The organism is Anaerofustis stercorihominis, from assembly GCF_024623185.1.
Taxonomy (GTDB): Bacteria; Bacillota; Clostridia; order Eubacteriales; family Anaerofustaceae; genus Anaerofustis.
Map to the genome: position 1 here is coordinate 230,687 of NZ_JANJZK010000001.1, position 109,957 is coordinate 340,643.

The window sequence follows — 109,957 nt, forward strand, 5'->3', positions numbered from 1 at the left end:
AAATTGATTTAGCCACAAAAGCCACTGCACCGAGCGTTGCAAAAAGAGGCTCTAAGTATGTAAAGGGACAGACTTGTTATAATATAATTGTTAAAAATTCTACAATAAGAGGATCAAGAGGTATTTGTGCGAATAAAACAACAACTCAAAGAAATAAATATATAAAAAAATATCATAGGAAAATCACTTTATCAAATAATAGAATAATTGGTACGACTTCAGAGGCAGTTGCTCTTCATAATACTGCCGGAATGAAGGTAGAGAATAATACTATTACATCAAAAGGTAAGAGAACGAACTCTGTATATTCCATTGGTTTAAACATTGCTAGCTTCGGTAAAAATAACATAACAAGGAAATATACAAACGTAATTAAAAATAATACAATAAAAGGTGGTCGTCAAGCTTTACTTATTTATTCTTATAAAGGAAATAAATATGGTAAGACTACAATTATGAATAATAAGTTATATGCAAAAAAAGGTAAGAAAAATGCCAAGAAAATAAAAGGCTGCACTAAGATTGTTCAAAAAGGCAATAGATTATATAAATGGAGATAATTTAATATTAATTAAGACATCTTATTATAGGGTGTCTTTTTTTGCGTTTTATTAAGCATAATGTTATAATGAAATATAATTTAAAGAGGGCATTGATCAATGAAAGAGTTAAATAATAATGAAGAAACTTTATTAGAAGAAATAATTAATATTCAAAATGATGCTAATAAAACTACATTTGGATATTTTAAAGAAAAGATAGACAATAACAAAGATATAATTTATACTCTAAAATCTTTGGAAGATAACGGACTTATAAAAATAGACAATATGGAAGATTATCCAATAAATATTGAATTGACTGATTTAGGTAAAAATTATTTTACAGATAAAGATATTTATATTAAAAAAGCTAAGTTAGATAAAAGAAAAATTAAGAACAAAACTATTTCTCTATGTTTTATAAGTTTAATTTTCGGGATTATTATAGGGATTTTAATGTATCATTTCTTTATTATATAATTAATATTATATTGTAATAGTAAGTATTTATTACATATATTTTAATATATGGCTTGTAATATTTGTTTGACGGGAATATTATTTGAATTTGTATTTTAATAAAGTAATTAGTTTATTATATTTTATTACACGATTTCCCGGGAAATGATAAATTTAGACTTTATACTAAACTTGAAAAGAATTTTCTATTTGACAAAAAATAAATTAAATGCTAATATTTTAATACAATTAAAAAAGCAGGGGAGCTTACGCGTAGGCTGAGAAAAAATACGAACGAATTTTGACCCTATAACCTCGTATGGATAATGCCATGATATGTAAGCGAAATAATATGTTAGTTCTAAAGCTTATCCAGAGGATAAGCTTTTTTATTTGAAAAAATTAAGGAGAACTGATATGAATTATACGACACAGATGAATGCTGCCAGAAAAGGTATTGTTACAAAAGAAATGGAAATAGTTGCTAATAAGGAAAATATGGAAATAAGTAAACTAATGAAACTTATGTCCGAAGGAAAGATAATCATTCCTTGTAATAAGCTTCATAAAAATATTGAGCCTAACGGTCTCGGTTCGATGTTAAAAACAAAAATAAATGTGAACCTTGGTGTGTCCAGAGACTTTAAAGATATGGATATGGAAATAGAAAAAGTTAATAATGCAGTAAAAATGGGTGCAGAGTCAATAATGGATTTATCTTCTTATGGAGATACGAGAAAATTTAGGAAACGTCTTACAAGTGAATGTCCCGCCATGATAGGTACCGTTCCGATTTATGATGCGGTAGTGTATTATCATAAAGCGCTTATGAAGATAACAGCAAAAGAATGGCTGGATATTGTAAAAATGCATGCTGAAGACGGCGTTGACTTTATGACTATTCACTGCGGGATTAATAAAGAAACTGTAAAAAAATTCAAGAAAAATAAAAGACTTACAAATATAGTTTCACGAGGAGGTTCTATTATTTTTGCATGGATGGAGATGACTGGAGAAGAAAATCCTTTTTATGAATATTATGATGAAATACTTGATATTTGTAATAAATATGATATAACAATGAGTTTAGGTGACGCTTGTCGTCCGGGTTCTATTGCTGATGGTACGGATGCTTCCCAAATCGAAGAATTGATCACTTTGGGAGAGCTTACAAAAAGAGCATGGGAAAAAGACGTGCAGGTAATGATTGAAGGTCCCGGACATATGCCTATAAACCAAATTGCAGCTAATATGGAAATTCAAAAAACGCTATGCTACGGTGCTCCTTTTTATGTGCTCGGTCCAATAGTTACGGATATTGCTCCGGGATATGATCATATAACTTCAGCTATCGGAGGAGCAATTGCTGCAACTCACGGTGCGTCTTTCCTTTGTTATGTTACTCCTGCAGAGCATTTAAGGCTTCCTAACTTAGATGATGTAAAAGAAGGTATTATAGCGACTAAAATTGCCGCACATGCTGCGGATATTGCAAAGGGTATAGATGGAGCATGTAACTGGGATAATAAAATGAGTTTGGCAAGGAAAGAGCTTGACTGGAAAAAGATGTTTGAACTTTGTATCGATCCCGAGAAAGCAAGAAGATACAGAGAAGAAGCAAAACCTGAAAAAGAAGATACGTGCTCAATGTGTGGTAATTTCTGTGCAGTAAAAAACACCAATAGAATTTTAGATGGGGAAATAGTTAGTATTTTTGATGAATAAAACTCCGAACTTTTTAGATATAAAAAGTATCAAAAATCTCCGTTAAAGCTGTGGGGGATACATAGTTTAATTATTTCAAAAATTTTTATTCAAAATTTTTGAAATAACGGCTATCGTCATCCTTGGTTTAATAATCAAGAAATAAAAAAGACAGTTTAAAACTGCCTTTTTTTATTTTTATTTTATTCAAATATTGAAACTACGCTTCCTTCGTATTTACCGTCGATAAATTTCTTTACGTTGTCTGATTGAAGTACTTTTAATAATTCTTTTGTCTTATCTGTATTTTCATTTCCTTCTTTTACACAGATGATATTTGCATATGTTTTAGCTGCTTCACTATCAGCAGTTTCGATTGCAAGAGCGTCTTTCTTAACGCTTAATCCTGCTTCCATAGCATAGTTACCGTTGATGACTGCAAAATCTACGTCTTGTAAACTCTTTGGAATTTGTGCTGCTTCAAGTTCTTGAATTTTTACATTCTTAGGATTTTTTTCAATATCCTTTGCTGTAGCATTTAGACCCGCACCTTTTTTAAGTGTAATAATACCATTTTTTTCAAGAAGGAGTAGGGCTCTTGCTTCATTTGTAGTATCATTAGGAACTGCTATAGTTGCTTTATCAGGAATGTTTTTTATGTCTTTTGATTTACCTGCGTAAATCCCAAGAGGTTCATAGTGAACTGTTCCTACAGATACAAGCTTTGTTCCCTGTTCTTCATTGAATGAATCCATGTATGGTTTATGTTGGAAGAAGTTTGCATCTAAAGTGCCGTCATCAACAACTTTGTTAGGCTGTACATAATCTGTAAATTCCGTAACTTCCAATGTATAACCATCTTTTTGTAAATCTTCTTTTACTGCATTTAAAATTTCCGCATGCGGTACTGCCGTTGCACCAACTTTAATAACTTTGTCATCAGAACTGCTGCTTCCGCAGCCTGAAAGTAAACCTACGGCTAAAATTCCGCTTAATAATACTGCTAATACTTTTTTCATAATTTTTTTCTCCTCATATGTATTTTTTATTATATTCTTTTATCAATCTTCGCCGCAATTTTTGTTCCTATTGCCTGAAGAATTTGAACGATTAAAACCAGTAATATTACCGTGACAATCATTATATTTGATTGATATCTGTAATATCCGTATCTTATTGCTATATCACCGAGACCTCCGCCTCCGACAAATCCGGCGAGGGCTGAATACCCCAAAATTGTTGTTATTGAAATCGCAAACCCAACCATGAGTGACGGCATTGATTCCGTAATCATAACTTTACTTACTATTTGATAAGGAGATGCGCCCATAGAAAGCGAGGCTTCAATGACCCCTCTATCGACCTCCTTAAGTGATGATTCAACCATTCTTGCTATAAAAGGAGCTGCGCCTATTACCAGCGGGACGATAGTAGCAGTTGAACCTATTGTTGTGCCTACTATTAATCTTGTAAGTGGAATGACCAAAACAAGTAATATAAGGAACGGAACGCTTCTTAAAACATTTGTTAGTATATCAAGCACCTTAAATAGTATTTTATTTTCTTTTATCCCGTCCTTAGCACTTGTTACCAGTAATACCCCCATAGGTAACCCTATTATGTAAGCAATAACCGTAGATACTATAGTCATATATAAAGTTTGGAGTATTCCTACACCAACCATTTGCCATTCTGAACCAGTTAACATATTATTCCTCCACCCTTTCTACTACAAGATTTTTTTCATTTAAATAATTCATTACCTTTTCTCTGTCTTCTTTATCCTTTGGGATTTCTATTACTAACTGTCCCAATGCTTTTCCCTCAATATCTTTGACATTAGCGTAAAGGATAGAAACTTTTACACCTAGATCCAATATCATATTTGATATTATTGGTTCATGGGTCGTGCTTCCGTCGAATACTATTCTAAGAGAATTTGTCTTTATATCGGGGCTCATGTTTTTACTGTCAGGATTTATTGTGTTTCTAGCCCAGTTACTCTTAGGATGAGTAAATATATCTTCAACCGTTCCTGTTTCTGTAATCCTTGAATTTTCGATTACCGCAACGTGAGTACATATTTCTTCAACAACACTCATTTCATGAGTGATTATCACTATAGTTATCCCAAGTTTTTGATTTATATCTTTAAGAAGTTCCAGTATCGAAGATGTGGTATTAGGGTCAAGAGCCGATGTAGCTTCATCACAAAGCAGTACGCTTGGATTTGATGCGAGTGCTCTCGCTATTGCCACTCTTTGTTTCTGCCCTCCGCTTAACTGTGCGGGATATGCATTTTCCTTTTCCGTAAGTCCTACTATATTTAATAGTTCCAATGCCCTTTTCTGTGCTTCTTCTTTTTTAGTGCCTATTATTTCAAGAGGGAACATTACATTCTTGATCACGGTTTCCTGCATAAGAAGGTTAAACTGCTGGAATATCATTCCTATTGAATGCCTTACATCTCTAAGCTCTTTGTCGTTTAGTTTTGATAGATCTTTATTTGAAATAAGGACTCTTCCCTTTGTAGGTTTTTCCAGATAGTTTATACATCTGACAAGAGTACTTTTACCTGCACCGCTCATACCTATTATCCCATAAATCTCTCCCTTATTTATTTCAAGATTTATATCCTTAAGAGCGTTTACTTCTCCGTCTTTGGAATAAAAAGTTTTATATAAGTTTTCAATTTTTATAATCGGATAATTCTCATTATTTAAATCCATAACAGCATCATTCCTCATTTTCTTATTAATTTTTAAACGTTAAATAATATTATAGCATAAGTTTATAATTTTTTTAACTGATTATTTATTCCGTAGACGTTTAAATATCTATAAATCAACAAACAAAAAACTTTTTATTTGAATTTGATTTTTTTTAGTATATCATATATTTTCATTATTCGTTAATTCTATTTCTTTATATCTTGATATAGCTAAAAGTTATATATCTTTTATAGTATTAATGTTTGATTAAATAAAAAAAGCTTTCATTATAAAGAAAGCTTTTAAATTTACAAAAAATTTATTTGTTTTTGAGATAATTTATTAATCCGCCGTTTTTAAGTAACATTCTTTCTCTGTCGGAAACTTCTAATTTTAATTTATATTCTTTATTCTTTGTTTCGTTTTTCACGATTATCTCGTCTCCGTCAAGTTGTTTGAGCATATCTTTTGCACTTAATATATCGTCAATATCTATATTATCATAATCTGCTTCATCAGTAAATGTTAATGGAACAATACCGTTATTGATCAGATTATTTTTATGAATCCTCGCAAAAGATTTTGTTATAACGACTTTTACTCCGAGATATAAAGGTGCAAGTGCCGCATGTTCTCTGCTTGAACCTTGTCCGTAGTTATCGCCTGCAACTATTATTGAACCTTTTTCTTCTGCTTTTGCTTTTTTAGAGAAATTTTCGTCTACAGGTCTTAAACAAAATTCACTTAAGTATTCTATGTTAGATCTGAAAGGAAGCAGTTTTGCGTTTGAAGGCATGATATCATCTGTTGTTATATTGTCTTCAAGTTTTGTTACGACTTTTAAATCAAAATTATTATATATCACACTTGCTTTAGGGAAAGGCTTAATGTTCGGTCCTTTTACGCTTACTTTGTTTTTATCAGGTTTAGGCATAATGAACATATTGTCATTGATTATATATTCATTTGGTTCTTCAACGACAAAATCAATTTTTCCGTAAGGATCGGCTATTTCGCCTTTTATTGCAGAATATGCAGCTACTTCTGGAGATACCAAATATACATTTGCATCAACAGTTCCGCTTCTTCCCTTGAAGTTTCTGTTGAATGTTCTAAGCGATACTCCGCCTGAGTTTGGACTTTGACCCATACCTATACACGGACCGCATCCGCATTCCAGTATCCTGGCTCCGGCATTTATTAAATCGGAAAGACCTCCGTCCCTTGAGAGCATGTCAAGAACTTGTCTTGAACCCGGTGCTATAGTGAGAGATACATTGTCTGCGATAGTCTTTCCTTTTAATATTTTAGCTGCTGTCATCAAATCTTCATATGAAGAATTCGTACAGCTTCCTATCGATACTTGAGTGATCTTTGTTCCTTCAAGTTCTTTTACATCTTTTACATTATCGGGAGAATGAGGACATGCTGCAAGAGGTTTTAACTCGCTTAGGTTGATTTCAAGATCTTCATCATATATACATCCTTCGTCTGCTCTTAGTTCCTTAAAGTCATCTTCTCTTCCTTGTGCTTTAAAAAATTTTAAAGTTTCGCTGTCAGAAGGGAATATAGATGTTGTTGCGCCCAGTTCGGCACCCATGTTTGTGATGGAACCTCTTTGTGAAACAGTTAATGATTTAACCCCTTCTCCGTAATACTCAATTACTTTGCCTACTCCGCCTTTTACGGAAAGTCGTCTGAGTACTTCCAAAATAACGTCTTTTGCGCTTACGCCGTTACCCAGTTTACCTGTTAGTTTTACACCTACGACTTTAGGCATAGTAAGGTAATATTCACTTCCTGCCATTGCAGCCGCAATGTCAAGTCCGCCTGCTCCTATAGCAATCATACCGACGCCTCCGCATGTAGGGGTATGAGAATCCGAACCGAGTAACGTTTCTCCTGGCATGGAAAATCTCTCCAAGTTTAGTCTATGACAAATCCCGTTTCCCGGACGAGAGTATATAACTCCTATTTTATCCGTAACTGTTTGTATGTAAATATGGTCATCCATGTTTTCAGGACCGGTTTGAAGCATATTGTGATCGATATATGCAACAGATCTCTTTGTTTTTACTTTATCTTCACTTATGGCTTCATATTGTAAATAAGCCATAGTTCCCGTTGAATCCTGAGTCAGTGTATTATCGATTTTAATGGCAATCCCTTCTCCCGGTGTCATTTCACCGCTGACAAGATGATTTTCTAATATCTTATAAGTAAGTGTTTTTTTCATATACTTATCTCCTTATATTTTCATTTAGATAATACTATCAGAAAAGTTTAGAATTTTCAATAAATATAGAATATATAATTATTAAAAAGAATAATTATGCAAATAGTTTGTTTTTTGTATAAATTTGTTATAATCTAAAAAGAACCTCCGGTTTCGGAAGTTCCTTTTAGCGACTCACTTATAGCAAATTATGTTTGAAAAGATTGATTTGTTGCAAGTTTAGTATATCAAAGATAAAAAAATAAGTCAACAATAACTATATCATTTATAACTATACCATCTATAAAGTACTTATATTTTAAATGAGTTTTGTATAGAATAGTTAATATAAATATAAAACAAAGGAAAGTGATTAGTATGGTTTATTTAAATTTAAAGTATCTGCTGGAAAAGAACGATAGGAGTAAATATTGGCTTGTTAAAACAATTAACAGTAATTATGACACTGTGAATAAATTGGTAAAGAATGAAACTACTAAAATATCATTTGATATGATTGACAGATTATTGAATGCTTTCGATTGTGATATGAATACTTTATTTATTAAAGATGACAAGTAAAAAGCTCCTTATTTAAGGAGTTTTTTATTTAGTACAATGGTTTTTGTTTGATATATAGTGTTTTATTTATTATAACTTGACATGGATTTTTTTTATATGTCATAATAAATCAAATAAAAATTAAGGATATTGATATGGAAGAGATAAAGCAAAAAGGTTTTTTATATTTAATAGGAAGTTTACTATTAATGATTTTATCCGTAATTTTATTTAGATATTTGTGGGTACCATTATTATTAGTTTTATTCATCTATAATAAAAAAATTGACAGCGATAAGAATGAGAAGAAAAAAGTTCTTATAATTGGATTTATTATTTTCTTTATTTCATTTTTATCTTTTATTTTTGTTCCTTCAAATCCTGTTAGACCTGAGAAAATTAATATCTCATGTAAAAGTTATAATATGGATATTAATTCTATTCAAGCTATAGATATTGAAGTTTTCCCGGATGATGCAAACATAAATAATTTAGAATATATTTCTGCCGATAAAAGTATAATAAAAATAAATAAGGAAGACGGAAAAATAATAGTAAAATCTTTTAAGGAGGGAAAGTCAGATCTATATATAACAGATAGCGAAAGCGGTGTTAAAAGCAATGTTATAACAGTTAGAGTGATTGATAAAAGAGCACAAGCCTTTAAAAAGAAAAAACAAAAATTAAAAAAGAATTCTAATAAAATAACTTATGTCTATATTTCTCGTACAGGAAGCAAATATCACTCAAACAAGTACTGCAGTCATATGAGAAAACCCAATAAAGTCGATATAAAGAAAGCTAAATCTACGGGATATACTCCTTGTAAAAAATGTTATTAAGTATTAGGCATTTTAAAAATAAAAGAGTATAATTAATAAAAAATATTGGAGTAAAATATGGAAAAGTATAAATTAAATAACGGTATATACATAGATAAAATAGGTTTCGGAACATACAAGGCGGGAAACGGTGATTATGTCCCTACTTTAATTAATGCTATTAATTCCGGATACAGACATTTCGATACTGCTTCTTTTTATAATAATGAAGATTTGATTAAAGAGGCAATATCTAAGTCGAATGTTAAAAGAGAAGATTTATTTTTATCATCAAAAGTTTGGAAGACTGAAATGGGATATGATAATACCATTAAATCATTTGAAAGATCGCTTAAAAATTTGGGAACGGATTATCTTGATATGTATCTAATTCATTGGCCGAAGAATGATTTAAAAAATAATAATTGGGAAAAGATTGATTTGGAAACGTGGAGAGCTTTAGAAACTCTTTATAAAGACGGAAGGGTAAGATCCATTGGTGTCAGCAATTTTCTTCCTCATCACTTGAGCAATATTTTAGATAACTGTGAAATCAAACCTATGGTAGATCAGCTTGAGATACATCCGGGATATATTCAAAAGGCTGCCATTGATTTTCTAAAAGATAACGATATCTTACCTCAAGCCTGGTCGCCCATAGGGAGGGCAAGGGTATTAAAAGAAGAAAGACTTATTGAGCTTTCAAAGAAATATAATAAATCCGTAGCTCAAATTTGTATAAGATTTATTTTACAGTTGGGTGTTCAGCCTCTTCCAAAGTCTTCGTCAATAGAAAGAATGAAAGAAAATATGGATGTTTTTGATTTTGAAATTTCTAAAGAAGACGAATATGAATTGATGTGCCTTCCTCAAATCGGTTGGTCAGGTGAACATCCCGACAGAGAAAGAGTATATTTTGATTAAGTATTTATTTTTAATAAATTATTATTTACAAGGAGAATGTCATGGAATTTAAACTTATATTAGCAATTATTACAATAACACTAGCATTAGTATTTTATACTATAGGAGTTTTTTCTGAGAGGAAAGCAAAGATATTAAAACCGGTTCATGTTGTTTTTTTTCTTTTGGGACTTGTATGTGATACTACGGGAACGACTATTATGTCTTTTATTGCAAAAGCAAACAGCAGCAGCTTCGGTATTCATGGCATAACCGGTCTGATAGCAATACTTCTTATGTTATTCCATGCAATATGGGCTATCATTGTCCTTAGGAAAAACAATGAAGAAATGCAGAAAAATTTTCATAAATTCAGTATAGTTGTATGGCTTATATGGCTTATACCTTATTTTATTGGTATGTTTATGGGAATGAATATATAGGAGTTTTGTATGGAATATCATAATATTAAACCTGTTTACGATAAAAATTCAAAAATTCTTATCCTTGGATCATTTCCCTCTGTTAAGTCAAGAGAAGCTCAATTTTTTTATGGGCATCCGCAAAACAGATTTTGGAAAGTAATAAGCAGTATTACAGATACAAAGCTTCCCGGAACAATAGAAGATAAAAGAAAAATGTTAATAAATAATAATATAGCAGTGTGGGATGTAGTTGCTTCGTGTGACATTGAAGGCTCAAGTGACAGTTCAATTAAGAATGTAGTTGTAAATGATTTATCAGAGATTTTAAAAGAGACGAATATTAAAACCATATTTTTAAATGGAGGGACTGCTTATAATTTGTTTAAAAAGTATAATAAAGATTTGAATATGAATATTATAAAGCTTCCGTCTACAAGTCCTGCAAATGCAAGGTATTCGATTGAAATGTTGATTAATGATTGGAATATTATCAAAGATAAATTATAAATACAAGAGAATCTACTGCTAAATCGCCTAAAGTAGCATGAAAATGTTTATGTTTCTTTGAATATATCATTGACGACTTATGATTATGGTTATATAATGAGAAAAATGTCAGAAATGAATGGTGAATGTGTAACTATGATTAAGGGGAATGCAAAATATAACGAACAAGATTATAATTTTGTTTATGAGGATTCAATTTTAAAATTGACTTTGGCTCATAATGGGAAACCTGACTTTTATTTTAATACTTATTGTAACGTCGGAAATAATTGTTTGGTCAGTTTGTTTATAATAGGTGAAGTCAAAGGTAGCAGGGATACTATAATTTTTAAACCAAGAGTGATTATTTCAAATGAAAATAATAATATAATAAAAATCAAAATCGATTATTATATTACACTTAAGAATAAACAAACCGGATATGACGGTATTTCAATAAGAATAGCCAAAATGAATTATCTGAATTTTGTTGAGTATTTAAAATTTCTGGATGAGAAAGAAGACGGGAATATAAGTCTTTTAGATTTTAGAAAAGTGAAGTCTGTGAATGAAGTTTTTAATTATAAAGGCATTAAAATAAGCTGTTCTTTTCATGTAGTAAGAGATATTTACTATAAATATCCACTTGCAGTTTATCCTGCTTTTGATTTATATTTTGATACGATTCAAAATTCGAGATTTCTTGTGGCTCTTGATAAAATTATAAGAGATTTTTTATCCTTTTTATTTTATCGAAGGGATATAAATATAAAAGAGATAGCTTTAATGAAAAAGAATGATAAAGATGAAGATTATGATATGATTGGTGAAATGGTATTTCCAAAGTTCAATACTCATAACTATAATTTTAATCAAAAGGTAGAATTATATCCCAGCATAAGAATAAGGTATATAAACGGACATATCGGTAAAATATTGGAACTTATTTCAAATAATGATTTATATTTAAAACATATACCCGAGAACGGACATGATAGGGATATGCGAAGAATAGAAAAGCTTCCGTATATAATTGAAGGTTTTGATATAGAATTTGATAAATTATATAATAATAAAAATATACAAAATATGAGTTTTGTTAAGAAGATAAAATATCATATAGAGCATTCTAATGATACATTATCGGTTTTGATTGATAGTATTTATAGTAAATACCATAAAGAATTTTCTCTTGACAGTTTTTTATCTGATATACATAGGATACAAACACTAAATGATTATGATGAAATAAAAAATATATCATATGCTGTAGTAGTATTGGAGATTATGGTATACGATATACAACTTAGGAGGATTGGATTATATAAATCGAATATAATAGGAGCTATAAAAATGTTATTTGATATATAAAAATTTAAAAAGTTTAATTAAATAAGTACAAGCAAGATTTTTTACTCACCCTCATATATTTTATGGGGGTGATTTTATGTTAGGTTTTCTAGGGATTTTGGATTTATTGCAGAGAGTATTAGTATTCTTAGGCTATTTCTCAGCCAGCGAATCTTTTCCAAAACCGCTAAAAAAAGAAGATGAAACGAAATATTTTATAAAGTTCAAAGAAGAAAATGATATGCATGCTAAAGAAATGCTTATAAATCATAATCTTAGGTTGGTTGCTCATGTAAGCAAAAAATATTCTTCTTCGAATATTTCAAAGGAAGATCTCATTTCTATAGGGATCATCGGTCTTATCAAAGGAATAAATTCTTTTGATTATAACAAAGGAACTAAATTTGCGACTTATGGGGCGAGATGTATAGATAATGAAATACTAATGGCACTAAGAAGTGAAACAAAGACTGCTTCCAATGTATTCTTGGAAGATTATATCAGTTTTGATGAAGAAGGCAACAATATATCTCTACTGGATATTTTAGCTACCGATGAAGACGATGTTAACAGCAAAGTAAATTTAAAAGTAGAAAGCGAATTCCTTTATAAGATAATGGATGAAGTGCTTGAAGACAGAGAAAAAGAAATACTATATCTTAGGTACGGATTAAAAGGAAAGCGAAGTTATACACAAAGAGAAATCGCAAATTTGTATGATATATCAAGGTCTTACGTTTCAAGGATTGAAAAAAAAGCTATAGAAAAGATAGCAATTTCATTTAAAAAGAAGTATTAAAAATCGTTGATATGATTAAAAATAAAAGTTAAAAGGTTGTGAATTATTATATAAAAGGGTAAAATCATAATATAGAAATCAGTAAAAGAGGTATCAATATGAAAGTATCGATTTTAGGATGCGGGCGCTGGGGGACTTTTCTTGGATGGTACAGCGATAAGATAGGTCACGACGTAACTATATGGGGAAGAAGCGGTTCTAAAAGTTTAGAAGAACTTAAACATACAAGAAAAAATAAATATTTATATTTGAGCGAGACTACCAAGCTTACGAATGATTTAATTGGAACGATAGAAAAAAGTGATTATATAATAATTTCAATTTCATCACAGCATTTAAGAGATCTTTGTGAAGATATAAAAAGGTCAAATTATAAAGATAAGACTTTTATCCTTTGTATGAAAGGTATTGAGGTAGCAACAGGAAAAAGGCTAACTGAAGTTTTTAGGGAAATACTCGGAAATAAAGTGAATTTAGCCGTTTGGGTAGGTCCGGGACATGTTCAAAGTTTTGTGAAGAGGATCCCTAACTGTATGGTTATAGACAGCGATGATAAAAATGTTACCGATGATGTCGTAAAAACATTCTCCAGCGATTTGATAAGACTTTATATAGGTGAAGATTTGATAGGTGATGAGCTTGGTGCGGCAGCTAAAAATGTTATCGGAATTGCTGCGGGTATGCTTGATGCCGTCGGATATTCATCTTTAAAAGGCGCATTGATGGCAAGGGGTGCGAGAGAAGTTTCAAGACTGATAAAAGCAATGGGCGGAGATGAGATAACCGCCTATGGACTTTGTCATTTGGGAGATTATGAGGCTACACTATTCAGTGAATTTTCCAATAACAGAAGATATGGTGAAAATTTTGTAAGGGGGACTTTGCGTGATGATTATCTTGCCGAAGGTGTAACTACAGCCGAAGCTATTGTAAAGTTAAGTGATGATTATAATGTTGAAATGCCTATAATAAAAGGAGTCAATGCAGTTCTTAAAGGTGAATTAAGTCCTCATAAAATGCTTAAAGATATGTTTTTAAGAAGCGTTAAAAAAGAATTTTATTAAAATAAATTAAACGTCTAGCGGTTAGGCGTTTTTTTATTGTAAATAAAAATTATATATTTCTTTATTATGTAAATATTAAGTTTTCATATTGCTAAAAATAGTAAAAGATTCAATTTAAATTTATTAATAATAATGAGGTATATATATTGGAAAAAAATAATGAAAATAAAATAGATTTAGGCAGCGGGAATATAGGGAAACTTATTTTTACTCTTGCTATCCCGGCAATAATCGCACAAATCGTTAGTGTGCTTTACAATATCATCAATAGGATGTTTATAGGACATATAGAAAATGTAGGTACTCTTGCACTTACCGGAGTCGGTGTTTGTTTCCCCATACTTATATTGGTGTACGCTTTTGCGGCTCTTACGTCAATGGGAGGTGCTCCCAGAGCTGCGATAATGCTTGGTAAAAAAGATAAAGACAGTGCAGAAAAAATTCTCGGGAGCTGTACTATCGGTACGATTATTTCAGGTATCATTCTGACTATAGTAATTTTAATGTTTGGTGAAAGGTTATTATTTCTTTTTGGTGCAAGCACGGCTACCATTGAATATGCATTATCTTATTTAAGGGTTTATTCCTTGGGGATAGTATTTATTCAAATCGCTATAGGAATTAATACATTCATTATGGCACAGGGCTTTGCTATCACCGGAATGATAAGCATTTTAATAGGGGCAATTTTGAATATGATTTTAGACCCTATTTTTATATTTGTTCTTGGTATGGGTGTAAAGGGAGCTGCCCTTGCTACTGTTGCGTCTCAGTTTTTATCTGCTCTTTGGGTGTTATATTTTTTAAACAGCAAAAAAAGTTATATAAAAATAAAAAAAGAATACTTAAAGATTGATTTAAAAATATATCTTCCTTGTCTTCTGCTTGGATTATCGCCTTTTGTCATGCAGGTAACTGAAAGTGCTATAGCTATTATTTTCAATTCTTCGCTGCTTAAGTACGGCGGAGATATAGCTGTCGGGTCAATGACCATTTTAAATATTATATTACAGTTCTATACTATGCCTATACAAGGTTTTACTCAGGGTGCACAGCCTGTGATAAGCTTTAATTACGGAGCGGGAAAAGCCGATAGGGTCAAGAAAGCATTTTTATTTCAAATCGTGATATGTACGTTATATTCCCTTATCCTTTGGTGTTTAACTATGTTTTTACCTACAGTTTTGATTAGCTTGTTCACTTCGGATGTTGCGCTTATAACATATACGCAGTGGTCGATAAAAATTTATATGGCTGTTATGTTCTTGATAGGTATCCAAATATCATGTCAGCAAACTTTTGTTGCTCTCTCTAATGCTAAGGTTTCTCTTTTCCTTGCTATATTCAGAAAGCTAGTACTTTTGATACCACTAATACTGATATTGCCAAAACTAATCACAAATAATGTTTTAGGTGTATTCTTAGCACAGCCTGTGACAGATATAATAGCTGTAAGTGTAACTGTCATATTATTTATAATCGAGGTCAGAAAAACATTAAGAGAAATTAAAGAATAAAATATATCATTTTTACTAAATTTTCCATTATTGCTAAGATAAAAAAATAATTGTGGTATAATATTTCCGAGGTACTAACTATGAAAAAGAAAAAAGATGATAATTTGGTATTTTTGATCGGTGTCAGGAATGATACAGAGGGATGTATTATCGAAGGGCTTTTGGATTCATGCGGGGTAAAGGCGACGCTTAAATATGATACCGATATTGCATGGGCAGAAGTGATAATAGGTAAAAGTGCCATGCCTGTAAGTGTATATGTAAACAAAGAAGATTACGATAAAGCAAAAGAAATACTTGACAGTAAATTGGAAGATGATGAAGACGAGTAGGTGACATTATGGATTATTATGACATAAATTTAAATAAACTTATAGATTATTTTAAAAGTGGTATAAAAGAAGAAAAAGATAAAAGTCTGGGGTTGGAGCTTGAACATTTTATTGTAAAAGCAGATACCATGGAAAGCGTTGATTACTATGAAGAAAATGGGATAAGAGATATTTTAAAACTCCTCAGTCCTTATTTTGAAAAGGAAATTTACAAAGACGGAAATCTTATAGGCCTTATAAAAGATAAATCCAATATAACTTTGGAACCTGCAAGTCAGCTAGAAATCAGTATAGGTCCTTTTATCAATACTCTGGATATTCTTGAAGAGTATAATTATTTTTTACTTAAGATAAAACCAATATTAAAAAAATTTGATTATAAAATGATATATGCGGGTTATCAGCCAAAATCCAAAGTCGATGATCTTAATTTAATCCCTAAAAAAAGATACGAATATATGCTTGACTACTTTTCAAAAGTGGGTTCGCATGGTAAAAATATGATGAAGGGCTCCGCCTCAGCACAAGTCAGCGTAGACTACTTCAGCGAAGAAGATTTTAAAAATAAATTTAGGCTGGCAAATATTTTATCACCCATTATTTCTTTCATGACAGATAATACCAATATATTTGAAGGTGAACATTATGACAAAAATTGTATGAGGATAGATATATGGAATGATGTCGATCCCGACAGAAGTATGATTGTTAAGGGCGCTTTAAATAAGGAATTTGGTTTTAGCGAATATAGTGAATATATATTGAATTCCCCTGCCATTTTAATAGAAGATGATAATGGTAACAGTGTATATACGAAAGATAAGAAAATAAAAGATATATATAATGACAGAGAGTTAAGTAAGAAAGATATAGAACATATAATTTCAATGTTTTTCCCGGATGTAAGACTTAAAAATTATGTGGAAATCAGAATGGCAGACTGTCTTCCGATAGATTACGCACTATCTTACGCAAGTATAATCAAAGGTATTTTTTATAGTGAAGAGGTAGTAAAGTTACTTCTTGATAAGTTTGAGGATATAAAAGATATAGATGTTATAAAAGCGAAAGAAGAAGTCGTAAATAAAGGTTATGATGCAAAAGTTTATGGCTTTGATATCAAAGATTTAATGTTAAACTTGATTGAGCTTGCAAAAGATCATTTGTGTCATGAAGAAAAAGATAGGGCAAGTCTGTTCTATGACCTTATAAAAATGGAAAAGACTTTAAAAATATTAAAGGATGAAAGAGGTGAGTAGATGCAGGTAAGAGAACTTACAAATGAATACTTGGATTTGATTAAATCTGATATGGATAAATCAAAGGAAAGTTATGAAAAAGCAATAAATTATATAGAAAATTCAACGGCTATTTATCACGGAGAACATATAAGGTTTCCATATGTTCCAAAGCTTTATACAACGGAAGTGATAGATTATTTTAAATATATCGCCATGACTACTCATACTATTCTTTGTAAAATAATAAATAAATATATCGAAGATGAAGAATATAGGAAGTTATTTCCGTTTAGTAAAGAGCTGGAAGAACTAATTTTATGCGAAAATTATTATGAACAGCCGCTTCCTATTACGAGGATCGATTTGTTTTTGAATGAAGAAGATTTTACATTTAAATTTTGTGAATTCAATGCTGACGGTGCCAGTGCAATGAACGAAGACAGGGAACTCAATAATGCTTATAAGGATGATGAAATATTTAATCAGTTCAGTAAAAAGTATAATATTAGTCATTTTGAACTCTTCGACAGCTGGGTAGATGAATTTTTAAATATTTACGATACTTTTAAATATAAGGTCGAAAAACCTACGATAGGAATAATCGATTTTATGGAAAGTGCTACTAATGAAGAATTCAAAGTGTTTAAGTCTCGTTTTGAAAAACGAGGATATGATACCGTTATAGCCGATATTACTACCCTTAAATACGATGACGGACTTTATACTAAGGACGGCGTAAAAATAGACGCGGTTTACAGAAGAGCCGTTACCAGCGAAATGATGGAAAAAATTGAAAAGATACCTGCATTTATTAAAGCAATCAAAGATAAAAAGACTTGCATAATAGGTTCCATGAGGACTCAGGTAATCCACAATAAAATAGTCTACATGATAATGCATAAAAAGGAAACTTTTGACTTTTTAACTGCTGAGGAAATCCTTTTTATAAAAGACCATATCCCATATACTTGCTGGTTAAATGATGGGGTATTTGACAGAGAAAAAGTGATAAGCAATAAAGACAGCTGGATAATAAAACCCGATGATTTGTACGGAGCTAGGGGTGTATATGCGGGAGTAGATTATTCAAAAGAAAAATTTACGAAACTTATAGATGAAAATACTAACAATGGATATCTTCTTCAGGAATATGCTGCAATGTATAAAACAAAGAACTTTATAAAAGAAAAAAACGGAGAATTTGTCTTTGATGAGTTCAGCAATATGCCGGGCATATTTATATATAACGGAAAATTTAAAGGTTTATATTCCAGGGGCGGCAGACAGGGGATAATTTGTGAAGCCGCCGGAGGGATTGCGATGTGTTCAATGCATGTCGAGATTTAAATAATTAAATAAAAGGAGTTTGTTATGAAAATTGACAGGTTGATGGGTATAATCACAACTTTACTTAATAAGGAAAAAGTGACAGCTCCTTTTTTAGCGGAAAAATTCGAAGTATCCGTAAGAACTATAAACAGAGATATAATGGATTTATGTAAGTCCGGAATTCCGATAGTCACTACCAGAGGAGTAGGGGGCGGTATATATTTGGATCCGGATTTTAAAATGGATAAAAGTTTACTTAAAGAAGAGGAGATAAGTGTTATATATGCAGGGCTTAAGGGTATTATTAGTGTAAGTGATAACAGTAAATATGAACTTCTTATTGAGAAATTTAAGGATAATCCCAAGAATGATTTAGATATAGACCTTTCATCTTATTATAAGAAATCATTATCGGATAAGATAGAAAAAATACAAAAAGGTATCAATGATAAATTACTATTGGAATTCGATTACTTTTCCAAAAAAGGAAAGAGTCACAGGATAGTGGAACCTTATACTCTTACATTTAAATGGTCAAGTTGGTATTTATATGCTTTTTCGATTGAGAGAGAAGATTTTAGATTATTTAAATTAAATAGGCTCATAAATCTTGATGTAACGAAAAATACTTTTTTTACCCAGAGAAGTTCCTTTGGTAGAAGATGATATCGATGTGATTTTCCCCAATACCATAAATGTACTTATATTGTTTGATAAGGACGTAGAGTATAGAATAATAGATGAGTATGGCAAAGATAGTTACACATATTTCCTTGACGATAAAATTTTCTTCGGATTTTCCTTTTATGATAAAGAATACTTATTTAATTGGTTATTAAGTTTTGCTGATAAAGCAGAAATCATATTCCCAAGTGATATAAGAGATGAATTTATTGAACTTATAAAAAAAATTAATAATAAATACAATAAACATGACATATAGTTGTCATGTTTATTATTATATAATATATCTAAAATAATAGGAGATATAGATATGGCAACTAGTATTGAATTTGTTGATTACGTTTATGAAAATTTGAAACCATTGGGAGATATTAAGTGTAAAAAAATGTTCGGTGAATACGGACTTTGGTATAAGGGAAAATTCTTTGGATGTATCTGTGATAATCAGCTGTTTGTTAAAGATACTTCTTTAGGCAGAGAACTGCTGGGAGAGGATATATTATACGCAAGTCCCTATGAAGGTGCAAAAGAACATATTTTGATAGAAAATATTGATGATAAAGATTTGCTGAAAGATTTGGTAATAAGTACTTATAATGAGCTAAAAAAATAGGAGAATAAAAATGGATATAATAACTTTAAATAACGAAAATATCGAAAAAGAACATATTTGCTGTCTTATGTCCGCAAAAGACAGCGGTTATGTGGATCAAAAAAAATCTTGGCTTAAAGATATGATGAAAGAAGGCTTGAAATTTAAGAAGATGGACGTAAGAGGCAAAGTTTTTATTGAATATATACCTCTTAAAAATGCTTGGTATCCCGTTGCCGGTGATGATTATATGTTTATAGACTGTCTTTGGGTGAGCGGGAAATATGCCGGAAGCGGAAATTCAAGTATACTTCTTGATGAATGTATCAGGGATACAAAAGAGCGCGGATTAAAAGGACTGGCTATTCTTTCCTCCGATAAAAAGAAGGGATATATGGCAGATAAAAAATTCTTGATGCATAAAGGATTTATAAAGTGTGATGAAGCGGAGCCTTATTTTGAACTTTTATATTTACCTTTTGAAGAAGATATAGCGCCTCCAAAATTCAGAGAAAGTGTAAAAAATCCTAAGACAGGAAATGACGGGTTTACTTTATATTACACTTCTCAGTGTCCTTTTACTCTAAAGTATGCTCCTATTATAGAAGAAGAAGCGAAAAGGAACAATATACCTTTTAAAAGTATACAAATAGATACTTTGGAAAAGGCAAAGAATGCTAAATGTCCTTATACTTCATATAGTGTATTTTATAAGGATGAATTTATTACTCATGAAATTTTAACCGTTAAAGCTTTTAACAATTTAGTTGATAAATATGTAAATAAAAAATAACCCTATATTGGGCTATTTTTTTATTATATTAAAAAGTTCTTTTAAATTATCTATAAAATAAGTAGGTTCTTCACTTGATAAATATTCTTTTGTGTTATATCCATATGTCACACTTGCAATATCAATGTTGGCTTTTTTTGCCGAAACGATATCCCTTACTTCATCTCCTACATATAAAATATCTTCGTCTTTTAATCTTAATTTTTTCTTTAATTTGTTTATTTTAATTTCCTTTGAGAAAAGAGGTGAAGATATTATAAAATCCATTGTATCGATATTTTCATTTTTCAAAAAAGTATTTATATTCTTTTTTGAATTTGATGAAATTATACCCATATAGCTAAGTTTGGATTTCAGTGCTTCCAATGTTTCTTTGAGGTCTTCTTCGTAAGGGTCCATTGATTTATGGTATTCTTTCATTAATTTTTGTCCCTTTTTAATAAGAGAAAATACCTTTAAATATGGAACCCCCAAATCTTTGATTATGTTATGGATAGGCTGATGTTTGAGTTCATCTATATAATCGTGTGTAATTTCTTTATAACCATATTTTTTGGCAATCTCATTGTATACGCGAAAAATAACATTTTCCGTGTTTGCAAGGGTACCGTCAAAATCAAAAATTACACATTTATATTTCATTTCTTATTCCTTTTCCTTTATTTGTAAAATATATTATATCATAAATAATGTTATCTTATTATATTTTTACATTTAGTTTACATTATAAATCAGAATTCTTTATTTTATCTTAAGCCTTAATGAATGATTTATTAAATCTGAATAAGAAAATGATAAAATATCATCTTTGTTATCTATATTAGTAGATATGGTAAAAATATTATTATATGCGTTTAAAATAGTACCTTCATTTTTGATTATCTTTCCTCTTGAAACTTTACTTATAAAATCTACATCTTTGCCGACATTATCCACAATGATTTTTTTTGCACTGTTGTAAGAATGACTTGGTAACTTCATATTTATACCTCCGCTTTTTATATTATTATTACCTCTATAACCATGCTTTAAACCAAATTTTTCATTCTCTTCCACAAACTATCATCAAAAAAAAGCCTTTTTTCTTTCTTTTTTATTATTATTATGATAAACTTTTAATACGTATAGATATAATTCGATAGGATTATACATATAGGAGGTCATGTCTGTTTATGAAAATTAAATGGGTCAATAGACGTAATGAAGAGCAGGAGCTCGATAAAGTATATAAACAAATAGTAAGAAGAGAAAATAAATATCATATAGCAGAAGAATCAACATATATACATAAAAAAGAAAATATATTTAGAAGAATTGCCGGTGGACAAGATGTAAAAAAGGAACCGTCAAAACTTAGACAAAAATATGAAGGAAGCTGGCTTCATACTCAAATTGATGAAATCAAAGAAGATTTGGATGAATTTTTTGTCGGAGTCAAATATTATTTAAAAAGAGTAAAATTCGGACTAAGAGATTTTAGAGAATATGCAAAAGACCATCTTTTTAGTTTTTTAGTGGGCGTTTTTTGTGTGATTATATTTTTTGTGGGAGCATTTACTTATAAAAACTTATTTGGATATGAAGTAATTTTTAATGGTACAAAGCTTGGTATAGTTAAGAATGTCAATGACTTTGAAAATGCATTAACTAATGTAGATGCTAATTTAACAAAATGGTACGATAATTCAAATGTTTATTATGAAAAATCAATTTCTTATCAGAAAGTACCAATAAAAAATCCAAAGGATGTAATGGATACGGAAGAATGTGAAAATGCTGTTTATAATTTAAATATCCCTCTATTTTGTAAGGGTGCTGTTATTAGTGTTAACGGTAATGAAGCCGTAAGGGTTGCTTCTGTTCAGGACGCAAAGACGGTAATAAAGAATATAGGTAATAATTACGAAAAAGAAAGTTCTAACGAAAAACTTATAAAAGGCAGTAAAGTAAAAGAAGATATGGAGTATAAGGAAAAACTTATATCCATAGATTCTGCAATGGATGTTAAAGATGCAATTAATTATTTGAGTAATAGTTCAAACCATGAGGTTGAAAATACCGGAGACAGTGATATTTTAGGTAAGATTGATGAATCTAAGAAGAGCACTAATCTTGTAAGTGCTTTGAATTTTAGGGAAAATGAATTTTCTACAGATGAAATCAGCAGTAAACCTTCCATCACTATAACTACCGTAAAACAAGTAACATATAAAAAGGATGTAGCTTATAAAACTGTTTACAGAGATGATCCTGATGTGTATGTAGGTACCAATAAGGTTAAGCAAGAGGGAAAAGACGGAGAAAAGAAGGTTACTGCCGTAAATACTTATGAAAACGGATCTGTAGTAAAAAGTGATATAAAGAAAGAAACAGTTACAGAAAAATCTACCAGCAAAATCATTTCGAGAGGTACGAAACCGCTGCCTCCTGTAACGAGTACGGGAAGGTTCATAATGCCTGCAAGCGGTACTATTTCGGCTCTTAATAAAGCAGGTTCTCATGCAGGATACAAAGCTGTGGATATTGCCAATCCTCAGGGTACTCCCGTTTATGCTTCCGATACAGGTATAGTAACCAGAGCAAGCTGGTACGGAGGATATGGTAACTGTGTAGATATAGATCACGGTAATGGATATTCTACAAGATACGGACATAATGTAAGGATACTTGTAAAAGTAGGGCAGAAAGTTCAGCAAGGTGAACAGATTGCGGTAATGGGAAGTACCGGTAACTCTACGGGACCTCATTGTCACTTTGAAATACATTATCACGGTGTAAGCCAAGTAATCTTAAATTACTTTAAGTATTTGGCAAACGGTATTCACGTTGACGCATTCCAATAAAATAATATATGTAATAATATACGGAGGAAAAGATTTTGAATAGTTTAATAATAGTTTTAGTATGTGTCGTTCTGGCAGTGTTGATTCAATTTTTACTTTGCAGATCCGACAATATTCTCATGGGACTAATAATCCCTGCGGTATTTGCTTTGATTGCAATCATGATGAGTGTAGTAACAAAAGGAAACGGGCTTAATAAGTTTACGGAATTTGTTCAGTGGTTCTTACCGGGACTTATTGCTCTTATAATTTACTTCTTTACTAAAAAGAAAAAACATGATAAGAGAAAAGAAGAAAAAGAAGCTAGAAAAAAATTAAAAGAAGATAAAAAGCTTGCTCTTGACTCTAATGACGATGACGAAGAAGTTGAGGAAGTAGAAGCTGAAATAATCGATGAAGATAATTAAAAAGATCCGCTTTATGCGGATTTTTTATTTGTATAATAATTTCATAAAATAAATGAAACGTTTAGGTTCAATGTTATATTGAAAATATTTCATAAAAATGATAATATGTTATAGAAGCAGATACCACGAAGGTATTTTATATTAAAGTATTATTAAGAAATAATTCCACGAAGGATGATCCATTACATGAAGTAATGTCTTTCTTTCGTGTTTTTTTATGGGAGGAAATAGTTATGCATATGGCGGATGCTTTGGTGTCTCCTGCTGTGGGAGGTGCTATGATAACTGTAAGTGCTGGTGCACTTGCTTATTCGGTTAAGAAAATAAAAGAAGATGATAATTTGGAGAAAAAGGTTCCGTTGATGGGAATTATGAGTGCATTTGTATTTGCGGCTCAAATGATTAATTTTACTATACCTATGACGGGTTCAAGCGGACATATCGGGGGAGGTATACTTCTGTCTTTGATTTTAGGCGGTCCCGCGGCGTTTATATCCATATTTTCGGTGTTACTTATTCAGTGTTTGTTTTTTGCGGACGGGGGGGGGTTGGCTCTCGGATGTAATTTATTTAATATGGGTGTAATTCCTTGCTTTTTAATTTATCCTTATGTTATAAAGCCTATATTACAAAAGGGAATAAATAAGAAAAGTATTGGGGTTGCATCAATTCTCGGGTGCGTATTATCATTACAGTTAGGTGCTTTTATGGTTGTAATAGAAACTTTTTTTTCGGGGATAAGCGAACTTCCTTTTAATAAGTTCCTGATTTTAATGCAGCCGATACATTTAGCTATAGGACTTGTTGAAGGTATTGTAACTATGCTCGTAGTAGACTTTATATTTAATCAACGAAAAGAAATTTTAGATGAGAGCATATTTAGTAAGAAAAGTAAAGCCAGTTTTAAAAAAGTCATTGTGTCTTTAAGTATTATTACTCTTATTGTTGCAGGAGGGTTATCTCTTTTCGCTTCGTCAAATCCTGACGGTCTTGAATGGTCTGTTCAGGGGGTTACGGGAAGTACTGAGGTTGAAAAGGGAAACCATGATATTTATACTGCGATGAATAATATCCAAGAAAAGACGGCTTTTATGCCTGATTATAATTATAAGAATGAAAATAACGAAAGTTTAATAAGTGGAACATCTGTTGCCGGCGTAGTCGGAGGTGTAATAGTATTTATTTTCGCAGGTGTTATTGGGATAAGCGTATATAAAGTAAGGAAATTAAAAAGGTCATAATATAATAGAAAGGAGTAAGTAATGGCGAATATAAGAACATCCTTAAATGATATTTATTTTATGGAAAATTTAGCAGACGATAACAGTTTTATCCATTTACTTACACCTTCTGTTAAGGTATTTACGACTTTAGTTTTTATAATAGCTGTTATTTCAACTGCAAGTTATAATATTTTAAGGTTACTGTTTTTTTTATTATATATAATTGTAGTGTCCATAATAAGTCAAACAGATAATAAACTATTGTTTAAAAGATATTTGATTGTCCTTCCGTTTTCTTTCTTTGTTGGTATCGGTAATATTTTTGTAAACAATAATGTTTATTATGAAATATTAAATATTCCAATTACCTTTGGATTTATATCTTTTATAGGTATAATTTTAAAATCTTACCTTACTGTAATGGCAGTGTTTTTACTTGTTTCAACTACTAGATTAAACGATATATTTGCTTTTATGGGAAATATAAAAGTTCCAAAGATTATTGTCAATGAGTTGAACCTTACATTCAGGTATATACATACTTTAGCCGATGAAGCAGGAAATATGTATACTTCATATATTTTAAGAAGTAACAGGAAAAAAGGTATAGATATCAAAGATATGGGAAGTTTTCTCGGAAATTTACTCCTTAGAAGTGTGGATAAAGCTGATAAAGTATATCATGCAATGAAACTCAGAGGTTATAACGGCGAGTACAATTACAGTAAAATATATAAGTATTCAAAAAGAGATTATATTAGTTTTATAATCTTCTTTGTATATTTAGTAATAAGTTTTTATTTTATTTAAAGGAGCGTTAATGATAAGTATAAAAGATTTAAATATAAAATATCCCGACGGAACAAATGCACTAAATAATTTAAATTTAGATATAAGTGACAATGAAAATATAGGCTTGCTTGGTGCAAACGGTGCCGGGAAATCCACCTTATTTTTAAGTATGCTTGGAGTTATTCCAATAGCTGACGGAAGTATAACCATAGATGACAGTGAAGTAAATAAAAACAATATCGATAAAATAAGAAGGGAAGTCGGGCTTATATTTCAAAATCCCGATGACCAACTGTTTTCTTCTACTGTATACGATGATGTTGCCTTTGCTTTAAATAATTTAAATATGAATAAATATGATGTTAAAAATATAGTGTACGATATATTAAATAAACTCGGTATTTATCATTTAAAAGATAAGGCTGTTTATAAGCTTTCCGGAGGAGAAAAAAGAAGTGCCTGCATTGCTTCTATATTGGTACAAAATCCCAATATTATATTATTTGATGAACCAACTTCTTATTTAGACAGAAAATCAAAAAGAAAATTGATTGAAATAATAAATTCTATTAATTCCACTAAACTTATTGCTTCCCATGACTTTGATTTAATAAAAGAAACTTGTACAAGGATTGTTATTTTAAAAAATGGAAGTGTATATTATAATGGAAATATGGATGTACTAAATAATGAAGAATTTCTTATGGAGGCAGGATTATGACCCTTGAAGAATTTTTTAAGTATTATAAAAAAGTTGCTTTGGCTTTTTCAGGAGGTGTTGATTCCTCTTATCTTTTATACATATTAAAAAAATTAAATATAGAATCTACGGCTTATTTTGTGAAAAGTGAGTTTCAGCCTGACTTTGAATTAAAAGAGAGTATTACTCTTGCAACTAAACTTGGTGCGGACCTAAAAATAATAGATAATCCTATTTTAGATGAAGAAAAGATTATAAATAATGATGTTAGCCGGTGTTATTACTGTAAGCAGAATATTTTTTCCCATATTATAAAAGCGGCTAAGCAGGATGGATATAATATCATAATCGACGGAACGAACGCTACGGATGATGAAAGTGACCGCCCCGGAATGAAAGCACTTAAAGAAATGAAGATTTTATCCCCGTTAAAAATATGTTCTCTTACAAAACAGGATATAAGGTCCTTATCAAAAGAAGCCGGGCTTCCTACTTGGGATAAGCCTTCTTACTCTTGCCTTGCGACAAGGATAAGCACTGGAGAGAAAATAAAAAAAGATACTCTTGTTAAAATAGAAAAAAGTGAGTCCTATTTATTTAAACTGGGATTTAAGGATTTTAGGATAAGAGTTAAAAATAATAGTGCGGTAATTCAAGTGAAAGAAAAAGATTTTATAAAAGTCATGGAAAACAGAGACAGGATATTAAAAACGATATCTCATATGTTTGATGAAATCAGTTTGGATTTAAGACCAAGAAGGTAAAGTGATATGAATAGTAAAGAAGGATTAAAAGACTTACTTAAGAAAGTTAAAAATAATGAGATATCAATCGATGACGCTGTAGTAAAACTCAAAATGAAACCTTTCAGTGATATCGGATATGCAAAGATCGATAATCATCGTTCTATAAGACAAGGCGTATCGGAAGTCATTTACGGAGAAAAAAAGACAGCAAAGCAAATCCTTGGCATTGTAAACGGCATGAGAGATAACGGAAGTGAAAATATACTTATTACAAGAATTGATGAAAATAAGTATAAAAAATTGAAGGATAGTATAGATATTGTGTACTATGACAAAGCTAAAATGGGTATAGCTTACGAAAATAAGGATATAGATAAAGTCGGGAAAATTGTTATTGCCGCGGCGGGTACCAGCGATATAGATGTATGTGAAGAAGCCTATATTACCGCATCTACCCTTGGTAGCAATGTTGAGAGGCTTTATGATGTAGGAGTGGCGGGACTTCACAGATTACTAAATAATTTGGATGTTTTGATGTCTGCACGAGTAATAATCGTGGTTGCTGGAATGGAAGGTGCTTTGGCAAGCGTTGTCGGAGGGCTGGTTGACTGTCCCGTTATTGCCGTTCCGACAAGTGTTGGGTACGGTGCTAATTTCGGCGGACTTTCTGCTCTTCTCTCGATGCTTAATTCCTGTGCAAGCGGAGTTAGTGTAGTGAATATTGATAATGGTTTCGGTGCAGGATATCTTGCGAATATGATAAACAAAATGGAGGGTATTGATGAATAGCTTATATATAGAATGTAACAGCGGTGCGGCAGGCGATATGTTAATGGCTGCACTTTTGGATTTATATGATGATAAAGAAGATTTTTTATACAAGATGAATAATCTCGGTCTTGAAAATGTAAGTGTAAGTTTTAGAGAAGAAAAGAGAAATGGTATAACTGGGAAAAAAATCATCGTAACCGTTGATGGTGTAGAGGAAGAAAGCCTTGATGTAATAGATAATAAACAAGAACATCATGAACATGAAGGTAACCATGAAGATGATTTAATTCTAGACAGTTTTTATGCTTTTGAAGGCGGATATCATGATTTTTTAAACAGCAGAAACGAAAATAAAATTGATATTAGTGAAGAAATAAAAAAAGAAGTAAAAGAACCTACTTTCCCCGCAGATAGTTTATATGCTTTCGAAGAAAGCTACAGCGATTTTTTGAATGACAGAAGTAGAACTATAGAACATGAACATCATCATATTCCTGAAAGAGCCGAAGAAAAAATAGAAATAAAACACGATGAAAAAAATGAGGATATTTCATTTCCGGCAGACGGGCTATATGCCTTTGAGGTAGGATTTGACGATTATCTTAAGGCACGTGAAACTTTACATTCTCATCACGAGCATGACTGTGGTCATGAACATTATCATCATGGACATGCTCATAACCATGAACCTTTACATGTACATGGACATCACCATAAGCATAATCATAATGACATCAAACATATCAATAATATAATAGATAAGTTAAATTTAAGTAAAAATGTGAAACATCATGCTAAAGAAATATATAATCTTATTCTTAAAGCTGAAGCCAAGGCTCATGGGTGCAGTGTAGATAAAGTTCATTTTCATGAAGTGGGAAATTTGGATGCTATAGTTGATATTGTAGGTGTATGTTATTTAATAGATAAATTAGATATAGATAATATTATTTGTTCTCCTTTAAATGTCGGATACGGAAATGTAAGGACCGCTCATGGTATACTTCCGGTTCCTGCTCCGGCAACTGCGTATATATTAAGAGATGTTCCTACTTATACGAACGAAGAAAAAGGTGAACTTACAACACCGACGGGAGCTGCTATTTTAAAACATTTCGTTAAAGAGTTTACAAACAGAAGAAACATGACTTATGAAAAGATAGGATACGGTTTAGGTAAAAAAGAGCTAAAATCCGCTAATTTTGTTAGGGTATTTCTAGGTAAAATCAATGATGAGGATAAACTTAAAGATAAAATATTTAAGCTTTCATGTAATATAGACGATATGACGGGAGAGGAAATCGGACTTGCTATTGATAAACTGTGGGATAACGGTGCCCTTGATGTGTATACAATCCCCGTAAATATGAAGAAAAACCGTCCGGGGGTAATACTCGAAGTACTAATGAAAGAAGAAGTTGAAGAAAGATTATTGAATGTTATCATGAAATATACTTCTACCTTTGGAGTCAGAAGAAGCGAATATGACAGGTATATATTAAATAGAACTTTTAAAGAAAAAGAAACGAAGTACGGAAGTATAAAAGAAAAAGTCGGTAGCGGATACGGTATTGAAAAAAGCAAGTTAGAATTCGATGACTTAAAAGAAGTTTCGGATAAATATAAAATCCCAATAAGAGATATAAAATAAGAAACGCTGAAAGCGTTTTTTATTTTGTTTAATATTTGTATAAATATAAAACTTTACATTTAAACCTCACATATATATTTTAAAGTAGGGTATTTTTTGTTATAATATAATTTAAGTTTAAATCAGATAGGTATATTTATGAGGATAATAACAAGAAATGATATGGAAACTACCTCGTTAGGCAAAGAGATAGGTAAATTACTAAAAAATAATACAAGTGTATATTTAATAGGAGAAATGGCAAGCGGGAAGACGCAGCTTAGCAAAGGTATTGCGGAAAGTCTAGGGCTTTTAAATAAATTTTCATCTCCTACTTATACGATTATTAATGAATATAAAAATGAATTTGATACACTTTATCATATGGATGCTTACAGGATAGAAGATATAAGTGAACTTGATTATATCGGTTTTTATGATATATATAAAAATGAAAAAATGATTATCGAATGGGCTGATATGATAATGAGCGAGCTAGATGAAACCGGAATAATCGTTGATATAAATAAAGATGAACAAGATTTTAACAAAAGAGTTATAGATATAAAAGCGTTTGATGACAGCATTGATATAATGAAAAAATTGGAGGAAATTTATGAGTAAGATACTGGCGATAGATACTTCGACCGTTGCTGCAAGTGCGGCTATTTTAGATGATGATAACATACTTGGAGAAGAATATACTGCTTATAAATTAAAACACTCAGAAAAGCTTCTTCCGTTAATAAAACATTTGCTTGAAGATGTAAGACTAAGTTTAAATGATATAGATTACTTTGCTGTCGGTTCCGGACCGGGGTCCTTTACGGGCTTGAGGATTGCGGCTTCTACGGTTAAAGCTTTTGCTCATGCTATGGATAAACCCATAGTGTCGGTTTCTTCACTATTTGCATGTGCGGAAAATTTAAAGGGTATGAATGATGTGATTTGTATAATATTTGATGCACAGAGAAATGATGCTTATTATAATATTTTTATAAATAAAGACAATAAATTAACTCCTTTATATTCTGATAGTATTATAAATATTGATGATTTAGTCGATAAATTAGAAGGATATGAAAGAGTTTTATTTGCAGGTGACGGTGTTAATAAATATAAAGATAAGATTATAGAAAGAGTATCTGACAAAGCTATTTTTGCAGACAATTATAATTTGCTTCCAAAGGCAAGCGGAGTAGCGAAAATTTCTAAAGGATATATTGAAGAAGATATGAATATATATTCTTACGATAATTATCTTCCCAATTATATAAGACCATCGGCGGCAGAAGAGCAAAGGTTAAAAAAGAAATAGTATGGAACTTGAAATAAGAGAAGCAGTCATTACAGACGTTGAAGACATAATAGAATTTGAAAGAGATTGTTTTGAGCATCCTTGGGGAGAACAATCTATTTTTGCGGAACTTATAAACAATAAAAGTTTTTATATAGTGTTCTATGAAGGGGAAGACGTCGTAGCTTTTGGCGGGTATCAGGATATAGTTGGACAAGGTCATATTACCACAATGGGTGTAAGGGAAGACAAAAGAGGTCTTGGATATGGTAAAAAGTTATTGTCTCTGATAGTAGAACATGCATATAGAAAAGATATCAAAGAGATGACCTTAGAGGTGAGAGAGTCGAATATAACCGCGATTAATCTATATGAGAGTATGGGATTTAAAATATATGGAAAGAGAAAAAATTATTATGCTGATAATCACGAAGACGCATATATAATGTGGAGATTTGATATATAGTATTTCTTCCGGGGGAGACATAATGAAAGAAAAAAGAAAAAGTAAAATAAGTATAATATTTAGTGTGGTTATGGTGTTGTTATTAATTCCATCTGTTATTTTTGGAGCCAATATCGAAAATAATATAAAAAAGGATAATCTTAAAACCAACACCGAAGGGACTGTATTTACTCTTAATAAAAAAGATACTTACAATAAATCCATTTTTATGGGGACTTATACGAATATTCTAAATGAAGGTAAAATTAACGGGAGTGTAATTACAGCTTCCACTTCAATAAATAACAGCGGTAATATAAACGGAAGCGTTATTTCCATTGCTCCTAATTTCACCAATTCCGGAGTAATAAATAAAAGTGTAATAGGCTTTTATAATAATATGTATTTGAATGATTCACATATTAAAAAAGATTTGATTTGCTATGGAAATAAAGTTATAACAAATGAAAAGACAGTAGTGAACGGGGATGTAAATCTTTATGTTGATGATGTCCTTTTAAAGGGTAAAGTTGACGGAGATGTATTGGTAGTAGGTAAGAGTGTTACCATTAACGGAGTTATAAACGGAAATGTAAAAGTAGGATGTAATGAACTTGTTCTAGGCAGAGATACAAGAATAAATGGTTCGTTAACATACGAAAGTCCCAATCCTATAGTAAAAACCGATCAAAGTAAAGTTAAGGGAAGTATAAAAAATGAAGATTTGGGTTTTAAAATCCCAAGTGTGGCAAACGAAGAGGGAAGTGCTCTTGCAGGATTTATATCTTATTATGGGATATTAAACAAGATTTCCATACTTTTGATTGCTGTTTTATTATTCAAATTATTCCCGATGAGTGCTTTAAAGGTAGAACTGTTTACAAGGCGAAATGTATTTAAGTGCTTAAGTGTAGGTGCTATGACTATGTTATTCATAATACCTGTAATATTCATACTCCTCATTACTATTGTAGGAATGCCTGTTGCACTTCATATTGCAAGTTTATATTTTGATTTGACTTACATTGCAACCATACCAACGGCATTGGTACTGGGGGGATTATTTATAAAAGGTCAAAATCTTTCATCAAAGATGTTAACAGGGATACTTGTAATCTTTGCTTTGGATTTCCTTCCTTCATCATTCTTTAGCTCTGTAATCACATTAATAGCTAATTTGATTGGTATTGGAAGTATTGTAATGCTTATTTCTCTATACCTTCGTTTTCAGATTAAAAGAGAAAGAACAGAGTATGTTACTCTTATGAGTATCAATAATTCCAAGGAAGATATAATAAGGACAAAACAAAAATTTGAACAAATGAAGAGTCAAAAATTTGAAGCAGCCATGAAGCAAAAGGAAGAAGATAAGAGTAATAATGAGGAAAAAAATACTACGAATAAAATAGATGATGAGAATGATATTACTAGAAATGAAGATGAAGATCATGATGATATAGATAATAAAGAGGATGATACAGATGAGTAAAATAATTACTTTAGCTATTGAAACTTCGTGTGATGAAACAAGTGCTTCTGTCGTTGAGGACGGGGTAAAAGTGAACTCAAACGCCATTCATACTCAAATAGATATCCATAAAGTATATGGCGGAGTTGTTCCCGAAATCGCATCCAGAAATCATCTTATGAAGATATCCAGTGTTGTGGATAAAGCACTTTTAGATGCAGGTGTCACTTTTGATGATATAGATTTCATAAGTGTAACCACGGGCCCCGGACTTGTCGGAGCTTTATTGATAGGTCTATCATATGCAAAGGCTTTGGCATTTAGCTTAAATAAGGATTTGGTCGGAGTTAATCATATGGCGGGACATATTTCAGCCAGCTTCATAATGGGAGCAAAACCTCCTTTTATATGCCTTACTGCCAGCGGAGGACATACCAATATTACAAAGGTAAATGATTATACGGATTTTGAACTTCTTGGTTCTACTAAGGATGACGCCGCCGGAGAGGCTTTTGATAAAGTAGCAAGGAGCCTCGGACTTTCATATCCCGGGGGAGTACAAATAGATAAGCATGCTAAGCTTGGAGATGAATATAGTATTGATTTCCCGGTAGTCCTTATGGGAAAGGATAACCTTGATTTTAGTTTCAGCGGACTTAAGAGTGCTGTTTTAAACTATTTGAACAGCAAAAAGATGAAGAACGAAGAAGTTAGTATTGATAATGTATGCGCGAGCTTTAACAGATGTGTCGTAGATACTATTGTTACAAAGACCATGCTCGCACTAAAAAAAGAAAATATGACAACTTTATGTGTCGGCGGCGGAGTTTTGTGTAATGATCTGCTTAGAAATGAACTTAAAAAGAAATGCGAAGAGAAAAATATAAAGCTTTTTTTGCCGGATAAAATTTACTGCACGGACAATGCTGCGATGATAGGTTCCGCAGGGTATTTTAATTATATAAAAAACAAAAAAGACAGCTTGATTTTAAATGCAAATCCTGACTTAAAATTATAAAATATATTTAATAGAAATACAAAAATGTAACAAATATTATCAACATTTTTACGTGGATTTTTAAACATTATTACCTTAAATCAGTGGTAAAATGTTGATAATTATTGCCATGATTTTGATGAAACTACCATAAAATAGCGGATTTTTATATCTAGAAAATGTGGAAAACTGTGGATAACTATGTTGATATGTGTATAAATATGTCAATTTCATAACAAATTCGTCACTTTTTAGTTTTTTTTGTCGAAATTAGTATAAAACTTCATATTTAGGAGATAATCATAAAATGGAAAAATTTCAAAGCGGTGTAAAAATCAATTTAGATAATTTAATAAGTAATTACAGGGTAATAAAAAAGAAAGTCAAAGGTAAAAAAGTCATACCGGTAATCAAGGCTGATGCATATGGGCACGGAGCTGAAATTTGTGCAAAGATCTTAATGGAAGAAGGGGCGGATTTATTTGCCGTTTCCAGTGTGTATGAAGCAATGTGTCTAAGAGATTATGGCATAGATGCGGATATTTTGATTTTGGGTTATGTTCCCGACAGAAAGATAAGTAAAATAATCGATAATGATATCATTCCTACGATCTATAATTTGGATTTTGCAAATAAGTTGAACGAAGAAGCAGGGAAAAAGAATAAAAAAGTAAAGGTACATATTAAAATCAATACCGGAATGAACAGACTGGGCTTTAATAAAAATGAAATCGACGAAGCGTTTAAAGTATTAAAAGGTTTGGATAATTTGATTTATGAGGGATTGTTTTCTCATTTTGCAACCAGTGACGAAATAGATAAATCATACAGTAAAAGGCAGTTTGATATTTTTGAGTATGCAGTGAAAAAATCCAAGGAATATGAATTGGGTATAACTATCTACCATATTGCCAATTCTGCTGCCATAACCGACTTGGATGAATATAGCCTTGATGCGGTAAGAGCGGGGATAGTCCTTTACGGAGTCTATCCATCTGAAGTAAAGCCAACAATAAATCCATATAAGCCGGTAATGTCATTCTATACTACAATAACCAATATATTTCATATAGATAAGGATGAAACTGTGGGTTATGGAAGGACTTTTACAGCCATGGATAAAACGAAAGTAGCAGTGATGTGCGTTGGTTATGCCGATGGTTATAACAGAAAACTATCCAATAAAGGCGAAGTTTTAATAAACGGTAAATATAAAGCTAAGGTAATAGGTAATGTTTGTATGGATATGACCATGCTTGAAATACCGGAAAACGCAGATATCAATATAGGCGATAATGTAGAGATTTTTGGAGAAAATATAAATATATCTTCACTTGCGAATATATGCGAAACGATACCCTATGAACTGTTATGCTGCATAAATAAGAGAGTTAAAAGAGAATACGTATTAAATGGAAAAACCGAGGAATTTGAAATATAATTTTCGGTTTTTATATTTTAAAATTTTAAAATATATTTTTTATTCTTTATAATTTTAATAATTTTATTTATTTGGTGGAAAAATAAATAAAGAAAATAAAAATATGGAGGATAATTATGTTTAAACATGAAAAACAATTATTTCATGCTGTTCAAATAGAAGGTCCAAATCCGCAGTATGCGGCGTTGCTTCAGGAACAGCTTGGAGGAGCAAACGGAGAGTTAAAAGCTGCTATGCAGTATATGTCTCAAAGCTTTAGGATCAAAGATCAGGAAATAAAAGATTTATTCCTTGATATCGCTGCTGAAGAGCTTGGACATATGGAAATGGTCGCTACAACTATCAATTTATTAAACGGACATGATGTTAATTATAATAAAGTAGATGTTGGAGAAGTTGAAACGCATGTACTATTAGGACTAAATCCGGGACTTATCAATGCTTCGGGATATTCTTGGACAGGCGATTATGTAACCGTAACTGGAGATTTATGTGCTGATCTGCTTTCTAATATCGCATCTGAACAACGTGCAAAAGTTGTTTATGAATATTTATATCGTCAAATCAATGATAAAAAAGTTAAAGAAACTATAGATTTTCTTCTTAACAGAGAAGAAGCTCATAATGCGATGTTCAGAGAAGCTTTTAACAAAGTTCAGGACACAGGCTCAAACAGAGATTTCGGAACTACAAAAGCTGCCAAAATGTATTTTAATATGTCTGAACCATCACCTCAAAGTGATTTGCATCATGTAGACGGAAAACCGCCTGCATTTAATTAGTGGGTTTTAAAGACTATCTTTGTGATAGTCTTTTTATTTATTATAAAAGTGGAAAATTGTCATTTTATACATGGAATAAAAATATCATTCATACAAAAAATAATTTTGTAAATAAATTTCAAGGAAAGGAACTAAAAAATGAGTGATTTATATAAACCCGGTACAGACAATTTACCGGCAGGAGAATACAGAGAAGTAGAAAATGATGGGTCATATATTGAAAATGGAAGATTAGTAAATATAGACCAAGGTGACAGACTTCCGCCTACAGGTGCTAAAGGCAGAAGATGGATTAAAGAAGACTAACTGTTATGTGTTTTTTTTATTATGTTTATTATTTTATAATTTTAAAAGGCATTGAATATATTGAACAGTTAGTATGTTTAATAAAAGAAAAGATATATAAATTTGTATAAAGCAGCATTATGCTGCTTTTTTAGTTACCAAAAGGAAACTATAGCACTTTAAAGTGCTTACTTTACAACTTAAATGAGCTGTTTTATATTATTTGTATAAAGATATATATACATTTATATATGGAGGTATGGATATGTGTAAAGAAGATTTATTATGGCTTATAAAATATTTAAAAAATGAAAATGATGAATATAAAAATTTAAAAATACCAAAAGATGAAGAGGGTAGATTTTATTTATACAGAGCTCTTGTTAATATAAGGGAGCCTAAAGAAATAAGCAGTGAATATTTAAAGAGGGAAGATAAATTACTGAAGGAGGTCGCTGACAATAAAGGCATTGTAAGCATTGACAATATAGAAAATATAAGTAAAAACTTATATTTATATAAAGGGGATATAACCCTTCTTGAATGCGACGGAATCGTAAATGCAGCAAACAGCGAAATGCTAGGATGTTTTTATCCAAATCATAAATGTATCGATAATGCTATTCATACTTTTGCGGGAGTCAGATTAAGACTTAAGTGCAGTGAAATAATGAACGAGCAATGTCACCCTGAATCTACGGGAAAGGCAAAAATAACTCCTGCTTATAATCTTCCAAGCAAATATATCCTACATACCGTCGGTCCTATTGTGAGAGGAGATTTGACAAAACGGAATATATCAGATTTAAGGAGCTGCTACAGTGAATGTCTGATTTTAGCAAAAAAGTATAAGTTAGAGAGTATAGCATTTCCTTGCATATCTACAGGAGAATTTTGTTTCCCAAATAAAGAAGCCGCAAAAATAGCTTTATATGTTATATGTAAATTTTTGAAAGACAATGATATGAAAATCATAATAAATGTATTTAAAGAAGCAGACTATCAGATTTATAAGGATTTAGCAAAGAAAAAATATTAATAATTAGGCTAATAAAATAAATTTATTGGGGAGAAAATGTCGATGAATAATATTATTAAGGAAGACATAAAACAAATAATCGATGTCATAGATAACGCCGAAGCTTTAGTCCTTGGAGCCGGTTCAGGATTTTCATCAGCAGTCGGTTTTAAATATGAAGGAATGTATTTTGAAGAAAACTTTAGTGATTTTATAGGAGAGTATGGATTTAGTGATATGTATTCTGCCGGATTTTATCCTTTCGAGACTTTGGAAGAGTACTGGGGGTACTGGAGCAGACATATTTATTTAAACAGATATAAATATAAAGATAATGAATTATATAAAAATCTGATTGATTTTATCAAGGATAAAAATTATTTTGTTATTACTACAAATGTAGATCATCAGTTTCAGCTTTCCGGAGTGGATAGTAACAGATTATTTTATACTCAGGGTGATTACGGACTGTTTCAATGTTCAGTTCCTTGTCATAATAAGACTTATGATAATAAGGATATAATAGCTGAGATGGTAGAAAAACAAAAAGACAGAAAAATACCGTCAAATTTAGTACCTTACTGTCCGAAATGCAATAAACCTATGACGACAAATTTAAGAGTTGATGATACTTTTGTTGAAGACGAAGGCTGGCACAATGCCCATAAAAATTATGAAAATTTTCTTGATATAAATAAATATAAAAAAATAGTTTTCTTGGAACTTGGGGTTGGGTTTAATACTCCCGGTATAATAAAATATCCATTTGAAAACATGGTAAGTAAATATGAAAATGCGGTACTTATAAGAATAAATCAAGAAAAAAGTCCTTACTTTTTTGATATAAAAGATAAAATAATTTTTGTGAAGGGAGATTTAAAAGAAACTTTAAACGATATTTTTAAATATAAAAATAAAAAAGAACAGCTTTAGCTGTTCTTTTACTATAGAGAATTTATGATTTCCACATATTTTTCTTTTGGATATGCACCGACTTCTCTTGAAACTTGTTCTCCGTTTTTAAAGAAGATCACAGTCGGTATGCTCATAACTCTGAACTGCATTGAAAGTTCTCCGTTTGCGTCTACATCTACTTTACAAACTTTTACTTTGTCAGAGTATTCATCAGCAATTTCATCTATAATAGGAGCAAGTCCTTTACAAGGCCCGCACCAATTTGCCCAAAAGTCTACCATTACAGGTTTGTCGCTGTTTACTACTTCGCTTTCGAAGTTTTCATTTGTAATTATTACTATATTTTCACTTGCCATAATCGTCCTCCTAAATATTAGTATTTCACATCTTTAACATTATATCATTTAAATTTAAATATTTACATATTTAATTGAAAATTAATGTTATATGCTTAAATTTAGAATTTGTTTTATGCTATAATAAAATAAATATAAGAGAAGTAATATTTTGAAAAAATATAGTGACTTAAAGATTTATTAAAGAATTTTATATTATTTTATATGTAAATAAATGAGACTGATTATGAAAAATGAATTAAACATAAATATAAAAAAATATATAGACAAAAATCCTGTCAGATTTCATATGCCGGGGCATAAGGGAAGGGTGGAAAAAGAACATTTTTACGAGTCGGATGTTACCGAACTCTCCTTTAACGATAATTTACTTGCTCCGACCGAAGTGATATCAAGACTCAATGAATATATAAGAGATACTTTTAAAAGCAAAAAGTCTTTCATTCTCGTCGGCGGAAGTACAAGCGGTATCATAAGTTCGATTCTATATTCATTAAATGAAAATGATAAGATACTTTTTCCCAGAAACAGTCATATATCCGGTTATTACGGACTTTATTTAAGTGGCGGAAGACCTATATATATTTACCCAAAGGATAATATATTAGGTGTTACGGAAGATGAATATATAAATGCAATAAAGGAAAATCCTGATATAAAAGCTGTTATCATTACTTATCCGAATTACTTTGGTTATAGTTTGGATATTAAAAAAGTATGTGATGAAATAAAGAAAATAAATAAGGAAATTATAATAATAGTTGATGAAGCTCACGGAGCACATTTTTCTTTCAGTGATGAATACCCCATGAGTTCTTTAAAAGCTAACAGTGATATTGTCATAACATCTATGCACAAGACTCTTACAGCTCTTACTCAGACGTCACTTCTTCATGTAAACAGTGATTTGATAGATATAAATAAGCTAAAATTATATATAAATATGACTACATCCACATCTCCTTCTTATTTGTTTCTTACGTCTGTTGAGGCGGCTGTTCATTTTGCCGAAGACGAAGGGCATGGGATTTTAAAAGATATAAAGAAATGGTACATCGAAACCAAAGATTTTGTGGAGAATAATACCCGGTTTAAATTTGAAGAGTTTTCAGGGAAAGTACATGATTATACCAAGATTTGTATAGATACTTCAAATACTGATTTGGATGGATATACTTTATCCGAGATACTGGAAAAAGAATATAATATATTTACCGAGTGTTCCACCGATAAGTATTCTCTTTGCTATTTGGGATTAAAGACCAACAAAGAAGATATAGATAAATTAAAAAAAGCTTTAATTTTTATAGATAAAGAAGATTTTAAAATAAAAAAAAGAAATGATATTGTTTTTAAAAATATTAAACCCGTTATTAAATATAAAATGCGAAATGCGCTAAAAATGAATAGAGAAAGTATCAAATTGGACAAGGCAGTAGATAAAGTAATCAGTGATTATATTGTCCCTTATCCTCCCGGATTTCCTATACTTGTTCCCGGAGAAGTGTTAGATAAAGATATAATATCTTATTTAAAAAGTATAGTGGACAAAGAGACTGTTTTAGGGTTGAATAATGGGTATATAGACGTGATTAAGGAGTAATAATGAACAAAGGAAAGTTATTTGTTGTAGAAGGACTTGACGGAAGTGGTAAGCAGACACAAAGCGAACTTGTAACCGAGAGATTGAAAGATGAAGGCTATAATGTCATAAGAGCCAGTTATCCCAATTATAAAAGCGAATCTTCCGCTCTTGTCAAGATGTATCTAAACGGAGATTTCGGTGAAAATGCGGATGATATAGATCCAAAGGTAGCTTCAGCCTTCTATGCGGTTGACAGGTATGCTACTTATAAAAAGGAATATGAAGACTTTTACTTAAGCGGCGGTATAATCATAGCAGACAGATATGTAACGAGTAACATGGTACATCAGGGCTGTAAGATAAAAGATATAGAAAAAAAGGAAGAGTATTTAGATTGGTTAGTGGATTTTGAGTATAATATTTTTAAGATACCGAGACCTGATAGAGTATTTTTCTTGGATATCAACCCCGAGGTTTCCAAGGAACTGATAAAAGATAGGGATAATAAGTTTACTAATGAAAGTAAAAAAGATATACATGAAAGTAATTATGAATATTTACTGTCTGCGTATGAGAATGTCAATTTTTTAGTGGACAAGTATGGATTTGAGAGAATAGAGTGTGTAAAGGGAAATTCACTTAAGAGTATAGAAGAAATAAATGATATTTTATATAAAAAAATAATAAAAGACCTTAGGAGGTAGGAAAGATGATGAAATTAATTATTGCTATGGTACAAAATGAAGATGCATTCATATTATCCGATGCACTTACAGACGAAGGATATCAAGTAACAAAGCTAAATACGATAGGCGGGTTTTTAAAGATGAAAAATGTTACTTTGATGATTGGTACCGAAGAAGAAAAAGTTGAGAAAGCTTTGGAAATAATGAAGAAAATATGTAAAAAAAGAGAACAAGTTATATCTACACCTGTGGACGCTTCTTTTATGGAAAGTCCTCTTACGACATATACGGCAAGCGTAGAGGTTGGAGGCGCAACAGTCTTTGTATTGGACGTTGCACAGTTTGAAAAGTACTAATAATGTTAGATAATTTATTTGAAACGGAAAAAAATATACTTTTAAATCATATTGAAAAAGATACAATGTCTCATGCTTATCTGTTTTACGGTGCAGGGGAAGAAACTCTAGATAAAACAATACTGGAATTTCTTAAGACCCTATACTGTAAAAACGCTAAGTATTACTGTGATGAGTGTGAGGAATGTATAAAAATCAATACGAACAATAATATAGATATAACTCATATTTATAAAGATCCCGCAAGTATCAAAATAAAACAAATCAGGGATATGCAGTACAAAATAAGTTTATCTTCAAGCGAATATAAGTATAATATATTCGTTATTCATAATGCGGATACGATGACTATAGAGTCTTCCAATGCTTTTTTAAAGACCTTGGAAGAACCTGTTAAGGATACTATAATTATTTTATCCTCACCTTCCAAAGCAATACTTCTTCCCACGATACTTTCAAGGTGCATTCATATAAAAGTTAATGATAATAAAGTTACTTTAAGCCTTTCTGATGAGGAAAAAAATTATATATTGGAAAGTTTAGTTAATATATTAAAAGGAAATAATCTAAATAATGTAAATATAAGTAAAAAATTGACAAAAGAGAAGAATAAAGTTGAAAATTATACACTTTTTATAATGAAATTTTTCTCAGATGTGTTAATATATAAAGAAAGTAATTTAGATATGACTTTTAATGATAAAAGCTCTGATTATGTGGAATATATAAAACAAGTAAATAAGCTTGTTACTAAGGATAAATTACAAAAAATAATAGACAAAATTTTATATATAAATGAAATGATAAATTATAATGCGAATGCTTCTTTGGCATTTCTGAGTACATTTATATATATAGGGGAGGAAGTATAATGCAAAAAGTAGTAGGTGTAAGATTCAAACCTGCAGGTAAGATATATTATTTTGACCCTACAAATATTTATCTCAAATTGGAAGATAATGTAATTGTAGAGACAGCAAGAGGACTTGAGTATGGTACGGTTGCGAGTAAGGTAAAATACGTCGAAGAAGACGAAGTTACAAAACCGATTAAACCTGTCATAAGAAAAGCTACTGTAAAGGATACTAAAACGAATGAGGAAAATCTTAAAAAAGCAGAAAAGGCTTTAAAGATTTGTAAAGAAGAAATAATCAAGCAAAAACTTGATATGAAACTTATAAGAGCAGAGTATACATTCAATGCTTCAAAAGTTATTTTTTATTTTACGGCTGACGGAAGGATAGATTTCAGAGAGCTTGTAAAAAATTTAGCGTCGATATTTAAAATCAGAATCGAACTCAGACAAATAGGGGTAAGAGATGAAGCGAAGATTTTAGGCGGTGTAGGTCCATGCGGATGCGGACTTTGCTGTAATAAATGGCTTGGAGAATTCGAGCCGGTTTCAATTAAAATGGCGAAAGAACAAGGATTGTCACTTAATCCTTCAAAAATATCGGGAATATGCGGAAGACTTTTATGTTGTCTTCAATATGAACATAACTGTTATGAAGATGCCCTTTCAAGACTTCCTAAGGTTTCTGACAAAGTGAAGACCCCTGACGGCATAGGTACTGTCGAAAGACTTAATGTATTAAAAGAGACATTTCTCGTTAAATTTGAAAACGACGGAGATATCGCTTTTAAAGAATTTACGAATGGAGAAGTAAAAGTACTTAAGAAAAAGAAAAAACGTTGTTCAAACAAAGATACATGTCAAAATAAATCTTGTCCAAATCACGATAAACATGCTGAACATGCAGATGAAAATATAGATGAAGAACTTAAAAAATTAGAAAAAGATAATTAGGAGAATTAAGTTGAAGAAATTCTTTAAAACTTATTTTATAGATACTTTATCAAGCATGGCTTTAGGGCTCTTTTCTACACTGATCATAGGCAGTATTTTAAACCAAATCGGTGTAGTTTTTCATATCAGTTTTTTAACTGATACTCTTTTTCCCGCACTAAAAACCATGACGGCACCGGTAATAGCTGTCAGTGTTGCTTACGGACTTAAATCGGATCCTCTTGTAATATTTGCCTGCGGTGGTGCGGGGCTTATCGGAGGAGATCCCATAAGTGCACTGCTTGTGGGTATATCGGGTTCAATCGCGGGAATGCTGGTATCGAAAAAAACAAGTCTTGATATAATAATAACTCCGATAGTAACGGTTCTTGTAGGCGGGCTTGTCGGTTTTTACATAGGACCTGTGATGCAGAAGTTTATGCTGTTACTTGGTGAACTGATAATGAAGTCATGTGAACAGGAACCTTTGATTATGGGTATTTTGGTAAGTGTTATTATGGGTATTATTTTAACGCTTCCGATAAGTTCTGCGGCTCTCGGTATAATGCTTAATCTATCGGGACTTGCGGCAGGTGCTGCGTGTGTAGGCTGTGCTTCACAAATGATAGGTTTTGCGGTAATGAGCTACAGAGAAAATAAGTTTGAAGGTCTCATATCTCAGGGGCTTGGGACGAGTATGCTTCAAATCGCAAACATAATTAAAAAACCTATACTTTTCCTTCCGCCTATAATAACGAGTGCGATACTTGGACCTATTTCAACGGTCGTATTTAAGATGACAAATACCGCTTATGGCGCCGGAATGGGAACCAGCGGACTTGTTGGGCAGTTTGGGATGATAGAAGCAATGGGGAGCAGTACAGGAACTATTGCTATGATGATACTTATGCATTTTGTTCTTCCTGCTTTTTTAACATTTGTAATCAGTGAAATATTTAGGAAAAAGAATATAATAAAACCCGGAGATTTAAAATTAGAATTAAAATAGGAGAGATATTATGGAGAAACTTTTTAACAGTACAAGAGATAATAATAATAAACTCAGTCCTTCGAAAGCTATTATAAAAGGTCTTAGTGATGACGGAGGATTATTTGTTCCCGAGTTTTTAAAAGATGTAAAATTTAATTATAAAGACTTTATCGGTAAATCTTATAACTACATAGCTAAAATTATTTTAAGCGAATTTTTGGATTTTTCAAAAGAACAAATAGATTACTGTGTTGATACAGCTTATAGTTTAAACAACTTTGAAACCGAAGATATATTTAAAGTCGTTGATGTAGAAGACGGACTTTCTATATTGGAATTATTTAGCGGTAACACTATAGCATTTAAAGACTGTGCTCTTTCTATTTTGCCTCTTTTATTAAAATGTGCCAAAGAAAATGAAAATGACAAAGATGATGTTTTGATACTTACCGCAACCAGCGGGGACACTGGTAAAGCTGCTTTGGAAGGTTTTCATGATGTAGATGGTATAGACGTTATAGTTTATTATCCTTATAAAGGTGTTTCAAGATTACAGTTACTTCAAATGCTTACTCAAAAAGGAAGTAATGTCAAGAGTTATGCAGTGAAGGGTAATTTTGATGATACACAAGCCGGTGTAAAAGAAATATTTAACGACAGTGACTTTGAAAAGGAACTTGAAAAATACGGAGTTAAACTTTCTTCCGCAAATTCAATCAATATCGGAAGACTTCTTCCTCAGGTTGTATATTATTATCACTCATATGTAAGATTGATTGAACAAGGGAAAATTAAAGAAGGGGATAAAGTAAATTTTATAGTTCCTACAGGAAACTTTGGTAACATTTTGGCGGGATATTATGCTTATTTGACAGGTCTTCCGGTTTATAAACTAATTTGTGCTTCCAATGATAATAATGTACTTTTTGATTTCTTCAAAAGCGGTGTATATGATAAAAACAGAGAATTTAAAAAGACAATTTCACCTTCAATGGATATTTTGATATCCTCTAATCTTGAAAGACTTATTTATCATATGTATGATGGAGATGATAAAAAGGTAAAAGATTTGATGACTAAGTTAAATAATGAGGGTAAATATACTATAGACAGTAAATATATGTCTAAAGCCGATAATTTTATCGGAGGTTATGCAACCGAAGATGAAATCAGAAAAGTAATCAAAAAGGTTTATGAAGAAGATGATTACTTAATGGATACTCATACTGCTGCGGGGTATATGGTTTATAAAGATACTAAAGAAAATGATGATACATATTCTGTTTTATTATCCACAGCTTCACCTTATAAGTTTTCTAAAGACGTATATGATTCGATTTTTGAAGATGATGTAAAAGCTAGTGATGACGTTGAATATATGTATAAACTTAATGAGAAAACCAATGTAAATATACCAAAACCTGTAAACAATATAGAAAGCTTTGAAAGAAGAGAAGAAGAAGTTATTACAAAAGAAAATATGAGAAATTCTATACTAAAATATATAGAGGGTAAGAAATAATGTTTGAAATTAAAGCTCCCGCAACCAGTGCTAATTTATGCTGCGGATTTGATACTTTTGGACTTGCAGTAACTTTATATAACACTTTCAAAGTAGAAAAATGTGATAAATTTATTTTCGACGGAAAAGAAGAAGATATTAACAATACAAATAATTTGATTTTAACCAGTATGCTTACGACATGTAGATTTTTAAATAAAAAGCCTATTGGTGTAAAAGTAGAAGTTAAAAGCGACGTTCCTTCGACCAGGGGTCTTGGCAGTTCCGCCACATGTGTAGTTGCAGGGATCATAATGGCGTATAAAGTTTTGGGTATTGAAGTTGATATAGATGATGTTTTTAATATCGCTTCAAGTATCGAAGGGCATCCCGATAACGTTGCTCCTTGCATATTCGGAGGGACCACTCTTTCATATAAAGAAGATACGGAGTTTAAATATTACAAGATACATACCAATAAAAAATATAGGATATGTGCGTTTATTCCTCGTTTTAAACTTTCTACAAAGAAGGCAAGAAACGTGCTTCCGGATAAATACACTAGAGAAGATGTTGTATTCAATATTCAAAGAGCATCTCTTCTTCCACTTAGCTTGGAAAGAGGTGACAGCGAATTTGTAAAAGATGCACTTCAGGATAAAATCCATGAACCATACAGAAAAAATCTTATTAACGGATATGATGACATTGTAAATTTAACCGAGAAATATGGTTTTGTCGGTACATATCTGTCTGGTGCGGGTCCTACAATAATGGGAATATATGAAGGTAATATCAATCTCAGAAAGCTTGATTATGACATAAAAAAATTAAAAGATAAATATGACTTGTATCCGCTTAAAATTGATTTTGACGGAGTTAAATATTAAAAATAAAAATGAACAGTAATTTACTGTTCATTTTTTTATAATTGATACTAAAAATAATAATTATGGGTTGGGGTAGCTTCTCTTTCATAAAATGCGGGCAGCATTTTATTGAAAATCGAGAAGCGTTTAAGCCATAGTGGCGTTTGAACGTAAGGATTTTTTGGCTTCTTTTGTAGCCTGGGACAAAAGAAGCTCGCCCTTTAGGGCGAAATGTTTTAATCCTCTAACCAAGCACTAAAATCCGCATCGCTCGGCATTCTGAAGTCTCCTCTGGGACTTAAACTTACCGAACCGACTTTAGGTGCGTCTGGTGTACATGAACGTTTGAATTGAGATATGAAAAACCTTCTCATAAAATTATTAAGCCATTTTTCAATCGTTTCATCACTGTACTTATCTTTAAAAGCTTGTTTTGCAAGGAAGTGAAGTTTATCTTTCTTCGCTCCAAACCTTATAAAATAATATAAGAAAAAGTCATGAAGTTCATACGGACCTATATTATCTTCGGTTTTTTGGGCTATCTTTCCGTCCTTTGTCGGAGGTAGTAATTCCGGACTAACTGGAGTATCTAGAATATCCAAAAGAATTTCCTTTGTTTTATCATCACTCATCATTGCTACAGTCCTGACTAAATGAGAAACCAAAGTTTTCGGAACGCTTGCATTTACTCCATACATACTCATATGGTCGCCGTTATATGTGCACCATCCAAGAGCCATCTCACTTAAATCCCCTGTGCCTACGAGTATAGCTCCGTGCTTATTAGCCATATCCATTAGTACTTGAGTTCTTTCTCTTGCCTGTGTATTTTCATATGTCACATCATGAACATCTATATCGTGTTCTATATCTTTCATATGAAGAGTTGCGGCTTCTTTTATGCTGATTTCCTTTATTGTTACTTTTAATGATTTCATTAAATCTATAGCATTTGTATATGTCCTGTCTGTTGTACCAAATCCCGGCATTGTGATTCCTATTATATTTTCACTTGGAAGATTTAAAAGTTTCATTGTCTTATTTGCAACGAGTAAAGCCAGTGTTGAATCGAGTCCTCCCGAAATCCCTACGACCAATTTTTTTAGCCCGGTATGTTCAAGTCTTTTTGCGAGAGCCGAAGACTGAATATTGAAAATTTCGTTGCATCTTTCTATACGTTTGGTTTCGTCGTTAGGCGTAAAAGGATGAGGATCAATAAATCTATTGAAATTGGTAATATCAATATCATCTTCAAATTCGCACTCGATCTCTTCATAAAATTCTTCATATTGTTCTCTGCTGTCGCTGAAACTGATATTTTGCCTTCTTTGGAAATTTAATTTCTGTAAATCTATATATGCACATGTAAGTTGATTTTCTCTTTCAAATCTTTTTCCTTTGTTTAGTATAATTCCATTTTCCGCTATCAGAGAACTTCCTCCAAATAGTAAATCGGTCGTAGATTCATGAACCCCGGCTGAAACATATGCGTAAGCACATAAACATTTAGCACTTTGTGAAGAAATCAAATTGGTTCTGTATTCATCTTTTGAGACAACTTCATTGCTTGCGGAAATGTTCAAAATAAGATTAGCTCCGGATAGTGCAAGTTTTGCACTCGGTGCTATAGGTACCCATAAGTCTTCACATACTTCTATCCCGACAGTAAGATCATTACTTAATTTAAACAGCATTTGTCCGAAGGATACTTCCTGTCCTGCCAAGTATATTTCGTCTGATACGTTACTGCCGCTTACAAACCATCTTTTTTCGTAGAATTCGCTGTGAGTAGGTATAAATTCTTTGGGGATTACGCCAATGATTTCCCCGTTTAAAAATGCAACGGCACAGTTATAAAGTGAATTTTTATATCTTACCGGCATTCCCACAACAATGAAAATATCATCCTCTGCAGTTTTTTCAATAAGTTTTTCAAGTTCTTCTTCACATTTTTCAAGAAGGGTATCCTGAAAGAATAAATCCGCACAAGTATAAGAACTTATTGAGAGTTCAGGAGTTATGAGTATTTTTGCACCTTCTTTTTTTGCTTCTTTTACTAACTTATATATTTCATTTGTATTATAGCTTGGATTTGCGACTTTAACCTTAGGTACTCCGCATGCTACTTTTATAAATCCGTGATTGTTCATTTTTTTATCCTCTTAAAAATTTTATAGATATTAATTATATCATAATTTATCTTTATTTAAAATATTATGCAGTTTTAATGTCTTTTATATTCTAAGTATACTTTTAATGATTTAAAAATATAAATTTTTACATATTTAAACAAAAATGGTTAAATCAATTTACTTAATATGCTTCAAACCTCGCAAAGTTTGACATTTAACGGGCTTCGTAGTATACTAAATTGCAAATAATTTAAGTAAATATATAGTTAATTTACATAAAAATTAATTAAAATATACATAGGAGAAAGTAATTGACAAAGAAGAAAAGGTTAGCAATATTATTTATTGTAGATGCTTTGATAGTAACATTCAGTTCTATGATGTCTTTACTCTTAAGATTTGATTTGTTTACTATTCCTTCAAGGTTTTTATATCCTGCACTTAAGTTTCTCCCTCTTGATATATTTATAGCAATTTCTGTTCTTGCTATATTTAAAATGTACAACAGGGTATGGACTTATGCTTCCTTGGATGAGGTAATGTCTGCACTTAAAGCCTCTATAGTAATCGAACTTATTTATCTTTTATATCATAAACTTTTAAATGTAGGTATGCCCAGGAGTTATTACTTCTTTGATATTACCTTCTTATTTTTGCTCATTGCTTTATCCAGACTTTCCGTTAGGGTATTTAAAGGAATAATTGCAAGAAGACAAAAAAGTGCACTTAAAAGAAATATAATGATAATAGGTGCAGGTTCGGCAGGTTCTCTTTTAATCAAAGAAATCAGAAACGGAATGAAGAGTTATGATGTCGTTTGTATCATTGATGACAATGACGACAAAGTAGGAAAATATATACATAATATACCTATAGTCGGAGCAAGGGACGATATATTAAAAAATATTGCAAAATATGATGTCGATGAAGTAATAATTGCAATGCCTTCAGCCTCTGTAGATACGATAAGAGATATAATCACTATATGTAATCAAACCAGCGTTAAGTTAAAAATCCTTCCTGCAATAGCTAAAAGCCTTACAAGTTCTCTTACTCAAAAAGTAAGGGAGGTAAATTATGAAGATTTACTTGGCAGGGATGCTGTAGATATAAAAAATAAAGAGCTTAAAAAGTTTGTTGACGGCAAAACCGTAATGGTGACAGGAGGGGGCGGAACCATAGGGTCAGAACTTTGCAGACAAATAACAGCAAATAACCCCAAAAGACTTATAGTAGTAGATATATATGAAAATACTGCCTATGAACTTCAAATGGAACTTAAAAGAAAACATCCTGACATAGATGTTACGGTTCTTATTGCTTCCATAAGAGATATGAACAGAATGGATAGTATATTTAATAAATATAAACCTGAAATAGTTTATCACGCTGCGGCACATAAGCATGTTCCTTTAATGGAATATTCACCTAACGAAGCAGTTAAAAATAACTGCAAAGGTACTCTTAATCTTGTTAAATTAGCTGATAAATATAAGGTAGAGAGATTTGTTTTGATTTCTACGGATAAAGCTGTAAGACCTACCAATGTTATGGGGGCAACAAAAAGAATTTGTGAGATGATAATACAGAGCTATAATTCAAAATCAGAAACTGAATTTGTAGCTGTTAGATTTGGTAACGTGCTTGGAAGCAACGGCTCGGTCATACCTCTATTTTTAAAACAAATTGAAGAGGGAGGACCTGTAACAGTTACGCATAAGGAAGTTACTAGATTTTTTATGACTGTAAGAGAAGCGGTATCTCTCGTTATACAGGCAGGACTTCTTGCCAAGGGCGGGGAGATTTTTGTCCTTGATATGGGTAAACCTGTTAAGATTTATGATCTTGCAGTTAATTTGATAAAGCTTAAAGGATATATACCGGGAGAAGAAATAAAAATAGATGTTGTCGGACTCAGACCCGGTGAAAAGATGTACGAAGAAATACTTATGGAAGAAGAAGGTCTTACAGGTACAAAAAATCATATGATTTATATAGCAAAACCAATAGATATAGAAATCAATGAATTTCTGACTGATTTAAATGAACTTATAAACCTTGCTTATGAAAATAACGATGAAATCATAAGAAATGAAATCAAAAAGCTTTGTCCTACATATAAAGAAGTTAAGAATGATTAAATAATAACTTAAGAGATAAATCGTCTCTTAAGTTATTATTAATATTCTTGCTTTTTATTAATTGTAGATTAAAAATCAATCAATATTTGTCGATATGGTGTATAATATGTATCTGACATATAAGGAGATATTTTTGTGGAGATTAAAAGTAAAAAAAGTAATGTGATATTTAATATTCTAATTATAATTACAATGCTTATTTTTGTAATAAGAAATACATTGTTATTAAAACTTGATAATACTTTTTTTATAGGTTTAAACTTAATAAGCTTCTTTTTGTGCATTATTGTCTTTATATATTATTATATCAAGACATATAATAAATTGAATTTTAAAAAATTTATAAAAAATAATATCATTATTATTTTATATTTTATTTTTAGGATTATTACTTTATTTATAAAAGATTTCGATAATGCGACTCTCAGAAGTATAATTATAGAATTTTTCTTGTTGGTGATTTTATTTAGAGGACTTACTTTAAATGGAAATGATCCAAAGAAAATATTAAAACCATGTATTATTATAATATCATTGGTATCGGCATTTTTTATTTTAAGAGTTGTTTATTATCTTTTTACAAGCAGTGGACTGGAAGAAGCCTTTTTAAAATCTTTGATATACTCTGTTTCAGGTACGACCTTTAGCGTAAATCCCAATGACGGCGGAGTACTTGTGGCTTTTGTGATTGCATTTAGTTTATTATATATTGAAAAAAAAGATTATAAATATTATATATGCCTTATAATATCAATCTTGTATCTATTTATATCGGGATGCAGAAGTGCAATAACCGGATTAATTGTTGTAATGTTATGTTATTTGATAACAAAGTTTTGTAAAAAAATAGGATTTAAAAAGCAAATGGGTGTTGTTTTATCGATATCGCTGGCTTATTTGATAATAATGTTTTCCGTTGTAGGTGTAAACAGCAAGGTTGCAGGATTTACTCCATTTGAAAACTTATGGAATACCTACAGTTCACAGAGGTATATGCTGGATAAGTATACTATTTTATCTTTAAAAGATGATTTTTTATTAGGCTTTGGGAGTTATGAGTATACCGGTGAGAAGAGGTATAATTATTTGATGGATAACATTCCCCAAATGGTAGATGTCAAACTCGGAGCTGATGCAGGGTATGCAATCAAATATAAGACACTAAATGCGCATAACGGATTTCTTGATTTTATAGCAGGAAATGGTCTTATATGCTTGATTTTGTTTTTGTATTTCTTTGTAAGAAGAATTAAAAATTTAGATGATAAAGTGTGCAGAAAATATTTTTTACCTATTATATATATGATTGTGGTTTCTAATTTTGAAAACACTATTTTAAACATTATTCCATTCATGTTTTTCCTTATGATATTATTCATAGCATCTATGGAATATGAACAATTAAGAATCAATGAATCAAATGAAAATATTTAAATTTGGGAGTTAAAAATGGAAAACAACGAAAGAATTTTTTTAGCTTCACCACATATGAGTGATGAAGGATACGAACAAGAATACATAAAAGAAGCCTTCGATACTAACTGGATAGCACCTCTTGGGGCAAACGTAAATAATTTTGAAAAGGAAATATGTGAAGTAACCGGAGCAAAAGATGCTGCTGCGCTGGTTTCCGGTACTTCCGCCATTCACCTTGCTCTTAAACTGTTAAATATAAAAGAAAATGATATAGTATTTTGTCAAAGTCTGACTTTTTCAGCAAGTGCTAATCCTATCATATATGAAAACGCTACTCCTGTTTTTATAGACAGCGACAGAGATAATTGGAATATGAGTCCTAAAGCTTTGGAAGCGGCGTTTGAAAAATACAAAGAAAAAGGAATTAAACCAAAAGCAGTAATTGTTGTACACTTATATGGTATTTGTGCAAAAATAGATGAGATAATTGAAATATGTAATAAATATGATACTCCTATAGTCGAAGATGCAGCGGAGAGCCTAGGAAGTATATATAAAGGAAAAATGACGGGAACTTTTGGTGATTATGGTATTTTATCTTTTAACGGAAATAAGATAATTACTTCTTCTGGGGGCGGTATGCTTCTTGTAAATACACCTGACAGCAGTGAAAAAGCTGCAAGAGCAAGATTTTTATCTACTCAGGCAAGAGAAAATAAAAGATACTACTATCATAAAGAAGTCGGATATAACTACAGAATGAGCAATATCGTAGCGGGTATAGGCAGAGGTCAGCTAAAAGTTTTGGATAAAAGAGTGGAAAAGAAAAGAGAGATTTATTTCCATTATAAAGAAGCATTCAAAAATATTTCTGATATCGAGATGATGCCTATTAATGATGAGGAAACTAGATGTAACTGTTGGTTAACCACAATATTAATAGATGAAAAATCAAAGGTAAAACCTTTGGATGTGATTTTGAAGCTTGAAGAAAACAATATTGAAGCAAGACATGTTTGGAACCCTATGCATAAGCAGCCATTTTTTGAAAAATACGATTATATCGATAACGGCGGTGTAGGGGAGTATATATTTAATAATGGAGTATGTCTTCCTTCCGATACAAAAATGACAAAAGAAGATATGGAAAGGGTAAGTAATATTATAAAAACGCTTTGGGATTAATTATGATTAGAAAACGTACTTTTTATGATAAATATATAAAACGGATCATAGATTTTATTTTATCACTATGCGGGATTATAGCGCTTAGTCCTGTTTTATTAATAGTATCGTTTTTGGTCAGAGTGAAACTAGGTTCACCAATTCTATTTAAACAGGAAAGACCGGGACTTAACGGAAAAATATTTATGATGTATAAGTTTAGGACAATGACTGATGAAAAGGATGAGAACGGGGAACTTCTGGATGACGAGATAAGACTTACTAAGTTTGGTAAGATCCTCAGATCCACCAGTCTTGACGAGCTTCCCGAGATGTTTAATATATTAAAAGGAGATATGAGTATAATAGGTCCAAGACCTCTTTTAGTTAAATATTTGCCTTTATATAATGAAAGACAAGCTCATAGGCACGATGTAAAACCCGGACTTACCGGATATGCACAGGTAAACGGAAGGAATGCAATAAGCTGGGAAGAAAAGTTTGAGCTTGATATATTTTATGTAAATAATTCTTCATTGTTTATGGATATATTCATATTTTTTAAAACAATAAAAAAAGTATTTGTTAAAGAAGGTATCGACAGCGGTACTTCAGTAACAATGGAAGAATTTCAAGGCTCCAGAGAAGCCGAAGAGGTTATTTAATGAAAAAGATAGTTGTTATAGGCGGAGGCGGACATGCCAAAGTCGTTATTGATATAATAAAGAAAAACGGATATGAACCGTCGGAAATTGAAGTTTTAGATGACAATTTAGAAGTCGGCAGTGATATTTTATCTTGTAAAGTAGCAGGCAAAGTCGAGGATGTTTTAAAATATAATAAAGATACTAAATTTATAATTGCCATAGGTATTAATCAAGTAAGAGAAAAGATCTCTAAGGAATATGATCTTGATTATTCTACCTTTATTCATCCATCTGCCGTAATAGGTGAAGATGTAATAGTAGGTAAAGGCAGTGTGATAATGGGCGGCAGTGTAATTAACAGCGGAAGTATAATAGGAAATCATACTATAATCAATACTTCCGTCAGCGTAGATCACGACAGTAATATTGATGATTTTGTTCATTTATCTCCCGGAGTTCATATGGGGGGCAGTGTAAGCATTGGAAAAGGGACTTGGCTTGGAGTTGGGACTTCAGTTAAAAATAATGTAATTATAGGCGAAGATATCATAATTGGTGTTGGAAGTGTGGTTGTAAAAGATATAAACGAAAAAGGAACTTATGTCGGAAATCCTTTAATAAAAATCAAGTAATTAATGGGGTAATATATGAAAGTATGGATTTTAAATCATTATGCAACTAATATGTATTTTGATGAACTGGGAAGACATCAGAGTTTTGCGAAATATTTACTTAGAAAAGGGCATGAAGTAAAGATTTTTTGTGCTAGTACCGTTCATAACAGTGATGAAATTGTGGATTTAAATAATGATTTATATATAGAAAAAAAAGGAAAAGATGATGTTCCTTATATTTTTGTACAAACGTCTCCTTATATGGGAAATGGAGTATCAAGGATAAAGAATATGCTTTCATATTATAAAAATGTTAAAAAAGCGGTAAATGAATATATGAAAGTTGAAGGTAAGCCTGATATAATATATGCTTCTTCCGTCCATCCTTTGGCTCTCGTTGCGGGGATTAAAATCAAAAAGAAATTTAATATACCTTGTATAAGTGAAGTTAGGGATTTGTGGCCCGAAAGTCTTATAGAGTATGGTATAATAAAAAGAAAGAGTTTGATTGCAAAAATCTTATATAAGGGAGAGAAGTGGATTTATAAAAAGTCTGACGCAGTTCTTTTTACTATTCCCGGGGGAGAAAAATATATAAAAGACAGAAATTGGACAAGTGTCCTTCCTCAAAAAAAAGTTTTTTATATCAATAACGGGGTAGACCTTGAGGAATTTGAAGAGAATAAGAATAAATATACTTTTGAAGATGAAGATCTAAATAATGATAAGTTATTTAAAATAGTATATGCCGGTTCCATAAGAGATGTAAATAATGTAGATGAAATCCTTGATATGGCAAAAATTTATAAATATAAACATTTAGATGATGTCAAGTTTATTATTTACGGAGACGGTCCCAGAAAAGAACCTTTGGAAGAAGAAGCAAAAAGGTTGTCTTTGGATAATGTAGTATTTAAAGGAAGAGTAGAAAAGAAGTATATTCCTTTTATATTATCAAAGAGCGATTTAAATTTGATTAGTGGGATATCCGGAAATATAGGAGCATACGGAGTTAGCTGGAATAAACTTTTTGAATATATGGCAAGCGGTAAACCGATATGTGCTAATTATAATCTTGGAGAATTTAATTTAATAGAAGATAATAATGTCGGTATTTGTAAGAAGTACGATGATCTTAATGAATACTGTGATGATATAGAAAATAAAATAATATCGGATAAAGATAAGTATTCTAAATTATGTGACAATGCACTTAATGCAAGTATAGAATTTAGCTTTGACGAACTTACTGATAAGTTGATTGATATAATAGATTATTTAATTAAGTAAGATAGGGTGAAAAATATGAAAAACGAACTTTTAAAAAAAATAAAAAATAAAGAAATAATTGTTGGAGTGGTCGGACTTGGTTATGTTGGTCTGCCCCTTGCCGTCGAAAAAGCGAAAGCCGGATATAAAACTATAGGTTTTGATGTTCAGCCACAGAAAGTCGATATGGTAAACAGCGGTGAAAATTATATCGGAGATGTGGTCGACAGTGATTTAAAGAAGCTTACCGAAAGTAAAATGTTATCGGCTACGACTGATTTTAGTTTTGTAAAAGATGTTGATTTTATTGCCATATGTGTTCCGACTCCTTTAGATAAACACCAGCAGCCGGATATATCTTATGTTAAAAGCTCTACCATAGAAATATCCAAGTATTTAACAAAAGGTACTATGGTAGTATTGGAATCAACTACTTATCCGGGAACAACCGAAGAGCTTATCAAACCTATTTTGGAAGAGGGCTCGGGACTTAAATGCGGTGAGGATTTTTATCTTGGATTTTCTCCGGAAAGAGTCGATCCGGGTAACCTTATTTATAAAACCAAAAATACTCCTAAAGTAGTAGGTGCTATAGGAAAAGACGCAACAGAAGTGATCTCGGCTATGTACAGTTCGGTTTTGGAAAGTGATATCCATACTGTTTCATCTCCTGCAGTTGCGGAAATGGAAAAGATACTGGAAAATACTTATAGAAATATAAATATAGGTCTTGTAAATGAGCTTGCAATGCTTTGTCACGAAATGGGAATAAGTCTTTGGGAAGTTGTTGATGCTGCAAAGACCAAACCTTATGGTTTCCAAGCTTTTTATCCCGGTCCCGGACTTGGAGGACACTGTATTCCTCTAGATCCATATTATCTTTCATGGAAAGCAAGGGAATATGGTTTTCATACTTCCATGATCGAGAGTTCTATGATGATTAATGATAAAATGCCGGAGTATTGTGTTGAAAGAGCAATGAAGATACTTAACAGGCACGGTAAGGCTTTAAGTACATCAAAAGTACTTGTTTTGGGAGTTGCCTATAAGCAGGATATAGACGATTACAGAGAATCTCCGGCACTCAGTGTTATAGATATATTGGGTGAAAATGGAGCGGATGTAGATTTTTACGATCCTTTTATCAGTGAATATAAACATGAAGGAAAGAGTAAAAAAGGTATAAATAAAATAGACGATAAAATAATATCTTCTTATGATTTGGTTATGATAACTACAGCTCACAGTAATGTGGATTATGAAATGGTAAGTAACAATGCCAAAGCAATATTTGATACAAAGAATGTAATGAAAGATATTAAAAATAGAGATAATTTAGAAGTTTTATAATATATTTAGGAGAAAAGATATGAAATATGCGTTAATAGGCTGCGGTAGGATTTCTACCAATCATATCAAAGCTGCTGTTAATAATGAATTGGAAATAGCGGCTGTATGTGATATTTTAGATGAAAGAATGGAAGAAGTCCTTTCAAAGCATGGTTTACAAGAGGACGAAAATATAAAGAGATATAACGATTATAAAGTAATGGTTGAAGAAATCAAACCTGAGCTTGTGAGTATTGCTACTGAAAGCGGTTCACATGCCGAGATAGCGTTGTATTTAATAGATAAAGGAATAAATGTAATAATTGAAAAGCCTATGGCGATGAGTATCAAAGACGCTGATGAGATAATCAGGCGTTCAAATGAAAAGAATGTAAAAGTATCAGCATGCCATCAAAACAGGTTTAATATCGCCGTTCAGGAGATGAGAAATGCTCTTGAACGCGGAAGGTTCGGAAAATTATCTCACGGTTCTATTCATGTGAGATGGAACAGAAACAAAACTTATTATGAACAAGCACCTTGGAGAGGGACTTGGGCTGAAGACGGCGGCGCATTAATGAACCAGTGTATTCACGGTATAGATTTACTCAGATGGATGATGGGGGATGAAATCGAAGACGTTTACGGTGTAACAAAACAGCAGTTTCATGACTATCTAGAAGCCGAAGACATAGGTATGGCAGTGGTGAAATTTAAAAATGGTGCCGTTGGGACTATAGAAGGGACTACAAACGTATATCCTAAAAATCTTGAAGAAACTCTTTATTTGTTTGGGGAAAACGGTACGGTAAAACTCGGAGGAAAATCTACAAACAATATAGATGTTTGGGATTTTAAAGATGAAACCGAAGAAGACAATAAAAATAAAGGTTTGGAAGAAGCTACAAGCAATGTATACGGAAACGGACATACTTCTTTATTCAAAGATGTAATGAATGCAATTTATGAAGACAGAAAACCGTATGTAGACGCCGTGGCGGGAAGAAATGCATTGGAACTTGTATTAAGCGTTTATAAATCACAAAAAGAAGGAAAAGCAGTTAAACTTCCTTTGAAAGATTTTTCAAGTATAGATATGAAAGGCGAATTTTAAATGAGCGATTATTTTGTTCATGAATCAAGCTATGTAGATGAAGATGTCATAATTGGTAAAAATACCAAGGTATGGCATTTTTGCCATATACAAAAAGGTGCGAGGATAGGCGAAAATTGTTCTTTCGGACAGAATGTCAATGTATCAAATAATGTGATTATAGGTAACGGATGTAAGGTTCAAAATAATGTATCCATTTATGAAGGAGTGGAACTTAAAGATTATGTTTTCTGCGGTCCCTCAATGGTATTTACCAATGATTTGACCCCGAGAGCTAAATATCCGAAGGGTCCTTTGGGGTATAAAAAAACGATTTTGGAAACAGGTGCTACGGTAGGCGCAAATGCAACAATAGTTTGCGGTCATAACCTAGGTAAATGGTGTATGATTGCTTCCGGGGCTGTAGTTACGAAAGATGTTCCCGATCATGCTTTATTTGCGGGCGTTCCCGCTAAGCAAATAGGCTGGGTGTGCGAGTGCGGAAATATACTCGATGAAAATTTAGAATGTTCTTGTAAAAGAAAATACAAAAAAGGAAGCAATGGACTTATAAAAAGGTAGGAATAATAATGATTAAAGTTTGCCATATGACAAGTGCACATAAACCGACCGATGTAAGGATATTCGAAAAAGAATGTGTTTCGTTGGCTAAAAAAAATGAATATGAAGTATATTTGGTCGCAAAAGGTGACAGTTACGAAAGTAAGAATGTTCATATCGTGGGAATAGGAACGAGTAACAGAGGCAGGATATCTAGGATGTTATTCACTGCTAAAGATATCTACAAAAAGGCTCTTGAGGTAAATGCGGATATTTATCATTTTCATGACCCTGAACTTCTTCCTTATGGTCTTAAGCTTAAGAAAAAAGGAAAGAAAGTGATTTTTGACAGTCATGAGAATTACAGTGAGCAGATAAAAGAAAAATATTATATCCCTAAAATGTTAAGAGGATTTATTTCAAAAGTATTTAAAAGCTATGAAAGTAAAGTTAGCAAAAAAATAGACGGAGTGATTTTTCCATGTCCCATGTTTGGTAAACATCCTTTTGAGGGAAGAAGTAAAAGATGTGTATATATAAATAATACTCCTATATTGGAAGAGCTTTATGATAAATATGAAGAAGTTAAAAAGGATTATTCCAAACCTGTTGTTTGTTATGCCGGAGGGCTTAATTATAACAGAGGTATAACTCATTTGATAAAAGCAAGCTATAATGCAGGAGCAAAGCTTATTCTCGGGGGAAATTTTGTGCCTGCTTCTTACGGAGAAGAACTTAAAGAGACTAAAGAATATAAATGTGTAGATTTCAGAGGATATCTAAACAGAGATGATATCTTAAATATGTATAAGGAGTCAACCATAGGTGCAAACGTACTTTTAAATGTAGGTCAGTATGCGGTACTTTCAAATTTATCGACAAAAATATATGAATTTATGTCCATGGGACTTCCCATTATAAGTAACGATTATCCTTATGCCAGAGAAGTCATTGAAAAATATAATTTCGGTATCGTTGTAAATTCCGATAACGTTGATGAAATTGCAAATGCAATAAAATACTTAAGTGACAATCCAAAGGCAGCCAAGGAAATGGGCGAAAATGGAAGAAGAACGATAAAAGAGCATTTTAACTGGAGTATAGACGAAAAAGTATTATATGATTTATATGAAGATATATTGAAGTGAGGATAGTTATGGAGTTCAGAGATTTAAAAACACAATATAAAGTACTTAAAGATGATATTGACAAAGCGGTAGTTGAAGTTATGACTAATTGTAACTTTATAAGCGGTAAGCAGGTAGAGAAATTGGAAAAAGAACTTGCAGAATATGTGGGAGTAAAGCACTGCGTAACTTGTGCTAACGGTACGGACGCTTTATCTCTTGCTTTAATGGCTTGGAATATAAAAGAGGGGGATGCTGTTTTTGTTCCCGATTTTACATTCTTTGCTTCGGGAGAAGTTGTATCTCATATAGGTGCTACACCGATATTTGTTGATGTGGATAAGGACACTTTTAATATTTCTGCAAATAGTCTTGAAAATGCTATTTTGAAAGTAAAAAAAGACGGCAAATTAAATCCAAAAGTTATAGTAGCAGTGGATTTATTCGGACTTCCCGCTGATTATACAGAATTAAAAAAGATAGCTGACAAATATGGACTTTTTATACTTGAGGACGCTGCACAGGGATTTGGAGGAGAAATAGAAGGTAAAAAGGCTTGCAGTTTCGGTGATATAAGTACGACTTCATTTTTTCCCGCAAAGCCTCTCGGTTGTTACGGCGACGGCGGTGCTGTTTTTACTGATGACGATAACATATGTGAGCTTCTGAAGTCTTACAGAGTACACGGAAAAGGGTCTATGAAATATGATAATGTAAGAATTGGTGTCAATTCAAGACTAGATACGATTCAGTCTGCAATATTATCTATTAAATTGAAAGCCTTTAGAGAATATGAGCTAAAAGATATAAATAAGGTAGCTGATAAGTATAGTGAAAAACTTGAGGGAGTAGTGAAAACTCCATATATACCTAAAGGGTTTTACTCCAGTTTTGCTCAGTATACTATCACTTTGGATAATAAAAAAGTCAGAGACGATTTACAAAAATATTTAGCTGATAATGACATACCTACAATGATCTATTATCCAAAACCGATGCATGAACAAAAAGCATTTGATTATCTTGAATATAAGGGAGAAGGTTTTAAAAATACGATTTCTCTTTGTGATAATGTGCTTTCCTTACCTATGCATCCTTATTTGAAGGATGAAGAGATTTCAAAAGTAGCTGATACAATAAAAGAGTTTTTTAACGGAAATAAATAAATGAAGATATTGATAATTGGGAATGCAAATTCCTTTTGGATTAAAGAATACGTTGAGTATATACTCCCGGGTAGTGATAATGAGGTATTTATTGCCAGCAAAAGTGTTGTAAATAAATATTTTAAGGATTTTTATAATAAAAATAATATTAATATATTAGAAACAAATCATGGTACATTTTTATTTGATCGTATACCAAAGTTAAAGACATTAGTAAATATGTATAGGAAAGTAAAAAAAGAAGCAGGTAACGGGATGTTTGATGTTATTCATATTCATTCGGTCCCAAGTAATTTTATGGTTACTTTTTTAAACAAGTTTATAGTCAGATTTGGTAAGAGAATTGTTTGTACTTACTGGGGATCCGATTTACTTTCTAAAACAAAGGAACAGCTTATGAAAGCCATACCTTGCCTGGATAAAGCAAAGTGTATATCTTATTCTTCGGACGGTATGGATAGATATTTTCATGATGTGTTCGGAGATATTTATAATGATAAGATAGTAAGGGCTAAATTTGGTATATCGATATATGATGTTATAGATAAAGTAAAAAGTCATAAGAGTAAAGATGAATGCAAAGAGTTCTTTGGCATAGAAAAAGATAAAATCGGTGTTATGATAGGCTATAACGGAAGTATAAGACAAAACCATTTAAAAGTCATAAATGAATTATCCACGTTAGATAATGAAACTTTGAATAAATTAAATATTGTTATTCAGCTAAGTTACGGTCTTACATCCGATGAATATCGACAAAATATTATTGATGAAATCAGTAAAATAAATGTTAAACATGTAATAATCGATGATTTTTTGAATAAAGAAAAATCTGCTATGCTAAGGAATGCTACCGATATTTTTATTCATGCACAGGAAAGCGATGCTTTTTCTGCATCAATTCAGGAGTGCGTATACGGAGGAGCTGTACTTATAAATCCGGAGTGGATAGTATATAAAGAATTCGATGATATAGGTATTGATTATATTAAATATCGTTCATTTAATGAATTACCTTTAATTATAAAAGATATATCTGATGGAAATGTTAATATTTACAATGCTGATAAAGTAAAAGAGTTATATGAGAAATATTCATGGAATGCGGTAAAAAAAGACTGGCTGAAATTATATAAATAGTAAATGGGGACGATTTTATGAGGGCAAAAATATTTGATAAGATATATATGGATTTTATAAATTACATATATAAAAAGACTCGTCATATGTCTGAAGATATTAAGGCTAAAATAGTTGTTTTTAGCTTTTTTATGCTATTTATAAATATGTTTTTGTCTACTGCCGGTGTTTATAAGGGAAGTACGTCCATTGCCGCTTTTATAGGTGTAATAATAACATTTTTTATTATTTTATTTGGAATAGATAAAAAAATTGAAAATATAGAAATAAATAAAAACTTACTAATTTTATTATATATTGTATCAGGATTTTTCCTTATTTCCGGAATATTACATAGAGTTATGGCATATATATTATGTTCATTGATTTTTGCTGTTTTGTTGCCTATTCTTTATATTATTTTTAATGATGAAATCGGATATAGTAAATTTTTAATAAGTTTTAATAATGGTATAAAATATAGTTTTATATTATTGATTATTGTTTCAATATTTATTTCTCCATTGACTTCCGGGCAGTATGCTTCATTCCTTGCAAATCCAAATGGTCTTGGCGCTTATTTAACAATAGTCTTTCCTTGTTTATTATATTTATTTGAGACAGAAAAAGATAAAGCGAATAAGGTTTTAGATGTAATATTGATTGGGTGTGTATTTGGATTATCTATATTCGTAAAATCGAGGACTACATATTTATCATTTATATTTATTGGTATTGTTTATATACTATATTTGTTTATAAATAAAATAAATTTAAAAGAAATTTTAATTAGATTATTTAAAATATTATTGTCTTCTGCTCTCGGGACAGTTATATTATTTTCAATGCTTACATATGTCAGTAATTTCATTATTAGTGCGGAGAAGAATATATTTGGAAATTCCTTTGTCGTAACGTTTAAGGCTGAAAGCAGCTACAGAGAATTTACAAGTCTCACAGAACAAATAAGCTCTGCGGCAGACAGAAGCAAGAAAGGAATAGCCGATGATAATACTCTTTCTTCGGGAAGAGCTGAGATATGGAGCATGTATATAAGTAAACTTAACTTTTGGGGACATAATGCAGATAAGTTAAAAGTTCCTTATCAGGAAGGATATCTTGAAGCGAATTCTCATAACACATATTTGCAAATAGCTTATTCTGCTGGTATAATAGCAGGACTGAGCTTTGTAATCATGAATGTTTTATTTTTAATATACTTATTAAAAATTATATTTTATGGATTTACGAATAGAAATTTAGATATTAAATACTTATTTATAGGTTCTATGCTTATAGGGTGCGAGATAACTATGGTTCTTTCATCGGTATATTATCCATATATAAGTTCGGTATCGATAGTATATTATTTTGTAATAGGATATTTATTTAATAAACAAGATAAGCTCAATATTTAATTATTTTGAAAATTGGTGGATAGTATGAGTGATAAGAAATTATCTTCAGGAAATATTATAATCAATCTTATCTGGAAATTTATGGAACGTATAAGTGTGCAAGCGATAAACCTGATCATTCAAATATTGCTTGCAAGAAAATTGTTTCCGGAAGATTTTGCTGCAGTAGCTATCATTACTGTTTTTATTAATATTGCAACCATATTCGTTCAAAGCGGTTTCGGAACAGCTCTTATTCAAAAAGCGGAAATTGATGAACTGGATAGCTCTTCGATTTTTTATTTTAGTATCTCTGCTTCTTTTGTACTTTATATAATTTTATTTTTTGCGGCTCCTTATGTTGCGAATTTTTATCATCAGGATATACTTAAAAACTTACTAAGGGCTGAAGCCATCATATTGGTGTTTGGCGCTTTTAATACTGTTCAGCAGGCTATTTTAGCAAGAAATTTGGAATTCAAGAAGAATTTTAAGGCAAGTTTACTTGGATGTATTGCGTCAGGCATAACTGGGGTTGGGCTTGCCTATGCGGGAGCTGGAATATGGGCGCTTGCTATTTCTACAATAGTAAATAATTTTGTTTTGACTGTAGTGCTTTGGTTTAGCGTAAGATGGCGACCAAAGTTGATATTTTCATTGAAACGAGTAAAAACTTTATTTTCATTCAGCTGGAAGCTTGTTTGCTCTTCTTTGGTCAGTGTTATTTATACTAATGTAAGGACTCTGATTATAGGTAAAGCTTTTAAATCCGATACTCTCGGTTATTACAACAGAGGGGACATGCTGGGCTCAAGTCTTATGAACGGGCTTACCGGTGCGATAAATGCGGTTATGCTTCCTGTTTTATCTACTAAACAGGATAAAATAGAGGAAATGAAAAAAATGCTCAGAAGAGCAATGTCCCTTAATTGCTTTGTCATATTTCCCGTTATGTTTGGGCTTGTTGCGGTATCAAAGCCGCTGATACTTATTTTATTTACGGATAAATGGCTTAATGCCGTTCCTTTTATGCAGCTTGTTTGTATTGCATATGCATTTTATCCTATGCATTCAGCTAATCTTCAAGCAATAAATGCTTTGGGACGAAGCGATGTTGCACTTAAATTGGAAGTAATAAAACGTGTTATCGGACTTTGTTTAATTGGGTTAAGCTTCCCATTTGGCGTATATGCTATTGTGGGAAGTGAAATATTATTTTCTTTGGTAGCAACTATAGTTAATGGTTTTCCCAATAAGTACTTAATAAATTATTCTATAAAAGAACAATGGAGGGATATCATTCCTTATTTGATTTTGGCAGTTATAATGTCCATATTGGTATATTCTTTAAGCTTAATACTTAATATTCCAAATATTTTATTATTGATAATTCAGATTATAATGGGTATTATGATTTATATTATAGGTTGTCATATATTAAAACTAGATGCGTATACATATATGCTTAATAAAATAAAATCTGTTTTATCATCAAGAAAGTAAAAGATATATTTGCTGATATATCTTTTTTATTTACTCTCTTTATTTTCTTTTTTTGTAATAAAATGATATAATAAGTTAAATACTCGAAAAAGGAGAATATTATGTCACTTAAAAGTAACAAAATAAAATCATTTTTATCTGTAATTATATGTATTTTATTTGTTTTTTTTATGTGTTCATGTTCTTCTGATGAAGGAAATGATTCCGGCGGAGCAGAGGCAAAAACAGCTACTGTTAATAATAATAAAACACCTACTTATATATCTCATAAACCAAAAGCCAGTGGGAAAAAAGTATATGGTAATGATGAAGCCGAGATTGATGCTTCTAATATAAAAGACGGATATGTAATGGTTAAATATAAAGGTAAGACCGATAAGAGGCTAAAAATTTTGGTCAATTCGCCCAATAGGGAAAGCTGTAATTATGATTTGGAAGGCGACGGGAGCTATGAAACTATTTCATTCCCTTATGGCAGCGAAACTTATAATGTAGGAGTATATAAAAATATATCTGGAAATCAATACTCTACAGTTTATTCAACCGATTTGAATGTTGAAATAAAAGATAAATTTATGCCGTTCCTTCTTCCCAATGCATATGTAAAATTCGATGAAAATGATGAAACCATTAAAGTTGCAAGTGATATAACAAAAGATGATAAGACGCAGCTTGAAATCATTGAAACCATATATAATTATGTAACGGATAAAATATCTTATGATAATGATCTTGCAGCAAAAGTTTTGAACGGCGAAACCAGCGGTTATATACCGAGTATAGACAGTGTTCTTGACAGCGGAAAAGGGATATGTTTCGATTATGCTGTTGTTATGACTGCAATGCTTAGAAGCAAAGATATTCCCACAAAACTGATTATAGGATACTCGGGGGAAGTATATCACGCTTGGGTAAATGTATATTCCAAAGAAAGCGGAGAAATCGATAAGGTAATTAAATTTGACGGTAAAGATTATGTCCTGATGGATCCGACTTTTTCTTCTTCTTATAAAGATGAAGATGAGCTTCAGGAATATATAGGGGACGGAACGAAATATCAGGAAAAGTACGTATATTAAAGGAGAATAAATATGAATAAAAAATTGGTAACGGATAGATATATCTCATCTTTTTTGGAACAGCTTTACTTGCTTGTAAAAGCAGGTGTGCCTTTAGATGAATCCATAGGCATGTTATCCAAAGGGGAAAGCAATAAAGAGAGTAAGGAATTATTAAATTCTCTTTTAAAAGACTTGCTTGAAGGAAAAGACTTGCATACTGCGATAGACAACTCAAAAGTTTTTCCTCATTATATGACGAAGATGATAAAAGCAGGAGAGACGACCGGGCATTTGGAGGATACTCTAAAGTCCTTGTACGAATATTATGACAGAATGGACAGACTCAATACCAGTATTAAAAACGCTGTTTTTTATCCTTCCATTTTAGCCGTTATGATGCTTGCGGTAATATTAGTTCTTATAACTAAGGTAATGCCGATATTCAGTGAGGTGTATGAACAAATGGGTAGTACATTGACAGGCTTTTCACTTGCAATGCTTAATATAGGTAAACTTTTAAATCACTACGCACTTCCATTTATAACCATCGTTGCTGTTATAATAATTTTACTTATGTGGCTTCTTAAAAGCGAAAAAGGCAAATTTATGCTTATCAGAAAGTTAAGAAAAAGTAATCTATATGGAGAAATCATTAAATCAAGATTTTCATCTGTAATGGCAATGGCTCTCGGAAGCGGATTGGAGATAGATGAAGCTTTAGATTTATCATTGGAGACGACAAATGATATAGATATGGAAGAAAAGGTAAAGTCTTTAAAAGAACAAATGGCAGAAGGCGTGAGCTTTTCAGATGCTGTAAATGAAGTAAAACTTCTCTCTGAAATAGATGCTAGATTTTTAAGCGTAGGTGTAAAGACAGGCAGTGTGGATAAGGTAATGAAGCAGATTGCCGACAGGAGCGAAGAGGAAGCCAACGAGCATATAAACAGTTTGATCAGTAAAGTGGAGCCGAGTCTTGTAATAGTTTTGGCGGTAATAACCGGAGCTATACTATTATCGGTTATGATTCCTCTTGCAAATATAATTTCGCTTATAGGATAGAGATATGAAAAAGAGTATTTATAAAGAAAATGGGATATTTTCTCTTATAAAGTCCAATTTATTTGGAATAATTTTGTTTTTATTCATTTTTATTTTTATCGTTTCGGGGATAAATTCTCTCGGAAGTAAAAGTAAGGAAGAAGAAATGAAAATAGCAAAAGACAGTATCAATAAAGCAATAGTGAGCTGTTATGCTATAGAAGGTAAGTATCCTAAAGATTTTGATTATTTGGTAAAAAACTACGGAGTACATATCAATGAATATAAATATAAGGTAAATTATCAAATATTTGCTTCAAATATTCTTCCCGATGTGACAATAATAGAAAGGTAAGTAGTATGAAAAATAATAGTAATTCTCATACAATTCAAACTGCTATGGCACTTATAATGTTTTGCTTATTTTTAGTAAGTATTCTTTTGGTGTTGACAAGCGGTGTTAAATCTTACAGCTCTATTGCTTCTAAACTTTCAAGCAGATATGAAAGCAGGACATGCATTAATTATATATCTTCCAAAGTAAAGTATAATGATACCCAAAATAGTGTGGATATAAAGGATTTTAACGGTAAAAATGCATTATATATAAAAAATCAGATTGACGATAAAGAATTTAATACTATTATTTATTATTATGACGGATACGTTAAGGAACTGACGGTAGAGGAAGGTAAAGAACTGGGGTTAAACAGCGGTCAGAATATAGTGCCGATCAAAAATATAGAGTTTAAGAAGGTAAAAAATAATCTTATACATATCTACTGCACAGATAATAAAGGAGATAAAAAGGACGCTTATATTTCTTTGAAATCCGAAGACGGAGGTACCAGTAATGGAAAATAAAAGGTCTAAATCCGTACTGTTTTTAATGGAACTTATTTTAATAATATTCTTTTTTTCTATATGTTCAAGTATTTGCCTTAAAGTATTTGCTTCCGCAAAGACAATGTCGGATTACAGTGATAACTTAAACAATGCATCTGTTCTCGCACAGGACGGAGCAGAGTGTTATAAGGCTTATAACGGAGATTTAAGTAAAGTTGCAAAAGAACTTGGCGGCGAAATTGATAACGGTAATGTTGTCGTAAAGGGTGACTTGGATTTATATATTGTAGGAAATGAAAAAGAAGCAAATGTATATGTTAACATGAGCGGAGAAAATGATATTAGTAAATCCTTGTTTTCTGTAAAAGTAGGAAATGGGGGTAAATGATATGAAGAGAAATAATAGCAATGAGTATGGGATCAATATCGGAAGCAGTACTCTTATTATGATATTTGCTCTTCTTTGTCTTGTGGTTTTCTCCCTGCTTGCATATAAGACAGCTTTAAATGAAAAAAACTTGGCTTTAAAAATTTCAAATGAAACAAAAGCATATTATGAAGCCGATTATAAAGCAACAAAAATAAAAAATAAAATAGAAAATAATATAACTAATGGTAAAAGTATTGCTTCTTTTGTGGATTATGAAAAGAATAGAAATGGAAGTAATTATATCGGATATAGTGTTAAAATAGATGAAAATAAAAAATTATCTGTAGAACTTAGACGCAGCGGAAGTAATTTAAAAGTTGTCAAGTGGACAGAAGTCAATGAGGCAAGTGAAGATTACAATAATAAACTTGACGTTTGGGGAGGAGAATTAGGTGATTAGTTTAAATGAACTTCTAAAAAGAGCCGTAGATGATAATGCTTCTGATGTATTTATCATTGCAGGAAGGGGACTTTCATATAAAGTTAACGGAGTTATAAAAGAGATAGACAGTGAAATCGTTATGCCTGATATTTCAGAGCGTATGATAAGAGAAATATTTGATATCGCAGATAGAAATATCGATAAGTATATTGAAACGGGAGATGATGATTTTTCCGTTACTATAAGAGGTCTTTCGCGTTTCAGAGTCAGTGTTTATAAGCAAAGAGGTTCCTTTGCCGCAGTCATTCGTATAGTTCCTTTTGGTATCCCGGATTACAAGAAGCTTGGTATCGGTGAAAATGTAATGGATGTGGTAAATAAGACGAAAGGACTTATCCTTGTGACCGGACCCGCGGGAGGCGGTAAATCAACGACTCTTGCTTGTATGATAGATAGGATAAACCATTCCAGGAACTCTCATATAATAACTTTGGAAGAGCCGATAGAGTATCTTCATAGGAACGATAAGTCAATAATATCTCAAAGAGAAATCGAATTCGATACGATGGATTATGTGTCTGCTTTGAGAGCTTCTTTAAGGCAGGCTCCGGATGTTATATTAGTTGGAGAGATGAGGGATTATGAGACCATAAGTACAGCTATGACCGCTGCAGAGACCGGACATCTTGTTATTTCCACTCTTCATACTGTGGGTGCCAGCAATACAGTTGATAGGATTATAGACGTTTTCCCTGCAAATCAACAGCCTCAAATCAGAGTTCAGCTTGCTATGCTCCTCCAGGCAATCGTATCTCAGCAGCTTGTTCCTACTGTAGACGGAGGGCTCGTTCCCGTATTTGAAATAATGTATGCAAATAATGCAATAAGAAATATGATAAGGGAAAGCAAGACTCATCAGCTTAATGCTACGATAGTTTCAAGTGCCTCTGAAGGTATGATAAGTATGGATAATAGCCTTTTAGAGCTTTATAAAAAAGGAGTTATATCAAAAGACATAGCTATACGCTATGCTCTTAATCCGGATAATTTATCTAAGCGAATAGAATTATAAAAATAAAAACCTTATTCATTTTTGAATAAGGTTTTTTATTTATTAGTTGTTAGGCTCCAGGGGGGAAATCGTAAATTTAATATCCAAATCAGGTTTTGCGATTTTCTTTTTGAAGTCTCTTGCAATCCTTCCAGATACCATATCCGCATTTTCAAAGCTTGTGGACGGAAGCATAACTATATATTGACATAAACTATACCTTGTAAATACGTCTCCTCTTCTTAGCGATTCTTGTATTGAACAGTGAAGTTTATCCATATATTTATTCATTATATGCTGCTTGATAGGTGATCCGTTTATATCTATTATCGTAAATAATGCCAAGTTTATAGATACCCCGGTTCTGGCTATGGACCTGGCTTCTATCTGGCATAATTCTTTGAATAAACCGAGTTCACAATAAAAAGCACCCTTAGAATAAGATTTTTCCTTTAAATTTTCTTTAATAACATTTAGGTCAAATTCAACATTTTTTGTCGTATCCAATATTGTCTTATATAAACTTGTAAGCTTTTGTGAAAGATTTAGTCCGAACTGCTTATAAAATAAGTCTACGACGTATTCATAATGTTCCAATGCTTCTTTATTCTTTTCATTTTTTGCTAAAGCATAAATCAAATGATAATGTAAATCTTCATCATATGGATCTATTATAACTGCTTTTTCGCATATTTCAGCAATAGACTGATAGTCATCCTTTTCTTTTAATATATTTATCATATCATTTATCATGGTAATATACATATTTTGGTAGTATGTAGCTAGCGGAACAACCCATGACTCATATGCACTTTTGGGTAAGAAAGTGCCTTTATATATATCAATTGCTTTAAGATAATATTCTAACTTTTCATTTTTATTATCAGAAAATTTAGCTTTATCAATTAAATTTTTGAATATTTCAATATCAATTTCAAAATCTAGGTCATTGTTCCAATGATATGAGCCCCTTGAAAATTTAATCATGTTTTTCCCTTCGGTGTAACCCAGACTATCAAGGACATTTCTCGCTCTGTGTACCAAAGTTTTTAAATTATTTGTCGGAGAAGAAAGATTTTCATCTTCCCAAAGGACTTCGATCAACTCATTTTGAGATATTTCTTTTTCTCTGAAAGCAATAAGATATTCTAATAAAGACCATACTTTCTTAAATCTGCTTGTAGAGTCATTTAAAGTATTGTCTTTATATGAAATCGAAAATTCTCCGAGCATTTTTATTTTTAAATTATTATCCATAACTTATCTCCCAGCGTAATTATACACTAAATCAGGTGAAAAAACAATGTTTTACAATTAAGGTATAGCGTCATGATTTTCTGATTTGGCTTATAAGTACCATCTGTTATTTTATTTAAATTTACAGTTATTTTTCTATTATATAATTGTATATTTTATAATTAAAGAAGTAAATAAAATTTGATTATTTTTATTAAAAATATAATTGATAATACTATATAGTTATAAAACTATTATTATTTGTAAAGTTATATTGCCATTTGTAACTTGAATTAACCTTTATAAATTTTTTTATAAAAATATATAAGTTTGAGATGTTTAGAATCGTTATGTAAAAGTTTAATCTTCTTAAAAAGTTATTTATTTTTTTGTTCTGGTAGATATTTTATTCAGATATTAAGTTTTATGTTATAATAAAAAGAAAATTATAATATGGAGATTATATAGTGGAAAAAATTGCGGTTTTAGGACCTAATGGTACTTTCAGTGACAGTGCGTCAATAGAATATATAAATGAATTTAATAATGAACTTGAGCAGGTTTATTATTCAACGATCGACGATGCCTTTCATAGTGTGGGAGCTGAATGTGAAGTTGGTATCATACCCGTTGAAAATACTTTGGACGGATATGTTCAAAGAACCTTGGATTTATTGCTTGAAATGAATGTTTACATTGAAAATGAAATAAGTATCCCTGTTCAGTTTTCTTTGGTTAGCAATACTGAAAATATTGAAGACATAAAAAAATTGTACGTTCAGTTCAAAACAAGCGGACAATGCAGGAAATTTATTGATGGACTGCGCGATGTACAAATAATAATAACTGAGAGCAATATGGAATCTTTTAATAAGGCAGAAGAAGGAAATATTGGTGAAGCTGCAATAATACCGGGACATATGTTTGAACATTCAACAGCATCTTTTAAGATAAAAAATGTGACCGATTCAATCAATAACTATACACGTTTTATAGTTGTTAGGCAGGGGGATCTTAAAGTAGATATAACTGATAATAAAGATATAAAAGTTCCCCTATATATAATGCCGGATAATGACCGACCGGGGATATTGTTCGATATATTAAAAGAATTTTCTTTAAATAGAATAAATCTCGTCTCAATAATGTCAAGACCAACTAAATTAGACATGGGTACTTATAATTTTTATTTGGAAATAAACGGAGATTTCAAACAAAAGGAAAAAATCATTAATACTATAAACAAGATAAAAGAAGATTATAAAATTAAGGTTTTGGGATTTTATTCTATAAACTAAAAGACTGTTTCTATGGTCTTTTTTTATTTAAATATTAAATATAAAAATATTTTTTATATTATATGTTACTCCTATGTAACTGGTAGGTGATATTATAATATTAAAATAAAGTTTAAATCTATTAAGAATGAGTATTAATATAGATATCGGAGGGTATTATGAAAAAGTTAAATAGAATATTAAGCTTAATGTTAATTTCATTTATGATATTAAGTTTAATTCCTTCAAATGTTTTTGCTAAGGAAATACAAAATAAAAGCGGTAAAACCGTAAGCATTTCTTATGAAAAAGGCTGGGATGACGGGGTTACCGGAGATGTTCCTGATACCAGTAAGTATGCTGTTGGAGAAACCATAAGTATAAGGACGGGCACACTTGCAAGACCTAATTATAGGTTTGCGGGCTGGAAGTATAGTAATTCTTCAACTAACTGGACTGAAAAAGTTGTAAAAGCGGGGGCTAACTTTGTTGTTCCTGATGTTGATACTATATTCAGACCTGTATGGGAAAAGGAACCTTATAAAATAAAAATCGTATATCATTATGAAAATGATAAGGTTGCAAATGAAGTCACATATAAACCCAGTAACCAAACTATCGAAAGTGAAATATCAGCATTTAATGTAGATGTTTATAACAATCATAAACCAGTAAGAAATGGCTATACATTTGCGGGATGGTTTGTGAACAGTAAGGATGGCAGAGATTATGATAAAGCTGAAGGTATTACTAACAGTGAGGGAAGATATTATGAAAATAGGGCAGAAGCAGTTATTAATCCTTGGATAATCGAAACAAATAATGGCGTCCTTGATTTATATGCAGGTTGGGTAAAGGACGGTAAGAATATTGAGGATATAAATAAACCTGAAGAAGAAAAGGTGGAATATACTTTAGAATACTGGACAAATAACGGAAACGGAGTATTTATTAGAACTACCCAAAAAGAGGGTAATTTAAATATAATAAATAAAGTTCCTAAGGCTAAAGTCGGATATGAATTTAAGGAATGGAATACAAAGTCTAATGGAAGCGGAACAGCTTATAAAGCCGGTGACAGCTTTAAATTAAATAGTAATACTAAGTTATATGCTATTTGGCAGTCAAACGGTATTGCTAACTTCTATGTTTTAAAGAATACTGCTAATGTACCTGGCAGTGCTTCTCCCGATAAACCTTCCAATTACAAACGTGTTGGAGCTGGGAAAATAAATAAATCAATCAGTAAGTCCATATACGATAATACCAGTGAAAACGGAGTTGACAGAGACGGTAACCTAGTACAAATACCTAGTATGGAAACTCAGAAAAAGGCGTTGATATCAGCAGGATATAGTGAAAAAGATATAGATAGCGGTAAGATAGCAATAAGATGGTATGTAATTAAATTTGATAAAACAGATGGTTGGCATGTCGATGGTGTTGCATATGATACTACCACTTATCATAAAGTTGTTTTTATTAATGAATATGATAAGTCTTTAAAAGATAATATATTTGAAAACTTTGAATATGTTGTTAAGTCTTATCCCAAAGTAGAAGATAATACAGGGGTTGCTAAACCTGATGTTAATCCGTATGAAGAGGGTTATGAATTTGATGGATGGTATTATGGAGACGGCACAAGACTTCAAGATCATGAACTTAAATGGGTTAATAAAGATATAGTTGTATATGCAAAATTTAAGAAAATCACATCAAAATATGTAATAAAATATATCGATATTGATACTAAAAAAGAGATAAAAAATAAAGAAACTTTGACCGGAGAATATGGAAGTTCTCTCAAAGTTGCGGCTAAGGATAAAGGAAATATAAAAGGTTATACTCTAGTAGAAAATAACAGTGAATTCCCTATAGTCATTGATGAAATTTTAAAAAACAACGGAAGCGATAAAAATGCAAGGATAATAACATTTGCATATAAGGCTAATGAGCATAAAGTAACTTATGATGCTAATCCTCCTTATAAAGGAGCTGTAGTTAAAAATGAAGATAAATTACCTAGTATAACTTCATATAAATATAATTCAAATGTGGAAGTTTCGGATTCCAAAGGAATTGAAGTCAAAGGATATACTTTTGACGGCTGGGCTGTTAAAGGACTTGAAGATGTAACTGATATTGATGTTAATTCTAAGTTTGCAATGCCTGACAATAATGTTACTCTTTCAGCAAAGTGGAAAATAAATCAATATACTGTAATCTATGATGCTAATGTTCCTAATGGCGGTGTTTTAGACGGTACGGTTACAGCAGACAAAAAATATGATTTTAATTCGGATGTTGAAGTTAATGGCGGCAACATAAGTGTTAAGGGATATTCGTTTGAAGGATATTATGATCAATATAATAATAGGTATACAGATGGAGTACATTTTAATATGCCTGCCGAAGATATTACATTAACTGCAGAATGGAAAGTAAATGATTATCCATATGTTGTACATTATGTTGATACAAATAATAATAAACTTCATGATGATAAAAATGCCTCAGCTGACTATTGTAAAAAGGTAACTGAACATGCCATTGATATAAAAGGATATTCTCCAAAAAGTTCAACTGAAAATATAACTATAGATACTGAAAACAATGAAATAACCTTTGTATATGAAAAAAATATTTATAATTATGTGGTTCATTATGTAGATACCGAAGGAAATAAGTTATCAGACGATAAGAACGGTAATGCAAAATACGACGAAACAATAACCGAAAATGCAATAAATATAAAGGGATATAGTTTACAAGGTGAAAAAGATCAGAGTATCAAAATAGATACTGAAAATAATGAAATAACATTTGTGTATGAAAAAAATAGTTATGATTACATCGTTCATTATGTAGACCTTGATGGTAACACATTATCTGCAGACAAAAAAGGCAGCGGTAAGTACAAAGAAACAATATCAGAAAAAGCAATAGATATAAAAGGTTACAGTGTACAGGGCAGTGATGAGCAAAAGATAGATATAGATGTTGAAAACAACGAAATAACTTTTGTATATGATAAAAATGTCTATGAATACAGAGTATATTATGTAGACAGAAATAACAATAGACTATATAATGATAAAATAATGAAAGCTGCTTTCGGAGATACCATAAGTGAAAAAGCGATTAATATAAATGGATACGAATTAGTAAGCAGTAACACACAGTCAATAGTAATAGATACTGAAAATAATATTATACTTTGTGTAACTTGATTAAAGCTAGGGGGAGCAATAATAATGAAGGAAAAATTATTAAGAAAAAGAATTGGCGTTATTTGCATGCTTATTGCATTTGTTTTTATGGTTCCGAGTATTATAAACGCGGCGACTTTGAAAAATGAACCTTATGTTCAGTACAATTTCAACAGCAATTTGACCGACCAAAAAGGGCACGGAGTACTTACAAAATGGAGCAGTACGGGAAATAGCAACAGGAATAATTCTTCCACGTCTTACGGTTCGGACAGCTATGGACCTTATTTTCAGTGGAAATCCACTCAGGCGAGAGGCGGCGGATTTTATATCGATATAGACAAGAATATCGGTGAAGAATATACTATCGGTCTTAAATTCTCCTTTGAACAGACAGGACCGGGCTGGAGAAAAATCATAGATTATAAGAATTCGGCTGTGGATACAGGATTTTATTTTATTTCTGATGGTCATTTGAACTTTTATAATTATGGAACCAACGGAAAAAGTGTAACTAATCATAATCAAGTAGTAGATATGATTGTCAGAAGAAACAAGTCAAAGTCTTTTGAAGCATATATAGTGAACGGAGATACCAAGACACTTGATTTACAGGTAAATGACAGTAATGATCAGGGCGTTCCGGCTGTAGTAAACGGTAAAACCAGACTAGGATTTTTCTTTGATGATATAGCCACTAGTTCGGAGGCAAGCTCGGGAGGAAAAGTATATGCCATAAAAATATGGGATAAATATATCGACCCTGACGAAGTAATCGAGGAACTCAAGCCTAAGGGATTTGTAAACGTACATTATGTTGATGAAAACGGGGATAAAATAAAAACAGATAAACAAATCGAAGGTGAAAAAGGCGAAGCTTACAGCGTAGCACAAGAGGATATAGAAGGATACAGATATGTAAGGACAGAAGGAAACGCTTCGGGAGTATTCCCTGAGGGAAATACCGATGTTACTTTTGTATATAAAAAAATAGTGAAGGGTACCGTTACAGCAAAATTTGTGGATATAAACGGGAATAAGATAAAAGATGATAAAATATATGAAGGCGAAAAAGACGAGCCTTATAATATAAAAAAAGAGAATATATACGGATATGAATATGTAAAGACCGAGGGAAATGCTACGGGAGTATTCCCTGACGGGAATATTGATGTTACCTTTGTATACAAAGTATCCATGCCTTGTACGGTAACTGCAAGGTATGTGGACGAGGACGGGAACAAGTTATGCGAAAATATAGTGTACAAGGGTTTTGAAAATGACAGTTATAAAACAAGCAAGCTTGAAATAAAGGGATATGAGTTTTTAAAAGTTGAGGGCAATGAGACTGGTAAGTTTATACATACTCCTCAAATAGTTACTTATATTTATAAAAAACAAGCTCCTCCCGAACCTGTCAAAAGAGGTGATGTAACCGCGAAGTATGTAGAGGAAGCAGGAAATGAAATTCATTCCGATTTGATATATAAAGGAAAAGCGGGGGATGATTACAAGACATCAAAACTTGTTATACCGGGATATGACTTCAAGGAAGTCGTGGGAAATGAGAGCGGTAAATTTACAGAAGGCAGTCAGGAAGTAATATATATCTATATCAAGAAAAGCCCCGATGATGCCGCAGATGACACTAAGGGCGGAAGCGTTGTGGTAAGGTATGAAGATAAAGACGGGAATATCATAAAAGAGGACGTCGTTCATAATGGTAGCGTGGGAGATAAATATGAAGTCCCTAAACCTCAAATACCGGGATATGAAGTGGAAAAAGTCGTTGGGGAAGAAAAGGGTAAAATAGAGGAGAATGTGAAAGTAATAACAGTCGTTTATAATCCTCTATCCGCTATAGATACGGCGAGCAGTGTCGTTGCAAGATATGTTGACGAAAAAGGGAACACCATACATCCCGACAATGTTTATGACGGTCAAATAGGTGATAATTATAAGACAAAAAAAGAAAACATCAAGGGATTCGAACTCGTAAAGGTTGAAGGTAAAGAAAGCGGTAAATTTGCCGAAGATGTAAAAGTCGTTACGTATGTTTATAAAGAAGTCGGCAAGGTAACGGTAAAATTCGTAGACGAAAAAGGGAATACGATAAAGAAAGAAGTCGTATATACCGGAGGTCTGGAAGAAAGATATGATATAAAATATCCTAATATAAAAGGATATGAATATGTAAAGACGCTGGGCAGTAAAACCGGTTTTTATTCAAGAGACGATCAGGAAATTATTTTTGTTTATAAAAAGGCGAAGAGCGTAAATGATAATAATAAGCTAAATAATAACACAGATAAAACAAATTCATCGGGAACGAGTAACGGCAGAGATGTATCAAATAAAAATACTCCTCCTTCCGGTTCGGTAAAGACGTCCGATGAGAATAATCTTGGTTTATATTTTATCCTTGCAATGATTTCGGCAGGCGGAGTGATGTATATGATAAGAAAATCAAAAGAAGCATAATAAATAAGGCAGGTCAAACCTGTCTTTTTTTATACTTATTTATAAAAATTATCTATAATTATTTTTTAAGTTTAATCTGTTTTATAAATATTGACAAGCATTTTCTTTACATAGAATATAGCAATTTAATATTCATTATGATATAATTTAAAAGTTAATCGGGAAATATTTATAAATTTTAGGAAATATTTATTTTAGGAGAAAAAAATGTTTAAAGAAGATACAATCGCTGCAATAGCTACACCATCCGGGTATGGCGGTATTTCTATTATTAGGATCAGCGGAAGTGAAGCATTTAAAGTTTGTGACAGAGTCTTTAAAATGAAAAAAGGTTCTATTTTTGATGTTCCTAAAAATACTATAAACTACGGTCATGTTGTAGATAAAGATACAAATGAGATAATAGATGAAGTACTTGTTTCAAAAATGTGTGAGCCGCATTCATTTACTGCGGAAGATGTCATTGAAATCAACTGCCACGGAGGAATGAGTGTTACAAAGGATATACTTAACTTGGTACTCAAAAACGGAGCAAGGCTTGCCGAAGCGGGAGAATTCACTAAAAGAGCTTTTTTAAACGGTAGGATAGATTTGGTTCAGGCTGAAGCGATAAGCGATATTATCACAGCTAAAACATCTAATTTTGCAAAGAGCGCAATGAGCTCTCTTAAAGGAGATTTATCTAAGCGTATAGATGATATAAAAGCTGATATTACTAATATGCTTGCGAGACTGGAAGTCACTATTCAATATCCGGAATATGATGAAGAAGATTTAACAAATAATGAAATAGTGGAATTAATAAATTCCATGAAATCTAAACTTAATAAAATTATTGCTACTTTTGAAAAAGGAGAAATTTTAAAAGACGGAATAAATGTCGCTATAATAGGAAAACCAAATGTTGGAAAATCTCAGCTTTTAAATGCACTTATAAATGAAAATAAAGCTATCGTGACCGAAGAAGCCGGTACTACAAGGGACATTGTGGACGAAGTAGTAAATATAAAAGGTGTTCCTATTAAATTTATAGACACTGCGGGAATTAGAAATGCGGACAGTAAAGTTGAAAAAATCGGCATAGATAAATCAATTGCAATGCTTGAAGAAAGTAATATTATTTTATTTTGTATAGATACATCAAGAGCTCTTGACACTGAAGATATGGATATAATAAAAATGCTTCCTGATGATAAGGAAATATTGGTTGTGCTCAATAAAATGGATTTGAATACAAATATGGATACGATCAAAGCATTTGAGAATTATAAAACAGTTGAAATTTCTGCTCTTAAAAAAGAGGGGATAGAAAAAATAGAAAATAAGATATATGAACTTACCGGATTAACTGAAGATGATGAAGTAGGAAATACACTGGTAAGTAATGTAAGACATAAAAATCTTTTGATTGGGGCAAGAGAAGATTTTGATAATGCTATTAAAATGATAAATGAAGGGCTTGAGGTGGATCTTGCAGAGATAGATATAAATTCGGCTTTAGGCAAGCTCGGGGGTATCACTGGAGAGACAACAAGCGAAGATATAATAGATGAAATATTTAAAAATTTCTGTTTAGGAAAGTAGAGGATATAATGAGTTTTTTAGCTGGTGAATATGATGTTATAGTAATAGGTGCCGGACATGCGGGATGTGAAGCGGCACTTGCAAGTGCAAGAAAAGGAAGCCGTACTCTTCTTTTAACACTTAATTTAGATGCTCTTGCGATGATGCCTTGTAACCCTTCAATAGGAGGGACGGGAAAGGGGCATTTGGTCAGAGAAATAGATGCACTTGGCGGAGAAATGGGTAAAAACATAGATAAGACTTTTATTCAAACAAAGACTCTTAATACTGCTAAAGGTGTTGCGGTTCAGTCTCTTAGAGCACAAGCTGATAAGAAAAAGTATCAGGAAGAGATGAAATTTGTAATTGAAAACACCGATAATCTGGATTTGAAACAGCAGGAGGCAGTGGAAATACTTACTGAAGACGAAAAAGTAAGCGGTGTCATCACTCATACCGGAGCAATGTATAAGACCAAAGCTATAGTTATTTGTTCGGGAACATATTTGAAAGGCAGGATAATAATAGGTGATGTAAGCTATTCCGGAGGTCCGAATGGTATTTTCCCTGCGAATAAGTTAAGCGACAGTTTAAAAAAACTGGGATTTAAACTATTAAGACTAAAGACGGGGACTCCTGCAAGGGTAAATAAAAGAAGTATAGATTTTTCAAAAATGGAAGTTCAGTTTGGAGATAAGGAAATAACTCCTTTTTCTTTTGAAAATGAAGATAAAGATTTAGACTATGATGAGCAGCCATGTTATCTTGCTTATACCAATGAAAAGACACACGAAGTTATTAAAGATAATCTGCATCGTTCACCTCTATACAGCGGAAATATCACAGGTATAGGACCGAGATATTGTCCCAGTATAGAAGATAAAATAGTTAGGTTTGCAGATAAGGAAAGACATCAGCTATTTGTTGAACCTGAAGGTCTCAATACAAATGAGATGTATCTTCAGGGTATGAGTTCATCTCTTCCCGAAGATGTTCAGGTCAAGTTCTTAAGAACCATTAAAGGTCTTGAAAATGTAGAAATAATGAGAGTAGCATATGCCATTGAATACGATGCCGTAGAACCTACTCAAATAGAGTTATCTCTTGAAAGTAAAGTAGTTAAAGGATTATTTACTGCCGGACAAATAAACGGGACCAGTGGGTATGAGGAGGCTGCAGCACAGGGACTTATTGCAGGTATCAATGCAAGTAACTATGTTCAAAATAAAGAACCTCTTATTTTAGACAGGGCGAGCAGTTATATTGGAGTTCTTATTGACGATATCACAACAAAAGGAACAAAAGAACCTTATAGGATGTTTACTTCAAGGGTCGAATACAGACTTCTTTTAAGACAGGATAATGCGGACTTAAGACTTACTCCTTATGGTTATGAACAGGGGCTGATAAGTAAGGAAAGATATGAAAATCTTTTGAAATATGAAGATGCTGTAAATAATGAAAAGTCAAGACTTAAACAAGTAAAAATCACTCCAAGCAATGAGAATAATCAGAAATTGACTGAAATAGGAACGACACCTTTAAGAAACACCATAACAGTATATGACCTTATAAAGAGACCTAAAATAAGCTATGATGATACAGAAATATTTGATGAAAACAGGGCTGAGCTTTCAAGGCGAGTTAAGCAGCAAGTTGAAATTCAAATAAAATATCATGATTATATTTTAAAGCAGCAAGCAAGCATTGATAAGTTTAAGTCCATGGAGAAGAAAGTACTTCCCGAGGATATAAATTATAATGAAATAAAGAATTTGAGATTGGAAGCAAGGCAAAAACTTGAAGATATAAGACCCAAAAATTTAGGACAGGCTTCGAGGATATCCGGAGTTTCTCCGTCAGATATAAATGTACTTTTAATAGAACTTGCAAAGAATAAATAGTAGGGGGATAGAAGTGACAAACGTAAAAAAAGTTAAAGAACTAGATATATCACTGATTTCAGCAAACAAAGATCAACCAAGGAAATATTTCGATGAAGAAAGTATTAAAGAGCTTTCAGAGTCTATAAAAAGTCTCGGGATAATTCAGCCGATTACAGTTAGACAAAAAGGATTTAATGCTTATGAAGTAGTCAGCGGCGAAAGACGACTTAGAGCAAGCAGACTTGCCGGACTAAGTAAAATTCCTTGTATCATAGTTTCTATTAACAGCGAAGAAAATGATTTAATAGCTTTAATAGAAAATATACAAAGAGAAAATTTAAACTTTTATGAAGAAGCTTTAAGTTATAAGAAAATAATGAGCGAATATGGAATGAGTCAGGAAGAACTTGCAGGGAGGATAGGTAAAAAGCAATCTACTATTTCTAATTTAGTTAGACTTTTAAATCTCGATGAGGAGGTTCTTCAGATAATCATTGAAAATAATCTTACTCAGCGTCATGCCAGATGTTTGCTTTCTCTGCCTGACAGTAATATGAGATTAAAAGCTGCAAAGGAAATTGCGAAGAAAGATTTAAATGTAAAGAACTCAGAGCTTTTAGTTGAAAGATTAAAGCAGGAAGTTGTTATTAATTCTTCTAAAACCAATGTTAAAAATATTTTTAATTATAAAATTTATACAAATACTATAAAACAAGCGTATAAGAGTATTTTTAACACCGGACTTGAATGTGATTACAAAGAAAAAGACTTTGATGACAGGATAGAAGTTGTCATTACAATTCCTAAAAAATAAAATTAAAAAGTTACAAAAAGCATGTGGAATCAATCTGTATGCTTTTTTTGTAACTTAATAAAAACTTAATATTTAATTTACTTTATCTTCATTGCTATGATTGTCGAAATTTGTTATAATCTCATCATTACATTGATATATTAAGAGGATAAAAGACATGAATTTGGAAAAATTAAATCAGAAAAAATATATTATAGCTGGAATTGTATTAGTATCGCTTTTCTTAGTGATTAAGATTATTCTTTCTCCGATCATTTTCGCAAGTGGTTCTATGGATTTAGAGATAAACAGTAAGCTTAATGCAAAGGATAATATAAGGATAACCTTTTTTGGTTCTAAAGATGCAGTTTTGATCGATGACAGCAAAGTAGATACAAATAAGATAGGCACATATACTCTGATATATAAATATCGGGGAAAAGAGTATCCTATAAAGGTAAATGTGGTGGATACCGTGGCTCCTCAGTTTGAAACGGTTCCTTTAAAAATAGAATCCGGAGTAAAAATATCGCCGAAAAGTTTGGTTAAAAATATAAAGGATGCTACTAAAACTACTGTTAAATTTGATAAAGAATATACATTTGAAGATAAGGGTGAATACAAAGTAGGCGTAGCTGTAACAGATGAATGCGGAAATGAGACTGTTAAATATACTAAAATATATGTAGTTAAAGATGAAACCCCTCCCGTCATCTCTAATATCGCACCTATTAATGTAGTTGAGGGCGGAGCTTTGAATTTAAAAAAAGGAGTGAGTGTAAAAGATGATTACGATCCTGCTCCTAAGTTAATTATAAATGAAAATAATGTAGATATAAAAAAAGCCGGTAGTTATAAAGTAATATATAAAGTTACTGACAGATCCGGTAATATTGATTTAAAAGAAAGAACAGTAAATGTAGTAAAAAAAATAGGGACTACAAAGGAAAGCAAGAAAAAAATAGTATACCTGACATTTGATGACGGACCTTCCGCAAATACAAAGGAAATATTAGATATTTTAGATAAGTATAATGTAAAAGCAACATTTTTTGTTACGGGTAACGGTAAAAAATATAATAATTTAATCAAAGTCGCACACGATAAAGGACATACCATTGCTCTTCATACATATACTCATAATTATAAAAAAGTCTATAAATCAGAAAAAGCATATTTTGAGGATTTAAATAAACTTGAAAATATGATAAAAGGTATAATCGGATATTCTCCTAAATATATTCGTTTTCCCGGAGGTTCTTCAAATACCGTGAGCAGGGCTTATAAAAAAGGCATTATGTCAAAGCTCACAAAGGAAGTCGTAAACAGAGGATATCAGTATTATGATTGGAACTGTGATTCAACAGATGCTTCCGGTAATGAAGTTGCTGTTGGCACGTTAGTAAAAAACGCGACGATGTGTAAAGAGAAAAATATAAATATTCTTTTTCACGATACGGACGCAAAAGATACAACAGTAAAATCTCTTCCAAAGATAATTAAAAAATATAAGAAAAGAGGCTATATATTTAAAGCCATAGATGAAAAATCTTATGCTCCTCATCATGGAGTAAATAATTAATAATTAAAGGACATGCTTAATGCATGTCTTTTTTATTTGTTCCACCGCGAAATATGAGCAAGTATATTATTTAAAAATTATATAATTCTATTTGTTTGTTTTAGTCATAAAAATCATGAAGATATTTGATTATTTTTGAAAGAATTTTTTTGATTTATTTATTAAATAACAGTTGACTTTTTACTATAATTGGATTATTATAAAAGCGTAATAAGAACAATATTTCAATTACTGAACAAATGTAAAAATAAAATATATAGAAATAAATTTCAATAAGCAAAATAGGAGGAAATTTCATGAAAAAAGTTTTCGATGACACACGATTAATGGTAAAAGTATGTGACCTTTATTACAACAACGATATGAGACAAGAAGAGATTGCACAAAAACTTGAAATTTCCAGAGCTACAATTTCAAGGATTCTTAAAAATGCTAAGAACGAAGGGATTGTAAAAATTGAAGTTATTAATCCACTGAAAAATAATTATTATAAGCTGGAAAAAGCCTTGGAAGAAAAGTTCGGACTTCATGAAGTAATTATAGCTTCCGATGCCGTTGATGTAGCTTATGAACAGGATTATTTAGGAAAAGCTTGTGCCTCATACCTTCAAAGAGCGTTAAAGGACGGCGAGGTCGTCGGACTTTCGATGGGTAAAACGATAAAAACAATTGCTCCTCATATTAGACAAGAAAAACCTAGAAATATCTCTTTCATACCTCTCCTTGGAGGTATGGGGCAAGTAGGTATAGAGTATCACTGCAATCAAGTCGTAATTGATTTTTCAAGAGCATTTGGCGGGGAATATCATCTTCTTCATGCTCCTGCCATGATACTTGATAAAAATTTAATGGATAGCCTTAAAAATGATATACACATTAAGCAGGTCCTTGATTTAATGGATAATATGACTACGGCGGTCGTTGGAATAGGAACGGCGGTTGAAGGTTCTACCATGATGGAAACCGGATATTACAATAATGAAGATATCGATGAAATGAGGAATATGGGCATAGTAGGGGATATATGCCTTCAGATGTATGATATAAACGGAGATACAAATTACTCTTATAATAAATATGTTTTTGGATTTAAGATTGATAATTTGAGAAAAATCAAAAGAGTAGTAGGAATAAGTTCCGGTAAAGAAAAGTTAGATGCGATTTACGGAGCTATAAACGGAAAACTAATAAATGTTTTGGTAACCAATGATGAAACTGCAAAGTTATTACTCGATAAATAGATTTGAAAGGATAATAAATAATATGTGGAAAATATTTTTAGCTGCATTTGTACTTATGATTTTTAATTCTTTACTAACATATAAACAGGCTAAGAATTTCAGCGTTTCATTTAATGAAGTACATAAGTACGGAAATGTCAGTGTAGGAAAAGATAAACAGTATTTTGTATATGGGGTCATTGTTATACTTGCATGCGATAATAACGGACTTGTTACCAAAGGACAAATGATGAATGGATTTAGTGTGTTTGCAAGATTTAGACCATTTAATGATTTGGTTGGCAGATCTATTTATGAAATAAAAACAGAAGAGCAATTAAAAGTTAAAACTTTTAGAAGTAAAAAAAGAAGAGAAAAAGGAAGTGCTTTACTTCAGGCAGTCAATGGGCTTATTGGAGTTTTGGAAAAAAGTAAAGCAGAAGAAGTAGGAGAAGAAAAACTAATAGGAGGTGATACGGTAGCGGAAAATGCATAGATATATTTTGTATGTTAAGACAAAAGTCTTTCATAGAATATAAAAAATAATAGAAAGGAGAATTTTAATGGAATTCTTAACAAAACTTGCAGAAGGTTTTATCGGATTATTTAATGCAGGAGGAGAGCAATTTATCGGCTGGGTAACCGGAATTATCCCTACACTTATTGTTTTGATAACAGCTATTAACGCTCTTATTAAAATAATCGGTGAAGAAAGAGTTGATAAGTTCATGAAGGTACTATCAAAAAGTTTTATCACAAGATATACTTTGATGCCTATACTTGCTATGTTCTTCTTATGTAACCCAATGGCATATTCTTTCGGTCGTTTCTTAAAAGAAGAACACAAGGTTGCATTCTATGATTCTACGGTTTCATTCTGCCATCCGATAACAGGATTATTCCCACATGCAAATGCCGGTGAACTTTTCGTTTTCTTGGGTATTGCGAACGGTCTAACTAAGTTAAATCTTAGTACTACACCTTTGGCACTACGATATTTCTTGGTTGGTGTTGTTGTAATCTTAATCAGAGGCGTTGTAACAGAAAGAATTTACGCAATCATGAACAAGAAAAGCGTAAACGCATAGAAAGGAGAAATAAAAGTGAGTAAATTTAAAGCCGTTATAATTGAAAAAGGATCACAGGGTTGGGGTGGACCGTTAGTTATACAACCAACAGAAAAGAAAAATAAGATAGCCAGTGTTACAGGCGGTGGTATACATCCCGTTGCACAGTATATAGCCGATTTAACAGGCGCAGAAGCAATAGATGCATTTTCAACAGGGGTACCTGATGATGAAATGGCAGTTGTTGTAGTAGACTGCGGCGGTACTGCAAGATGCGGAGTATATCCTAGAAAAGGCGTATTGACCGTTAACTTGGAACCGGGCGGAGCAACCGGACCTCTTGCTCAGTACATACATGAAGATAATTACGTTTCGGACGTAAGCGAAAAAGAAGTTTCGTTATATGACGGAGAAGTAAAAGTAGACACTCCTGAACCTGAAATAACAGCTGATAGTTCAGAATCATCTGCAAAAGAAGATGCTACAGGCGGACAAAAGGGATTTATCGGAGTAGTTTCTAAAATAGGTAAAGCGGTTGGCGGAGTTGTAAATAAATTCTTTGCAGCAGGTAGAGATGCTATTGACACGACAATAAGAAATATTTTACCATTCATGGCATTCGTTAGTATGCTTCTTGGTATCATCACAGCATCGGGTATCGGTGATATTATTGCTAAGGCAATCAGTCCACTGGCTGGTTCATTACCTGGAATGATCTTACTATCCGTTATTTGTGCAATCCCATTCTTATCACCAGTTCTCGGACCGGGCGCTGTTATTGCTCAGGTAGTCGGTGTTTTAGTCGGTGCTGAAATAGCAAAAGGAAATATCCCTCCAAGTTATGCACTTCCTGCATTATTTGCAATAGATGCTCAAGTTGGTGCAGACTTTGTACCGGTTGGTTTATCACTTGGGGAAGCAGAACCTTCAACAGTTGAAATCGGGGTACCTGCAATGCTATTCTCAAGACTTATAACAGGTCCTCTTGCAGTAGTAATTGCATACTTATTCTCATTTGGACTATATTAATAATTTGAAATCATAAAAAAATTTACATAAGGAAAGTTAGGGTATGGATTATAAATCAAAAATAATTGGATTTGGCGATATCGCGTTGGATTTTTTGGAAGAAAAAATGCTTATCTTATTTAATGAAGATGCACCATTGGAACTTGCAGAATTATCTGTTCTTCATGAAAAAAAGGAACTTGACAGTGAAATAAAGGTTGGGGATTTTATGTCTTTGGGAGACAATGACTATGTTGTCACAGCTGTAGGAGCTGAAGCGAACGATACATTTAAGATGCTTGGACATTGCTGTTTGGTGTTTGGCGGTAAAGATGAGGTGGAACTTCCGGGACAAATTCAATTAAAAGGTGAAAAACTTCCTGAGTTAAAACAGGGAGATTATATTCAAATAAAATTTTTAGGAGGACATAAATAGATATGTTAAGAATGAATTATAAGCTAGCTGAACTGGAAGAAAAAAATGCTCCTATTATGACCAGTATAATAGGAGCGGGACAAATGGGCAGGGGCATGACCAGTCAAATGATCAGGATGAAAGGTATGAAACCCGCTGTAGTAGCCGACATTAATATCGATAATGTCGTTGCCGCATTTGAAAACTCTGGATTAACCAAAGATGACTATATTATAACAAATAAATTGAGTGAAGCCAATACTTACTTGGAAAAAGGAAAGTATATTGCTACGGAAAATTCTGAAATTGGTGCAAAAGCTAATCTTATTGCTGCCGCAGTAGACGCGACGGGAGTTCCTGAAGTAGGTGCAAAAGTCGCTATCGACTCTATAAATGAAGGCAAACATATCTGTATGCTCAACGTTGAAACCGATGTAGTTATCGGTCCTATGCTTAAAAAATTAGCTGATAATGCCGGCGTTATTTATACCGGAAGTGCAGGGGATGAACCGGGTGCAGTAAAGGAATTATATGATTTCGCAACTGCAGCAGGTTTTGATGTAAGAGTTATAGGTAAAGGTAAAAATAATGCTATAGATTTAGATGCAAACCCTACTTCTTTAGCAGAATATGCAGCTAAGAGAGGCGTTAGTCCTAAGATGCAGACTGCATTTACAGACGGTACAAAGACAATGGTAGAACTTACGGCTATGGCTAACTCCACAGGCTTTATACCTGATATAAGGGGCGGACACGGTCCTGAAGCAGAAGTAAAAGATTTACCGAACTTATTCAGACCTACAAGTGAAGGTGGTATCCTTGAAAACGGATATGGAAAAGTTGAATGGGTCAACGGGATAGCACCTGGTGTATTTGTAATCATTTCAAGTGATCTTCCGTTCGTTAAACATGAAATGAATTACTTAAGCATGGGAGAAGGTCCTAACTGGGTACTTTATAGACCATATCATTTATGTTCTTTGGAAACTCCATTAACAGTTGCTAAAGCTGTTTTAGATAACATTTCTACATTGGTTCCTATGGACGGCGGACTTGTTTGCGAAACCGTTGCTGTTGCTAAAAAAGATTTAAAAGCAGGCGAAATGTTAGACGGTATCGGTGGATATACTGTTTACGGAACAGTTGATACTCATCAGAATATGCTTAATGATAATGCAGTTCCATTAGGCGTTATTACTAAGAATACAAAACTTGTTAAAGACGTTAAGAAGGGACAGACTATTACATATGACATGGTATCATTAGACGATAATTCTTTGATAGTTCAGCTTAGAAAATTACAAGATAGATTCTTCGGATAAAATATAATAAATAATTAAAATTGTTACAACTTGCAAAAAAAGACCTCGGCGTTGAGGTCTTTTTATATAAGCTATATGATGTGTATATTGAGTAAGTAAGGGGCGCGGAATCTGCCGAAGGCAGGCGTAGTGCCCCGATGTTATTTACTGCCGTTATCCTCTTTTTTGTTATTATTGCCCTTGCTTTTTTTATTACTGTTTTTGTTTTTATCTTCTTTGCTTTTGCACTTTTCATGCTCGTATTCGTTGATAAGTTCAAATAATTTGTTCCTTGCATCACTCAGCGAACCAACCGCGTCAATAAGCCCTATCTCTACCGCCTGTTCACCTACAAGGACCGAACCCATATCGTTTACGAGTTCATCGGTATTGAGCATTATTTTATTGAATAACTCCTTATCCACGTTGGAATGTCCCACAACGAATTCGGTTATCCTTTCCTGCATTTTCTGGAAGTATATAAAGCTTTGAAGCACTCCTATCACAAGCCCCGTAGTCCTTATGGGATGTATCATCATCGTTGCCGTCGGAACGATAAATGAGTAACTTCCGCTTACCGCAAGTGGTACTCCTATGCTGTGGCTCCCTCCGAGAACAAGTGTTACGCATGGTTTGCTCATTCCGGATATCAGTTCGGATATGGCAAGCCCCGCTTCCACATCTCCTCCCATGGTGTTTAAAATAAGGAGTACGCCTTTTATTTCATCTTTTTCTTCCACGTCGATTATCATTGGTATTATATGTTCGTACTTAGTGGATTTTTTCGGAGAACCCGCTTCTATATGACCTTCTATTTCTCCGATAATGCTTATTGTCTGTATCCCGCTGTTATATCCGTCGTTTAGCTGTCCAAGCTCTTTTAATCTGTTCAGCGTTTCATCGTCAAAATCAGATTCGTGAGATAAATCAAAGTCTTCTTGATTGTTCATTTTTAATTCGTCTTTATTTTTCATTATATTTCCTTTCAAACAAAATAAAATAAGAAAGAACTTTTGTCCTTTCTTATTTTTTCCTTTTATTTAAAATTTATGTAATTTTTATTTTATTAAATTTGTATGTAATACGTTAACCGCATCCTTTGCCTGTTTTGTATCTACAAGCACTGATACGGTTGTACTTGAGTCGGATGACTGATGTACAAAAATATTGTTTGAATAAAGTGCTGCAATTATTTTTGCGACTACTCCCGGAACGCCTTTCATTCTTCCCATTATGGTTATCTTTGTAAATCCGTCGCAGATAGTGTATTCAAGACCTATCTTGGACATTACTTCGTCAACTACGTTTTGTTTATCCGTATCTATTATGAATGTCTTTCTGTCAGGGAAAATGTTTATCATGTCGATAGATATTTCTTTTTCCGCAAGCAGATCGAATAGCCTGTCTTCTTTTTTAAGGTCGGTGAATTTGATATCTACCTGGCTGCATCCGTCTATTTGTGTAACTGCAGAGAAATTCTTTTCGCTGTATATATCCTGAGAAACATCTTCTATCCTCGTTCCTCCGTAGTATCTTCCTTTCTGCGTATTTAATATAGCGATAGGTACATCTGCTTTCATTGCGTATTCCACCGCTCTCGGATGGATGACTTTGGCTCCGTACTCCGCAAGCTGGAATACTTCGTCGTAATCAACGGTTTCTATAAGCTCGGCATTTTCGACTACTCTAGGATCGGCTGTCATTACTCCATCCACGTCGGTATATATTTCCACTAAGTCTGCATTCAGTGCCGCACCCAAAGCAGTAGCGGTAATGTCGCTGCCGCCTCTTCCGAGGGTCAGTATCTGTCCGCTTTTACTCATACCCTGAAATCCTGCAACTACGGGAACTACGTCTTGATTTAAAAGTTCCATGAGCCTGTTTGTATCTATGTTGACTATCTTGCCGTCTCCGTAATTTTCATTAGTAACGATACCTGCTTGTCCGCCTGTAAGAGCTCTTGCATTTATGCCTTTTGCTCTTATTTCTTCACTTACCACGACAGTGGTTATGATTTCTCCGCATGTCGCAAGTAAGTCTTTGTTTCTAAGATTTGCTTTTTTCATATCGGGAAGAAGGCTTAAAAGCGAATCGGTCGCATATGGTTCCGGTTTTCTTCCCATAGCGGAAACTACAATGATAGGTTTGAACCCGTCATCAATGGCATCTATCATATTCTTTATGATCATACTTCTTGATTTCGCGGTGTTTACACTGGTTCCGCCGTATTTTTGCACTATAATTTTCATATTTGGACCCCTATAACTAATATTATTATTTTTCTAAATTGACCATTATTGTATCCATTCCTATTTTTACTATGCTCTCCCAAGGAATAGTCAAATATTCCACTTCTCCGGAAAAGAACTTTCTGGCTTTGCCCTGCGGAATTAATACTGCTTCTATTTTACCCTGTTTTTCATCTATTTTCAAGTCACAATTACCTAAAACACCCAATTTTTCGCCGTTATTTATGTTTACGATTATCCTGTTCTTCAACTCTTCTAAATGCATATAACTCACCTCATTTATATATATGAAGCAAGGCAGGTTTTTATAATAAATATGATATTAAATAATATAAAATATCATTACTTTAGTTTGATTTTTGAAAATAAATCTAAACCCATAAATATTGCTTCTGCAAAATGCTGAACATCTAAAAAATGAAGGAATTATTTATAGTGGACCAAATAGTTGTAAAAGGCAAGATAACGAGTGTCGGAAAAGTTTTGGGCTATTCTCTCGATATAGATAGTATAAAGAAAAAATAAATTGATATCGAAAAAAGAAAGCATTTCTGCTTTCTTTTTATTTTGTCTTTACTTTTAGTTCGATAAGCCTTTTGATGTCGCTTAAAACTTCTTCATTCAATAAGTCCAGTACCAGCCATGTGCCGAGTCCGCTGTTGGATTTGCTTTCTTTATATCTGTTCATTACATAATCGCTTGATGTATATATTATAGCTTCCGCTTCGGTTTCCAGTTTATTGCCGATGACCACCATTACTTTGGGTATATTCTTTTCGGGGTATACGACGCAAAGTGATTTGCTTCCTTTTTTATATTTAATGTTCCAGCCGGGTATGGCTGAACATTTGCTGTATTCAACGCTTCTTTTTGCATTGAATTCGTCACTTAAATATTTGCATAATTCTTCATAAAGGGGGCTTATCATATAATCTGACAGTTCTTTATCCGTGGGCTTTTGGTCGATAGGGTAAATTTCTTTCCATTCCATTTTTTAATAGTCTCCTTTTGTTTGGTGTTTTCCATGCGGTATCTCGGGCGCACTTCACCTTTCAGACTCCGCGCGCCCGAATACACCTTGATTTCTGCCTTATACACACTCTCTTAATGATTTAACTATATATCAAAACTCATAATAATAAAAGCAAAATACTTTAAATTAATAAATTATTAATATTTAATAAAATATCATCTTAAACCCCGCTGTGACCGAAGCCGCCTTCACCTCTGTCTGTATTATCCAAACTTTCGACTTCCGTGAATTCTGCGGTCTCATGTTTTGTGATTACCATTTGGGCGATCTTCATTCCCGGTGTGACCGTAAAAGGTTCGTCTTTTAATGTGGTTATTATTATGCCTATCTCTCCTCTGTAGTCGCTGTCTATGGTCCCTATTCCGTTTACCAGTGTGACGCCGTGCTTTAAACTAAGTCCGCTCCTCGCTCTTATCTGTGCTTCGTAACCTATAGGGAGTTTTATATATATCCCCGTGGGTATCAAAGATATCTTACCTTGTCTGAGTATTATATCTTCATCTATATTTGCATATAAATCTGCTCCCGCACTGCCTTTTGTCGCATATTCAGGCAGGGGATACTTAGATTTATTTATTATTTCAACTTTTACATTTTTCATTCTTTTTCTCCTTAAAATATACTATAATAACATTATAATTAAAATTAAAAGTTTTATCAATCAAAAGGGTTAAAAACATTTATAAATCCCGCCTAAAGTTGTTTACAAAAATATCCTTTTGTGATATAATTTTAAAGCTATGTACCTAAGGCTTAGTTATGAGCATCTCCGGCTTACTGCTAAGGTTTTAGGCGAATATAAATATTAAAAGGAGACTAAAATGTCAATAACAAAAGAAAAAAAACAAGAAGTAATCAGCAAATATCAAAAACACGAAAAGGATACAGGTTCACCTGAAATCCAAATCGCTATCTTGACAAGCAGGATCAATACTCTAAACGAACACTTCAAAAACAATCCTAAAGACCATCACTCAAGAAGAGGACTACTTATGATGGTAGGTAAGAGAAGAAGACTTTTAGATTATGTAGCTAAGAAAGATATCAATAAATACAGAGAAATAGTTAAAGAACTTAACTTAAGAAAATAATTAAGCATTTAAAAGGCGGATTTTTTCGCCTTTTTATAATATGGAGGAAAAAAATTAGATGAAGAAAGTGTTTAAAACTGATTTTTTAGGCAGAGAACTTTGTGTTGAAGTTGGAGAATTGGCACAAATGGCTAACGGTAGTGTTTTCATTTCATATGGAGATACTCAGATTTTAGTCAATGCATGTATGTCTAAAGAAGCAAAAGAGGGAATTGACTTTTTCCCGCTAAGCGTATTTTACGAAGAAAAAATGTATTCCGTTGGAAAAATTCCGGGGGGATTTTTAAAGAGAGAAGGAAGAGCAAGCGAAAAAGCTACTCTTACCTGCAGACTTATCGACAGACCTTTAAGACCTTTATTCGATAAAGGTTTCAGAAACGACGTTCAAATCGTCGCTACCGTTATGGGTGTGGATCAGGATAACTCACCGGAAATCACAAGTATCATAGGAGCATCTCTTGCTCTAGGTATTTCCGATATCCCGTTCGACGGTCCCGTTGGTGCAATCAATGTAGGTCTTATAGACGGAAAACTCGTTTATAATCCGACAAGCGACCAAAGAGACAACAGTGATTTAAATCTTACAGTTGCGGGAACCAGCGAAGCCGTACTTATGGTTGAAGCGGGTGCAAACGAAGTGAGCGAAGAAATTATGATAGATGCTATCATGGGGGCTCATGAACATATCAAAGAAATCATCAAGTTCCAGGAAGAAATAATAAGAGAAGTCGACGTGGAAAAAGCTGATATCACATACTACAGAACAAGCGAAGAAATCAAAGAAAAGATTTACGAAGAAGCTAAAAAAGGCTTCAGAGAAGCTTATGATATCCATGAAAAACAAGCCAGAGAAGACAGAGTGGAAGAAGTCAAGGCTGAAATTTTGGATAAATACTTGGAAGAATATCCCGACAACAAACTCGACTTTGAAGAAATATTCGCTAAATTATTAAAACAAATCGTCAGAGATATGATAACCAACGAAGGTATCAGACCTGACGGAAGAAAAGTAGATGAAATCAGACCTATTACATGCGAAGTAGGAAAGATAAGAAGAGCTCACGGCTCGGGACTTTTCACAAGAGGACAGACTCAGGTAATGTCTATGGCTACTCTCGGTGCTATAAGAGATGAACAGATAATCGACGGCATCGGAGAAGAAACAAGCAAAAAATATATTCACCACTATAATTTCCCTGCTTATTCGGTAGGTGAAACGGGACCTATGAGAGGTCCGGGAAGAAGAGAGATAGGACACGGTGCTTTGGCTGAAAGAGCGCTTATCCCCGTACTTCCCGACCAAAAGGACTTCCCTTATACAATAAGAGTGGTTTCCGAAGTTCTCGCTTCAAACGGTTCTACATCTCAGGCAAGTGTCTGCGGTTCTACATTATCTCTAATGGACGCAGGTGTTCCTATCAAATCTCCTGTAGCGGGTATCGCAATGGGTCTTATAAAGGAAGAAAGCAAAGTATCCGTTTTATCGGATATTCAGGGTGTTGAAGATTTCTACGGCGATATGGACTTTAAAGTTGCGGGAACAAGCGAAGGTATCACTGCTATCCAAATGGATATCAAAATCAAAGGTATAGATAAAGCTATACTTACAGAAGCTCTATCAAGAGCTAAAAAAGGTAGATTCCATATCTTAGGCAAAATGGAAGAAGCCATCACAGCTCCTAGAGAAGACGTAAGCAAGTACGCTCCTAAAATTATGACTATGAAAATAGCCGAAGATAAAATCAAAGATGTCATCGGACCGGGCGGAAAGATGATAAATAAAATCATCGATGAAACAGGAGTTAAAATCGACATCTTGGACGATGGACAAACCTTCGTTAGTGCTGTGGATTTGGAAGACGCTAAAAAAGCGGTTCAAATAATCGAAGATATAACGAGAGAAGTCGAAGAAGGGGACACTTATGTAGGTAAAGTCGTAAGAGTAATGGACTTTGGTGCATTCGTGGAAATCCCGGGCGGAAAAGAAGGTCTCGTTCATATTTCAAAGATAGCTCACGAAAGAGTAAATAAAGTCACTGACGTTTTAAACGTAGGGGACGAAGTAAACGTAAAGGTCATCGAAATAGATAAACAAGGAAGGATAAACCTTTCAAGAAAAGCACTTCTTCCAAAACCAAAAAAAGAAGTCAAAGAAAATAAAGATGACAAAAAAGAAGAAAAAGTAAATGAATAAATAATTAAAAGCGAGGGTTAAACTTCGCTTTTAAAGCATATAAATAGTATTAAATGTATAAATAACGGAGGATATTATGACTACAATACAAGCCATAATTTTAGGTATAGTCCAGGGTCTTACGGAATTCCTTCCGGTAAGCAGTTCCGGACATTTGGTAATACTCCAGAATTTCATGGGTATCAGCGAAGGTTCTCTCGAATTTGCGATAGTGCTTCATCTTGGGACACTGCTTGCGGTAGTTATCGCATACTATGAATCCATATGGAATATGTTCAAGCAGTTTTTCCTAATGCTTGCGGATTTAATAACTCTTAAGGGACCTTGTTTTGAAAAGAGTAAATACAGAAAATACATAGTGTATATCCTTATGGCATCCATACCTGCGGGCATAGTCGGAGTTTTATTCGAAGATTTTATAAGCGAGAAGTTCGGTTCTATCATCATAGTAGGGTTTACTCTTCTTATTACCGGAGTACTCCTCGTTTTAGGCGATGCACTGGGTAAAAACAACAGGGGACATATAGAAAACGTAGGAGCGGGAAAAGCTTTCATTATTGGTATTTTCCAAATGTTCGCCATAACCCCGGGTATTTCAAGGTCGGGTTCTACTATAGTCGGCGGGCTTTTATCGGGGCTTAAAAAGGAAGAAGCAGTTGAGTTTTCATTCCTTATGTCTATCCCCGCAGTACTGGGTTCACTGTTACTTAAGATAAAAGACATAATCTCCATAGGAGCGACTACATCGTTTGTACCTCTTATAATAGGATTTTTCTGTTCTCTTGTGATAGGGTACTTCTCCATAGTCCTTCTTAATAATATCGTTAAGAAAGGCAAGCTTTACTATTTCTCCATTTACTGCTGGATAGTGGGTTTGGCACTTATTATATATCAGGTATTGATTACGATATAATTTTATGTATAAATAATATACACCCCATAATTATGATAAAAATTTAAGGATTGAAAAAGACACCTATATCGGGTGCCTTTTTTTGTTTTAATAATATTTTTTAATTAATTACTTTTTCCTCTTATATTAAAATATCCATGTTTATTTTAATTGGATAGGGCAGGGAGGATATATTCCGCTACAAATCCTATCCTGTCTTTTGCGTTCATCATAAAAGATGAAGTCATTGCTATGACGGTATTCAAGTCAGGTATGACGCATATCATATTTCCTCCGTCCCCGAGAGCGCAACACATCCTTATAGGTGCATTGTAAATCAAATACCACATATATCCGTAGCCGTTCTGATTTTCCTTTAAGGTCTTGTCTATCCATTCTTCGGATACTATCCTTTTTCCTTTGTATTCTCCATTGTTTAAATAAAGCTCTCCGATTTTTGTCATATCCCTCGTGCTCAGTTTAAGTCCGAAACCTCCCGCAGAAATCCCCATGGGGTCATTTGCCCAGCCTTCTATTTTTTCCCCGAACAGAGTATCAAAACTGAATTCTTTGGTGTCGTTATGATTTATTTCTTCCATATCCATAGGCTTAAATAGATACTTATTTGCAAATTCCTTTGCAGACATTCCCGAAGCTTTAGTTAAAATGGCGGAAATGAGATGAGCACTCATGGTGGAATACTTGAATGTACCTTTTTCTCCGCTGCCGTCAATGCTCTCAAGTGCATATCTTATCCAGTCTTCGCTTCTTGTAAAGTCTTCAAGGGGTTCCATGTACTCTTCAAAGGTGTATGGGACGGTCATAGTAAGTAGGTCTTTTATCGTGATTTTATCTCTGATTTCATTTTTATCTATGAAGTCATATTCTTTGAAAAAATCCATTACTTTTTGATTTTCATCTTCCATAAATCCCTTATCTATGGCTATGCCAATCAGTATTGATAATATGCTCTTCGTTACCGAGGCTATGTGCGTCTTTTTGTTTTCATTGCTCTCACTGAAGTATTTTTCATATATCATTTCACCGTCTTTGGATATTACTATCCCCTCCGTGTTGGAGTATTCTTTCTTTATTATATCTTCTATTTTTAAAAGTAAATCATATTTGCTCCCTGACTTTTCAGGAATAATGTTCTTATTATTTTCCATTTTAAATTTTCCTTTTGTAATTATTAATGGTACCATAATAACAACTTATCATGATTAAAAAGCATATTCAAGAAAATTTTTAAAATATATTTATATTGATTGTTGGTAGTATTTAATAGTATAATTATAAATAAGATTTAAAATATGTTGATAATTATTATATTTAGATATTAAAATAATAATACAAAAAAAATTTTATCAGTGAATAAGGTAATATATGAGAAATAAAGTTATGACTAAAATAAAGTATATATTTATATATTCATTAATTTTCATCTTTATAATTTCAAATAATATAGTATTTGCTGCAAATCATCAGAATGCAGCTGTGTCTGATTATGAAGTTAAAGAAGAAGTTAATAAATCAGAATCTCAATTAAATAAAGATAATAGCGAAACAAAAGAAGATATAAAAATCATAGAAAGAAAATCAAAAGTTAGAAGGATAATAGATAAGAAAACACCCGTTGATATTACTCTTCCTGATAGTATAACTAAAAATAACTATAGAACATCTTCTAAAAATGAGGTTCAGGGTTCTACCGCAAAAGGGGCTAATTTAAGATTTACCAAGGTTATACAAATAGATGTGACTAATGTAGCAAATCCCGGTGATATTGCCGATAATACCGGCGTGGAAGATAGCAGACATGCTATACAGCAAGCTCTTAATGATGCAAGAGATAATACATATAATGCTCCTGAAGGTGTTTATTATCAAATTATAATTCCAAAAGGTACGTATAAAATATCTAAAGCTTTAAAAATTTATAGTAATACTTGGTTAAAAGCTGGAGGTGCAACTATCATTAGAGGCACGGAAGAGACAGGTCCCATGTTGTATAACATGGATAATGGAGGATATAATGGACCAAATAATATTTTTGTTGAAGGCGGTACATGGGATGGTAATGGGAATAATGCAAAAGTAGACGGTTTTTCCAATATGATATTTGGACATGGAAAAGATATTGCAATATATGGTGCTAATATAAAAAATAATAAAAATGGTCATCATATAGAAATTGGCGGTTGTAAAAATGTGATAGTTAAAAATTGCAAGTTTAGCGGATATTATTATGGTAGAGAAAAAGATTCCAGAGAAGCTATACAACTTGATATTATAAATAATTCTGATATTTTTCCTTCGAGTACTACGGGAAAATACGATGATACAGTTTGTGATAACATAGTAATTATAGATAATTCCTTTAATTCTTTATCAAGAGGAATAGGAACGCATTCTGCTGTAATAGGTAAATATATGACAAATATATCTATATGTAATAATACATTTACTAATTTAAAGAGTATGATGGTATATGGTATAAATTATAGAAATTCATCTATACAAAATAATAATGCAACAAATGTATCTTCAGGTATAGATATAAGAAATATGACCAGTAATAAGGGAGGGGTATTTTATAATCCTCAAAACCCAACAAATTCTTTTCCTAAAAATAATTCTAATATTAATTTTGTAATTTCAGGGAACAGTATATCTACAGTGAAAAATGGTTCTGCTTCGATTATTCTATATGGTGAAAATGTTACATACAATATAAATAAAAGCGGAAAAAGAATCGTGCCTGCAAGAAATTATTATTTGACCAATTTTTCTGTTTCAAATAATAATATAAAAGGTGTAAAATCAGCAATAATTTTAAATAATGCTAGAGAAGGACATATTTATAATAATCAACTTACATCCTCAAATGACACTCTAAAATTAATGTATGCATCTAATAATATTGAGGTAAGTAAAAATAATATTTACTCTATTAATGATGACGCTGTTTATATATCCGGTGGAAGTAAAGGTATCAATATAAAATCTAATTCTTTATTAAAAGCACCGAAGGGAGATATTGTAGATGTAACGGGAAATGGCAGCAAGGTAAATATATATAATACAAAAATTTATAATGCCGGTCTTGACGGGATATGTATAAGAGATAGAGCAAGTGGTTATATATCAGGATGTAAAGTATATTCTAATAAAAAATATGGAGTTAATATTTACAATAAGGCATCTTTTAAATCGTATAACAGCAGGATATATAATAACGGATTAAAGACTAAAAAAACGGGTGTAAGAGTTGATTCCGCTTCAAAATTGACTTCAAATAAATCAACTATATACAGTAATGGAACATATGGGATTTTATTAACAAATAAATCTAAGTTAACAAGCTCTTCCGATAAATTTAAATTTAATAAATATAATGGTATACATGTAAGCGGTAAATCTTCCATTAATATTAATAATCCAACGATAACAGGAAATAAAAGGGAAGGTGTACATATTAATTATAAATCAAAGGCTACGATCGTTTCAGGTAAGATAGCAGGTAATAAAAAAGGAAATGTCATTGTACAAAATAAAAAGGGGAAGAAAAAGCTGTCGAAGCCAAAGTCCACAAAAGTTAAAAGTGTAAAGAGAAATAGAAAGAAAAATCCTGTTTTAGCATGGAATAGAGTTAGCGGAATAAATGGTTATAGGATTTATAGAAAAAAAGGTTCGTCTTGGAAGGGTCTTAAAAATATTTCTAAAAATAGAAATACAACTATTGATACAAAGACAAAAACAAAAAATTATAAATATTCAATAAAAACATATAAAAAATACTTAGGTACAACTTGGTGGAGCAGCTTTGATTCCAAGGGTAAAAAGTGCAAATAAAAAGCAGCTTTTAGCTGCTTTTTTATAGTTCGTATATGTATGATATTATATCTTCATAATTCCCGTCTTTTTTCAAGTACCCTCCGGGGATAACTCCGAGCTTTTTAAAGCCGAGGCTTTCATAAAGATGTATAGCACCTTTATTGGATTTTACCACCGCGTTGAACTGAAGTATTTTAAAATTCAGCTCTCTTGCTTTTTTAAGGGAATGTTTCACCAGCTCTTTTCCTATATGCTTTCCTCTTATTTCTTTATCCACAGCATAACTTGCGTTTGCGATATGAGAACATCTTCCCACGTTGTTGGGGTGAAGTATATATATCCCCGCTAATTTATCATCGATTTTTGCCGTACCCGTAAAGCTTTGAGAAGAGAAGAACTCAAGAGCTTCATCTCGTTTCATTTCTTCTGTTTGAGGAAAAGCGTTGGCTTCTCTTACAACTTCATTCCAAATTTTAAGTGCGGTATCTAAATCTTCTTCTTTTAATTCGTTTAATGTCAATTCCATGGTCACACTACCTTTATTCTTCCACATTCCAAACCTTATCCAAGCTTATCCCGCTCTTCTTAAGTATATTCCTTGCATTTTCCCATTTTCCTATGTCTTTCTTTGAATGCGCGTCGCTTCCCACAGCATAGGTTATGTTTATCCCGCTTTTTTCTATAAGCCTTATATCGTCTTCGTTGAGCTTACTTTGTGTGTCGTTTATTTCAAGTATCACACCGTGATTTTCAGTGGCTTTTGCAAGCTCTATGATGTCTACGGGTCCTCTCGTGTCCGGGTGTGTTATCATTCTTAAAGGATACTTTTCTATGGCTTTTATAAGTGCATTTGTGTTTATCCTCGTCTGTCTGTTTCTGAACCAGCCGAACTTTGAGCTTAATGTATTCATTATCTGCATATTGAAAAATGTACTTATATTCTTTGGTATGGACATCAAATGGATACCGCAGTACAAAACTTCCACGATTTCCAGAAGTTCCTCGTCCACGTCCAAATCTCCGTTCATGGAAATCACGTTTGCTTCCAAACCCATTAAAATTTCCATATCAGGATATTTTTTTCTTAGTTCCATTATTTCTTTTTTCATATCCATATAAGTAGCGTTCGTATTTTTCCTAGCTACCATATGTCCCGGTCCGTGTTCGCTGATGATGATTTTATTCATACCTTTTTCTCTTGCTGCGATGACGTTATCTTCTATTGTCCCCGTCCCGTGAGAATAAATGGTATGACAGTGTATTTCTGCTGTTAGTTTCATTTAGATATTCTTTCTTCGATCCTTTCCAATATGAAAGAAGCAATTTCTTCGCTTTTAACGCTTTTTACTTTTTCTCCCTTTTCAAAAAAGACCGCATTTCCGTCTCCGCAGGCAACTCCCATGTCCGCTTCTTTTGCTTCTCCCGGACCGTTTACCGCACAGCCCATGACCGCTACGGTAATAGGTTCCTTTATGTGTCTTGTTTTTTCCTTTATCTCTTTTACTATAGACAGCGTATCTGTTTTACATCTTCCGCATGTAGGGCATGATACCACCCTTACGCCTTCATCTAAAAGCCCCAGGCTTATTAGTATCTCTCTGCCGACTATGACTTCGTCTCTGCTGTCTCCCGTTAAGGAAACTCTTATTGTATCTCCGATACCGTCTTTTAAAAGACTTCCTAGCCCAATGCTCGAACGGACTATGCCTCCAAGCTCCGCACCAGCCTCCGTAACTCCCAAATGAAGGGGATAAGAGTATTTTTCTCTGAAGAGCCTATTTGCGTCTATTGTAGTTACTACATCGCTTGATTTAATAGACAATACGATATTGTCGTATCCGAATTCGTTGAAGTAAGAAATGCTCCTGTAGGCACTTTCAACCAAGGCTTCCGGGGTAGGGTGACCATACTTTTCAAGCAGATCTTTTTCGAGACTGCCCGAGTTTACACCTATCCTAACGGGTATGTCGTAGTCTTTAAGGCATTTTACGACTTCCCTTACTCTTTCTTTGCCTCCGATATTCCCGGGGTTTATCCTGACCTTATGAACACCGTTTTTTATCGCTTCTATAGCTACTTTGTAGTCGAAATGGATATCCGCTACAAAAGGTATGTTTGTATTTTTTACTATCTTCGGTATGACTTTTGCGGCTTCCATATTAGGTATGGTGCCCCTTATTATGTCACATCCCAGCATTTCCAGTTCGTTTATTTCATCTATTATAGCTTTATGATCCGTCGGAGGAAGCTTGAGCATCGACTGCACCATTATAGGGTTTCCGCCTCCGATAACCTTGTTACCGATTTTTACTACGTTTGTTTTTTTCATTTTATAACTCCTAGAAAAGTTTTATTACATCCTGTACCGCAACGAATACCGCGAATGCCATCAATAATACAAATCCCACGAAGTGTATCATGCCTTCTTTTTCTCTGTTGATAGGGGAGCCTTTTATCATTTCTATAAAGCAGAACAATATCCTGCTCCCGTCCAAAGCGGGTATGGGAAGTAAATTGAATATACCTATGTTTATTGCAAGCAGAGCGGTTATGTTCAGTAAAATACTGAACCCTGCACCCACAGCTTCGTTTATTACTCCCGCAACTCCTATGGGACCCGACAGCTGATTTATGCCTATGGCGCCTCTGATCAGGTCTATTAAGGCTTTGAACGTAACATATATATAAGTCCCGAAGGCTTTAACGGAACTCTTTACAGTGCCTATAAAGCTCTTTGAATAGGTAGGGTTTATACCTACTTTGTATGAATTAGATGCACTGTCCAGCTTGGGTGTTACCGTAGTATCCTTTAATTCTCCGTTTTCTGTCTTATAAGTGACCTTTAATTCTTTTCCCTTTGAAGAGTTTATGGTGTTCGATATATCTTCCCATTTTGTTATTTGGGTATCGTTTATCTTTACGAAAGTGTCGCCTTCTCTAAGCCCCGCGCTATATGCGGGATTATTTTCAAGTACCCTTCCTATTGTCGTGGTGGGTTCCGTCCCCATTATCCCGTATACTGCCATCAATATTATGATAGCGGATAAAAGGTTCATTCCCGCACCTGCCGCAAAAACGAGTATCCTTTTAAAAGGGGAGATAGAGTTTAGGCTGCCTTCTCCCGTTTCTTCTTCGTCTTCATCTTCGCCGTACATCTTGCAGTAGCCGCCGATAGGCAGAAGCCTAAGGGAATAAAGGGTGTCGTCTTTTCCTTTTTTCTTAAAAATAAGTGGTCCCATCCCGATAGAAAATTCTTCCACGATGACACCACATTTCTTTGCCACGATGAAGTGACCGAATTCATGAGTTGATATTAGTACTCCGAATATTAACAGAGTATATATTATAGTTGATAAGCTCAAATTTTTTCTCTCCTAAAAAGTAAACATATTCAGCACGATGTATACATAGAAAAATGTTCCCGCCAAAGAAAATAGTGTGCCGTCTATTCTGTCCAGGACTCCTCCGTGACCGGGGATTATCCAGCCGTAGTCTTTGACGTCGAATTTCCTTTTTACCATGGAAGCCGTAAGGTCTCCGAACTGGCTCAGTATACTATTTATTGTTGCCATTATTATACAGTCTATTAAAGAAATGTCAATAATATTATAATTTATGAATATAAAATGTAATATTATTCCCGCCAAAATACCGAAAACAAGCCCTGCGATACTTCCTTCTATGCTTTTCTTGGGGCTTATCTTAGGGCATAATTTATGTTTACCGAACTTTATACCAAACAGGTATGCAAAAGAATCGGTAGCAATGGTTATGACTTCTGCAAAAATAATAAGTGCAAGTCCCTCTGCATTGTTCATTTTACTTAACATCAGTACCATAAATGAAAGGATAAGAGAAATGTATATCAGACCGAATATAGAGTATATCGTCGTATCCGCGTCAAATTTCTTGTCCAGTATATTTATCATCGATATAAGTATGATCATTATAGGTATGGAAGGTATCACCAAATTGAAATCCTTCATAGCGAATATCAAAAGCAGTGTACCCGATAATATATATATTATCTTGGATAAATCAAGGTGTTTCCCGTTATCATCTATAACGTTTATATATTCGTACAGCGACATTATATTTAAAAAGAATGCAAGTACGAAAAACGCCTTGTTACCTATTATTATAGCTATGATCAAAAGTAAAATCATTATAAGGGAACTTATTAATCTTTTTGCCAATTTATTTCACCAATCCTCCAAATCTTCTTTCTTTATGCTGGAAAGAGTAAATGGCTTTATGTAATTCTTCTTTAGTAAAATCAGGCCAGAGCGTATCGCAGAAATAAAGTTCGCTGTAAGCTATCTGCCATAATAAGAAATTGCTTATCCTTATATCTCCGCCCGTCCTTATGAGTAAATCCACTTCCGTGTTATCACTATTATATAAATATTTACTAAATAATTCTTCGTCTAAATCGCAAGCGTCAATTCCCTCTTTTATAATTTCTTTTGCTGCATTTACGATTTCTTTTCTTCCACCATAATTAAGGGCAATATGAACATTGAGACCGCTGCCGTTTTTTGTCCTCTCGATAGTGTCGTTCATACTTAGTCTGGTCTTTTCCGGCATAGAGCTTATGTCTCCGATAAAGTCCATTTTGACATTTTCCTTTATTAGGTCGTCGGTTTCTTTATTTAAATATTCCACTACCAAGTTCATGATAGTCGTTACCTCGTCCTTTGGTCTCTTCCAGTTTTCGGTGGAAAAGGCATAAAGTGTGAGGTGTTTTATATTTAAATCATTTACTGCTCTTATTATGTCTTTGACCGTCTTAGCTCCGAATTTATGTCCGAAACTCCTTATTTTGCCCTTTTGTTTTGCCCATCTGCCGTTACCGTCCATGATAATGGCAAGATGGGTTGGCATATTGTCTTTATCCAGTTTTATGTTATTCATATTTTTTATCCTTATAACTATATTAAGAGAGTAAATTAAATAGTCGTGATTTCTTTTTCTTTGTCTTTGATTTTTTTATCTACTTCTTTGATATAGTCATTGGTTAGTTTCTGCATTTCATCTTCTGCATCTTTAAGGCTGTCTTCTGTAAGTTCACCCTTTTTTTGTTCGTCTTTTAGAGTTTGAATAGTATGTCTTCTTATATTCCTTACCGCTACTTTTGCGTTTTCGCCTTCTTTTTGTGCAAGCTTAACCAGTTCTTTTCTTCTTTCTTCCGTTAACTGAGGGATAACGAGTCTTATGACTTTCCCGTCGTTTGAAGGATTAAGTCCGAGATCCGAACTCATTATGGCTTTTTCTATAAGTCCCAGAGCCGATTGGTCCCAAGGCTGAACCGTAAGTGTTCTCGGTTCCGGAGCGGATATGCTTGCCATTTGGTTTACGGGGGTAGGGGTTCCGTAATAATCTACCATTATCCTGTCTAACATCTTTGGGTTTGCTCTTCCGGCTCTTAGAGCATTTAAATTTGCTTGAAGGTTTTCAACTGCTTTTACCATTTTTTCTTTAGCTTGATTTTGTACTTCTTTACTCATATCATCTTCTCCTTTATTTTATTATTGTTCCTATTTTCTCTCCGCATACAACTTTTTCGATATTTTCAGGAGGATCTATTGCAAATATCAATAACGGTATATCGTTATCCATACAAAGTGAAGCCGCCGTAGAGTCGATCACTTTAAGTCCCTGATCTAAAATATCAAGGTAAGTAAGCTCGTCGTATTTTATCGCGTCATCGTGTTCGTTAGGGTCTTTATTGTATACTCCGTCGATGTTCTTTGCCGATAATATAGCTTCCGCTTCTATTTCCGCAGCTCTTAGTGAAGCCGCAGTATCGGTAGAGAAGAATGGATTTCCCGTACCTGAAGCAAATATAACTATCCTTCCTTTTTCAAGATGTCTGATAGCTCTTCTTCTTATGTAGCTTTCCGATATCTGTCTCATTTCGATGGCACTTTGTACCCTTACTTGAAGGTCTAATTGTTCAAGGCTGTCCTGAAGTGCAAGAGCGTTCATTACGGTCGCGAGCATACCGATATAATCTGCTGTCGCTCTGTCCATGCCTTCACCGGTCCTTCCTCTCCAGAAGTTTCCGCCTCCTACTACGATAGCTATTTCAACGCCCATGTCATGACATTTTTTTATGTGTTTGCTGATGTTATTTATAACCTGTGTGTTAAGCCCGAATTTGTTATCTCCGGCAAGAGCTTCGCCGCTTACTTTTAATATAATCCTCTTGTACTTTGGTTCCATAAAATACTCCTATCTATATTAAGTTATTCTTTATATATAATACAATAAATACTTAAATAAAACAACAAAAAAAGAACACAACTAAAGTTTAATTGTGTTCTTCAAGTCTTATTATTCACCTAATTGTTTTTGGATTTCTTCCGCGAAGTTTTCTTCTTTCTTTTCTAAACCTTCGCCTGTTTCAAAACGTACGAATTTGTTGATTTTGATGTTGGCGCCTGTTTCTTTGTTTACTTTTTGAATATATTGTTCAACCGTTAAATCAGAATCCTGAACGTAACCTTGGTCTAATAAACAAACTTCTTTAAGTTCTTTTTTTAGTCTTCCGATAATCATTTTTTCGATGATATTGTCAGGTTTTTCAGGGTTTTCTGTTTTAGCTTGGTGAAGTAAGATTTCTTTTTCTGAATTTATATAATCTTCGGGAACTTCTGCGTCTGAAACGTATTTAGGGTTCATAGCCGCTACTTGCATAGCTATGTTTCTAAGACAAGCTTTTACTTCATCGTCTACTTTATCACAGCTTGCTTCAACCAAAGCGCCGATTTTTCCGTTTCCGTGGATATATGAAGCGATGCATCCGTCAGATACGACTTTCTTAAATCTTCTGATGTTTAAGTTTTCACCGATAACTGCGATTTTTTCGTTCAATGCTTCTTTTACTGATTTTCCTGCTTCTTTTAACCAGCCTTCCGATAAGAATTTTTCTACATCATCGGTTTCTGTTTCCATAGCTTGGTCAGCAACGTCTTTAACGAAGTTTTGGAAATCGTCGTTTTTAGCAACGAAGTCCGTTTCAGAGTTTACTTCAACGATACTTGCAGTCTTGCCGTCTTCTTTAACGCTGATTTTTACAGCGCCTTCAGCGGCAATTCTTCCTGCTTTTTTGCTTGCTGCAGCAAGTCCTTTTTCTCTTAAATATACGATGGCTTTTTCGATGTCACCTGCGGTTTCAACCAATGCTTTTTTGCAGTCCATCATGCCAACGCCTGTTTTTTCTCTAAGTTCTTTAATAAGTTTAGTTGTAATTGCCATAATTATATCCCCTTATATTTTTATTCGTTAGCTTCTGTATCAGCTTCTGCTGAAGCTTCTTCCATTTGTTCGCCTTGTTTTCCTTCTAAAATAGCGTTAGCCATTGTTGAAGCGATCAATGATACGGCTCTGATAGCATCGTCATTTCCCGGTATCGGGTAGTCGATTTCGTCAGGGTCGCAGTTTGTATCAACGATAGCAACGATAGGAATATTAAGCTTTTTAGCTTCAGCTATAGCAATTCTTTCTTTCTTAGGGTCGATTACGAATAATGCTGATGGAAGTTTTTCCATGTGTTTGATACCGCCTAAGAATTTTTCAAGTTTATCTCTTTGGTTTTTAAGTAAAATAACTTCTTTTTTAGGAAGGACATCAAATGTTCCGTCTTGTTCCATTTCGTTTAATTCATGAAGTCTTTTAATTCTTTTTGAAATTGTTTGGAAGTTTGTCAGTGTACCACCTAACCATCTTTGGTTGATGAAGTGACTTCCGCATTTTGTAGCTTCTGTTTTAACAGCATCCTGAGCTTGTTTTTTTGTTCCGATGAATAAGATTTCTCCGCCTTCTTCAGCGATACTTCTTACGAATTTACAAGCGTCATCCACTAAACCTACGGTTTGCTGTAAGTCGATGATGTAGATACCGTTTCTTTCCGTGAAGATGAATTTTTTCATCTTAGGGTTCCATCTTCTTGTTTGATGTCCGAATTGAACACCTGCTTCTAATAATTGTTTCATTTGAATGTAACTCATTCTTTTTCCTCCTTGGTTTTTCCTTGACGTGCTTTATTCTCACCTTTCGGCACCAAAGAATTTCAGGCACATCTGTGATTTTTTGTTAACCTTGTATATAATAGCATAAGAAAATTTTATATTCAAGGAATTTTTAATATTTTTTACCAAAAAACCTTTATTTATCAAGGTTTTCAAATGTTTTTGCTTTTATTTATCTTAGTTATTATATTTGCTCTTTTATTATATTTTAAATCAAGTGAAATTTTATGATATGCTTTAATGAAAAATTTCTTATAAAAGATATATAAAGTATAAATTTTGTTTTACGCACCTCTTAGAAGTGCGACGAAAAATGCAAAAACAAAAAAGATAGTTGTTATGTTTCAATCCCCGCACCCCGTGTGGGGTGCGCCCCCGACTTTACAGCATTTTCATGCTGAACTTTTAGTTTCAATCCACGCACCTTCTGCGAGGTGCGACTTATTAGTAAAAGCATTTGAAATAGTATTGTCAGTTTCAATCCGCACATCATAACACATTGGTACAACTATTTATTATTTAGCAATGTTTTTTTCTTAATTACATTTCAATTTATATACAACATGATATTATTGATGGGACCTCACAATTATTAATTATAAATATAGAGTTTTATTGCAATATTAAAAACCAAATGCGAGCAGTATCTATTAAATATGTAACTTTTCACGACTTAATAACATGCCGCCGATATGATATGCGAACGTAACTTTTGCATCCTTTTTAGCAACTGCTTCAGCCTCCGCGGCTTGAGCGGAGATTTTTTCGTCCTTTTTTATCTTTAAAAAAGGACATATTACCTTTTACTTATCCGTCCTGCGTAAAAATTCAAAGAATGCAAATATAATGGATATGACCGTAAGAACTGCAACTATCAATTCCGATACGTTATTCGCATATTCCGCGCTTGCGGGGCTGATAACGCCCAAAATCAAAAAATATGTACACCACACGCCCCCCTGTGCCAATAGAAACAAAACGATGTATTTAAGTATATTTGAAATTTTCTCTAAAATCCTCTTGGTTGCTTCTATTTTTTCTTGTGTATAAGACTTTATTATTTTTGACTTTATTGCTCCTCCTATAAAACCTATTGTGATACCGACGGAAACAGCCAAGCTTAGATTAAAAAGTATGTTCATATGATTTCTTCTTTCGTTTTTTCTTATTCTACCACATTTTGTTGAAAAGCTTTTATATATTTAAAGCATTAATATTATAAGTCTTAAAATTTTTTATTGTTCACAATTATTTGCATTGTCGAAATATGAAAAATAATGTATAATATAACTAAGTTATAATACTTAAGGAAGAAGAGCTGCGAACCCTAAGCTCACATTTTTTAATAATTTGTAAATCCTTTTAAATAGCGGGGTTAAAAAAAGTAATTTTAAATATTATATTTTATCAAGTGTCTGTAATAGGCTATTTGAAAGGATTTGTAGAGTCGCACCTCGTAAGGGGTGCGTGGATTGAAACTGATTTTTATGAGTAAATTGCTCCATAGGGTCCAGTCGCACCTCGTAAGGGGTGCGTGGATTGAAACTGTAAGAACATGGGAGAGGAACAGTAACGACAAGTCGCACCTCGTAAGGGGTGCGTGGATTGAAACGTGTCGGGGTCTTTTGTTAATCTTCCTATTAAAAGTCGCACCTCGTAAGGGGTGCGTGGATTAAAAAA

At 32.6% G+C, this 109,957-nt stretch carries 109 protein-coding genes (1 of these 109 only partly in view); 83 read left to right on the plus strand and 26 right to left on the minus strand.

Annotated features, from left to right (window positions below; all coding sequences use genetic code 11):
- The 3 genes from NSA01_RS01205 to thiC all read left to right on the plus strand — a co-directional run.
- Positions 1-560: the final stretch of a hypothetical protein gene (locus NSA01_RS01205; protein WP_257479697.1), read on the plus strand. 619 nt of this gene lie to the left of the window's left edge; only the last 560 of its 1,179 coding nucleotides appear in the window; its start codon lies beyond the left edge, outside the window; its stop codon occupies positions 558-560.
- A 99-nt stretch (positions 561-659) separates the two neighbouring features.
- Entirely contained in the window at positions 660-1,022 is a 363-nt protein-coding gene (locus tag NSA01_RS01210) for a hypothetical protein (protein WP_257479698.1), read from the plus strand.
- 396 nt (positions 1,023-1,418) lie between these two features.
- Positions 1,419-2,726, plus strand: a complete 1,308-nt coding sequence (thiC, locus tag NSA01_RS01215) for a phosphomethylpyrimidine synthase ThiC (protein ID WP_257479699.1) — start codon at positions 1,419-1,421, stop codon at positions 2,724-2,726.
- A 182-nt stretch (positions 2,727-2,908) separates the two neighbouring features.
- On the opposite strand, the gene NSA01_RS01220 is transcribed toward thiC, so the two are convergent.
- The 4 genes from NSA01_RS01220 to NSA01_RS01235 all read right to left on the minus strand — a co-directional run bounded on the left by NSA01_RS01220 (position 2,909) and on the right by NSA01_RS01235 (position 7,652).
- A complete protein-coding gene (locus tag NSA01_RS01220) occupies positions 2,909-3,724 on the minus strand; it encodes a MetQ/NlpA family ABC transporter substrate-binding protein (RefSeq protein ID WP_257479700.1) in 816 nt (271 codons plus the stop codon).
- Positions 3,725-3,753: 29 nt separating this feature from the next.
- Positions 3,754-4,413, minus strand: coding sequence for a methionine ABC transporter permease (locus NSA01_RS01225; RefSeq protein WP_257479701.1), 660 nt, complete (start codon positions 4,411-4,413; stop codon positions 3,754-3,756).
- Between the two features lies 1 nt (position 4,414).
- Entirely contained in the window at positions 4,415-5,434 is a 1,020-nt protein-coding gene (locus NSA01_RS01230) for a methionine ABC transporter ATP-binding protein (RefSeq protein ID WP_306813815.1), read from the minus strand.
- Positions 5,435-5,735: 301 nt separating this feature from the next.
- Positions 5,736-7,652 (minus strand): aconitate hydratase, encoded by a 1,917-nt coding sequence (locus NSA01_RS01235; RefSeq protein ID WP_257479702.1) that lies wholly within the window; start codon positions 7,650-7,652, stop codon positions 5,736-5,738.
- A 357-nt stretch (positions 7,653-8,009) separates the two neighbouring features.
- Here NSA01_RS01235 and NSA01_RS01240 point away from each other — a divergent pair, with 357 nt between their 5' ends.
- The 16 genes from NSA01_RS01240 to NSA01_RS01315 all read left to right on the plus strand — a co-directional run bounded on the left by NSA01_RS01240 (position 8,010) and on the right by NSA01_RS01315 (position 20,528).
- Complete coding sequence (locus tag NSA01_RS01240) at positions 8,010-8,213, plus strand: helix-turn-helix domain-containing protein (protein ID WP_257479703.1); 204 nt, start codon at positions 8,010-8,012, stop codon at positions 8,211-8,213.
- Between the two features lie 134 nt (positions 8,214-8,347).
- Positions 8,348-9,034: a hypothetical protein gene (locus NSA01_RS01245; protein ID WP_257479704.1), complete on the plus strand. Its 687-nt coding sequence runs from the start codon at positions 8,348-8,350 to the stop codon at positions 9,032-9,034.
- Positions 9,035-9,091: 57 nt separating this feature from the next.
- The gene (locus NSA01_RS01250) at positions 9,092-9,937 is read left to right on the plus strand and encodes an aldo/keto reductase (protein ID WP_257479705.1); all 846 of its coding nucleotides are present in this window, start codon (positions 9,092-9,094) and stop codon (positions 9,935-9,937) included.
- Positions 9,938-9,978: 41 nt separating this feature from the next.
- A complete protein-coding gene (locus NSA01_RS01255) occupies positions 9,979-10,359 on the plus strand; it encodes an HsmA family protein (protein WP_257479706.1) in 381 nt (126 codons plus the stop codon).
- Between the two features lie 9 nt (positions 10,360-10,368).
- Positions 10,369-10,848 carry a DNA-deoxyinosine glycosylase gene (locus NSA01_RS01260; protein ID WP_257479707.1) on the plus strand — a complete coding sequence of 160 codons (480 nt, stop codon included), beginning with the start codon at positions 10,369-10,371 and terminating at the stop codon, positions 10,846-10,848.
- A gap of 105 nt (positions 10,849-10,953) precedes the next feature.
- Positions 10,954-12,198, plus strand: a complete 1,245-nt coding sequence (locus NSA01_RS01265) for a hypothetical protein (protein ID WP_257479708.1) — start codon at positions 10,954-10,956, stop codon at positions 12,196-12,198.
- Between the two features lie 76 nt (positions 12,199-12,274).
- The gene (sigK, locus tag NSA01_RS01270) at positions 12,275-12,976 is read left to right on the plus strand and encodes an RNA polymerase sporulation sigma factor SigK (protein ID WP_257479709.1); all 702 of its coding nucleotides are present in this window, start codon (positions 12,275-12,277) and stop codon (positions 12,974-12,976) included.
- A gap of 98 nt (positions 12,977-13,074) precedes the next feature.
- Positions 13,075-14,040 carry an NAD(P)H-dependent glycerol-3-phosphate dehydrogenase gene (locus NSA01_RS01275; protein ID WP_257479710.1) on the plus strand — a complete coding sequence of 322 codons (966 nt, stop codon included), beginning with the start codon at positions 13,075-13,077 and terminating at the stop codon, positions 14,038-14,040.
- A 143-nt stretch (positions 14,041-14,183) separates the two neighbouring features.
- Positions 14,184-15,557: an MATE family efflux transporter gene (locus tag NSA01_RS01280; protein ID WP_373887168.1), complete on the plus strand. Its 1,374-nt coding sequence runs from the start codon at positions 14,184-14,186 to the stop codon at positions 15,555-15,557.
- A gap of 80 nt (positions 15,558-15,637) precedes the next feature.
- Positions 15,638-15,889, plus strand: a complete 252-nt coding sequence (locus NSA01_RS01285; RefSeq protein ID WP_257479712.1) for a DUF2007 domain-containing protein — start codon at positions 15,638-15,640, stop codon at positions 15,887-15,889.
- Positions 15,890-15,897: 8 nt separating this feature from the next.
- Positions 15,898-17,148: a glutamate-cysteine ligase family protein gene (locus NSA01_RS01290; protein WP_257479713.1), complete on the plus strand. Its 1,251-nt coding sequence runs from the start codon at positions 15,898-15,900 to the stop codon at positions 17,146-17,148.
- Complete coding sequence (locus NSA01_RS01295) at positions 17,149-18,477, plus strand: glutathionylspermidine synthase family protein (protein WP_257479714.1); 1,329 nt, start codon at positions 17,149-17,151, stop codon at positions 18,475-18,477. It begins immediately after the preceding gene.
- A gap of 24 nt (positions 18,478-18,501) precedes the next feature.
- Positions 18,502-19,125, plus strand: coding sequence for a helix-turn-helix transcriptional regulator (locus NSA01_RS01300; protein WP_257479715.1), 624 nt, complete (start codon positions 18,502-18,504; stop codon positions 19,123-19,125).
- The gene (locus NSA01_RS01305) at positions 19,112-19,402 is read left to right on the plus strand and encodes a WYL domain-containing protein (protein ID WP_257479716.1); all 291 of its coding nucleotides are present in this window, start codon (positions 19,112-19,114) and stop codon (positions 19,400-19,402) included. Before NSA01_RS01300 ends, NSA01_RS01305 begins: the two co-directional genes overlap by 14 nt.
- A 51-nt stretch (positions 19,403-19,453) precedes the next feature.
- Positions 19,454-19,756, plus strand: coding sequence for a TfoX/Sxy family protein (locus NSA01_RS01310; protein WP_257479717.1), 303 nt, complete (start codon positions 19,454-19,456; stop codon positions 19,754-19,756).
- A gap of 10 nt (positions 19,757-19,766) precedes the next feature.
- Positions 19,767-20,528 (plus strand): N-acetyltransferase, encoded by a 762-nt coding sequence (locus NSA01_RS01315; RefSeq protein WP_257479718.1) that lies wholly within the window; start codon positions 19,767-19,769, stop codon positions 20,526-20,528.
- A gap of 12 nt (positions 20,529-20,540) precedes the next feature.
- Here NSA01_RS01315 and NSA01_RS01320 read toward each other — a convergent pair whose 3' ends face one another.
- Both NSA01_RS01320 and NSA01_RS01325 read right to left on the minus strand, forming a co-directional pair.
- Positions 20,541-21,170, minus strand: a complete 630-nt coding sequence (locus tag NSA01_RS01320; protein WP_257479719.1) for an HAD-IA family hydrolase — start codon at positions 21,168-21,170, stop codon at positions 20,541-20,543.
- Positions 21,171-21,269: 99 nt separating this feature from the next.
- Complete coding sequence (locus tag NSA01_RS01325) at positions 21,270-21,509, minus strand: Veg family protein (RefSeq protein ID WP_187361976.1); 240 nt, start codon at positions 21,507-21,509, stop codon at positions 21,270-21,272.
- A 191-nt stretch (positions 21,510-21,700) separates the two neighbouring features.
- Here NSA01_RS01325 and NSA01_RS01330 point away from each other — a divergent pair, with 191 nt between their 5' ends.
- The 18 genes from NSA01_RS01330 (at position 21,701) to NSA01_RS01415 (ending at position 38,306) form a co-directional block, all read left to right on the plus strand.
- A complete protein-coding gene (locus tag NSA01_RS01330; protein WP_257479720.1) occupies positions 21,701-23,371 on the plus strand; it encodes a peptidoglycan DD-metalloendopeptidase family protein in 1,671 nt (556 codons plus the stop codon).
- 35 nt (positions 23,372-23,406) lie between these two features.
- Positions 23,407-23,778 (plus strand): hypothetical protein, encoded by a 372-nt coding sequence (locus NSA01_RS01335; RefSeq protein ID WP_257479721.1) that lies wholly within the window; start codon positions 23,407-23,409, stop codon positions 23,776-23,778.
- A 233-nt stretch (positions 23,779-24,011) separates the two neighbouring features.
- Positions 24,012-25,019 (plus strand): energy-coupling factor ABC transporter permease, encoded by a 1,008-nt coding sequence (locus NSA01_RS01340; RefSeq protein WP_257479722.1) that lies wholly within the window; start codon positions 24,012-24,014, stop codon positions 25,017-25,019.
- A 21-nt stretch (positions 25,020-25,040) separates the two neighbouring features.
- Positions 25,041-25,811 carry a cobalt ECF transporter T component CbiQ gene (gene cbiQ / locus NSA01_RS01345; protein ID WP_257479723.1) on the plus strand — a complete coding sequence of 257 codons (771 nt, stop codon included), beginning with the start codon at positions 25,041-25,043 and terminating at the stop codon, positions 25,809-25,811.
- A 10-nt stretch (positions 25,812-25,821) separates the two neighbouring features.
- Positions 25,822-26,514: an energy-coupling factor ABC transporter ATP-binding protein gene (locus tag NSA01_RS01350; protein WP_257479724.1), complete on the plus strand. Its 693-nt coding sequence runs from the start codon at positions 25,822-25,824 to the stop codon at positions 26,512-26,514.
- A complete protein-coding gene (gene larE / locus NSA01_RS01355) occupies positions 26,511-27,257 on the plus strand; it encodes an ATP-dependent sacrificial sulfur transferase LarE (RefSeq protein WP_257479725.1) in 747 nt (248 codons plus the stop codon). Before NSA01_RS01350 ends, larE begins: the two co-directional genes overlap by 4 nt.
- Positions 27,258-27,263: 6 nt before the next feature.
- Complete coding sequence (gene larB, locus NSA01_RS01360; protein WP_257479726.1) at positions 27,264-28,028, plus strand: nickel pincer cofactor biosynthesis protein LarB; 765 nt, start codon at positions 27,264-27,266, stop codon at positions 28,026-28,028.
- Positions 28,021-29,661, plus strand: a complete 1,641-nt coding sequence (gene larC, locus NSA01_RS01365) for a nickel pincer cofactor biosynthesis protein LarC (protein WP_257479727.1) — start codon at positions 28,021-28,023, stop codon at positions 29,659-29,661. Before larB ends, larC begins: the two co-directional genes overlap by 8 nt.
- 138 nt (positions 29,662-29,799) lie before the next feature.
- Positions 29,800-30,264, plus strand: a complete 465-nt coding sequence (tsaE, locus tag NSA01_RS01370; RefSeq protein WP_257479728.1) for a tRNA (adenosine(37)-N6)-threonylcarbamoyltransferase complex ATPase subunit type 1 TsaE — start codon at positions 29,800-29,802, stop codon at positions 30,262-30,264.
- The gene (gene tsaB / locus NSA01_RS01375) at positions 30,257-30,958 is read left to right on the plus strand and encodes a tRNA (adenosine(37)-N6)-threonylcarbamoyltransferase complex dimerization subunit type 1 TsaB (protein WP_257479729.1); all 702 of its coding nucleotides are present in this window, start codon (positions 30,257-30,259) and stop codon (positions 30,956-30,958) included. Before tsaE ends, tsaB begins: the two co-directional genes overlap by 8 nt.
- Position 30,959: 1 nt before the next feature.
- Positions 30,960-31,403 carry a ribosomal protein S18-alanine N-acetyltransferase gene (gene rimI, locus NSA01_RS01380; RefSeq protein ID WP_257479730.1) on the plus strand — a complete coding sequence of 148 codons (444 nt, stop codon included), beginning with the start codon at positions 30,960-30,962 and terminating at the stop codon, positions 31,401-31,403.
- Between the two features lie 22 nt (positions 31,404-31,425).
- Positions 31,426-32,871 (plus strand): hypothetical protein, encoded by a 1,446-nt coding sequence (locus NSA01_RS01385; protein ID WP_257479731.1) that lies wholly within the window; start codon positions 31,426-31,428, stop codon positions 32,869-32,871.
- Positions 32,864-33,868 (plus strand): tRNA (adenosine(37)-N6)-threonylcarbamoyltransferase complex transferase subunit TsaD, encoded by a 1,005-nt coding sequence (gene tsaD, locus NSA01_RS01390; RefSeq protein WP_257479732.1) that lies wholly within the window; start codon positions 32,864-32,866, stop codon positions 33,866-33,868. The genes NSA01_RS01385 and tsaD overlap by 8 nt, the downstream gene beginning before the upstream one ends.
- A gap of 286 nt (positions 33,869-34,154) precedes the next feature.
- On the plus strand, positions 34,155-35,288 hold the full coding sequence (gene alr, locus NSA01_RS01395; protein ID WP_257479733.1) for an alanine racemase: 1,134 nt from the start codon (positions 34,155-34,157) through the stop codon (positions 35,286-35,288).
- A gap of 116 nt (positions 35,289-35,404) precedes the next feature.
- A complete protein-coding gene (locus tag NSA01_RS01400) occupies positions 35,405-36,070 on the plus strand; it encodes a manganese catalase family protein (protein ID WP_257479734.1) in 666 nt (221 codons plus the stop codon).
- Between the two features lie 138 nt (positions 36,071-36,208).
- Positions 36,209-36,376: a YjzC family protein gene (locus tag NSA01_RS01405; protein WP_257479735.1), complete on the plus strand. Its 168-nt coding sequence runs from the start codon at positions 36,209-36,211 to the stop codon at positions 36,374-36,376.
- A 244-nt stretch (positions 36,377-36,620) separates the two neighbouring features.
- Positions 36,621-37,394 (plus strand): protein-ADP-ribose hydrolase, encoded by a 774-nt coding sequence (locus NSA01_RS01410; protein WP_257479736.1) that lies wholly within the window; start codon positions 36,621-36,623, stop codon positions 37,392-37,394.
- A gap of 42 nt (positions 37,395-37,436) precedes the next feature.
- Positions 37,437-38,306, plus strand: a complete 870-nt coding sequence (locus NSA01_RS01415; RefSeq protein WP_257479737.1) for an SIR2 family NAD-dependent protein deacylase — start codon at positions 37,437-37,439, stop codon at positions 38,304-38,306.
- 11 nt (positions 38,307-38,317) lie between these two features.
- On the opposite strand, the gene trxA is transcribed toward NSA01_RS01415, so the two are convergent.
- Complete coding sequence (gene trxA / locus NSA01_RS01420) at positions 38,318-38,644, minus strand: thioredoxin (protein ID WP_257479738.1); 327 nt, start codon at positions 38,642-38,644, stop codon at positions 38,318-38,320.
- A 226-nt stretch (positions 38,645-38,870) separates the two neighbouring features.
- Between trxA and NSA01_RS01425 the strand changes: the two genes are divergently transcribed.
- Genes NSA01_RS01425 through thrB form a run of 8 tightly spaced genes read left to right on the plus strand, consistent with a single transcriptional unit; the run spans position 38,871 to position 46,439 of the window.
- Entirely contained in the window at positions 38,871-40,247 is a 1,377-nt protein-coding gene (locus tag NSA01_RS01425) for an aminotransferase class I/II-fold pyridoxal phosphate-dependent enzyme (protein WP_257479739.1), read from the plus strand.
- A 2-nt stretch (positions 40,248-40,249) separates the two neighbouring features.
- Entirely contained in the window at positions 40,250-40,933 is a 684-nt protein-coding gene (locus NSA01_RS01430) for a dTMP kinase (protein WP_257479740.1), read from the plus strand.
- A gap of 8 nt (positions 40,934-40,941) precedes the next feature.
- Positions 40,942-41,271, plus strand: a complete 330-nt coding sequence (locus NSA01_RS01435; RefSeq protein ID WP_257479800.1) for a cyclic-di-AMP receptor — start codon at positions 40,942-40,944, stop codon at positions 41,269-41,271.
- Between the two features lie 2 nt (positions 41,272-41,273).
- The gene (locus NSA01_RS01440; RefSeq protein ID WP_257479741.1) at positions 41,274-42,143 is read left to right on the plus strand and encodes a DNA polymerase III subunit; all 870 of its coding nucleotides are present in this window, start codon (positions 41,274-41,276) and stop codon (positions 42,141-42,143) included.
- Positions 42,143-43,078, plus strand: a complete 936-nt coding sequence (locus NSA01_RS01445; protein WP_257479742.1) for a PSP1 domain-containing protein — start codon at positions 42,143-42,145, stop codon at positions 43,076-43,078. Before NSA01_RS01440 ends, NSA01_RS01445 begins: the two co-directional genes overlap by 1 nt.
- A 10-nt stretch (positions 43,079-43,088) precedes the next feature.
- Positions 43,089-44,066: a PTS transporter subunit IIC gene (locus tag NSA01_RS01450; RefSeq protein ID WP_257479743.1), complete on the plus strand. Its 978-nt coding sequence runs from the start codon at positions 43,089-43,091 to the stop codon at positions 44,064-44,066.
- A gap of 10 nt (positions 44,067-44,076) precedes the next feature.
- Positions 44,077-45,570 carry a threonine synthase gene (gene thrC, locus NSA01_RS01455; RefSeq protein WP_257479744.1) on the plus strand — a complete coding sequence of 498 codons (1,494 nt, stop codon included), beginning with the start codon at positions 44,077-44,079 and terminating at the stop codon, positions 45,568-45,570.
- On the plus strand, positions 45,570-46,439 hold the full coding sequence (gene thrB, locus NSA01_RS01460; RefSeq protein ID WP_257479745.1) for a homoserine kinase: 870 nt from the start codon (positions 45,570-45,572) through the stop codon (positions 46,437-46,439). Before thrC ends, thrB begins: the two co-directional genes overlap by 1 nt.
- A gap of 215 nt (positions 46,440-46,654) precedes the next feature.
- Here the strand turns inward: thrB and NSA01_RS01465 are convergent, their stop codons facing one another.
- The gene (locus NSA01_RS01465; protein ID WP_257479746.1) at positions 46,655-48,568 is read right to left on the minus strand and encodes an NAD(+) synthase; all 1,914 of its coding nucleotides are present in this window, start codon (positions 48,566-48,568) and stop codon (positions 46,655-46,657) included.
- Positions 48,569-48,861: 293 nt separating this feature from the next.
- On the opposite strand from NSA01_RS01465, the gene NSA01_RS01470 reads away from it, so the two are divergent.
- The 21 genes from NSA01_RS01470 (at position 48,862) to NSA01_RS01570 (ending at position 69,928) form a co-directional block, all read left to right on the plus strand.
- Complete coding sequence (locus NSA01_RS01470; protein WP_445080006.1) at positions 48,862-50,691, plus strand: polysaccharide biosynthesis protein; 1,830 nt, start codon at positions 48,862-48,864, stop codon at positions 50,689-50,691.
- A 324-nt stretch (positions 50,692-51,015) separates the two neighbouring features.
- Positions 51,016-52,125: an O-antigen ligase family protein gene (locus tag NSA01_RS01475; RefSeq protein ID WP_257479747.1), complete on the plus strand. Its 1,110-nt coding sequence runs from the start codon at positions 51,016-51,018 to the stop codon at positions 52,123-52,125.
- 15 nt (positions 52,126-52,140) lie between these two features.
- Positions 52,141-53,292, plus strand: coding sequence for an aminotransferase class I/II-fold pyridoxal phosphate-dependent enzyme (locus NSA01_RS01480; RefSeq protein ID WP_257479748.1), 1,152 nt, complete (start codon positions 52,141-52,143; stop codon positions 53,290-53,292).
- A gap of 2 nt (positions 53,293-53,294) precedes the next feature.
- The gene (locus tag NSA01_RS01485; protein WP_257479749.1) at positions 53,295-53,936 is read left to right on the plus strand and encodes a sugar transferase; all 642 of its coding nucleotides are present in this window, start codon (positions 53,295-53,297) and stop codon (positions 53,934-53,936) included.
- Positions 53,936-54,550: an acetyltransferase gene (locus NSA01_RS01490; RefSeq protein ID WP_257479751.1), complete on the plus strand. Its 615-nt coding sequence runs from the start codon at positions 53,936-53,938 to the stop codon at positions 54,548-54,550. Before NSA01_RS01485 ends, NSA01_RS01490 begins: the two co-directional genes overlap by 1 nt.
- A 15-nt stretch (positions 54,551-54,565) precedes the next feature.
- Positions 54,566-55,822: a glycosyltransferase family 4 protein gene (locus NSA01_RS01495; protein ID WP_257479752.1), complete on the plus strand. Its 1,257-nt coding sequence runs from the start codon at positions 54,566-54,568 to the stop codon at positions 55,820-55,822.
- Positions 55,823-55,837: 15 nt separating this feature from the next.
- Entirely contained in the window at positions 55,838-57,151 is a 1,314-nt protein-coding gene (locus NSA01_RS01500) for a nucleotide sugar dehydrogenase (RefSeq protein WP_257479753.1), read from the plus strand.
- Positions 57,152-57,170: 19 nt separating this feature from the next.
- The gene (locus NSA01_RS01505; RefSeq protein WP_257479754.1) at positions 57,171-58,244 is read left to right on the plus strand and encodes a Gfo/Idh/MocA family protein; all 1,074 of its coding nucleotides are present in this window, start codon (positions 57,171-57,173) and stop codon (positions 58,242-58,244) included.
- A complete protein-coding gene (locus NSA01_RS01510) occupies positions 58,245-58,805 on the plus strand; it encodes an acyltransferase (protein WP_257479755.1) in 561 nt (186 codons plus the stop codon).
- 8 nt (positions 58,806-58,813) lie between these two features.
- Positions 58,814-59,932 carry a glycosyltransferase family 4 protein gene (locus tag NSA01_RS01515; protein WP_257479756.1) on the plus strand — a complete coding sequence of 373 codons (1,119 nt, stop codon included), beginning with the start codon at positions 58,814-58,816 and terminating at the stop codon, positions 59,930-59,932.
- An 8-nt stretch (positions 59,933-59,940) separates the two neighbouring features.
- Entirely contained in the window at positions 59,941-61,077 is a 1,137-nt protein-coding gene (locus NSA01_RS01520) for a DegT/DnrJ/EryC1/StrS family aminotransferase (protein WP_257479758.1), read from the plus strand.
- Positions 61,078-62,217, plus strand: a complete 1,140-nt coding sequence (locus tag NSA01_RS01525) for a glycosyltransferase (RefSeq protein ID WP_257479759.1) — start codon at positions 61,078-61,080, stop codon at positions 62,215-62,217. It abuts the gene before it with no gap.
- Between the two features lie 17 nt (positions 62,218-62,234).
- Positions 62,235-63,614 carry an O-antigen ligase family protein gene (locus NSA01_RS01530; protein ID WP_257479760.1) on the plus strand — a complete coding sequence of 460 codons (1,380 nt, stop codon included), beginning with the start codon at positions 62,235-62,237 and terminating at the stop codon, positions 63,612-63,614.
- Between the two features lie 24 nt (positions 63,615-63,638).
- Positions 63,639-65,096: a lipopolysaccharide biosynthesis protein gene (locus NSA01_RS01535; RefSeq protein WP_257479761.1), complete on the plus strand. Its 1,458-nt coding sequence runs from the start codon at positions 63,639-63,641 to the stop codon at positions 65,094-65,096.
- Between the two features lie 101 nt (positions 65,097-65,197).
- A complete protein-coding gene (locus NSA01_RS01540; protein WP_257479762.1) occupies positions 65,198-66,175 on the plus strand; it encodes a transglutaminase-like domain-containing protein in 978 nt (325 codons plus the stop codon).
- A gap of 12 nt (positions 66,176-66,187) precedes the next feature.
- Complete coding sequence (locus NSA01_RS01545; protein ID WP_257479763.1) at positions 66,188-67,219, plus strand: type II secretion system F family protein; 1,032 nt, start codon at positions 66,188-66,190, stop codon at positions 67,217-67,219.
- A gap of 4 nt (positions 67,220-67,223) precedes the next feature.
- Positions 67,224-67,553 (plus strand): hypothetical protein, encoded by a 330-nt coding sequence (locus NSA01_RS01550; RefSeq protein ID WP_257479764.1) that lies wholly within the window; start codon positions 67,224-67,226, stop codon positions 67,551-67,553.
- A gap of 5 nt (positions 67,554-67,558) precedes the next feature.
- Positions 67,559-68,062: a DUF4860 domain-containing protein gene (locus tag NSA01_RS01555; protein ID WP_117531570.1), complete on the plus strand. Its 504-nt coding sequence runs from the start codon at positions 67,559-67,561 to the stop codon at positions 68,060-68,062.
- The gene (locus NSA01_RS01560; protein ID WP_257479765.1) at positions 68,052-68,432 is read left to right on the plus strand and encodes a hypothetical protein; all 381 of its coding nucleotides are present in this window, start codon (positions 68,052-68,054) and stop codon (positions 68,430-68,432) included. The genes NSA01_RS01555 and NSA01_RS01560 overlap by 11 nt, the downstream gene beginning before the upstream one ends.
- 1 nt (position 68,433) lies before the next feature.
- The gene (locus tag NSA01_RS01565; RefSeq protein WP_257479766.1) at positions 68,434-68,874 is read left to right on the plus strand and encodes a hypothetical protein; all 441 of its coding nucleotides are present in this window, start codon (positions 68,434-68,436) and stop codon (positions 68,872-68,874) included.
- Positions 68,870-69,928, plus strand: a complete 1,059-nt coding sequence (locus NSA01_RS01570; RefSeq protein ID WP_257479802.1) for a type IV pilus twitching motility protein PilT — start codon at positions 68,870-68,872, stop codon at positions 69,926-69,928. Before NSA01_RS01565 ends, NSA01_RS01570 begins: the two co-directional genes overlap by 5 nt.
- 42 nt (positions 69,929-69,970) lie before the next feature.
- Here the strand turns inward: NSA01_RS01570 and NSA01_RS01575 are convergent, their stop codons facing one another.
- Positions 69,971-71,164: an AfsR/SARP family transcriptional regulator gene (locus NSA01_RS01575; RefSeq protein ID WP_257479767.1), complete on the minus strand. Its 1,194-nt coding sequence runs from the start codon at positions 71,162-71,164 to the stop codon at positions 69,971-69,973.
- A gap of 446 nt (positions 71,165-71,610) precedes the next feature.
- Here NSA01_RS01575 and NSA01_RS10070 point away from each other — a divergent pair, with 446 nt between their 5' ends.
- The 13 genes from NSA01_RS10070 (at position 71,611) to NSA01_RS01640 (ending at position 88,969) form a co-directional block, all read left to right on the plus strand.
- Positions 71,611-72,441 (plus strand): prephenate dehydratase, encoded by an 831-nt coding sequence (locus NSA01_RS10070; RefSeq protein WP_257479768.1) that lies wholly within the window; start codon positions 71,611-71,613, stop codon positions 72,439-72,441.
- 158 nt (positions 72,442-72,599) lie between these two features.
- Entirely contained in the window at positions 72,600-75,653 is a 3,054-nt protein-coding gene (locus NSA01_RS01585; RefSeq protein ID WP_257479769.1) for a MucBP domain-containing protein, read from the plus strand.
- Between the two features lie 24 nt (positions 75,654-75,677).
- Positions 75,678-78,113 (plus strand): MucBP domain-containing protein, encoded by a 2,436-nt coding sequence (locus NSA01_RS01590; RefSeq protein WP_257479770.1) that lies wholly within the window; start codon positions 75,678-75,680, stop codon positions 78,111-78,113.
- Positions 78,114-78,320: 207 nt separating this feature from the next.
- Positions 78,321-79,697 (plus strand): tRNA uridine-5-carboxymethylaminomethyl(34) synthesis GTPase MnmE, encoded by a 1,377-nt coding sequence (mnmE, locus tag NSA01_RS01595; protein WP_257479771.1) that lies wholly within the window; start codon positions 78,321-78,323, stop codon positions 79,695-79,697.
- A gap of 8 nt (positions 79,698-79,705) precedes the next feature.
- Positions 79,706-81,580 (plus strand): tRNA uridine-5-carboxymethylaminomethyl(34) synthesis enzyme MnmG, encoded by a 1,875-nt coding sequence (mnmG, locus tag NSA01_RS01600; RefSeq protein ID WP_257479772.1) that lies wholly within the window; start codon positions 79,706-79,708, stop codon positions 81,578-81,580.
- Positions 81,581-81,593: 13 nt separating this feature from the next.
- Positions 81,594-82,376: a ParB/RepB/Spo0J family partition protein gene (locus tag NSA01_RS01605; protein ID WP_257479773.1), complete on the plus strand. Its 783-nt coding sequence runs from the start codon at positions 81,594-81,596 to the stop codon at positions 82,374-82,376.
- Between the two features lie 157 nt (positions 82,377-82,533).
- A complete protein-coding gene (locus NSA01_RS01610) occupies positions 82,534-83,937 on the plus strand; it encodes a polysaccharide deacetylase (protein ID WP_257479774.1) in 1,404 nt (467 codons plus the stop codon).
- Between the two features lie 296 nt (positions 83,938-84,233).
- Entirely contained in the window at positions 84,234-85,178 is a 945-nt protein-coding gene (locus tag NSA01_RS01615; protein WP_257479775.1) for a sugar-binding transcriptional regulator, read from the plus strand.
- A gap of 22 nt (positions 85,179-85,200) precedes the next feature.
- Positions 85,201-85,653, plus strand: coding sequence for a transcriptional regulator GutM (locus NSA01_RS01620; RefSeq protein WP_257479776.1), 453 nt, complete (start codon positions 85,201-85,203; stop codon positions 85,651-85,653).
- A gap of 67 nt (positions 85,654-85,720) precedes the next feature.
- Positions 85,721-86,245: a PTS glucitol/sorbitol transporter subunit IIC gene (gene srlA, locus NSA01_RS01625; protein WP_256146393.1), complete on the plus strand. Its 525-nt coding sequence runs from the start codon at positions 85,721-85,723 to the stop codon at positions 86,243-86,245.
- Between the two features lie 15 nt (positions 86,246-86,260).
- Positions 86,261-87,253 (plus strand): PTS glucitol/sorbitol transporter subunit IIB, encoded by a 993-nt coding sequence (srlE, locus tag NSA01_RS01630; protein WP_257479777.1) that lies wholly within the window; start codon positions 86,261-86,263, stop codon positions 87,251-87,253.
- Between the two features lie 43 nt (positions 87,254-87,296).
- On the plus strand, positions 87,297-87,668 hold the full coding sequence (locus NSA01_RS01635) for a PTS glucitol/sorbitol transporter subunit IIA (RefSeq protein WP_257479778.1): 372 nt from the start codon (positions 87,297-87,299) through the stop codon (positions 87,666-87,668).
- Between the two features lie 2 nt (positions 87,669-87,670).
- The gene (locus NSA01_RS01640; RefSeq protein WP_257479779.1) at positions 87,671-88,969 is read left to right on the plus strand and encodes an NAD(P)H-dependent oxidoreductase; all 1,299 of its coding nucleotides are present in this window, start codon (positions 87,671-87,673) and stop codon (positions 88,967-88,969) included.
- A 140-nt stretch (positions 88,970-89,109) separates the two neighbouring features.
- On the opposite strand, the gene NSA01_RS01645 is transcribed toward NSA01_RS01640, so the two are convergent.
- The 5 genes from NSA01_RS01645 to dut all read right to left on the minus strand — a co-directional run bounded on the left by NSA01_RS01645 (position 89,110) and on the right by dut (position 92,831).
- On the minus strand, positions 89,110-89,922 hold the full coding sequence (locus NSA01_RS01645; RefSeq protein ID WP_257479780.1) for a ClpP family protease: 813 nt from the start codon (positions 89,920-89,922) through the stop codon (positions 89,110-89,112).
- A gap of 84 nt (positions 89,923-90,006) precedes the next feature.
- Positions 90,007-91,197: an aspartate kinase gene (gene dapG / locus NSA01_RS01650; protein ID WP_117532613.1), complete on the minus strand. Its 1,191-nt coding sequence runs from the start codon at positions 91,195-91,197 to the stop codon at positions 90,007-90,009.
- Between the two features lie 25 nt (positions 91,198-91,222).
- The gene (locus NSA01_RS01655; RefSeq protein ID WP_257479781.1) at positions 91,223-91,462 is read right to left on the minus strand and encodes a YlmC/YmxH family sporulation protein; all 240 of its coding nucleotides are present in this window, start codon (positions 91,460-91,462) and stop codon (positions 91,223-91,225) included.
- A gap of 297 nt (positions 91,463-91,759) precedes the next feature.
- Positions 91,760-92,188, minus strand: coding sequence for a DUF3788 domain-containing protein (locus tag NSA01_RS01660; RefSeq protein WP_257479782.1), 429 nt, complete (start codon positions 92,186-92,188; stop codon positions 91,760-91,762).
- A gap of 202 nt (positions 92,189-92,390) precedes the next feature.
- Positions 92,391-92,831, minus strand: coding sequence for a dUTP diphosphatase (dut, locus tag NSA01_RS01665; protein WP_257479783.1), 441 nt, complete (start codon positions 92,829-92,831; stop codon positions 92,391-92,393).
- A gap of 226 nt (positions 92,832-93,057) precedes the next feature.
- Here dut and rpsO point away from each other — a divergent pair, with 226 nt between their 5' ends.
- The 3 genes from rpsO (at position 93,058) to uppP (ending at position 96,428) form a co-directional block, all read left to right on the plus strand.
- On the plus strand, positions 93,058-93,321 hold the full coding sequence (rpsO, locus tag NSA01_RS01670) for a 30S ribosomal protein S15 (RefSeq protein ID WP_083781750.1): 264 nt from the start codon (positions 93,058-93,060) through the stop codon (positions 93,319-93,321).
- A 58-nt stretch (positions 93,322-93,379) separates the two neighbouring features.
- On the plus strand, positions 93,380-95,515 hold the full coding sequence (gene pnp / locus NSA01_RS01675) for a polyribonucleotide nucleotidyltransferase (RefSeq protein WP_257479784.1): 2,136 nt from the start codon (positions 93,380-93,382) through the stop codon (positions 95,513-95,515).
- A 76-nt stretch (positions 95,516-95,591) separates the two neighbouring features.
- On the plus strand, positions 95,592-96,428 hold the full coding sequence (gene uppP / locus NSA01_RS01680) for an undecaprenyl-diphosphatase UppP (protein WP_257479785.1): 837 nt from the start codon (positions 95,592-95,594) through the stop codon (positions 96,426-96,428).
- A 146-nt stretch (positions 96,429-96,574) separates the two neighbouring features.
- Here uppP and NSA01_RS01685 read toward each other — a convergent pair whose 3' ends face one another.
- Complete coding sequence (locus NSA01_RS01685; RefSeq protein ID WP_257479786.1) at positions 96,575-97,576, minus strand: serine hydrolase domain-containing protein; 1,002 nt, start codon at positions 97,574-97,576, stop codon at positions 96,575-96,577.
- A 232-nt stretch (positions 97,577-97,808) separates the two neighbouring features.
- Between NSA01_RS01685 and NSA01_RS01690 the strand changes: the two genes are divergently transcribed.
- A complete protein-coding gene (locus NSA01_RS01690) occupies positions 97,809-100,262 on the plus strand; it encodes a right-handed parallel beta-helix repeat-containing protein (RefSeq protein ID WP_257479787.1) in 2,454 nt (817 codons plus the stop codon).
- 22 nt (positions 100,263-100,284) lie between these two features.
- On the opposite strand, the gene NSA01_RS01695 is transcribed toward NSA01_RS01690, so the two are convergent.
- The 11 genes from NSA01_RS01695 to NSA01_RS01745 all read right to left on the minus strand — a co-directional run bounded on the left by NSA01_RS01695 (position 100,285) and on the right by NSA01_RS01745 (position 109,419).
- Positions 100,285-100,770 (minus strand): GNAT family N-acetyltransferase, encoded by a 486-nt coding sequence (locus tag NSA01_RS01695; RefSeq protein ID WP_257479803.1) that lies wholly within the window; start codon positions 100,768-100,770, stop codon positions 100,285-100,287.
- 13 nt (positions 100,771-100,783) lie between these two features.
- Positions 100,784-101,524: a PHP domain-containing protein gene (locus NSA01_RS01700; RefSeq protein WP_007049724.1), complete on the minus strand. Its 741-nt coding sequence runs from the start codon at positions 101,522-101,524 to the stop codon at positions 100,784-100,786.
- Positions 101,521-102,573, minus strand: a complete 1,053-nt coding sequence (gene ispG / locus NSA01_RS01705; protein ID WP_007049723.1) for a flavodoxin-dependent (E)-4-hydroxy-3-methylbut-2-enyl-diphosphate synthase — start codon at positions 102,571-102,573, stop codon at positions 101,521-101,523. The genes NSA01_RS01700 and ispG overlap by 4 nt, the downstream gene beginning before the upstream one ends.
- 10 nt (positions 102,574-102,583) lie before the next feature.
- Positions 102,584-103,606, minus strand: coding sequence for an RIP metalloprotease RseP (rseP, locus tag NSA01_RS01710; protein WP_257479788.1), 1,023 nt, complete (start codon positions 103,604-103,606; stop codon positions 102,584-102,586).
- A 12-nt stretch (positions 103,607-103,618) separates the two neighbouring features.
- Positions 103,619-104,440 carry a phosphatidate cytidylyltransferase gene (locus tag NSA01_RS01715; protein ID WP_257479789.1) on the minus strand — a complete coding sequence of 274 codons (822 nt, stop codon included), beginning with the start codon at positions 104,438-104,440 and terminating at the stop codon, positions 103,619-103,621.
- A gap of 1 nt (position 104,441) precedes the next feature.
- Positions 104,442-105,158: an isoprenyl transferase gene (locus tag NSA01_RS01720; RefSeq protein WP_257479790.1), complete on the minus strand. Its 717-nt coding sequence runs from the start codon at positions 105,156-105,158 to the stop codon at positions 104,442-104,444.
- A gap of 35 nt (positions 105,159-105,193) precedes the next feature.
- Positions 105,194-105,751, minus strand: coding sequence for a ribosome recycling factor (frr, locus tag NSA01_RS01725; RefSeq protein WP_257479791.1), 558 nt, complete (start codon positions 105,749-105,751; stop codon positions 105,194-105,196).
- A 13-nt stretch (positions 105,752-105,764) separates the two neighbouring features.
- A complete protein-coding gene (pyrH, locus tag NSA01_RS01730) occupies positions 105,765-106,469 on the minus strand; it encodes a UMP kinase (RefSeq protein ID WP_007049718.1) in 705 nt (234 codons plus the stop codon).
- Positions 106,470-106,580: 111 nt separating this feature from the next.
- Entirely contained in the window at positions 106,581-107,504 is a 924-nt protein-coding gene (tsf, locus tag NSA01_RS01735; RefSeq protein WP_257479792.1) for a translation elongation factor Ts, read from the minus strand.
- Between the two features lie 20 nt (positions 107,505-107,524).
- A complete protein-coding gene (gene rpsB / locus NSA01_RS01740) occupies positions 107,525-108,256 on the minus strand; it encodes a 30S ribosomal protein S2 (protein WP_257479793.1) in 732 nt (243 codons plus the stop codon).
- 824 nt (positions 108,257-109,080) lie between these two features.
- Positions 109,081-109,419 (minus strand): transporter, encoded by a 339-nt coding sequence (locus NSA01_RS01745; RefSeq protein ID WP_257479794.1) that lies wholly within the window; start codon positions 109,417-109,419, stop codon positions 109,081-109,083.
- Positions 109,420-109,957 lie beyond the last annotated feature (538 nt).

Excerpts from the sequence above, each read along its gene's own strand:
- NSA01_RS01290 (WP_257479713.1), top strand. The coding sequence starts at position 15,898 with ATGGATTATTATGACATAAATTTAAATAAACTTATAGATTATTTTAAA.
- NSA01_RS01465 (WP_257479746.1), bottom strand. The coding sequence starts at position 48,568 with ATGAACAATCACGGATTTATAAAAGTAGCATGCGGAGTACCTAAGGTT.
- trxA (WP_257479738.1), bottom strand. The coding sequence starts at position 38,644 with ATGGCAAGTGAAAATATAGTAATAATTACAAATGAAAACTTCGAAAGC.
- NSA01_RS01250 (WP_257479705.1), top strand. The coding sequence starts at position 9,092 with ATGGAAAAGTATAAATTAAATAACGGTATATACATAGATAAAATAGGT.
- NSA01_RS01720 (WP_257479790.1), bottom strand. The coding sequence starts at position 105,158 with ATGAATAACATAAAACTGGATAAAGACAATATGCCAACCCATCTTGCC.
- srlA (WP_256146393.1), top strand. The coding sequence starts at position 85,721 with ATGGAATTCTTAACAAAACTTGCAGAAGGTTTTATCGGATTATTTAAT.
- NSA01_RS01340 (WP_257479722.1), top strand. The coding sequence starts at position 24,012 with ATGCATATGGCGGATGCTTTGGTGTCTCCTGCTGTGGGAGGTGCTATG.
- pnp (WP_257479784.1), top strand. The coding sequence starts at position 93,380 with ATGAAGAAAGTGTTTAAAACTGATTTTTTAGGCAGAGAACTTTGTGTT.
- thrC (WP_257479744.1), top strand. The coding sequence starts at position 44,077 with ATGGAGAAACTTTTTAACAGTACAAGAGATAATAATAATAAACTCAGT.
- uppP (WP_257479785.1), top strand. The coding sequence starts at position 95,592 with ATGACTACAATACAAGCCATAATTTTAGGTATAGTCCAGGGTCTTACG.
- NSA01_RS01435 (WP_257479800.1), top strand. The coding sequence starts at position 40,942 with ATGAAATTAATTATTGCTATGGTACAAAATGAAGATGCATTCATATTA.
- larE (WP_257479725.1), top strand. The coding sequence starts at position 26,511 with ATGACCCTTGAAGAATTTTTTAAGTATTATAAAAAAGTTGCTTTGGCT.
- NSA01_RS01230 (WP_306813815.1), bottom strand. The coding sequence starts at position 5,434 with ATGGATTTAAATAATGAGAATTATCCGATTATAAAAATTGAAAACTTA.
- NSA01_RS01310 (WP_257479717.1), top strand. The coding sequence starts at position 19,454 with ATGGCAACTAGTATTGAATTTGTTGATTACGTTTATGAAAATTTGAAA.
- NSA01_RS01315 (WP_257479718.1), top strand. The coding sequence starts at position 19,767 with ATGGATATAATAACTTTAAATAACGAAAATATCGAAAAAGAACATATT.
- NSA01_RS01275 (WP_257479710.1), top strand. The coding sequence starts at position 13,075 with ATGAAAGTATCGATTTTAGGATGCGGGCGCTGGGGGACTTTTCTTGGA.
- NSA01_RS01500 (WP_257479753.1), top strand. The coding sequence starts at position 55,838 with ATGAAAAACGAACTTTTAAAAAAAATAAAAAATAAAGAAATAATTGTT.
- NSA01_RS01430 (WP_257479740.1), top strand. The coding sequence starts at position 40,250 with ATGAACAAAGGAAAGTTATTTGTTGTAGAAGGACTTGACGGAAGTGGT.
- NSA01_RS01220 (WP_257479700.1), bottom strand. The coding sequence starts at position 3,724 with ATGAAAAAAGTATTAGCAGTATTATTAAGCGGAATTTTAGCCGTAGGT.
- NSA01_RS01385 (WP_257479731.1), top strand. The coding sequence starts at position 31,426 with ATGAAAGAAAAAAGAAAAAGTAAAATAAGTATAATATTTAGTGTGGTT.
- alr (WP_257479733.1), top strand. The coding sequence starts at position 34,155 with ATGGAAAAATTTCAAAGCGGTGTAAAAATCAATTTAGATAATTTAATA.
- NSA01_RS01225 (WP_257479701.1), bottom strand. The coding sequence starts at position 4,413 with ATGTTAACTGGTTCAGAATGGCAAATGGTTGGTGTAGGAATACTCCAA.
- NSA01_RS01240 (WP_257479703.1), top strand. The coding sequence starts at position 8,010 with ATGGTTTATTTAAATTTAAAGTATCTGCTGGAAAAGAACGATAGGAGT.
- NSA01_RS01425 (WP_257479739.1), top strand. The coding sequence starts at position 38,871 with ATGAAAAATGAATTAAACATAAATATAAAAAAATATATAGACAAAAAT.
- frr (WP_257479791.1), bottom strand. The coding sequence starts at position 105,751 with ATGAGTAAAGAAGTACAAAATCAAGCTAAAGAAAAAATGGTAAAAGCA.
- NSA01_RS01235 (WP_257479702.1), bottom strand. The coding sequence starts at position 7,652 with ATGAAAAAAACACTTACTTATAAGATATTAGAAAATCATCTTGTCAGC.
- NSA01_RS01505 (WP_257479754.1), top strand. The coding sequence starts at position 57,171 with ATGAAATATGCGTTAATAGGCTGCGGTAGGATTTCTACCAATCATATC.
- NSA01_RS01540 (WP_257479762.1), top strand. The coding sequence starts at position 65,198 with ATGTCACTTAAAAGTAACAAAATAAAATCATTTTTATCTGTAATTATA.
- NSA01_RS01255 (WP_257479706.1), top strand. The coding sequence starts at position 9,979 with ATGGAATTTAAACTTATATTAGCAATTATTACAATAACACTAGCATTA.
- NSA01_RS01685 (WP_257479786.1), bottom strand. The coding sequence starts at position 97,576 with ATGGAAAATAATAAGAACATTATTCCTGAAAAGTCAGGGAGCAAATAT.
- NSA01_RS01485 (WP_257479749.1), top strand. The coding sequence starts at position 53,295 with ATGATTAGAAAACGTACTTTTTATGATAAATATATAAAACGGATCATA.
- larB (WP_257479726.1), top strand. The coding sequence starts at position 27,264 with ATGAATAGTAAAGAAGGATTAAAAGACTTACTTAAGAAAGTTAAAAAT.
- NSA01_RS01700 (WP_007049724.1), bottom strand. The coding sequence starts at position 101,524 with ATGAAACTAACAGCAGAAATACACTGTCATACCATTTATTCTCACGGG.
- NSA01_RS01565 (WP_257479766.1), top strand. The coding sequence starts at position 68,434 with ATGAAGAGAAATAATAGCAATGAGTATGGGATCAATATCGGAAGCAGT.
- NSA01_RS01525 (WP_257479759.1), top strand. The coding sequence starts at position 61,078 with ATGAAGATATTGATAATTGGGAATGCAAATTCCTTTTGGATTAAAGAA.
- NSA01_RS01330 (WP_257479720.1), top strand. The coding sequence starts at position 21,701 with ATGAAAATTAAATGGGTCAATAGACGTAATGAAGAGCAGGAGCTCGAT.
- NSA01_RS01490 (WP_257479751.1), top strand. The coding sequence starts at position 53,936 with ATGAAAAAGATAGTTGTTATAGGCGGAGGCGGACATGCCAAAGTCGTT.
- cbiQ (WP_257479723.1), top strand. The coding sequence starts at position 25,041 with ATGGCGAATATAAGAACATCCTTAAATGATATTTATTTTATGGAAAAT.
- NSA01_RS01410 (WP_257479736.1), top strand. The coding sequence starts at position 36,621 with ATGTGTAAAGAAGATTTATTATGGCTTATAAAATATTTAAAAAATGAA.
- mnmG (WP_257479772.1), top strand. The coding sequence starts at position 79,706 with ATGAGTTTTTTAGCTGGTGAATATGATGTTATAGTAATAGGTGCCGGA.
- tsaB (WP_257479729.1), top strand. The coding sequence starts at position 30,257 with ATGAGTAAGATACTGGCGATAGATACTTCGACCGTTGCTGCAAGTGCG.
- tsf (WP_257479792.1), bottom strand. The coding sequence starts at position 107,504 with ATGGCAATTACAACTAAACTTATTAAAGAACTTAGAGAAAAAACAGGC.
- NSA01_RS01320 (WP_257479719.1), bottom strand. The coding sequence starts at position 21,170 with ATGAAATATAAATGTGTAATTTTTGATTTTGACGGTACCCTTGCAAAC.
- NSA01_RS01640 (WP_257479779.1), top strand. The coding sequence starts at position 87,671 with ATGTTAAGAATGAATTATAAGCTAGCTGAACTGGAAGAAAAAAATGCT.
- NSA01_RS01325 (WP_187361976.1), bottom strand. The coding sequence starts at position 21,509 with ATGAAGTTACCAAGTCATTCTTACAACAGTGCAAAAAAAATCATTGTG.
- NSA01_RS01655 (WP_257479781.1), bottom strand. The coding sequence starts at position 91,462 with ATGCATTTAGAAGAGTTGAAGAACAGGATAATCGTAAACATAAATAAC.
- NSA01_RS01515 (WP_257479756.1), top strand. The coding sequence starts at position 58,814 with ATGATTAAAGTTTGCCATATGACAAGTGCACATAAACCGACCGATGTA.
- NSA01_RS01400 (WP_257479734.1), top strand. The coding sequence starts at position 35,405 with ATGTTTAAACATGAAAAACAATTATTTCATGCTGTTCAAATAGAAGGT.
- NSA01_RS01415 (WP_257479737.1), top strand. The coding sequence starts at position 37,437 with ATGAATAATATTATTAAGGAAGACATAAAACAAATAATCGATGTCATA.
- NSA01_RS01635 (WP_257479778.1), top strand. The coding sequence starts at position 87,297 with ATGGATTATAAATCAAAAATAATTGGATTTGGCGATATCGCGTTGGAT.
- NSA01_RS01560 (WP_257479765.1), top strand. The coding sequence starts at position 68,052 with ATGGAAAATAAAAGGTCTAAATCCGTACTGTTTTTAATGGAACTTATT.
- NSA01_RS01550 (WP_257479764.1), top strand. The coding sequence starts at position 67,224 with ATGAAAAAGAGTATTTATAAAGAAAATGGGATATTTTCTCTTATAAAG.
- NSA01_RS01660 (WP_257479782.1), bottom strand. The coding sequence starts at position 92,188 with ATGGAATGGAAAGAAATTTACCCTATCGACCAAAAGCCCACGGATAAA.
- NSA01_RS01545 (WP_257479763.1), top strand. The coding sequence starts at position 66,188 with ATGAATAAAAAATTGGTAACGGATAGATATATCTCATCTTTTTTGGAA.
- dapG (WP_117532613.1), bottom strand. The coding sequence starts at position 91,197 with ATGAAAATTATAGTGCAAAAATACGGCGGAACCAGTGTAAACACCGCG.
- NSA01_RS01265 (WP_257479708.1), top strand. The coding sequence starts at position 10,954 with ATGTCAGAAATGAATGGTGAATGTGTAACTATGATTAAGGGGAATGCA.
- NSA01_RS01745 (WP_257479794.1), bottom strand. The coding sequence starts at position 109,419 with ATGAACATACTTTTTAATCTAAGCTTGGCTGTTTCCGTCGGTATCACA.
- ispG (WP_007049723.1), bottom strand. The coding sequence starts at position 102,573 with ATGAAAAAAACAAACGTAGTAAAAATCGGTAACAAGGTTATCGGAGGC.
- NSA01_RS01620 (WP_257479776.1), top strand. The coding sequence starts at position 85,201 with ATGTGGAAAATATTTTTAGCTGCATTTGTACTTATGATTTTTAATTCT.
- mnmE (WP_257479771.1), top strand. The coding sequence starts at position 78,321 with ATGTTTAAAGAAGATACAATCGCTGCAATAGCTACACCATCCGGGTAT.
- NSA01_RS01535 (WP_257479761.1), top strand. The coding sequence starts at position 63,639 with ATGAGTGATAAGAAATTATCTTCAGGAAATATTATAATCAATCTTATC.
- NSA01_RS01615 (WP_257479775.1), top strand. The coding sequence starts at position 84,234 with ATGAAAAAAGTTTTCGATGACACACGATTAATGGTAAAAGTATGTGAC.
- NSA01_RS01210 (WP_257479698.1), top strand. The coding sequence starts at position 660 with ATGAAAGAGTTAAATAATAATGAAGAAACTTTATTAGAAGAAATAATT.
- NSA01_RS01690 (WP_257479787.1), top strand. The coding sequence starts at position 97,809 with ATGACTAAAATAAAGTATATATTTATATATTCATTAATTTTCATCTTT.
- pyrH (WP_007049718.1), bottom strand. The coding sequence starts at position 106,469 with ATGGAACCAAAGTACAAGAGGATTATATTAAAAGTAAGCGGCGAAGCT.
- NSA01_RS01495 (WP_257479752.1), top strand. The coding sequence starts at position 54,566 with ATGAAAGTATGGATTTTAAATCATTATGCAACTAATATGTATTTTGAT.
- thiC (WP_257479699.1), top strand. The coding sequence starts at position 1,419 with ATGAATTATACGACACAGATGAATGCTGCCAGAAAAGGTATTGTTACA.
- NSA01_RS01520 (WP_257479758.1), top strand. The coding sequence starts at position 59,941 with ATGGAGTTCAGAGATTTAAAAACACAATATAAAGTACTTAAAGATGAT.
- NSA01_RS01510 (WP_257479755.1), top strand. The coding sequence starts at position 58,245 with ATGAGCGATTATTTTGTTCATGAATCAAGCTATGTAGATGAAGATGTC.
- larC (WP_257479727.1), top strand. The coding sequence starts at position 28,021 with ATGAATAGCTTATATATAGAATGTAACAGCGGTGCGGCAGGCGATATG.
- thrB (WP_257479745.1), top strand. The coding sequence starts at position 45,570 with ATGTTTGAAATTAAAGCTCCCGCAACCAGTGCTAATTTATGCTGCGGA.
- NSA01_RS01610 (WP_257479774.1), top strand. The coding sequence starts at position 82,534 with ATGAATTTGGAAAAATTAAATCAGAAAAAATATATTATAGCTGGAATT.
- NSA01_RS01575 (WP_257479767.1), bottom strand. The coding sequence starts at position 71,164 with ATGGATAATAATTTAAAAATAAAAATGCTCGGAGAATTTTCGATTTCA.
- NSA01_RS01350 (WP_257479724.1), top strand. The coding sequence starts at position 25,822 with ATGATAAGTATAAAAGATTTAAATATAAAATATCCCGACGGAACAAAT.
- NSA01_RS01285 (WP_257479712.1), top strand. The coding sequence starts at position 15,638 with ATGAAAAAGAAAAAAGATGATAATTTGGTATTTTTGATCGGTGTCAGG.
- NSA01_RS01440 (WP_257479741.1), top strand. The coding sequence starts at position 41,274 with ATGTTAGATAATTTATTTGAAACGGAAAAAAATATACTTTTAAATCAT.
- NSA01_RS01590 (WP_257479770.1), top strand. The coding sequence starts at position 75,678 with ATGAAGGAAAAATTATTAAGAAAAAGAATTGGCGTTATTTGCATGCTT.
- NSA01_RS01300 (WP_257479715.1), top strand. The coding sequence starts at position 18,502 with ATGAAAATTGACAGGTTGATGGGTATAATCACAACTTTACTTAATAAG.
- rpsB (WP_257479793.1), bottom strand. The coding sequence starts at position 108,256 with ATGAGTTACATTCAAATGAAACAATTATTAGAAGCAGGTGTTCAATTC.
- NSA01_RS01555 (WP_117531570.1), top strand. The coding sequence starts at position 67,559 with ATGAAAAATAATAGTAATTCTCATACAATTCAAACTGCTATGGCACTT.
- rimI (WP_257479730.1), top strand. The coding sequence starts at position 30,960 with ATGGAACTTGAAATAAGAGAAGCAGTCATTACAGACGTTGAAGACATA.
- NSA01_RS01585 (WP_257479769.1), top strand. The coding sequence starts at position 72,600 with ATGAAAAAGTTAAATAGAATATTAAGCTTAATGTTAATTTCATTTATG.
- tsaD (WP_257479732.1), top strand. The coding sequence starts at position 32,864 with ATGAGTAAAATAATTACTTTAGCTATTGAAACTTCGTGTGATGAAACA.
- NSA01_RS01295 (WP_257479714.1), top strand. The coding sequence starts at position 17,149 with ATGCAGGTAAGAGAACTTACAAATGAATACTTGGATTTGATTAAATCT.
- NSA01_RS01645 (WP_257479780.1), bottom strand. The coding sequence starts at position 89,922 with ATGAAAAATAAAGACGAATTAAAAATGAACAATCAAGAAGACTTTGAT.
- NSA01_RS01480 (WP_257479748.1), top strand. The coding sequence starts at position 52,141 with ATGGAAAACAACGAAAGAATTTTTTTAGCTTCACCACATATGAGTGAT.
- NSA01_RS01695 (WP_257479803.1), bottom strand. The coding sequence starts at position 100,770 with ATGGAATTGACATTAAACGAATTAAAAGAAGAAGATTTAGATACCGCA.
- NSA01_RS01405 (WP_257479735.1), top strand. The coding sequence starts at position 36,209 with ATGAGTGATTTATATAAACCCGGTACAGACAATTTACCGGCAGGAGAA.
- dut (WP_257479783.1), bottom strand. The coding sequence starts at position 92,831 with ATGAAAAATGTAAAAGTTGAAATAATAAATAAATCTAAGTATCCCCTG.
- NSA01_RS01245 (WP_257479704.1), top strand. The coding sequence starts at position 8,348 with ATGGAAGAGATAAAGCAAAAAGGTTTTTTATATTTAATAGGAAGTTTA.
- NSA01_RS01260 (WP_257479707.1), top strand. The coding sequence starts at position 10,369 with ATGGAATATCATAATATTAAACCTGTTTACGATAAAAATTCAAAAATT.
- tsaE (WP_257479728.1), top strand. The coding sequence starts at position 29,800 with ATGAGGATAATAACAAGAAATGATATGGAAACTACCTCGTTAGGCAAA.
- NSA01_RS01445 (WP_257479742.1), top strand. The coding sequence starts at position 42,143 with ATGCAAAAAGTAGTAGGTGTAAGATTCAAACCTGCAGGTAAGATATAT.
- NSA01_RS01530 (WP_257479760.1), top strand. The coding sequence starts at position 62,235 with ATGAGGGCAAAAATATTTGATAAGATATATATGGATTTTATAAATTAC.
- sigK (WP_257479709.1), top strand. The coding sequence starts at position 12,275 with ATGTTAGGTTTTCTAGGGATTTTGGATTTATTGCAGAGAGTATTAGTA.